Source organism: Dryocola sp. LX212, assembly GCA_041504365.1.
Classification (GTDB): Bacteria; Pseudomonadota; Gammaproteobacteria; order Enterobacterales; family Enterobacteriaceae; genus Dryocola.
Genome location: CP167917.1, coordinates 2,591,845 through 2,707,187, shown reverse-complemented (window position 1 = coordinate 2,707,187; position 115,343 = coordinate 2,591,845). Strand labels below are relative to the sequence as shown.

The 115,343-nt window shown below is 54.7% G+C and carries 109 protein-coding genes, 2 tRNA genes and 3 pseudogenes (2 of these 114 only partly in view); 67 read left to right on the top strand and 47 right to left on the bottom strand.

All coding sequences use genetic code 11. From position 1 onward, the window contains the following. The 5 genes in view from ACA108_12945 to ACA108_12925 are tightly spaced (at most 39 nt apart) and all read left to right on the top strand, a layout consistent with a single transcriptional unit that may run on beyond the window. Nucleotides 1-833, top strand: partial view of a baseplate J/gp47 family protein gene (locus ACA108_12945; protein XEX94308.1) — the 3' portion only. It extends 226 nt beyond the left edge of the window; 833 of the gene's 1,059 nt are visible here — the last part of the coding sequence; the start codon falls outside the window, past its left edge; its stop codon occupies nt 831-833. Next, nucleotides 824-1,438 (top strand): YmfQ family protein, encoded by a 615-nt coding sequence (locus ACA108_12940; GenBank protein ID XEX94307.1) that lies wholly within the window; start codon nt 824-826, stop codon nt 1,436-1,438. The genes ACA108_12945 and ACA108_12940 overlap by 10 nt, the downstream gene beginning before the upstream one ends. Then, on the top strand, nt 1,425-2,084 hold the full coding sequence (locus tag ACA108_12935; GenBank protein XEX94306.1) for a hypothetical protein: 660 nt from the start codon (nt 1,425-1,427) through the stop codon (nt 2,082-2,084). The genes ACA108_12940 and ACA108_12935 overlap by 14 nt, the downstream gene beginning before the upstream one ends. A gap of 5 nt (nt 2,085-2,089) precedes the next feature. After that, complete coding sequence (locus tag ACA108_12930; GenBank protein XEX94305.1) at nt 2,090-2,668, top strand: tail fiber assembly protein; 579 nt, start codon at nt 2,090-2,092, stop codon at nt 2,666-2,668. 39 nt (nt 2,669-2,707) lie between these two features. Then, the gene (locus ACA108_12925; GenBank protein XEX94304.1) at nt 2,708-3,928 is read left to right on the top strand and encodes a prophage tail fiber N-terminal domain-containing protein; all 1,221 of its coding nucleotides are present in this window, start codon (nt 2,708-2,710) and stop codon (nt 3,926-3,928) included. A 546-nt stretch (nt 3,929-4,474) separates the two neighbouring features. Here ACA108_12925 and ACA108_12920 read toward each other — a convergent pair. The 3 genes and pseudogenes from ACA108_12920 to ACA108_12910 form a co-directional block, all read right to left on the bottom strand. Beyond that, nucleotides 4,475-4,714 (bottom strand): DinI-like family protein, encoded by a 240-nt coding sequence (locus tag ACA108_12920; GenBank protein ID XEX94303.1) that lies wholly within the window; start codon nt 4,712-4,714, stop codon nt 4,475-4,477. Between the two features lie 262 nt (nt 4,715-4,976). Next, nucleotides 4,977-5,072 (bottom strand): annotated as a pseudogene (locus ACA108_12915) (hypothetical protein). 137 nt (nt 5,073-5,209) lie between these two features. Continuing rightward, on the bottom strand, nt 5,210-5,791 hold the full coding sequence (locus ACA108_12910; GenBank protein XEX94302.1) for a hydrolase: 582 nt from the start codon (nt 5,789-5,791) through the stop codon (nt 5,210-5,212). A gap of 271 nt (nt 5,792-6,062) precedes the next feature. Here ACA108_12910 and aspS point away from each other — a divergent pair, with 271 nt between their 5' ends. From aspS to ruvB, 6 genes are all read left to right on the top strand, one after another. Beyond that, nucleotides 6,063-7,835 carry an aspartate--tRNA ligase gene (gene aspS, locus ACA108_12905; GenBank protein XEX94301.1) on the top strand — a complete coding sequence of 591 codons (1,773 nt, stop codon included), beginning with the start codon at nt 6,063-6,065 and terminating at the stop codon, nt 7,833-7,835. Between the two features lies 1 nt (nt 7,836). After that, nucleotides 7,837-8,280: a dihydroneopterin triphosphate diphosphatase gene (gene nudB, locus ACA108_12900; GenBank protein XEX94300.1), complete on the top strand. Its 444-nt coding sequence runs from the start codon at nt 7,837-7,839 to the stop codon at nt 8,278-8,280. A 23-nt stretch (nt 8,281-8,303) separates the two neighbouring features. Then, nucleotides 8,304-9,047 (top strand): YebC/PmpR family DNA-binding transcriptional regulator, encoded by a 744-nt coding sequence (locus tag ACA108_12895; protein XEX94299.1) that lies wholly within the window; start codon nt 8,304-8,306, stop codon nt 9,045-9,047. A 43-nt stretch (nt 9,048-9,090) separates the two neighbouring features. Beyond that, a complete protein-coding gene (gene ruvC / locus ACA108_12890) occupies nt 9,091-9,612 on the top strand; it encodes a crossover junction endodeoxyribonuclease RuvC (GenBank protein ID XEX94298.1) in 522 nt (173 codons plus the stop codon). Nucleotides 9,613-9,682: 70 nt separating this feature from the next. Next, complete coding sequence (gene ruvA, locus ACA108_12885; GenBank protein XEX94297.1) at nt 9,683-10,294, top strand: Holliday junction branch migration protein RuvA; 612 nt, start codon at nt 9,683-9,685, stop codon at nt 10,292-10,294. 21 nt (nt 10,295-10,315) lie between these two features. Continuing rightward, on the top strand, nt 10,316-11,323 hold the full coding sequence (gene ruvB, locus ACA108_12880) for a Holliday junction branch migration DNA helicase RuvB (protein XEX94296.1): 1,008 nt from the start codon (nt 10,316-10,318) through the stop codon (nt 11,321-11,323). A 28-nt stretch (nt 11,324-11,351) separates the two neighbouring features. Here ruvB and ACA108_12875 read toward each other — a convergent pair whose 3' ends face one another. The 4 genes from ACA108_12875 to znuC form a co-directional block, all read right to left on the bottom strand. After that, nucleotides 11,352-11,831 (bottom strand): Hcp family type VI secretion system effector, encoded by a 480-nt coding sequence (locus ACA108_12875; GenBank protein XEX94295.1) that lies wholly within the window; start codon nt 11,829-11,831, stop codon nt 11,352-11,354. Between the two features lie 772 nt (nt 11,832-12,603). Continuing rightward, nucleotides 12,604-13,293 carry a hypothetical protein gene (locus ACA108_12870; GenBank protein XEX94294.1) on the bottom strand — a complete coding sequence of 230 codons (690 nt, stop codon included), beginning with the start codon at nt 13,291-13,293 and terminating at the stop codon, nt 12,604-12,606. 217 nt (nt 13,294-13,510) lie between these two features. Next, on the bottom strand, nt 13,511-14,296 hold the full coding sequence (gene znuB, locus ACA108_12865; protein XEX94293.1) for a zinc ABC transporter permease subunit ZnuB: 786 nt from the start codon (nt 14,294-14,296) through the stop codon (nt 13,511-13,513). Continuing rightward, on the bottom strand, nt 14,293-15,048 hold the full coding sequence (znuC, locus tag ACA108_12860; protein XEX94292.1) for a zinc ABC transporter ATP-binding protein ZnuC: 756 nt from the start codon (nt 15,046-15,048) through the stop codon (nt 14,293-14,295). The genes znuB and znuC overlap by 4 nt, the downstream gene beginning before the upstream one ends. Before the next feature lie 79 nt (nt 15,049-15,127). On the opposite strand from znuC, the gene znuA reads away from it, so the two are divergent. From znuA to lpxM, 3 genes are all read left to right on the top strand, one after another. Continuing rightward, a complete protein-coding gene (gene znuA / locus ACA108_12855; GenBank protein ID XEX94291.1) occupies nt 15,128-16,072 on the top strand; it encodes a zinc ABC transporter substrate-binding protein ZnuA in 945 nt (314 codons plus the stop codon). Nucleotides 16,073-16,087: 15 nt separating this feature from the next. After that, complete coding sequence (mepM, locus tag ACA108_12850) at nt 16,088-17,413, top strand: murein DD-endopeptidase MepM (protein ID XEX94290.1); 1,326 nt, start codon at nt 16,088-16,090, stop codon at nt 17,411-17,413. A 131-nt stretch (nt 17,414-17,544) separates the two neighbouring features. Continuing rightward, on the top strand, nt 17,545-18,519 hold the full coding sequence (lpxM, locus tag ACA108_12845; protein ID XEX94289.1) for a lauroyl-Kdo(2)-lipid IV(A) myristoyltransferase: 975 nt from the start codon (nt 17,545-17,547) through the stop codon (nt 18,517-18,519). Nucleotides 18,520-18,693: 174 nt separating this feature from the next. Here the strand turns inward: lpxM and pyk are convergent, their stop codons facing one another. Together pyk and ACA108_12835 are read right to left on the bottom strand one after the other, a co-directional pair. Continuing rightward, nucleotides 18,694-20,136, bottom strand: coding sequence for a pyruvate kinase (gene pyk, locus ACA108_12840; GenBank protein XEX94288.1), 1,443 nt, complete (start codon nt 20,134-20,136; stop codon nt 18,694-18,696). 265 nt (nt 20,137-20,401) lie between these two features. Further along, nucleotides 20,402-21,271 carry a MurR/RpiR family transcriptional regulator gene (locus ACA108_12835; GenBank protein ID XEX94287.1) on the bottom strand — a complete coding sequence of 290 codons (870 nt, stop codon included), beginning with the start codon at nt 21,269-21,271 and terminating at the stop codon, nt 20,402-20,404. 339 nt (nt 21,272-21,610) lie between these two features. Here ACA108_12835 and zwf point away from each other — a divergent pair, with 339 nt between their 5' ends. The 3 genes from zwf to kdgA all read left to right on the top strand — a co-directional run bounded on the left by zwf (nt 21,611) and on the right by kdgA (nt 25,835). Next, on the top strand, nt 21,611-23,086 hold the full coding sequence (gene zwf / locus ACA108_12830; protein XEX94286.1) for a glucose-6-phosphate dehydrogenase: 1,476 nt from the start codon (nt 21,611-21,613) through the stop codon (nt 23,084-23,086). A gap of 232 nt (nt 23,087-23,318) precedes the next feature. Next, the gene (gene edd / locus ACA108_12825) at nt 23,319-25,130 is read left to right on the top strand and encodes a phosphogluconate dehydratase (protein ID XEX94285.1); all 1,812 of its coding nucleotides are present in this window, start codon (nt 23,319-23,321) and stop codon (nt 25,128-25,130) included. A 63-nt stretch (nt 25,131-25,193) separates the two neighbouring features. Then, nucleotides 25,194-25,835, top strand: coding sequence for a bifunctional 4-hydroxy-2-oxoglutarate aldolase/2-dehydro-3-deoxy-phosphogluconate aldolase (kdgA, locus tag ACA108_12820; protein XEX94284.1), 642 nt, complete (start codon nt 25,194-25,196; stop codon nt 25,833-25,835). Nucleotides 25,836-25,885: 50 nt separating this feature from the next. Here kdgA and purT read toward each other — a convergent pair whose 3' ends face one another. Next, nucleotides 25,886-27,064, bottom strand: coding sequence for a formate-dependent phosphoribosylglycinamide formyltransferase (gene purT / locus ACA108_12815; GenBank protein XEX94283.1), 1,179 nt, complete (start codon nt 27,062-27,064; stop codon nt 25,886-25,888). A 137-nt stretch (nt 27,065-27,201) separates the two neighbouring features. Between purT and ACA108_12810 the strand changes: the two genes are divergently transcribed. From ACA108_12810 to ptrB, 4 genes are all read left to right on the top strand, one after another. Beyond that, nucleotides 27,202-27,534, top strand: coding sequence for a YebG family protein (locus tag ACA108_12810; GenBank protein ID XEX94282.1), 333 nt, complete (start codon nt 27,202-27,204; stop codon nt 27,532-27,534). A gap of 72 nt (nt 27,535-27,606) precedes the next feature. Continuing rightward, the gene (gene yebF / locus ACA108_12805; GenBank protein XEX98101.1) at nt 27,607-27,951 is read left to right on the top strand and encodes a protein YebF; all 345 of its coding nucleotides are present in this window, start codon (nt 27,607-27,609) and stop codon (nt 27,949-27,951) included. A gap of 117 nt (nt 27,952-28,068) precedes the next feature. Next, nucleotides 28,069-28,761: a tellurite resistance TerB family protein gene (locus tag ACA108_12800; protein ID XEX94281.1), complete on the top strand. Its 693-nt coding sequence runs from the start codon at nt 28,069-28,071 to the stop codon at nt 28,759-28,761. Between the two features lie 125 nt (nt 28,762-28,886). Then, nucleotides 28,887-30,947 carry an oligopeptidase B gene (gene ptrB / locus ACA108_12795; GenBank protein XEX98100.1) on the top strand — a complete coding sequence of 687 codons (2,061 nt, stop codon included), beginning with the start codon at nt 28,887-28,889 and terminating at the stop codon, nt 30,945-30,947. A gap of 2 nt (nt 30,948-30,949) precedes the next feature. Here the strand turns inward: ptrB and exoX are convergent, their stop codons facing one another. From exoX to ACA108_12780, 3 genes are all read right to left on the bottom strand, one after another. After that, the gene (exoX, locus tag ACA108_12790) at nt 30,950-31,612 is read right to left on the bottom strand and encodes an exodeoxyribonuclease X (protein ID XEX94280.1); all 663 of its coding nucleotides are present in this window, start codon (nt 31,610-31,612) and stop codon (nt 30,950-30,952) included. Nucleotides 31,613-31,646: 34 nt separating this feature from the next. Next, nucleotides 31,647-32,381 carry a carbon-nitrogen hydrolase family protein gene (locus ACA108_12785; GenBank protein ID XEX94279.1) on the bottom strand — a complete coding sequence of 245 codons (735 nt, stop codon included), beginning with the start codon at nt 32,379-32,381 and terminating at the stop codon, nt 31,647-31,649. 130 nt (nt 32,382-32,511) lie between these two features. After that, nucleotides 32,512-32,742, bottom strand: coding sequence for a DNA polymerase III subunit theta (locus ACA108_12780; protein XEX94278.1), 231 nt, complete (start codon nt 32,740-32,742; stop codon nt 32,512-32,514). A gap of 150 nt (nt 32,743-32,892) precedes the next feature. Between ACA108_12780 and yobA the strand changes: the two genes are divergently transcribed. From yobA to ACA108_12740, 8 genes and pseudogenes are all read left to right on the top strand, one after another. Then, complete coding sequence (gene yobA, locus ACA108_12775; GenBank protein ID XEX94277.1) at nt 32,893-33,267, top strand: CopC domain-containing protein YobA; 375 nt, start codon at nt 32,893-32,895, stop codon at nt 33,265-33,267. Between the two features lie 5 nt (nt 33,268-33,272). After that, nucleotides 33,273-34,148 (top strand): copper homeostasis membrane protein CopD, encoded by an 876-nt coding sequence (gene copD / locus ACA108_12770; protein XEX94276.1) that lies wholly within the window; start codon nt 33,273-33,275, stop codon nt 34,146-34,148. Between the two features lie 24 nt (nt 34,149-34,172). Beyond that, nucleotides 34,173-34,514, top strand: a complete 342-nt coding sequence (locus tag ACA108_12765; protein XEX94275.1) for a YebY family protein — start codon at nt 34,173-34,175, stop codon at nt 34,512-34,514. Between the two features lie 744 nt (nt 34,515-35,258). Further along, the gene (locus tag ACA108_12760) at nt 35,259-35,690 is read left to right on the top strand and encodes a hypothetical protein (GenBank protein XEX94274.1); all 432 of its coding nucleotides are present in this window, start codon (nt 35,259-35,261) and stop codon (nt 35,688-35,690) included. A gap of 157 nt (nt 35,691-35,847) precedes the next feature. After that, entirely contained in the window at nt 35,848-37,338 is a 1,491-nt protein-coding gene (locus tag ACA108_12755) for a SulP family inorganic anion transporter (GenBank protein ID XEX94273.1), read from the top strand. A 248-nt stretch (nt 37,339-37,586) separates the two neighbouring features. Then, nucleotides 37,587-38,840 carry an MFS transporter gene (locus tag ACA108_12750; GenBank protein ID XEX94272.1) on the top strand — a complete coding sequence of 418 codons (1,254 nt, stop codon included), beginning with the start codon at nt 37,587-37,589 and terminating at the stop codon, nt 38,838-38,840. Between the two features lie 15 nt (nt 38,841-38,855). Further along, nucleotides 38,856-39,383 (top strand): GNAT family N-acetyltransferase, encoded by a 528-nt coding sequence (locus ACA108_12745; protein XEX94271.1) that lies wholly within the window; start codon nt 38,856-38,858, stop codon nt 39,381-39,383. A 50-nt stretch (nt 39,384-39,433) separates the two neighbouring features. Next, nucleotides 39,434-40,077: pseudogene (locus ACA108_12740) on the top strand (metallophosphoesterase). Nucleotides 40,078-40,080: 3 nt separating this feature from the next. Here ACA108_12740 and ACA108_12735 read toward each other — a convergent pair. The 5 genes from ACA108_12735 to yebS form a co-directional block, all read right to left on the bottom strand. Then, nucleotides 40,081-40,272 (bottom strand): YebW family protein, encoded by a 192-nt coding sequence (locus ACA108_12735; protein XEX94270.1) that lies wholly within the window; start codon nt 40,270-40,272, stop codon nt 40,081-40,083. A gap of 107 nt (nt 40,273-40,379) precedes the next feature. After that, nucleotides 40,380-40,619 (bottom strand): YebV family protein, encoded by a 240-nt coding sequence (locus tag ACA108_12730; GenBank protein ID XEX94269.1) that lies wholly within the window; start codon nt 40,617-40,619, stop codon nt 40,380-40,382. A gap of 111 nt (nt 40,620-40,730) precedes the next feature. Further along, complete coding sequence (gene rsmF / locus ACA108_12725; GenBank protein ID XEX98099.1) at nt 40,731-42,125, bottom strand: 16S rRNA (cytosine(1407)-C(5))-methyltransferase RsmF; 1,395 nt, start codon at nt 42,123-42,125, stop codon at nt 40,731-40,733. Between the two features lie 298 nt (nt 42,126-42,423). Beyond that, nucleotides 42,424-45,057: an MlaD family protein gene (locus tag ACA108_12720; GenBank protein XEX94268.1), complete on the bottom strand. Its 2,634-nt coding sequence runs from the start codon at nt 45,055-45,057 to the stop codon at nt 42,424-42,426. Next, nucleotides 45,026-46,270, bottom strand: coding sequence for a membrane integrity lipid transport subunit YebS (yebS, locus tag ACA108_12715; protein XEX94267.1), 1,245 nt, complete (start codon nt 46,268-46,270; stop codon nt 45,026-45,028). Before yebS ends, ACA108_12720 begins: the two co-directional genes overlap by 32 nt. A gap of 168 nt (nt 46,271-46,438) precedes the next feature. Here yebS and ACA108_12710 point away from each other — a divergent pair, with 168 nt between their 5' ends. The 4 genes from ACA108_12710 (at nt 46,439) to htpX (ending at nt 50,866) form a co-directional block, all read left to right on the top strand. Continuing rightward, complete coding sequence (locus ACA108_12710) at nt 46,439-46,927, top strand: GAF domain-containing protein (GenBank protein ID XEX94266.1); 489 nt, start codon at nt 46,439-46,441, stop codon at nt 46,925-46,927. Nucleotides 46,928-47,031: 104 nt separating this feature from the next. Then, complete coding sequence (gene proQ / locus ACA108_12705; protein XEX94265.1) at nt 47,032-47,721, top strand: RNA chaperone ProQ; 690 nt, start codon at nt 47,032-47,034, stop codon at nt 47,719-47,721. Between the two features lie 20 nt (nt 47,722-47,741). Further along, nucleotides 47,742-49,790, top strand: a complete 2,049-nt coding sequence (prc, locus tag ACA108_12700) for a carboxy terminal-processing peptidase (protein XEX94264.1) — start codon at nt 47,742-47,744, stop codon at nt 49,788-49,790. Nucleotides 49,791-49,984: 194 nt separating this feature from the next. Further along, on the top strand, nt 49,985-50,866 hold the full coding sequence (gene htpX / locus ACA108_12695; protein ID XEX94263.1) for a protease HtpX: 882 nt from the start codon (nt 49,985-49,987) through the stop codon (nt 50,864-50,866). A gap of 42 nt (nt 50,867-50,908) precedes the next feature. On the opposite strand, the gene ACA108_12690 is transcribed toward htpX, so the two are convergent. Next, nucleotides 50,909-52,282, bottom strand: coding sequence for an MFS transporter (locus ACA108_12690; protein ID XEX94262.1), 1,374 nt, complete (start codon nt 52,280-52,282; stop codon nt 50,909-50,911). 175 nt (nt 52,283-52,457) lie between these two features. Here ACA108_12690 and kdgR point away from each other — a divergent pair, with 175 nt between their 5' ends. After that, nucleotides 52,458-53,249 (top strand): DNA-binding transcriptional regulator KdgR, encoded by a 792-nt coding sequence (gene kdgR, locus ACA108_12685; protein ID XEX94261.1) that lies wholly within the window; start codon nt 52,458-52,460, stop codon nt 53,247-53,249. A gap of 146 nt (nt 53,250-53,395) precedes the next feature. On the opposite strand, the gene ACA108_12680 is transcribed toward kdgR, so the two are convergent. Then, entirely contained in the window at nt 53,396-53,635 is a 240-nt protein-coding gene (locus ACA108_12680; protein ID XEX94260.1) for a YobH family protein, read from the bottom strand. 159 nt (nt 53,636-53,794) lie between these two features. Between ACA108_12680 and mgrB the strand changes: the two genes are divergently transcribed. The 7 genes from mgrB (at nt 53,795) to rlmA (ending at nt 59,094) form a co-directional block, all read left to right on the top strand. Further along, nucleotides 53,795-53,938, top strand: a complete 144-nt coding sequence (gene mgrB, locus ACA108_12675; GenBank protein XEX94259.1) for a PhoP/PhoQ regulator MgrB — start codon at nt 53,795-53,797, stop codon at nt 53,936-53,938. 73 nt (nt 53,939-54,011) lie between these two features. Further along, on the top strand, nt 54,012-54,296 hold the full coding sequence (locus ACA108_12670) for a YebO family protein (protein XEX94258.1): 285 nt from the start codon (nt 54,012-54,014) through the stop codon (nt 54,294-54,296). Nucleotides 54,297-54,337: 41 nt separating this feature from the next. Next, the gene (locus ACA108_12665) at nt 54,338-55,342 is read left to right on the top strand and encodes an MBL fold metallo-hydrolase (protein XEX94257.1); all 1,005 of its coding nucleotides are present in this window, start codon (nt 54,338-54,340) and stop codon (nt 55,340-55,342) included. A 535-nt stretch (nt 55,343-55,877) separates the two neighbouring features. Beyond that, the gene (locus tag ACA108_12660) at nt 55,878-56,021 is read left to right on the top strand and encodes a DUF2627 domain-containing protein (GenBank protein XEX98098.1); all 144 of its coding nucleotides are present in this window, start codon (nt 55,878-55,880) and stop codon (nt 56,019-56,021) included. 12 nt (nt 56,022-56,033) lie between these two features. Then, nucleotides 56,034-56,243 carry a transcription antiterminator/RNA stability regulator CspE gene (cspE, locus tag ACA108_12655; GenBank protein XEX94256.1) on the top strand — a complete coding sequence of 70 codons (210 nt, stop codon included), beginning with the start codon at nt 56,034-56,036 and terminating at the stop codon, nt 56,241-56,243. A gap of 230 nt (nt 56,244-56,473) precedes the next feature. Beyond that, entirely contained in the window at nt 56,474-58,219 is a 1,746-nt protein-coding gene (ftsI, locus tag ACA108_12650) for a peptidoglycan glycosyltransferase FtsI (GenBank protein XEX94255.1), read from the top strand. A 62-nt stretch (nt 58,220-58,281) separates the two neighbouring features. Beyond that, nucleotides 58,282-59,094 (top strand): 23S rRNA (guanine(745)-N(1))-methyltransferase, encoded by an 813-nt coding sequence (gene rlmA, locus ACA108_12645; GenBank protein XEX94254.1) that lies wholly within the window; start codon nt 58,282-58,284, stop codon nt 59,092-59,094. Here rlmA and mntP read toward each other — a convergent pair. From mntP to manX, 5 genes are all read right to left on the bottom strand, one after another. After that, nucleotides 59,091-59,657: a manganese efflux pump MntP gene (gene mntP / locus ACA108_12640; protein ID XEX94253.1), complete on the bottom strand. Its 567-nt coding sequence runs from the start codon at nt 59,655-59,657 to the stop codon at nt 59,091-59,093. The genes rlmA and mntP overlap by 4 nt on opposite strands. A gap of 395 nt (nt 59,658-60,052) precedes the next feature. Then, entirely contained in the window at nt 60,053-60,511 is a 459-nt protein-coding gene (locus tag ACA108_12635; GenBank protein ID XEX94252.1) for a DUF986 family protein, read from the bottom strand. A gap of 63 nt (nt 60,512-60,574) precedes the next feature. Then, a complete protein-coding gene (locus ACA108_12630; protein XEX94251.1) occupies nt 60,575-61,429 on the bottom strand; it encodes a PTS mannose transporter subunit IID in 855 nt (284 codons plus the stop codon). 12 nt (nt 61,430-61,441) lie between these two features. Beyond that, a complete protein-coding gene (locus tag ACA108_12625) occupies nt 61,442-62,242 on the bottom strand; it encodes a PTS mannose/fructose/sorbose transporter subunit IIC (GenBank protein XEX94250.1) in 801 nt (266 codons plus the stop codon). Nucleotides 62,243-62,317: 75 nt separating this feature from the next. Next, complete coding sequence (gene manX / locus ACA108_12620; protein XEX94249.1) at nt 62,318-63,280, bottom strand: PTS mannose transporter subunit IIAB; 963 nt, start codon at nt 63,278-63,280, stop codon at nt 62,318-62,320. A gap of 469 nt (nt 63,281-63,749) precedes the next feature. Between manX and yoaE the strand changes: the two genes are divergently transcribed. After that, on the top strand, nt 63,750-65,309 hold the full coding sequence (gene yoaE, locus ACA108_12615) for a CNNM family cation transport protein YoaE (GenBank protein XEX94248.1): 1,560 nt from the start codon (nt 63,750-63,752) through the stop codon (nt 65,307-65,309). 1 nt (nt 65,310) lies between these two features. Here the strand turns inward: yoaE and ACA108_12610 are convergent, their stop codons facing one another. From ACA108_12610 to ACA108_12600, 3 genes are all read right to left on the bottom strand, one after another. After that, nucleotides 65,311-66,909: an EAL domain-containing protein gene (locus tag ACA108_12610; protein XEX94247.1), complete on the bottom strand. Its 1,599-nt coding sequence runs from the start codon at nt 66,907-66,909 to the stop codon at nt 65,311-65,313. 128 nt (nt 66,910-67,037) lie between these two features. After that, nucleotides 67,038-68,222 (bottom strand): amidohydrolase, encoded by a 1,185-nt coding sequence (locus ACA108_12605; GenBank protein XEX94246.1) that lies wholly within the window; start codon nt 68,220-68,222, stop codon nt 67,038-67,040. Nucleotides 68,223-68,233: 11 nt separating this feature from the next. Continuing rightward, the gene (locus tag ACA108_12600) at nt 68,234-69,424 is read right to left on the bottom strand and encodes an MFS transporter (protein XEX94245.1); all 1,191 of its coding nucleotides are present in this window, start codon (nt 69,422-69,424) and stop codon (nt 68,234-68,236) included. Nucleotides 69,425-69,578: 154 nt separating this feature from the next. On the opposite strand from ACA108_12600, the gene ACA108_12595 reads away from it, so the two are divergent. Beyond that, nucleotides 69,579-70,487, top strand: coding sequence for a LysR substrate-binding domain-containing protein (locus ACA108_12595; protein ID XEX94244.1), 909 nt, complete (start codon nt 69,579-69,581; stop codon nt 70,485-70,487). 128 nt (nt 70,488-70,615) lie between these two features. Here ACA108_12595 and sdaA read toward each other — a convergent pair whose 3' ends face one another. The 3 genes from sdaA to pabB all read right to left on the bottom strand — a co-directional run bounded on the left by sdaA (nt 70,616) and on the right by pabB (nt 74,125). Further along, nucleotides 70,616-71,980, bottom strand: a complete 1,365-nt coding sequence (gene sdaA, locus ACA108_12590) for an L-serine ammonia-lyase (GenBank protein ID XEX94243.1) — start codon at nt 71,978-71,980, stop codon at nt 70,616-70,618. 201 nt (nt 71,981-72,181) lie between these two features. After that, entirely contained in the window at nt 72,182-72,760 is a 579-nt protein-coding gene (locus ACA108_12585) for a CoA pyrophosphatase (protein XEX94242.1), read from the bottom strand. Nucleotides 72,761-72,763: 3 nt separating this feature from the next. Next, nucleotides 72,764-74,125 carry an aminodeoxychorismate synthase component 1 gene (gene pabB / locus ACA108_12580; protein ID XEX94241.1) on the bottom strand — a complete coding sequence of 454 codons (1,362 nt, stop codon included), beginning with the start codon at nt 74,123-74,125 and terminating at the stop codon, nt 72,764-72,766. 82 nt (nt 74,126-74,207) lie between these two features. Between pabB and ACA108_12575 the strand changes: the two genes are divergently transcribed. Further along, entirely contained in the window at nt 74,208-74,456 is a 249-nt protein-coding gene (locus ACA108_12575) for a YoaH family protein (GenBank protein XEX94240.1), read from the top strand. An 84-nt stretch (nt 74,457-74,540) separates the two neighbouring features. Here the strand turns inward: ACA108_12575 and ACA108_12570 are convergent, their stop codons facing one another. Continuing rightward, entirely contained in the window at nt 74,541-74,885 is a 345-nt protein-coding gene (locus tag ACA108_12570) for a RidA family protein (protein XEX94239.1), read from the bottom strand. Nucleotides 74,886-75,013: 128 nt separating this feature from the next. On the opposite strand from ACA108_12570, the gene ACA108_12565 reads away from it, so the two are divergent. From ACA108_12565 to rnd, 5 genes are all read left to right on the top strand, one after another. Then, nucleotides 75,014-76,924: an ATP-dependent DNA helicase gene (locus ACA108_12565; protein ID XEX94238.1), complete on the top strand. Its 1,911-nt coding sequence runs from the start codon at nt 75,014-75,016 to the stop codon at nt 76,922-76,924. Nucleotides 76,925-77,006: 82 nt separating this feature from the next. Beyond that, the gene (gene tsaB / locus ACA108_12560) at nt 77,007-77,702 is read left to right on the top strand and encodes a tRNA (adenosine(37)-N6)-threonylcarbamoyltransferase complex dimerization subunit type 1 TsaB (GenBank protein ID XEX94237.1); all 696 of its coding nucleotides are present in this window, start codon (nt 77,007-77,009) and stop codon (nt 77,700-77,702) included. A gap of 45 nt (nt 77,703-77,747) precedes the next feature. Beyond that, nucleotides 77,748-78,344, top strand: coding sequence for a Slp family lipoprotein (locus tag ACA108_12555; GenBank protein ID XEX94236.1), 597 nt, complete (start codon nt 77,748-77,750; stop codon nt 78,342-78,344). A gap of 203 nt (nt 78,345-78,547) precedes the next feature. Then, entirely contained in the window at nt 78,548-80,227 is a 1,680-nt protein-coding gene (gene fadD, locus ACA108_12550; protein XEX94235.1) for a long-chain-fatty-acid--CoA ligase FadD, read from the top strand. A gap of 87 nt (nt 80,228-80,314) precedes the next feature. Then, on the top strand, nt 80,315-81,424 hold the full coding sequence (gene rnd / locus ACA108_12545; protein ID XEX94234.1) for a ribonuclease D: 1,110 nt from the start codon (nt 80,315-80,317) through the stop codon (nt 81,422-81,424). A 146-nt stretch (nt 81,425-81,570) separates the two neighbouring features. On the opposite strand, the gene minE is transcribed toward rnd, so the two are convergent. The 3 genes from minE to minC are packed head-to-tail and all read right to left on the bottom strand — an operon-like array spanning nt 81,571 to nt 83,397. Next, a complete protein-coding gene (gene minE / locus ACA108_12540; GenBank protein XEX94233.1) occupies nt 81,571-81,846 on the bottom strand; it encodes a cell division topological specificity factor MinE in 276 nt (91 codons plus the stop codon). Nucleotides 81,847-81,849: 3 nt separating this feature from the next. Continuing rightward, a complete protein-coding gene (gene minD / locus ACA108_12535) occupies nt 81,850-82,662 on the bottom strand; it encodes a septum site-determining protein MinD (GenBank protein XEX94232.1) in 813 nt (270 codons plus the stop codon). 24 nt (nt 82,663-82,686) lie between these two features. Then, nucleotides 82,687-83,397, bottom strand: a complete 711-nt coding sequence (minC, locus tag ACA108_12530; protein ID XEX94231.1) for a septum site-determining protein MinC — start codon at nt 83,395-83,397, stop codon at nt 82,687-82,689. A 127-nt stretch (nt 83,398-83,524) separates the two neighbouring features. Between minC and ACA108_12525 the strand changes: the two genes are divergently transcribed. The 5 genes from ACA108_12525 to ACA108_12505 all read left to right on the top strand — a co-directional run bounded on the left by ACA108_12525 (nt 83,525) and on the right by ACA108_12505 (nt 86,858). Further along, the gene (locus ACA108_12525) at nt 83,525-83,800 is read left to right on the top strand and encodes a YcgL domain-containing protein (GenBank protein ID XEX98097.1); all 276 of its coding nucleotides are present in this window, start codon (nt 83,525-83,527) and stop codon (nt 83,798-83,800) included. Between the two features lie 81 nt (nt 83,801-83,881). Beyond that, the gene (locus ACA108_12520; protein XEX94230.1) at nt 83,882-84,961 is read left to right on the top strand and encodes a lytic transglycosylase domain-containing protein; all 1,080 of its coding nucleotides are present in this window, start codon (nt 83,882-83,884) and stop codon (nt 84,959-84,961) included. Nucleotides 84,962-85,063: 102 nt separating this feature from the next. After that, complete coding sequence (locus ACA108_12515; protein XEX94229.1) at nt 85,064-85,723, top strand: fumarylacetoacetate hydrolase family protein; 660 nt, start codon at nt 85,064-85,066, stop codon at nt 85,721-85,723. A gap of 106 nt (nt 85,724-85,829) precedes the next feature. Further along, nucleotides 85,830-86,276, top strand: a complete 447-nt coding sequence (locus ACA108_12510) for a YcgN family cysteine cluster protein (protein ID XEX94228.1) — start codon at nt 85,830-85,832, stop codon at nt 86,274-86,276. Between the two features lie 342 nt (nt 86,277-86,618). Next, on the top strand, nt 86,619-86,858 hold the full coding sequence (locus ACA108_12505) for a DUF333 domain-containing protein (GenBank protein ID XEX94227.1): 240 nt from the start codon (nt 86,619-86,621) through the stop codon (nt 86,856-86,858). A 49-nt stretch (nt 86,859-86,907) separates the two neighbouring features. Here ACA108_12505 and dsbB read toward each other — a convergent pair whose 3' ends face one another. Together dsbB and nhaB are read right to left on the bottom strand one after the other, a co-directional pair. Continuing rightward, complete coding sequence (gene dsbB / locus ACA108_12500) at nt 86,908-87,438, bottom strand: disulfide bond formation protein DsbB (GenBank protein XEX94226.1); 531 nt, start codon at nt 87,436-87,438, stop codon at nt 86,908-86,910. Between the two features lie 149 nt (nt 87,439-87,587). Continuing rightward, complete coding sequence (gene nhaB, locus ACA108_12495) at nt 87,588-89,153, bottom strand: Na(+)/H(+) antiporter NhaB (protein ID XEX94225.1); 1,566 nt, start codon at nt 89,151-89,153, stop codon at nt 87,588-87,590. A 223-nt stretch (nt 89,154-89,376) separates the two neighbouring features. Here nhaB and fadR point away from each other — a divergent pair, with 223 nt between their 5' ends. Further along, nucleotides 89,377-90,096: a fatty acid metabolism transcriptional regulator FadR gene (gene fadR, locus ACA108_12490; GenBank protein XEX94224.1), complete on the top strand. Its 720-nt coding sequence runs from the start codon at nt 89,377-89,379 to the stop codon at nt 90,094-90,096. 130 nt (nt 90,097-90,226) lie between these two features. Here the strand turns inward: fadR and ACA108_12485 are convergent, their stop codons facing one another. Beyond that, nucleotides 90,227-91,762: a SpoVR family protein gene (locus ACA108_12485; protein ID XEX94223.1), complete on the bottom strand. Its 1,536-nt coding sequence runs from the start codon at nt 91,760-91,762 to the stop codon at nt 90,227-90,229. A 325-nt stretch (nt 91,763-92,087) separates the two neighbouring features. On the opposite strand from ACA108_12485, the gene ACA108_12480 reads away from it, so the two are divergent. Then, nucleotides 92,088-93,386: a D-amino acid dehydrogenase gene (locus ACA108_12480; GenBank protein ID XEX94222.1), complete on the top strand. Its 1,299-nt coding sequence runs from the start codon at nt 92,088-92,090 to the stop codon at nt 93,384-93,386. Nucleotides 93,387-93,415: 29 nt separating this feature from the next. After that, nucleotides 93,416-94,486, top strand: a complete 1,071-nt coding sequence (dadX, locus tag ACA108_12475) for a catabolic alanine racemase DadX (protein XEX94221.1) — start codon at nt 93,416-93,418, stop codon at nt 94,484-94,486. A gap of 78 nt (nt 94,487-94,564) precedes the next feature. On the opposite strand, the gene ACA108_12470 is transcribed toward dadX, so the two are convergent. After that, on the bottom strand, nt 94,565-96,295 hold the full coding sequence (locus ACA108_12470; protein ID XEX98096.1) for a potassium/proton antiporter: 1,731 nt from the start codon (nt 96,293-96,295) through the stop codon (nt 94,565-94,567). 91 nt (nt 96,296-96,386) lie between these two features. Beyond that, nucleotides 96,387-97,298, bottom strand: coding sequence for a muramoyltetrapeptide carboxypeptidase (gene ldcA, locus ACA108_12465; GenBank protein ID XEX94220.1), 912 nt, complete (start codon nt 97,296-97,298; stop codon nt 96,387-96,389). Between the two features lie 123 nt (nt 97,299-97,421). Here ldcA and emtA point away from each other — a divergent pair, with 123 nt between their 5' ends. Further along, complete coding sequence (gene emtA, locus ACA108_12460; GenBank protein XEX98095.1) at nt 97,422-98,024, top strand: membrane-bound lytic murein transglycosylase EmtA; 603 nt, start codon at nt 97,422-97,424, stop codon at nt 98,022-98,024. Here the strand turns inward: emtA and ACA108_12455 are convergent, their stop codons facing one another. Continuing rightward, nucleotides 98,025-98,756: a flagellar brake protein gene (locus ACA108_12455; GenBank protein ID XEX94219.1), complete on the bottom strand. Its 732-nt coding sequence runs from the start codon at nt 98,754-98,756 to the stop codon at nt 98,025-98,027. Nucleotides 98,757-98,984: 228 nt separating this feature from the next. Here ACA108_12455 and ACA108_12450 point away from each other — a divergent pair, with 228 nt between their 5' ends. Continuing rightward, entirely contained in the window at nt 98,985-99,236 is a 252-nt protein-coding gene (locus ACA108_12450) for a GlsB/YeaQ/YmgE family stress response membrane protein (GenBank protein ID XEX94218.1), read from the top strand. A gap of 205 nt (nt 99,237-99,441) precedes the next feature. On the opposite strand, the pseudogene ACA108_12445 reads toward ACA108_12450, so the two are convergent. Next, nucleotides 99,442-99,735 (bottom strand): annotated as a pseudogene (locus tag ACA108_12445) (alpha-glucosidase). A gap of 210 nt (nt 99,736-99,945) precedes the next feature. Between ACA108_12445 and ebgR the strand changes: the two are divergent. The 4 genes from ebgR to ACA108_12425 all read left to right on the top strand — a co-directional run bounded on the left by ebgR (nt 99,946) and on the right by ACA108_12425 (nt 106,165). Continuing rightward, nucleotides 99,946-100,920 carry a transcriptional regulator EbgR gene (gene ebgR / locus ACA108_12440; protein XEX94217.1) on the top strand — a complete coding sequence of 325 codons (975 nt, stop codon included), beginning with the start codon at nt 99,946-99,948 and terminating at the stop codon, nt 100,918-100,920. Between the two features lie 174 nt (nt 100,921-101,094). Continuing rightward, nucleotides 101,095-104,145 carry a beta-galactosidase subunit alpha gene (gene ebgA / locus ACA108_12435; GenBank protein ID XEX94216.1) on the top strand — a complete coding sequence of 1,017 codons (3,051 nt, stop codon included), beginning with the start codon at nt 101,095-101,097 and terminating at the stop codon, nt 104,143-104,145. Then, nucleotides 104,142-104,594, top strand: a complete 453-nt coding sequence (locus tag ACA108_12430) for a beta-galactosidase subunit beta (GenBank protein ID XEX94215.1) — start codon at nt 104,142-104,144, stop codon at nt 104,592-104,594. The genes ebgA and ACA108_12430 overlap by 4 nt, the downstream gene beginning before the upstream one ends. Before the next feature lie 71 nt (nt 104,595-104,665). Next, on the top strand, nt 104,666-106,165 hold the full coding sequence (locus ACA108_12425; protein XEX94214.1) for an amino acid permease: 1,500 nt from the start codon (nt 104,666-104,668) through the stop codon (nt 106,163-106,165). A gap of 15 nt (nt 106,166-106,180) precedes the next feature. On the opposite strand, the gene ACA108_12420 is transcribed toward ACA108_12425, so the two are convergent. From ACA108_12420 to ACA108_12400, 5 genes are all read right to left on the bottom strand, one after another. Further along, nucleotides 106,181-108,358, bottom strand: coding sequence for a TonB-dependent siderophore receptor (locus ACA108_12420; GenBank protein XEX94213.1), 2,178 nt, complete (start codon nt 108,356-108,358; stop codon nt 106,181-106,183). A 579-nt stretch (nt 108,359-108,937) separates the two neighbouring features. Next, nucleotides 108,938-109,022 (bottom strand) — tRNA-Tyr (locus ACA108_12415). 189 nt (nt 109,023-109,211) lie between these two features. Next, nucleotides 109,212-109,296 (bottom strand) — tRNA-Tyr (locus ACA108_12410). Between the two features lie 155 nt (nt 109,297-109,451). Further along, nucleotides 109,452-110,294, bottom strand: a complete 843-nt coding sequence (gene purU / locus ACA108_12405) for a formyltetrahydrofolate deformylase (protein ID XEX94212.1) — start codon at nt 110,292-110,294, stop codon at nt 109,452-109,454. A gap of 60 nt (nt 110,295-110,354) precedes the next feature. Beyond that, on the bottom strand, nt 110,355-110,813 hold the full coding sequence (locus ACA108_12400; protein ID XEX94211.1) for a YchJ family protein: 459 nt from the start codon (nt 110,811-110,813) through the stop codon (nt 110,355-110,357). A 115-nt stretch (nt 110,814-110,928) separates the two neighbouring features. Here ACA108_12400 and rssA point away from each other — a divergent pair, with 115 nt between their 5' ends. From rssA to ACA108_12380, 4 genes are all read left to right on the top strand, one after another. Further along, on the top strand, nt 110,929-111,837 hold the full coding sequence (gene rssA / locus ACA108_12395) for a patatin-like phospholipase RssA (protein XEX94210.1): 909 nt from the start codon (nt 110,929-110,931) through the stop codon (nt 111,835-111,837). 93 nt (nt 111,838-111,930) lie between these two features. Then, nucleotides 111,931-112,944 carry a two-component system response regulator RssB gene (gene rssB, locus ACA108_12390; protein XEX94209.1) on the top strand — a complete coding sequence of 338 codons (1,014 nt, stop codon included), beginning with the start codon at nt 111,931-111,933 and terminating at the stop codon, nt 112,942-112,944. Nucleotides 112,945-113,145: 201 nt separating this feature from the next. Then, nucleotides 113,146-114,054 (top strand): UTP--glucose-1-phosphate uridylyltransferase GalU, encoded by a 909-nt coding sequence (gene galU / locus ACA108_12385; GenBank protein XEX94208.1) that lies wholly within the window; start codon nt 113,146-113,148, stop codon nt 114,052-114,054. 24 nt (nt 114,055-114,078) lie between these two features. Continuing rightward, nucleotides 114,079-115,343, top strand: partial view of a UDP-glucose/GDP-mannose dehydrogenase family protein gene (locus ACA108_12380; protein XEX94207.1) — the 5' portion only. It continues 76 nt past the right edge of the window; 1,265 of the gene's 1,341 nt are visible here — the first part of the coding sequence; its start codon is at nt 114,079-114,081; the stop codon falls past the right edge of the window.

Sequence of the window (115,343 nt, the reverse complement as noted above, 5' to 3'; positions counted from 1 at the left end):
GAAACCTCAAAAAATGCCCGCGTAAACCTGCCGTCGAGGCAGCCGGCTGGGCGCGGTGGGACGGCGTTGATGACGGCGTCGCCATCGATGAAGGCGTGGAACTCCAGCGCGACGACCAGGTGACATTTATTACCACGGCTGCGGCGATATCGGCGGGCGGCACGTTACGGGTTCCGGTTGAGTGTGAAACGGCCGGATCGACAGGCAATACTGATGACGGAACAGCGCTTTCTCTTGTCAGCCCTGTGAGTGGACTGAGTTCACGCGCTGCAGCAGACAGCGTTGTCGGCGGAGCAGATATTGAAGGCGTGGAGCAATGGCGCGCCCGCATCATAGACCGCTGGTATTACGTCCCTCAGTCGGGAGCTGACGAGGATTATGTTATCTGGGCTGAAAGCGTACCGGGCATCAGTCGCGCCTGGACTTTCCGTAACTGGGCGGGCCTTGGCACGGTAGGTGTCATGTGCGCAACCGACGATGACACTAATCCAGTGCCTTCGGATGCCGAGCTGCAGGCGGTGTACGATTATATTGCCCCTCTGTCGCCGGTGGCTGGATCCAGTCTCCATGTTTTCGGACCAGCGCTTAAAATTGTCGATTTTCGCATTCTGGTGAATCCGGACACGGAAGAGGTGCGGGCGGCTGTTGAAAGCGAGCTGAAAGCCTGCCTTAAGCGGGACGGTGAGCCCGGCGGGGTGGTTGAAATATCACGCATGAACGAGGCCATCAGCGTAGCCGCCGGTGAGTTCAGCCACAACCTGCTGAGTCCAGCCGAAGATGTTCAGCTTGCTGATAACGAACTGCCGGTGGCCGGGACATTTACATGGAGCTGATAACCCGTACGGGCGACGATTATTTTCGTCTCCTTGAAAACCTGCTGCCGCGGGGTCCGGCATGGAGCGACAGCGATCCCCTGTTGGCCGGGATAGCGCCAACGCTGGCTGACGTTGAAGCACGAGCGCACGATCTTGTCCGGGAAACTGATCCGCGGCAGACGGTGGAGCTGATTGAGCGATGGGAAGCCTGCTGTGGGCTACCTGATTCCTGCTCAATCCCCGGCACTGAAACGCTGGCGCAGCGGCAGCAGCGGCTTGATGCAAAAATTAACGTAGCAGGGGGGATCACCGAATCATTTTATCTCAGCGTCCTTGACTCGCTCGGCTATCCGTCTGCAACCATCACAAAATATGAGGGCATGGGATTTGTATGCACCTCTCCCTGTACAGCCTCTCTCTATTCGGATGAGTGGAACTTCGTATGGCAGGTCAATTTTACTGAGGAAACAAAAATCAGTGACATGACATGCCTGTCGCAGTGCACTGAATCCCTGCGAACCTGGGGCGACACAACAGCCGAATGCGTTATTAACAAGCTGTGCCCTTCACATACCATCGTTTTATTCAGCTACCCACCGGAGGCTACACGTGCATCGTATTGATACATCAACTGCTCAGAAAGATAAGTTTGGGCCAGGCAAAAATGGTTTTACCGAAGGCAGCCCGCAGACGGGCGTGCCACCTACTGCGCTGAATGCTGCGTTTTTCGATTCTGTCCAGGAAGAGTTAGCAGCAGTAATTGAAGGCGCAGGGCTGGTGCTGGATCCGGACCAGAACAACCAGCTTGTAGAGGCAATATCAAAGATGATTACGACCTCCGTGCCTGAAGCACCGGTCACCAGCGTCAACGCGAAAACAGGGGCGGTGGTGCTTACCGCTGCAGATGTGGGTGCGCTGCCTGATAGCTACACACCTCCGGCGGCACCAGTTACCAGTGTCAATACAAAGACGGGGGCTGTGGTACTTAGTGCTGCGGATGTTGGAGCACTGCCTGATACTACCGTTATCCCACCGGTCCCAGATTTATCACCGTATGAAACAAAAGCCGATGCGAATGCCCGGTTTGTGCAGGGCGTGCAGTTGGGTGCCGAATTATCCGTTCCAAACGATGCCAGCGTTATTCATGCCGGAATTGGTTCATTCTGGTCGAGTGTAAATAGGGACCATTCTGGTGCGGATGATTTGAACTGGTATAGCAAACCGATTCAGATAAACATCAACGGAGTTTGGACTGTTATCCAAGGTTAATAAAAATGCAGAATATCAAAAATTTTAAAATAGTGAAGCCCACTGCTAAGCAGATAAAGTTATATAAATCAGCAGACGGCGCTGCCCCGGTGTTTTTGAAGTCAGATGATAATCAGGATTGGTACGAAGCTCAGAGGCTATTTGCAGATGATACAATAAAAATCATGTATGACAGCGCTGGAATAGTGCGTTCAGTGGTAGATAAACCGGTTCCTCAGCGTGGGGGCACTTACGCCGTTTCAATGTTATTCCCGATAAACATGAGCGTTGCTGAGATTGCAGTGGAAGATTATCCGACTGGCTGCACAATAGATGGCAGTTGGCAATACGATGGCACGACGATTTATCAGGATGAGCAAACCGTCAACAGCCGCGTGTATCAAAAAAACCTCGGCACACGTAACAAAGAAATGTCGAACGTCGCCGCTTACGCCTTTGCTATCCAGTCCAGCGCGGCCGTTGGCAATTCTCGCGACGGTGATGCCGACAATTTATTGACGCTACAGCAATACGCTGATGCGCTGCGCGATGTCGATTTGACTGTCGCCGATCCTGATTGGCCAGGTGCGCCTTCTTTCCTCTGAACGCCTGCCATTTCGCAGGCTTTTTTATATGGAGCCAAAATGTCCCTTACTATTAATCTTTCGGGGCGTTACTGCAGCCCGTTGGCTCAACCGCTGCCAGATGTGACGCTTGAGTTCGAAAGCCTGTTTAATTCATCACAGACTCAACTAAAGACTATTGTCAGCACAACCACAGATCAGGATGCGGCATATTCCATTGATTTAGTACCAAACTCATACAGTGTTTGCGAGTCATATGGGAAAAAGCGTAAGTGGCTCGGGAATATCATCATTTATCCCGATAGTCCGGATGGAACGCTTAACGAATTCCTGACGGCTTTCAAGCCGGATCAGGCACAGCCGGGTATCCTTGCCGAAATGGAAGAGATTCTGGAAGAAACTAAAGAGGTTGCAGCAAATGCGGGTTTTAATCCCCGAGGTGCCTTTAGTTCGGATATCGAATACCAAAAAAACGATTTGGTCCAATTTGATGGCAGCGAGTATCTGGCTACTGCTGATGTTACGGGAGTGGTGCCGCCTGCATCACCGTGGGAGCTTTTTGTTGCCGCTGGGGAAAAGGGCGAGAAAGGTGAGCAGGGTATTCAAGGGGAGTCGGGGGAAAAGGGAGAGCAGGGTTTGCAAGGGGAGTCGGGACCAGCCAATACGCTGATGGTCGGGACTGTGACGACGCTGGAGCCAGGGGAGGATGCTACCGCTGAAATCACCGGCGACGCACCAGATCAAACCATAAACTTCGGCATTCCGAAGGGAGAAGACGGAGGCTCCCACCCCTTCATCCCTGAAACATGGGATGCGCCCGGATCGATTGCGATGATGTACTACCAGGTATCATCGCAGACAGAGCCACGTCAGGCCGGGACTATATTTAGCGGTGGTTCATTCACTGCAGGCTGTGTGTTTAAAGATGGTCCTACCGGGGACGTAACACTGGAAAATCTGGGGCAAGCTGCGTCCGGAACATGGCGATTGCAGGGAATAGTGATGGCAGGTAATAAAGGGAGGTCAATGACGTTGGCGATGCGGATTGACGGGGCTGAACTACCGGCAAGGGTAATGCTGGAATCGGCACTGATCGGCAGCAGGGTAAAAAATTGTCGTTACTCTGCGCCGGATAACTCGATGATAGATTGTGAAGTGCTGGTAGGCGGGAAGTGGTATCCGTTTACAGCTTCGGCAAACGATAGTACGACATGGGGGCCGGTGATTTATGCGAATGCGGTAGCCGGGCAGTATGGAGTGGTAGAGATATACGCAGCGTAGGAAATGGCAGGAGGGAGTTTAGACCAGCTTCCAGACGTTAACCCAACTGAAGCCACCCCTGCCATATCTGGCGACAGATCGCAGACCATTTAAGCGGAAATTTGACAGGTTCCTTTCCTGCGTTCTGCCATTATTGGCGGCCGGGGTGATGTGAATTTATATTCCGTGTCGAGCGGTAATATAAACTCCTCACCCTGGCCATAATTCTAAAAAAAACGCCCATCGGACAGTGGGCGCTGCCATTATGGCAATGGATGGTTTCACGCAATGTTCTTTCAAGACAAATACTAAAGCGTGCCATTCGCTGTGTTTACCACTTAACTACCTTGTTTGGTAATTATCCATATCAAAATGTACGGGTTGTAATCGTTAGTTATAATCACGGTATGAAAAGGGACTATCAAAAAGGACAATGAAAATAACAAGCTACATGGGACAGGAATACAGCTTGTTAACGACCGCTCTTTCAGGCGCGTTAAGAAGCTGTTGGAAAGAAATACCAAAAATAAAAAGACAGTGGTCACATAGACTATGCGGGCCACCAGATTACTCGTTAACGAGCCAGAACTCAGCCTCTTCAAACATCTCTTCAATCAACCGGTTTAGCTTTTCTTTCTCTGTCTTCGTGCAGTCGCTGTTAACGGCGTTTGCCTGCATTGGCTTTACGCGCACATCAGCATCCAGGAAGATGCTGCGCACCCGTTTTGTAAGTTCAGCAAGAATAAGCTCCTTTGCACCAGGCAAACCTTCAACATTGCGTTTGTCGTAAACCAGTTCAACGTACATAACAACCTCCGATAATCGCTGTGATTACATACAGTATTTATACTGTTATTTTATACAGCATTAACGATAAATTGTGTAGCGCTTCAGAAGAGATTTTGGGGCATGGGTGGGGCAAAAAAATGTGTTTTGGGGCATAGATGGGGCATTATTGCACATATGAACTTTACTGAATTTCATATGTGCAGTCTTATTAACACACTGATTAAACTAAAAAATACGCATGCTCTTGGGCGTTCTTTAGTGATTTTAAAAATTACCGCGTCACGCAGTTGAAATGACGGGCGTAGTCCTCAAGGGAGGTTATGCCCAGCCGCACCCACTTAGGGTGGGACCATTGTGGAAGGCCTACATAGATCATTGTACCCGTCATCCTTCAAACTGTAGGGGTGTTGGCTGCACTCCTTCACCCCAGTCACTTACAAAAGTAAGCTCCAGGGGACTCTTTCCCGTGCCGCCTACCTTCAGCTCGAATGCTATAGGGTAGAAGGCACCCGTTTACAATACAGCCAGAACTTCTTCTGTAGTGCGAACGCGGCCAATACGCGGGAAGATATTGGTCATGCTGCCCTTGTGCTGGGCGGCGTCCGCTGCGGCACAGGCATCCTCGACAACGACCAGATTAAAGCCAAGTTCCCACGCGTTACGGGCGGTAGACTCCACGCCGATATTGGTGGAGATGCCGGTCAGCACGATGGTATCGATGCCACGACGACGAAGCTGCAGCTCAAGGTCGGTGCCGTAGAAGGCGCCCCACTGGCGCTTAGTGACTTCCAGATCGCTCTCTTTTTTGCCCAGAGCAGCCGGGTACTGCCACCAGTTTTCTGGCAGGGCGTGCGCACCGGCCTGCGCATCAACCGGCTGTTTCAGCGCTTCGGCAAAATCGTTCGACCAGCCTACGCGCACCATGATCACCGGCGAGCCGTTTGCACGGAATTTTTCGGCCAGTTTTGCGGAGCGAGCCACAACATCCTGCGCGGTATACGGACCACCGGCAAACGGCAGGATCCCTTCCTGTAAATCGATGACCACCAGCGCGGTGCGGGAAGGATTCAGTTCTAAAGTATTGGTTTGTGACATACGGCGACTCCGGTTCAAAATGGGTTTGCGGTGAATACCTTACGATGGAACCCCGGTTACACAGTTTACTATTTTTGTTAATTTTTGTGAGAATTGGCAAGTTCGGGCGCTTTAGAACGCACCAGTCGCTCGCTTCGGGCTTATCGCCGGGCATTATTTCCAGTATAATAGCCCCCTTTTTTCATCCATATCAGACAGACAAAAATAGCGGCCACCGTGGCGCCTGGCATGCAGGCAGCAACCCGTGCGCGGCTAATTAAAGGGATATCTCATGCGTACAGTATATTGCGGGCAGCTCAATCCATCCCATGTTGGGCAACAGGTCACGCTGTGTGGCTGGGTCAACCGTCGCCGTGATCTCGGTAGCCTTATCTTTATTGATATGCGCGATCGCGAAGGCATCGTGCAGGTGTTTTTCGACCCGGACCGTCAGGACGCGTTTAAGCTTGCTTCCGAACTGCGCAATGAGTTCTGCATTCAGATCACCGGCACCGTGCGTCCGCGTGATGAGAAAAACATCAACAAAGATATGGCTACCGGCGCGGTAGAAGTTTTCGCCACCGATCTGACCATCATCAACCGTTCAGAATCACTGCCGCTTGACTCTAACCATGTCAACACCGAAGAAGCGCGCCTGAAATTCCGCTATCTTGATCTGCGCCGCCCGGAAATGGCGAACCGACTGAAAACCCGCGCGAAGATCACCAGCTTCGTCCGCCGCTTTATGGACGACCACGGTTTCCTTGATATCGAAACCCCAATGCTGACCAAAGCCACGCCGGAAGGCGCGCGCGACTATCTGGTGCCAAGCCGCGTTCATAAAGGTAAGTTCTACGCGCTGCCTCAGTCCCCGCAGCTGTTCAAACAGCTGCTGATGATGTCCGGCTTCGACCGCTACTATCAGATCGTAAAATGCTTCCGTGACGAAGACTTGCGCGCCGACCGCCAGCCTGAATTCACCCAAATCGACGTCGAAACCTCCTTTATGACTGCGCCACAGGTGCGGGAAGTGATGGAAGAGCTGGTACGTAAACTGTGGCTGGACGTGCAGAACGTTGACCTGGGCGACTTCCCGGTGATGACCTTCGCCGAAGCCGAGCGCCGCTACGGCTCCGACAAGCCGGACCTGCGTAACCCGATGGAGCTGGTGGACGTAGCCGATCTGGTTAAGGACGTGGAGTTCAAGGTGTTCTCCGGCCCGGCTAACGATGCCAAAGGCCGCGTTGCCGCGCTGCGAGTGCCGGGTGGCGCACAGTTAAGCCGCAAACAGATTGACGATTACGGCAAGTTCATTGAGATTTACGGCGCGAAAGGGCTGGCTTACATCAAGGTGAACGAGCGCGCTAAAGGCATTGAAGGCATCTCCAGCCCGGTTGCCAAGTTCCTGAATGCTTCCATCGTGGAAGAGATTCTGGCCCGTACCGGCGCGCAGGACGGCGACATGATCTTCTTCGGTGCAGATAGCAAAAAAGTTGTTGCTGATGCGCTGGGCGCGCTGCGTCTGAAGATCGGTAAAGACCTGAAAATTACCGATGAGAACAAGTGGGCGCCGCTGTGGGTTATCGACTTCCCGATGTTCGAAGATGACGGTGAAGGCGGTCTGACCGCGATGCACCATCCGTTCACCGCGCCGAAAGACATGACGCCAGAGCAGCTGGCTGCCGATCCTGAAGCCGCCGTGGCTAACGCCTACGACATGGTTATCAACGGTTACGAAGTCGGCGGTGGCTCGGTGCGTATCCACAACGGCCAGATGCAGCAGACCGTGTTCGGCATCCTGGGTATTAATGAAGAAGACCAGCGCGAGAAGTTTGGCTTCCTGCTGGACGCGCTGAAATACGGTACTCCGCCGCACGCGGGCCTGGCGTTTGGCCTGGACCGTCTGACCATGCTGCTGACCGGAACCGACAACATCCGTGATGTTATCGCCTTCCCGAAAACTACCGCTGCGGCGTGTCTGATGACCGAAGCCCCAAGCTTCGCTAACCCAACGGCGCTGGCCGAGCTGGGCGTTGCGGTAATTAAAAAGGCTGAGAAAGAATAACATGGCCTTTAAGCGTCCCGTCTCGGTACTGGTGGTGATTTTCGCGCAGGATACCGGACGGGTGCTGATGCTACAGCGGCGCGACGATCCTGACTTCTGGCAGTCGGTTACCGGCAGCATAGAGGAGGGGGAAAGCGCGCTGCAGGCTGCACTTCGCGAAGTTAATGAAGAAGTCGCCATCGATGCTGCTCACGAGCAGATCGCCATGGTCGACTGTCAGCGTTGTGTGGAGTTTGAAATTTTTACACATTTGCGTCATCGCTACGCGCCGGGCATTACGCGCAATACAGAATACTGGTTCTGCCTTGCGCTGCCTCATGAACGCCAGATAACCATTACGGAACATCTGGCCTGGAAGTGGACCGACGCCAAAGCGGCGGCGGCCATGACCAAATCATGGAGCAACCGGCAGGCGATTGAAGAGTTTGTCATTGATGCCGCCTGAAAAAGGCGCTTTTGGAGATTGTTATGGCAGGTCATAGTAAGTGGGCCAACACGAAGCACCGCAAAGCGGCACAGGATGCCAAGCGCGGTAAGATTTTTACCAAAATTATCCGTGAGCTGGTGACAGCGGCCCGTCTGGGCGGCGGCGATGCAGGTTCCAACCCGCGTCTGCGTGCGGCTATTGATAAAGCGTTATCCAACAACATGACGCGCGACACCCTGAACCGTGCCATTGCACGCGGCGTGGGCGGCGATGAAGACGCGAACATGGAAACCATCATTTATGAAGGTTATGGCCCTGGCGGCTCCGCGGTCATGGTGGAGTGCCTGAGCGACAACCGCAACCGTACCGTGGCGGAAGTGCGCCATGCGTTCAACAAGTGTGGCGGTAATCTGGGCACCGACGGCTCCGTAGCCTACCTGTTCACCAAAAAAGGCGTCATCTCTTATGCCCCGGGCAAAGATGAAGACACCGTGATGGAAGCCGCGCTGGAAGCCGGTGCCGACGACGTTGTGACCTACGACGACGGCGCAATCGACGTCTTTACCGCATGGGAAGATATGGGTGCAGTGCGCGACGCGCTGGAAGCCGCAGGCCTGAAAGCTGACGAAGCAGAAATCTCTATGATCCCGTCCACCAAAGCGGACATGGATGCAGAGACCGCGCCTAAGCTGATGCGCCTGATCGACATGTTAGAAGACTGCGATGACGTGCAGGAGGTTTACCACAACGGTGAGATTTCTGACGAGGTGGCGGCAACCCTTTAATGGCGTTGTCCGCGACCGTTAACCTGTTTACGGGAGACGCGTGATGGCGATTATCCTCGGCATTGACCCGGGATCGCGCGTCACTGGCTACGGCGTTATCCGCCAGACCGGTCGCCAGCTGACCTATCTCGGCAGCGGCTGCATCCGTACTCAGGTAACCGACTTACCCTCGCGTCTGAAGCTAATCTACGCGGGGGTGAGCGAAATCATCACCCAGTTCCAGCCGGAATACTTCGCGATTGAATCCGTTTTTATGGCGAAGAACGCCGACTCGGCGCTCAAGTTAGGCCAGGCACGCGGCGCTGCGATTGTGGCGGCGGTAAATCAGGATCTGCCGGTATTTGAGTATGCCGCCCGTCAGGTAAAACAGACGGTGGTCGGCATCGGTAGCGCAGAGAAGAGCCAGGTGCAGCACATGGTGCGCACGCTGCTGAAACTCTCTGCTAACCCGCAGGCGGATGCGGCGGATGCGCTGGCGATTGCCATCACGCACTGTCACGTGACGCAGAACTCAATGCAGATGAGTGACACCCGGCTTAACCTGTCGCGGGGAAGATTAAAATAATTAAGGCTGGATATCTATCCAGCCTTTTTTATATGATAAGTAAAATTTTTTTAACCGTAGGAGCAGCATTGTGATTGGTCGACTCAGAGGTCTCATCCTTGAAAAACAGCCGCCTTTAGTTTTAATGGAAGTGGGCGGCGTAGGGTATGAAGTCCATATGCCGATGACCTGCTTCTATGAGCTGCCGGAAACCGGCAACGAAGCGGTAGTGTTTACCCAGTTCGTGGTGCGTGAAGACGCCCAGCTGCTGTATGGCTTCAACAACAAGCAGGAACGAACCCTGTTTCGCGAGCTGATTAAGGTGAACGGCGTTGGCCCGAAGTTGGCGCTGGCGATCCTGTCCGGCATGTCCGCGCAGCAGTTCGTGAACGCCGTTGAGCGTGAAGAAATCGGCTCGCTGGTCAAGCTGCCTGGCGTGGGCAAGAAAACCGCCGAGCGCCTGATTGTCGAAATGAAAGACCGCTTCAAAGGCATGCACGGCGATCTCTTTACTCCGGCGGCCGATCTGGTGCTGACCTCGCCTGAAAGCGGGGCGACGGACGACGCCGAGCAGGAAGCGGTTGCCGCGCTGGTGTCTCTGGGCTATAAACCTCAGGAAGCAAGCCGTATGGTCAGCAAAGTGGGCCGCGCCGGTGCCGATTGCGAAACCCTGATCCGCGAAGCACTCCGTGCCGCACTGTAGCGTTCCTGAGGTAGATAAAGGATGATTGAAGCAGACCGTCTGGTATCCCCGGACACCATCACCCCGGACGAGCTGATTGACCGGGCGATCCGTCCGCGAATGCTGGCGGATTATGTCGGCCAGCCGCAGGTTACCTCGCAAATGGAAATCTTTATCGAAGCGGCGAAGCTGCGCGGGGATGCGCTCGATCATCTGCTGATATTTGGCCCCCCGGGGCTGGGTAAAACGACCCTGGCTAATATCGTTGCCAACGAAATGGGCGTTAACCTGCGGACGACTTCCGGCCCGGTGCTGGAGAAAGCAGGGGACCTGGCGGCAATGCTTACCAATCTTGAGCCGCACGACGTGCTGTTCATCGATGAAATTCACCGCCTTTCCCCGGTCGTGGAAGAAGTGCTCTATCCGGCAATGGAAGACTACCAGCTGGATATCATGATTGGCGAAGGCCCGGCGGCCCGCTCCATCAAAATCGATCTCCCTCCGTTCACGCTGATTGGCGCAACCACGCGCGCAGGCTCCCTGACATCCCCGCTTCGCGACCGCTTTGGTATCGTGCAGCGGCTGGAGTTTTATCAGGTCAAAGATCTCCAGCACATCGTCGGGCGCAGCGCCAGCGTGCTGGGGCTTGAGATGAGCGAAGACGGCGCGTTCGAAGTGGCTAAACGCGCGCGCGGCACGCCGCGTATCGCTAACCGCCTGCTGCGCCGCGTGCGCGACTTTGCGGAAGTCCGTCACGACGGCACCATCAGCGCAGAAATCGCCGCCCAGGCGCTGGATATGCTGAACGTGGATACCGAAGGTTTTGACTATATGGACCGCAAGCTGCTGCTGGCGGTGATCGATAAGTTTCTTGGCGGCCCGGTAGGGCTGGATAACCTGGCGGCGGCCATCGGTGAAGAGCGTGAAACCATCGAGGACGTGCTGGAACCGTTCCTCATTCAGCAGGGCTTTTTACAGCGTACTCCGCGTGGCCGCATGGCAACGCCGCGCGCCTGGACCCACTTCGGGATTGTGCCGCCGGAGGCATAATTTTACGGCGTATGGCCGCCTAACGAACTCAGGCAACGCAGCGATCGTTCCACGTATCGCGATAGATAATGTTGCCTTCCGTATGCTTCCAGGTTATCGCCTCGTAGCGTAATTCAAGCGTTTCGAGGTGCGTGCTGCTCATGCCGCTGGGGGCCAGGTAGGGCGAGACAGTGGTGATTTTTACGTTTTCGAGAATGATAGTGAAATATTCAGACTCAATGCCTGATTCCAGAATGCGGTACATTTTTATCGTGGCTTTTTTCATGCGGCGGCCTTCACATACGGCGCGGTACAGCATGGGCGTGGTCTGGTCGAACTCTTTTTTTATGACGACAGGGCGGTGAACCCGCGTGCCGGTGAGCTTTCCCCAGCTGGGATCCACGGGAATGGTTACCCCGTGGGAAAAGGATTTTAGTTCGATAGAGCCTAAGCGCAGCGGCATTACACAGCTGCCAGGCACCGGAGAACCGTTTTCATCTTCAAGCCACAAATGTGCGGGTGTAGACATATAATTTCCTCTTTAGTTAATTTCTATAAAAATACTTTGCTGACAATTACCCTTTAGCGTAACGGGCAAAGACAAATATCATAAATAACGCAAATACCCCTATCGGCCACACTGGGCTTCCCGGAAAGAAATATCCTTGCGCTAATGCGAACAGGATGGTGGCTACTGCCGGGCCGGAGGAATAAAACATGGATCTAAAAAGCCGTCTGAAAAATCTCTTGATAAGATTCAGCATGATTATCAATTCATCCTTGTACTGCTTTCTGCAACGCCGCCAGAGCGTTTTGAATATGGGTTATTTAATTATGGTGACTTACCCTTTAGCGTAACGGGCAAAGACAAATATCATAAATATCGCAAATACCCCTATCGGCCACACTGGGCTTCCCGGAAAGAAATGCTCCTGTGCTAATGCGAACAGGATGGTGGCTACTGCCGGGCCGGAGGAATAAAACATGGATCTAAAAAGCCGCCTGAAAAATCTCTTGATAAGATTCAGCATGATTATCAATTCATCCTTGTCACGAGGTTTGCAACATCACATTGGCGTGTTCAAATAAGATTTAGTTATCTACCACGCTTTACCATTTGGCGTAACGAGCAACTATATACACCATGATTATCGCAAATATCCCTATAGGCCAGATTGGTCCATCAGGAAAAAATCTCACAAAAACAATGGCAAAGGCTAAGGTCAGCACTCCAGGGGCATAGGGATATACCATAGACCTGAATAGTCGCCTGAAAAACCGCCCGAGAAGATTCATTATCATCAAATCATCCTTGTAATGATGTCTACAATATCGCTATCTGACACCTGCTGCGCGTCAAGCGCACCGGCGTGCTCAAACAACGGCTCAATCAGAAAATACATCATTTCCAGCTCATGAGCGTATAGCGCGGAGTAATAGGCGGGCAAGGTAAAACGAAGCCGGTTAGCACTTTCCGCTGCCTTTTGTACGAGGCCGTACATACCTGCTAATGTTATCGCTCCATTTGCTGTGTGCGCTGCCAATTTACTTATATCAAGGCTTAGATTTAAGCCAACGGAGACCGAGGCGGCGGTGGCTAACGCAAATCCAGAGCCGGTCAAATAACTGGCGGCAATATGAATATTAACCGCCATCAGCATTTGCTTGATGCGCTCTATTTGGTCGTGCGTTTTGTATTTGAAAATTTCTTCAAAATAGATCTTAAGCATGTCATACACAACGTCGCTACCATGTATAAGATGGTAAACCCCTGTAGCAAATCGAATATCTTCCATCTTTTGCTGCTGGCAGACGTCCTGATATTCATCGGTAAAACAGGAGGCGTAAAACAACGCGCGTTTTGCGCCAGCGCCTATCGTCTCTATCTGCTTTGCTACCGCCTTGCCGACGCCCGTAACCGCGTGGTCAAGCTTAAGCGCGAGGATCTGATTAGACTGTAAATAACGAATGACTTCATTTCTGTAGTACATAGCCGCTCCTGGCTAACTGTTATTAAATCCTTTTGGAAACTTTAAGCGCTTTTAAGCGGGGTGTAAACGATGGGCGGCATTTTCTTTGTGACCAGAGTCTGAAATGACACGCTATCACGCAATAAGGAAGAAACAAAGACGAAGGGGAAAGGGGGAGTAACAAAACCCTCTCCAGGGGGAGAGGGTCAGAAGCAGGGCTATCTATTCAGGCTAAAAACTAAGCCAGCGTCTTTTTCATCATACTAACAACGAACAGTGCCGCAGCGCACAGCACTACCGACGGGCCAGCGGGCGTGTCGTAAAACGCCGAGAAGGTCAGCCCGCCCGTTACCGCCAGCATACCAACGCCAACGGCAATACCTGCCATTTGCTCCGGTGTGCGGGCAAATCTGCGGGCGGTTGCCGCCGGGATAATCAGCAGAGAGGTGATGATTAACGCCCCGACGAATTTCATTGCCACGCCGATGGTCAGCGCCGTCACCAGCATCAGCAGCATTTTGGTGCGCTGTAGATTTACGCCGTCTACGTGCGCCAGATCCTGGCTGATAGTCATCGACAATAAATTGCGCCACTGCCAGAGCAGCACGCCGACCACAACCAGAACGCCAGTTCCGATGGAAATCAGATCCGGCATCGTGACCGACAGCAGGTCGCCAAACAGGTAGGCCATAAGGTCAACCCGCACGTTTTTCATCAGGCTTACGACCACCAGGCCCAGCGACAGCGCGCTGTGCGCCATAATGCCCAGCAGGGTATCAATCGCCAGGTGAGGGCGCTTTTCAAGCCACACCAGCCCGATTGCCAGCAGCAGCGTCACCGTAATTACCGCATAAAACGGATTCACGTTCAGCAGCAGGCCAAATGCTACGCCGAGCAGGGAGGCATGGGAGAGCGTATCGCCAAAATAGGACATCCGCCGCCAGACAACGAAGGAGCCTAACGGGCCTGCCGCGCAGGCAAGCAGCATGCCGGCAAGCCAGCCGGGTAATAACAATTCAATCATGACTGGCCATTCCCTCTGCGCAGAATAATGCGTCCGGTTAGATCGTGACGGTGGTTATGGTGGTGGCGATATATCCCCAGCTGTTCGGCGCCGCGCTGGCCAAACATGGAGATAAATTCAGGGTGCATAGAGACGACCTCCGGCGTGCCGGAACAGCAGATGTGGTGATTCAGACACAGCACATCGTCCGTTTTTGCCATCACCAGATGCAGGTCGTGAGAAACCATTAGTACGGCGCAGTCCAGCTCGTGGCGAAGCTGGTCTATCAGGTTGTACAGCGCCAGCTGGCCGTTGACGTCAACGCCCTGTGTCGGCTCATCCAGCACCAGCAACTGCGGGCTGTTGAGCAGCGCACGGGCCAGCAGCACGCGCTGGTTTTCGCCGCCGGACAGTTTTTGCATTGGTGCGTCAACCAAATGGGCCGCCTGCACGCGTTTTAACGCGGGTAGGATATCCGCTTTCCTGACGCCAGGGCGCAGCCGCATAAAACGGTTAACCGTCAGCGGCAGCGTGGCGTCCAGATGAAGTTTTTGCGGCACATAGCCAATGCGCAGGTCGCGGTCACGCTTGATCGCCCCTTCATCAGGTGCTACGAGCCCCAGCACCACGCGGACGAGCGTAGATTTGCCTGCGCCATTGGGGCCAAGCAAGGTGAGGATTCGACCCGGCTTCAGGTCGAGCGAAATATCAGACAGCACGCGGCGCTGCCCGAACGAAACGGAGATATTTTCCAGTGATACTAAATTTGTCATGACAATTTCAGGGGTTGCAGAAGTTAGCGGATGTTATAATATCACACTTCTCACAATCACAATGATGATAAGTTGCATTATGTTACATAAAAACACAGTTCTTTGCGCAGCCCTTTCTACCGTGCTTTGGGGCGCTGCGGTGCTGCCAGCGCAGGCGGCGGTCGTGGCCTCCATTAAACCTTTAGGATTCATAGCTTCGGCCATTGCTGATGGGGTAACTACAACCGAGGTACTGCTTCCCGACGGGGCTTCCGAGCATGATTATTCACTTCGTCCGTCAGATGTAAAACGCTTACAGGGCGCGGACTTAGTTGTCTGGGTTGGGCCGGAGATGGAAGCCTTCATGCAGAAGTCCGTCAGCCAGTTACCTCAACAAAAACAAGTCACACTCTCAACGCTCGACGGCGTGAAACCGCTGCTCATGAAGGGCGGTGACGACGAAGATCATGAGCATGACGATCATGACCATTCAGCTAAAAATAGTGACGCCGATCATCATCATGGTGAATACAACATGCATATTTGGCTTAGCCCTGAGATAGCGCGCCTGTCGGCGGTTGCAATCCACGATAAATTAGTTGAACTTATCCCCGGAAATAAAGCCAAATTAGACGCCAACCTGCAGCGCTTCGAGTCAGCATTAGCCAGCACCGACAAGCAGGTTGGTACCGTGCTCGCACCATTGCAAGGCAAAGGGTACTTCGTTTTTCACGACGCCTACGGCTACTTTGAAAAACACTACGGATTAACGCCGCTGGGCCATTTTACCGTTAACCCTGAGATCCAGCCTGGTGCGCAGCGTTTACATGAGATCAGAACACAGTTGGTTGAGCACAAAGCGGTCTGCGTTTTTGCTGAGCCACAGTTCAGGCCAGCGGTTATCAATGCCGTAGCCAGAGGTACCAGCGTTCGCTCCGGCACGTTAGATCCTCTGGGAATCGGGGTCGCGCCCGGCAAAGACAGCTACATGCAGTTTTTGACCGGCCTTGCGAACCAATATGCGAGCTGCCTGAAAGGAGATTAACGAGGAAGTGAATACGTGCAACAGATAGCCCGCTCTGTCGCTCTGGCGTTTGATAATCTGTCCCGACCCCATCGCGTTATGCTGGGGTCGCTTACAGTCCTTACCTTAGCGGTCGCCGTCTGGCGGCCGTACGTCTACCACCCCGAAGCCAGCCCCGTCATTAAAACCATCGAGTTACAGAAAAGTGAAATTCACTCGCTTTTGCCTGAAGCGAGTGAGCCTATCGATCAGGCCACGCCTGACGGTGATGATGACGCCATCCCGCAGGATGAGCTGGATGACAAAACCGCCGGTGAAGCTGGCGTTCACGAATATGTCGTTTCTACAGGCGATACGCTCAGCAGCATTCTGAATCAGTATGGTATCGACATGGGCGATATCAGCCAGCTTGCGGCAGTGGATAAAGACCTTCGCAACCTGAAAATCGGTCAGCAAATATCCTGGACCCTGACCGACGACGGTCAGCTGCAGCGCCTGACGTGGGAAATGTCCCGTCGCGAAACCCGCACCTATGACCGTTCCGGCAGCACCTTTAAAGCCAGCAGCGAAATGCAGCAGGGCGATTGGGTGAACAGCGTGCTGAAAGGTACCGTTGGCGGCAGCTTCGTCACCAGCGCCAAAAACGCAGGCCTGACCAGCGCTGAAATCAGCTCAGTCATCAAAGCCATGCAGTGGCAGATGGACTTCCGCAAGCTGAAAAAAGGCGATGAGTTCTCGGTGCTGATGTCCCGCGAAATGCTGGACGGCAAGCGTGAACAAAGCCAGCTGATGGGCGTTCGCCTGCGTAGCAGCGGCAAAGACTATTACGCTATTCGCGCTGAGGACGGGAAATTCTACGACCGCAGCGGTTCCGGGCTGGCGAAGGGCTTTATGCGTTTCCCGACCGTGAAGCAGTTCCGTATCTCCTCTAACTTCAACCCGCGTCGCCTTAACCCGGTGACCGGGCGCATCGCACCTCACAGGGGTGTTGATTTCGCCATGCCGCAGGGGACGCCAGTGCTGGCGGTGGGCGACGGCGAAGTCATGATTGCCAAGCGTAGCGGGGCGGCAGGGTACTTTGTGGCAATTCGTCATGGCCGTACCTACACCACACGCTATATGCACCTGAAGAAGCTGCTGGTGAAACCAGGTCAGAAGGTAAAACGCGGTGACCGTATCGCGCTTTCCGGCAATACTGGCCGCTCTACTGGCCCACATCTGCACTATGAAGTGTGGATTAACCAGCAGGCTGTTAACCCGCTGACGGCGAAGCTGCCGCGTACAGAGGGTCTGGCGGGCAAAGATCGTCGCGAATACCTGGCTCAGGTTCGCGAAGTCACCCCGCAGCTGCGCTTCGATTAAGCCATTGCGGCGCGCATAAAATGAAAGCCGGTTCCGCGTAACCGGCTTTTTCTTTTGTCTGGCGGCATCTGCGCCACTAAACTACCGCTACATTCATAGAACAATGATTTGAAGCGGTACTGAGAATCTGCATGGAAAAAGCAAAAAAAAATCATAGCGAATTCATTCCTGAGTTTCAAAAGGCCTTCTGGCACCCGCGCTACTGGGGCGCGTGGCTGGGCGTTGGGGCTTTTGCCGGGCTGGCGCTACTGCCGCCCTCGCTGCGCGATCCGCTACTAGGCAAAGTTGGTCGGATCGCCGGTCGCTTTGGCAAAAGCGCGCGGCGCCGCGCACAAATCAACCTGCTTTACTGTTTCCCCGAACTCCCGGAAGCCGAACGCGAAGCAGTTATCGACGAGATGTTTGCCACCGCGCCGCAGGCGATGGTGATGATGGCCGAGCTTGGCCTGCGCGATCCGAAAAAGGTGATGCAGCGCGTGGACTGGCACGGCAAAGAGATTATCGACGAGCTGAAGGCTAACGGAGAGAACGTGATCTTCCTGGTGCCGCACGGCTGGGGCGTGGATATTCCCGCGATGCTGCTGGCCTCCGAGGGGCAGAAGATGGCGGCAATGTTCCATAACCAGGGTAACGCGCTGTTTGACTACGTATGGAATACGGTACGCCGCCGTTTTGGTGGCCGCCTGCATGCCCGTAACGACGGCATCAAACCGTTTATCAGTTCGGTGCGCCAGGGTTACTGGGGCTACTATCTGCCGGACCAGGATCACGGCGCTGAGCACAGCGAATTCGTGGACTTCTTTGCCACCTATAAGGCGACGCTGCCGGCCATTGGCCGTCTGATGAAGGTCTGCCGCGCGCGCGTCGTGCCGCTGTTCCCGGTTTACAACGGTAACACCCACCGTCTGGATATTTTTATTCGTCCGCCAATGGATGATTTAACGGATGCAGACGATAACCGCATCGCGCGGCGCATGAACGAAGAGGTGGAGATTTTTGTCCGCCCGAATCCGGAGCAGTACACCTGGATCCTGAAGCTGCTGAAAACGCGCAAAGAGGGAGAAACTGAACCCTACAAGCGTAAAGAGCTTTATCCTAAGAAGTAAGAAAGGGGCCGAAAGCTCCCTAAATGGATGACAAACATCTCTTTTAGTTCGGATAAGCGTAGGGTCATCCGACACGGCAGCTATCAATGGTGGATGGCGCTCTCGCTTATCCACCCTACAAAACCAGAAATAAGAAAGGGGCCAAAAAGGCCCCTTTTTTTGTGACACAATTCGTTACTCGACGCAAAGAATACGCGTGGTGTTGGTTGTGCCGATGGTACTCATCACGTCGCCCTGGGTGACGATAACCAGATCACCGGACATCAGGTAGCCCTTATCACGCAGCAGATTAACCGCATCGCTGGCTGCCGCAACGCCGTCGCTGGCGCTGTCGAAATGTACCGGCGTCACGCCACGGTACAGGGAGGTCAGGTTCAGGGTACGTTCATGACGGGACATGGCGAAGATTGGCAGGCCGGAGCTGATACGCGAGGTCATCAGCGCGGTGCGGCCGGATTCGGTCATGGTGATGATGGCGGTAACCCCTTTCAGGTGGTTGGCCGCATACATCGCCGACATGGCAATCGCTTCTTCCACATTGTCGAACTGCACGTCGAGACGGTGTTTGGAAACGTTGATGCTTGGGATTTTTTCCGCACCCAGACAAACTCGCGCCATTGCGGCCACGGTTTCGGCAGGGTACTGGCCCGCTGCGGTTTCCGCTGACAGCATTACCGCATCGGTACCATCCAGCACGGCGTTTGCCACGTCCATGACTTCCGCACGGGTTGGCATTGGGTTGGTGATCATCGACTCCATCATCTGGGTCGCGGTGATCACCGCACGGTTCAGCTTACGCGCGCGGCGGATCAGGGTTTTCTGAATGCCGACCAGCTCAGGGTCGCCAATTTCAACGCCCAGATCGCCACGGGCAACCATGACTACGTCTGACGCCAGGATCACATCGTCCATGGCTGCTTCGTCGCAGACGGCTTCCGCACGCTCTACTTTCGCCACAATCTTCGCATCGCAACCTGCTTCACGAGCCAGGCGACGAGCATAGTTCAGGTCTTCGCCACAGCGTGGGAAGGAGACAGCCAGGTAATCAACGCCAATTTTTGCAGCTGTGAGGATATCTGATTTGTCTTTTTCGGTTAGCGCTTCTGCGGACAGGCCGCCACCGAGTTTGTTAATGCCTTTATTGTTGGAGAGCGGGCCACCGACGGTCACTTCGGTGAAGACTTTCATGCCCTGAACTTCCAGCACTTTTAACTGTACGCGACCATCATCCAGCAGCAGGATGTCGCCGGTTACCACGTCGGCAGGCAGACCTTTATAGTCGATGCCAACGCGTTCTTTATCGCCTTCACCTTTACCCAGATTGGCATCAAGCAGGAATTTGTCGCCAATATTGAGGAAGACCTTGCCTTCTTTGAAGGTGGACACGCGAATTTTCGGACCCTGCAAATCGCCCAGAATAGCGACATGACGACCCAGTTTCGCGGCAATTTCACGAACCTTATCCGCACGCAGCTGGTGGTCTTCCGCCGTGCCGTGAGAGAAGTTCATGCGCACCACGTTGGCACCGGCGGCGATAATCTTTTCCAGATTGTTATCGCGGTCTGTGGCCGGGCCTAAGGTGGTAACGATTTTGGTTCTGCGTAGCCGTCTGGACATGTATTACTCCGTTGACTGAAACAACTTTGGTGTTGCGTGAACAAAAAACTCGGTATGTCAGGGGGCGCCAAAAAGCGCCAAAAGACAACTTAACCGAATGACCTTAAAAGTTACAGCTTTGTTATGCCCGTCATCCTTCGAGCTGCAGGGGGGTTAGCTGCAAAAATTCCCCCCAGTCACTTACTTACTTAAGTAAGCATCCTGGGGATGAATTTCCTGGCCGCCTACCTGCAACTCGAATGATATAGGGCACGTTAATAGTGAATTAAGTATTATCGCCAGTGGCGAGGGTCCCTTTATCAAAGCGCGATTCCTTAAGCGCGTCTTTGACTCGCTTCAAGTTATCTCTGAATTTTGCGCCGCGGCGCAGCGTGAAACCCGTTGCCAGCACGTCGATGACCGTCAGCTGCGCCAGGCGTGAAACCATGGGCATATAAATGTCGGTGTCTTCCGGCACGTCGAGCAGCAGCGAGAGGGTGGCTTCCTGCGCAAGTGGTGAGCCATGAGAGGTGATAGCCAGCACCATGGCATCGTTTTCGCGGGCAAGCCTGGCGAGCTCCACCAGGTTTTTTGTTCTTCCCGTGTGCGAGATAAGTACAATCACATCTTCTGCGCTGCAGTTCATACAGCTCATGCGCTGCATCACCACGTCGTCAGAATAGAAAACTGGCACGTTGAAGCGGAAAAATTTATTCATGGCATCATGGGCGACCGCCGCCGAGGCGCCCAGCCCAAAGAAGGCAATTTTCTTGGCCTGGGTAAGTAAATCTACCGCGCGGTTGACCGCCGCAATGTCCAGCGACTGTCTGACCTGGTCAAGGCTTGCCATGGCGGATTCGAAGATTTTGCCGGTGTAGGCGGTAACATTGTCATCCTCGTCAACATTCCGGTTTACATAAGGCGTACCATTCGCCAGACTTTGTGCCAGATGTAATTTAAAATCCGGAAAGCCTTTAGTTTCCAGGCGACGGCAGAAGCGGTTAACCGTAGGTTCGCTGACGTCTGCCTGGCGGGCGAGCGTGGCAATGCTTGAGTGAATGGCATCCTGAGGCGTGGCGAGAATCACTTCTGCGACTTTACGCTCTGATTTGCTAAGGTGCTCCAGCTGTGACTGGATTTTTTCCAGCATGTTCATATAGCAATGCTCATGGATTTTATCGATTTCAGCAAGTGAAGAAATCGAGACGGGTTTTAGCAAGAATATACGCTCGCGATACCCCTTAAGGGCAGGTAAATCGAGACGAACTTGTTGTTTTTTTTCATTACATGATCGACATCTAACTTTCGGCATGATGGGAACGAACGGACAGGCGTTAGAAAATTTCACTTTAGTCCCGTTGCTGCCGCACTTAATGCGGTGAGCACGAACGGACAATCGGCGTTGGTTTAGATAACAGATAAAAAGCGCTACATTGCTTTGTAATTTAATTACAAGAGTGACCTGGTACTAGATACCCGTAACGAGGAGAACAACATGGCGGTAACGCAGACAGCTCAGGCATGTGACCTGGTGATTTTCGGTGCAAAAGGCGACCTTGCGCGTCGGAAACTGCTGCCATCCCTGTACCAGCTGGAAAAAGCGGGTCAGGTCCATCCTGACACCCGTATTCTGGGTGTTGGTCGTGCAGACTGGAGCAAAGAGGCGTACACCAAAGTAGTACGTGAAGCGCTCGAAACGTTCATGAAAGAAAAAATCGATGAAAGCCTGTGGGATAAGCTGAGCAGCCGCCTCGATTTCTGCAACCTGGACGTCAACGATACCGCGGCATTCAGCAAGCTGGGCAAAATGCTCGACCAGCAGAATCGCGTCACCATCAACTATTTTGCCATGCCGCCAAGCACCTTTGGCGCGATTTGTAAGGGGCTGGGCAAGGCGAAGCTGAACGCCAAGCCTGCTCGTGTGGTGATGGAGAAACCGCTGGGCACCTCTCTTGCTACCTCCCAGGAAATCAACGACCAGGTGGGCGAGTACTTTGAAGAGTGCCAGGTTTACCGTATTGACCACTACTTAGGAAAAGAGACGGTTCTGAACCTGCTGGCGCTGCGTTTTGCCAACTCCCTGTTTGCCAATAACTGGGATAACAAAACCATCGATCACGTGGAAATCACCGTGGCCGAAGAGGTAGGCATCGAAGGGCGCTGGGGTTACTTTGACCAGGCCGGTCAGATGCGCGACATGATCCAGAACCACCTGCTGCAAATCCTGTGCATGATTGCCATGTCCCCGCCGTCCGATCTCACTGCCGACCATATCCGCGATGAGAAAGTGAAGGTGCTCCAGTCCCTGCGCCGCATCGACCGCAGCAACGTGCGTGAAAAAACCGTGCGTGGCCAGTACACCGCAGGCTTTGCTCAGGGTAAAAAAGTACCGGGTTACCTGGAAGAAGAGGGGGCTAACAAGTCCAGCTCCACGGAGACTTTTGTCGCTATTCGCGTGGATATCGATAACTGGCGCTGGGCGGGCGTGCCTTTCTACCTGCGAACCGGTAAGCGTCTGCCGACCAAGTGCTCTGAAGTTGTGGTTTACTTTAAAAACCCGGCCCTGAACCTGTTTAAAGATTCCTGGCAGGATCTGCCGCAGAACAAACTGACCATTCGCCTGCAGCCGGACGAAGGCGTGGATATTCAGATCCTCAACAAAGTCCCGGGGCTTGAGCATAAGCACAACCTGCAGACCACCAAGCTGGATCTGAGCTACTCCGAAACCTTCAACGAAACGCACCTTGCGGACGCCTACGAGCGTTTACTGCTGGAAACCATGCGTGGTATTCAGGCGCTGTTCGTACGCCGTGACGAAGTAGAGGAAGCCTGGAAGTGGGTCGACTCCATCACCGAGGCCTGGGCTGCCGATAACGACGCGCCTAAGCCTTACCAGGCCGGCACCTGGGGGCCGGTAGCCTCCGTTGCGATGATCACCCGCGACGGCCACTCCTGGAACGAGTTCGAGTAAGCCTGGCCGGTAAAACAGGCTTTGTTTTACCGGTAACATGATCTCCCTCATACGGGGTAGAGATTTTTGTAATTAAAAGCCCTGACTGGATTCACCAGCAGGGCTTTTTTAATTACACTAGCGAAAGCGATCTTGCCCTGAAGCACCGAGGGCGGCTGGTTTAAGAGTGTAACCGCCGCAGAAATTTCCCTCCGTGCATACTGCGACGGCAGCCACTTTATGAGGTACCTCTATGAATCCTAATATGTTACGCGTAACAAAGCGCATTGTTGAACGCTCTAAAGCGACGCGCGAGGCCTACCTTGCCCGCATCGAAAAAGCGAAGAGCAATACGGTTCACCGCTCCGAACTGGCGTGCGGCAATCTCGCCCATGGTTTTGCCGCCTGCCAGCCAGAGGATAAAGCCGCGCTGAAAAGCATGCTGCGTAACAACATCGCGATGATTACCTCCTATAACGACATGCTCTCGGCGCACCAGCCCTACGAGAACTATCCCGACCAGATCCGCAAGGCTCTGCACTCCGTGGGCGCGGTGGGTCAGGTTGCGGGCGGCGTTCCGGCAATGTGCGACGGCGTGACCCAGGGGCAGGACGGCATGGAGCTCTCTCTGCTGAGCCGTGAAGTTATCGCTATGTCCACCGCGGTTGGCCTTTCTCACAACATGTTTGACGGCGCGCTCTACCTTGGCGTCTGCGACAAAATTGTCCCGGGCCTTGCTATGGCGGCGCTGTCATTCGGTCATCTTCCAGCGGTCTTTATCCCGTCAGGCCCGATGGCGAGCGGCCTTGCCAACAAAGAGAAAGTCCGCATTCGCCAGCTTTACGCGGAAGGCAAAGTGGACCGCAGCGCGCTGCTGGAGTCGGAGGCCGCGTCTTACCACGCGCCGGGCACCTGCACTTTTTACGGCACCGCCAATACCAACCAGATGGTGATTGAGTTTATGGGGATGCAGCTGCCGGGCTCTTCCTTCGTTCATCCTGATGCGCCGCTGCGCCAGGCGCTGACGGCTGCCGCCGCGCGCCAGGTTACGCGCCTTACCGGCAACGGCAACGACTGGATGCCGCTGGGTAAGATGATTGACGAGAAGGTGGTGGTGAACGGCATCGTTGCTCTGCTGGCAACCGGTGGATCTACCAACCACACTATGCACCTCGTTGCTATGGCACGCGCCGCAGGGATTATCATCAACTGGGATGATTTCTCCGATCTTTCAGACGTGGTGCCGCTGCTGGCTCGCCTGTATCCAAATGGCCCGGCGGACATTAACCACTTCCAGGCAGCAGGCGGCGTGCCCGTGCTAATTCGTGAATTGCTGAAGGGCGGCTTGCTGCACGAAGACGTCAACACGGTAGCCGGTTTTGGCCTGCATCATTACACCATGGAACCGTGGCTGGATAACGGCAGGCTCGCCTGGCGTGAGGGCGCGGAAACGGCGCTGGACAGCGAGGTCATCGCCACCTTCGACAAACCTTTCTCTAAACACGGCGGCACAAAAGTGCTTAGCGGCAACCTCGGGCGCGCGGTCATGAAAACCTCCGCCGTACCGGTTGAAAATCAGGTTATCGAAGCCCCGGCGGTGATTTTTGAAAGCCAGCACGACGTGTTACCTGCTTTCGAAGCGGGCCTGCTTGACCGTGACTGCGTGGTTGTCGTCCGCCACCAGGGGCCAAAAGCGAACGGCATGCCAGAATTACATAAACTTATGCCGCCACTTGGGGTATTATTGGACCGCTGTTTCAAAATTGCGTTAGTCACCGACGGGCGACTTTCTGGCGCATCCGGCAAAGTGCCGTCCGCTATCCATGTTACCCCGGAAGCCTACGACGGCGGCCTGCTGGCTAAGGTTCAGGAAGGCGATATGATCCGCGTGAACGGGCAGACGGGTGAACTGACGCTGCTGGTGGATGAAGCCGAACTGGCAAAACGTACGGCGTTCCATCCTGATTTGAGTGCTGAACGCGTGGGAACCGGCCGTGAATTATTCGGCGCGCTGCGCGAGCAGCTGTCCGGCGCGGAGCAGGGCGCAACCTGCATTAAATTTTAACGACCGGCGCGGCGCGTGCCGCAGCGGTAACGAAATTATAAAGTTGGCTTAAGAGGCTCTCTGATGAAAAACTGGAAAACAACCGCGGAACAGATCCTGAAAACGGGTCCGGTCGTTCCTGTTATCGTACTGAACAAGCTGGAACACGCCGTGCCGATGGCGAAAGCGCTGGTGGCTGGCGGTGTTCGCGTACTGGAAGTGACCCTGCGTACGCCGTGCGCGATGGATGCAATTCGCGCTATCGCTAAAGAAGTGCCGGAAGCGATAATCGGTGCGGGCACCGTGCTGAATGCTCAGCAGCTGGCCGAAGTGACCGAAGCTGGCGCGCAGTTCGCCATCAGCCCTGGCCTGACCGAGCCGCTGCTGAAAGCGGCAACCGAAGGCACCATCCCGCTGATCCCGGGTATCAGCACCGTTTCCGAACTGATGCTGGGTATGGACTACGGCCTGAAAGAGTTTAAATTCTTCCCGGCTGAAGCGAACGGCGGCACCAAAGCATTACAGGCTATCGCGGGTCCTTTCGCCAACGTGCGTTTCTGCCCGACCGGGGGCATCTCTCCTGCTAACTACCGTGATTATCTGGCGCTGAAAAGCGTGCTGTGCATCGGTGGTTCATGGCTGGTGCCTGCGGACGCGCTGGAAGCGGGTGATTACGACCGTATCACCAAGCTTGCCCGCGAAGCGGTTGAAGGCGCGAAAGCGTAATTCTGACCTGCTAAAGCAAATCCCTCTCCTTGCGGGGAGGGATAATTTCTTTACCCTTCTACTTTTATCGCTGCCGCAGACTTCATCGCGCGCCCGACCGCATTATCCACGCTGCTGCCCGTTGCCAGGGCCACGCCCATCCTGCGTTTACCGTTAATATCCGGCTTGCCAAACAGGCGAACCTGCAAACCTGCGCCCAGCGCGGCTGCAACGTTGCCGAACTGCACGTTATTGCTGTCCAGCTCCGGGAGGATTACAGCGGAAGCCGCCGGGCCATACTGACGGATCTCGCCAATCGGCAGGCCAAGGAAAGCGCGGACGTGAAGAGCGAATTCGGAGAGATCCTGTGAAATTAACGTCACCATGCCGGTGTCGTGCGGACGAGGGGAGACTTCGCTGAAAATCACTTCGTCGCCGCACACGAACAGCTCTACGCCAAACAGCCCATAGCCGCCCAGCGCAACGACCACCTTCCCGGCAATTTCCTGAGCGCGGGCGAGGGCGACATCGCTCATCTGCTGCGGCTGCCAGGATTCCCGGTAATCGCCGTCTTCCTGGCGGTGGCCTATCGGCGCGCAGAAATGAACGCCGTCAACGGCGCTGATGGTCAGCAGGGTAATTTCATAATCGAAATTCACCACGCCTTCAACAATCACTTTTCCTTTGCCAGCGCGGCCGCCAAGCTGGGCATATTCCCAGGCTTCAGCAAGCTGGTCATGGGTGCGCACAAAGCTTTGACCTTTCCCTGAGGAGCTCATCACCGGCTTGATGATGCACGGCAGACCAATCTCTTCCACGGCAACAAGGAAATCCGCTTCGGTATCGGCGAAACGATAGTCCGAGGTTGGCAGCTCAAGTTCTTCCGCGGCAAGTCGACGAATACCTTCGCGGTTCATGGTCAGCTTAGTGGCGCGGGCGCAGGGCACGACGTGCTGGCCTTCCTGCTCAAGCTCAATCAGCATGTCGGTAGCGATGGCTTCAATTTCAGGAACGATGTAATCAGGTTTTTCGGCAAGCACCAGCGCTTTTAGCTGCTGCGCATCCAGCATATTAATCACGTGGCTGCGATGAGCAACTTGCATGGCCGGCGCATCGGCATAGCGGTCTACGGCTATCACTTCCAGCCCTAAACGCTGGCATTCAATCGCCACTTCTTTACCCAGTTCACCAGAACCTAACAGCATAACCCGCGTGGCCGCTGGCCGCAGGGCCGTTCCCAACATTGACATAATCTGCTTACCCGTTGTGATAAAATAAACGGCCGCAGTATAAACGAAAACGTTTGCGTGCGCAGCGCCTTTCCCACTTGCGGAGCATGTGCAATACATCTATACTGTATAAATAAACAGGTAATCGGAGCTGCAAAATGGCGGTTGAAATTAAATATGTGGTAGTGCGAGAGGGGCAAGAAAAGATGGCTTTCGCCAGTAAAAAAGATGCCGATGCATATGACAAAATGCTCGACCTGGCGGAAGTGCTGGGCGACTGGCTGCAGCACAGCCCGGTAGCCTTTGAAGAAGGTCAGAGCGACGTGCTGGCCATGTGGCTGGCGGAAAATAAAGATGTGCTTTCAAATGTGCTGAAAAGCGGCAAATTGCCGGAGACCGAAGCACCTGCGCCAGCTGAAAGCTGCGCGGAGAGTATGGAAGAGGCAAACGTTGCCGACCATCCTGCCCGTAAACGTACAAAGGCCGCTTAAGTACCAGACAGCCTTGCACAATAATGGTTTTGTACCAGGCTTTTTCTGTGCAATCAGCATCAGGAGAACATGATGAACAAAACTGGAATTACGCTGTGTACGGCTCTTTGCCTGAGCAGTTTTCTTGCGGCCGCAGCGGATCCTCATAAAGTAAAAATTACGCCCTGCGAAGGGCTTGATGCGGACGGCATTGCCAACGTCATCAAAGGCGACTACCAGCAAAACCGCATTGTCAGCTGGCCGGACGATCGCAAAAAGCTGGGCCAGGCCGACCCGGTTGCCTGGGTAAACAGTAAAGAAGTCACCGGCAAGAACGACCAGTGGAAAGTTCCGCTTACCATTCGTGGTATGAACACGGATATCCATTACACCGTGCTGGTTGACTGTAAAAAAGGCACGGCTGACTACCAGCGATGATCCCTGCGCCGGGGCCTCCCGGCGCGGCTATTTTCTCATCTTTAGTCTTATCAGACAGTTCTTGACACCCCTTCGCTTACTCTCAGTGGGTTAAGTCACAGACTAAGGATGCCTTCCATGAGTAATTGGTTACAACAGATCCAGTCGATGCTCGGACAAACCGGCCTGACGGGCCAGCAATCCCAGACCTCACAGCCCTCGAACGGTGCCGCCGGAAACGAACAGGGGCTAAGCAAGCTGCTGGTGCCTGGCGCGCTGGGCGGCCTTGCCGGTCTGCTGCTGGCGAGCAAGTCCTCCCGTAAATTGCTTACCAAATACGGTACCAGCGCGCTGCTGGTGGGCGGCGGGGCCGTCGCGGGAAGCGTGCTGTGGAACAAATACAAGGACCGGGTGCGCCAGACGCATCAGGACGAACCGCAGTTCGGGCAGCAGCAATCTCCGGTAGACGTGCGCACGCGCCGGTTGATTATGGCGCTGGTGTTTGCCGCGAAGAGCGACGGGCATATTGATGACAAAGAGCGGCAGGTCATTGATCAGCAGCTCAGGGACGCCAATATCGAAGGGCCGGGGCGGGCGCTGATTCAGGAAGCCATCGACCAGCCGCTGGACCCAAAACGCCTCGCCGTGGACGTCAAAAACGAGGAAGAAGCCCTCGAGCTTTATTTCCTGAGCTGTGCGGCCATTGATGTCGATCATTTCATGGAACGCAGCTATCTCAACGCGTTAGGCGACGAGCTGAAAATCCCGCAGGATGTGCGTGACGGCATTGAACAGGATATCAAACAACAAAAGCTTAGCCTGCCGGGATAACCCCGGCGTGGCCCCATTCAGCAGCCGGTTAAGCCCCGGCATTTTCCTCAAAAGCTCTCGTTTCGCTTGCAAGCCTGTCTGAATTTGCCACCCTTACAGGGTGTTAACTAAAAATGACTAACGACATGCCACCAAAAGCGCAAAAGATCCCACATACCATGCAGCTGCATGGAGACACTCGTATCGACAACTACTACTGGTTGCGCGACGACGACCGCGAAAGCCCTGACGTGCTTAACTATTTACATCAGGAGAACGACTACGGGCGGCGGGTTATGACCTCACAGCAGGCGCTGCAGGATCGGCTGCTGAAAGAGATGGTCGACCGTGTCCCACAGCATGATATTTCCGCCCCTTACACGCATAATGGCTACCGGTACCGGCACGTCTACGAGACGGGCAACGAATATGCCATCTACCAGCGGCAGTCGGTAATGCTCGAGGAATGGGACGAGTGGGAAACTCTGCTCGATGCCAATCGCCGCGCGGCCCATAGCGAATTTTATACTATGGGTGGCATGGCCATTACCCTGGACAATACGATCATGGCGCTGGCGGAAGACTATCTGTCGCGCCGCCAGTACGGGCTGCGCTTTCGTAATCTGGAAACCGGCAACTGGTATCCGGAAGTGCTGACCAACGTCACGCCGAGTTTTGTCTGGGCCAACGATTCCGCAACGCTTTACTACGTCCGCAAGCACCCTAAGACGCTGCTGCCTTACCAGGTCTGGCAGCACACCGTGGGGCACCCGACCGCGGCCGATCGGCTGATCTACGAAGAGAAAGACGAGACGTTTTACGTCAGCGTACATATCACTACTTCGCGCCGCTATATCCTTATCCATCTTGGCAGCGCCACGACGAGTGAAGTCCTGCTGCTGGACGCCGAGTTGGTGGATGCGGAGCCGCTGTGCTTCCTGCCGCGCCGTAAAGATCACGAATATACGCTCGACCACTATCAGCATAACTTTTACCTGCGCTCTAACCGCGAGGGGAAAAACTTCGGGCTGTACCGCAGCAAAGTTCGCGATGAAAAACAGTGGGAGGTGCTTATTCCGGCGCGTGAGAACATCATGCTGGAAGGCTTCACGCTGTTTACCGACTGGCTGGTGGTGGAAGAGCGCCAGTACGGCCTGACCAGCCTGCGGCAGATTAACCGCAAAACGCGGGAGGTGACTGGGATTGCGTTCGACGATCCGGCCTACGTGACGTGGCTTGGCTATAACCCGGAACCTGAGTCCTCGCGGCTGCGCTACGGTTATTCGTCGATGACCACACCGGATACGCTCTTTGAGCTGGACATGAACAGCGGAGAGCGGCGCGTTATCAAACAAACTAAAGTGCCGGGCTTTGACGCTGACAATTATCTCAGCGAGCACCTCTGGGTGACCGCCCGGGACGGTGTACAGGTTCCGGTTTCACTCGTATACCATCGCCAGCATTTCCAGCGCGGCAAAAATCCTTTGCTGGTTTACGGCTACGGCTCCTACGGCAGCAGCATGGACGCGGACTTCAGTGGCAGCCGCCTGAGCCTGCTGGACAGGGGATTTGTCTATGCCATTGCCCATATTCGCGGCGGCGGCGAGCTGGGCCAGCAGTGGTACGAAGAGGGCAAATACCTCAAGAAGATGAACACCTTCAACGATTACCTCGACGTGTGCGACGCGCTGCTCCATCAGGGGTACGGCGACCCGGACCTTCTGTATGGCATGGGAGGAAGCGCCGGAGGTATGCTGATGGGAGCGGTTATCAATATGCGTCCGGAGCTGTTTCACGGTGTTATCGCGCAGGTGCCTTTCGTTGATGTGGTAACCACCATGCTGGATGAATCCATTCCGCTAACGACCGGGGAGTTCGAAGAGTGGGGGAATCCGCAGAACGAAGAGTATTACTTCTATATGAAGGGCTACAGCCCCTACGACCAGGTGAGCGAGCTGGAGTATCCGCATATGCTGGTGACCACGGGCCTGCACGATTCGCAGGTGCAGTACTGGGAGCCTGCGAAGTGGGTCGCAAAACTGCGCGATATGAAACGCGGCGATAATCTTCTGCTGCTGTGTACCGACATGGATTCCGGCCACGGCGGGAAATCCGGACGCTTTAAATCCTATGAAGGGGTGGCGCTGGAGTACGCCTTTTTGATTGCCCTGGCCCAGGGGACGCTGCCAGGGCGGGAAGGGGAGTAATTTTACTCCCCTTCCAGATAATGCTTCAGCGTCATACGCAGATCCGGCGTAAGCTCCTTGATGTTTTTCAGCATCCAGCGCAGGTAACCCGGATCGTCCTGAGCTATCTCCTCGATTTTCCTGCCGCGGTATTTGCCGAACATCATGGTGCTGACCAGTGCGGGGCGCCCGGTGATGCTCACCATCTGCTCCGGCGTCCAGCCTGATTCATCCATAATGCGGATCAGCAGCGCGCCGGTGATATAGCAGTCGTACAATGCCCGGTGGTGATGCAGGTCGGCGGGAAGATCGACTTCCAGCTTCAGCGATTTGTATAACGCCATATTGCTGTACTTGATCCCCGGCCACAGGCGCCGCGCAAGCTTTACGGTACAAATCCAGTCGCCGGGCATATCGGGCAGCATCCGCTGGTCAAAACTGGCGTTGTGTGCAACGTAGTAAGGGCTGCCGTGGTAGCGGGGAATAACCTCTTCAATCCATGGCTTATCGGCCACCATCGCCTCGGTGATCTTATGGATGGCCATCGCCTGATGGCTGATAGGGCGGTCCGGGCGAACCAGATCGCTCATCGGATTAACAATCCTTCCGCCTTCTATATCGACGGACGCGACTTCCACCACGCCTCCCTGCAGGCCGCAGGTTTCCGTATCGATAACGCGCAGCATAATGACTCCTTCTGGGCTTACGTTTGCTGAGGCGCTAGCGTAAAGGAATGATCTCGCCGTGCCAACCCTTCTCATCACGACGCCCGACCGCCAGCAGCTCGCCGTGATCCGCCCGCACAACCAGCTGCCCAAGGCTATCCCAGCAGGCGCTGCGCCCGGCGGTGCGGTGTGGGCCGGTAGAAAAAGCATGATTTGCGAACAGCACTGGTAAGTTGTATTTATGCGCCCAGCGCTGCAAATACATCTCATCATGCTGACAGTTAGCTTCGTTCACGAAGGTTCCCGTTGCATAAAGGTCCGCCCCCAATGCTGCCGCGGTGCGCGGCCAGATCTCTTCATTGCTGGCCCCACAATGCCCCATTGCGACGCTGCGATTATGTTTCCCGACTAAAGGCGTGTGCTGCTCATGAACAACATTGTCAGAACAGGATTTCGGCTTACAGCAGGAGACGCGGGAGCCGTCGGGCAGAAAGCCCACGGAGCCAATGGAAACACATTCATCGCACAGCAGTAGCATGCCAACCACAATCGTCATCTGAAACTCAACGGCGGCATCCTGAATGGGGGTTAAACGTTCATCGCTGAAGTGAAGGGCGAGGGAAATGTGCTGTTCCGGCTGAAAACCGGTGAGGGAAAGCTCGGGGAAAATCAACAGGTCGATTTTCTCGGCAGCGGCCTGATGTATAAACTGCAGATGATGCGAGATGTTGGCCTGTAAATCGCCAGGCCTGGCGCCATACTGCGCCGCTGCAACGTTCCATAGTGGCATAGCTTCTTCCTTAATCAATTCACCTCGCCAGCCCATCCCCGGGCCGTGACAGGCGAGCTTTAGCTCATGGTCAACTGAACAAGAAAAATCTTAGCACTACTTATGTAATGTTGCTTAAGTTAGTTTATTTTTACTTAACTTTTGGCTCGTAAGGCAGGCGGGACAGGTGCACAGAGGCTAATTGGTGAGCGATTAATCTTTCGCGGAACCAGCCCCTTAGATTTTCCGGCTGTTCGCGCTCCACCACTTCAGCAATGACGGGCATGTTGTAACGCTCTTTAAACGCTACCCCGGCGGCGGCAAGATCGACATTCACTTTGTCCATTTCATCCTGGGGTAAATCGGCGAGATTGTAGTTCATAAGCTTCTCCTTTCTGGTCATCGCAGAAGGTACTTGCAGATGAACCCGATGACAAGTCTTTACACGCATTGATAGCCGTTCTCATCTCGACTTGACCGCCGCTCGGGGTTATCCTTTCGCGCACTGGCATAATAAAAAGGAATAGTTGATATGGCTTTCACCACCCCGCGTATCCTCGCCGCCGCAGCATTTTTCGCTGCGATTGCCGCTTCTCCTGCCGCATTCGCTCATGCTCATCTTAAACATCAGTATCCGGCTGCGGACGCCGCGGTTACTGCCGCACCGCAGGCGCTGACCCTTGATTTTTCCGAAGGAATTGAACCGAATTTCAGCGGCGTGGCCGTTACCGGTCCCGGGCAGGCAACAGTTAAAACCGGTGCGGTTAAGCGCAATGAGAAAGACAACAAACAGCTAATCGTGCCGCTGGAAGAGTCGTTAAAGCCGGGTGATTACAAGGTTGACTGGCACGTGGTGTCCGTAGACGGGCACAAAACCAAAGGGAACTACAGCTTCTCCGTGAAATAAGCGCGATGCTGTCGACGCTTTTTATCGCGCTACGGTTCGTCCACTTCGCTTCGTTAATGGTGCTGTTTGGCAGCACTGTTTGCAGCGCGCTCCTTGCCCCGCAGGCGTTCAAACCCGTACTGGTTACGCGGCTTGCTAAGCAATGGCGCGCCGCCATCTGGCTGAGCTTAATCAGCGGGCTGGCAATGTTGAGCGTGCAGGCGGGCCTGATGGGCAACGGCTGGGTTGACACCGTTAACCCGCAGGTCTGGCAGGCTGTGCTGGGCACCCGGTTCGGCGCGGTCTGGATATGGCAGATATTGCTCGGCGTAGTGACCGTTGTGGTGTATCTGCTTAAACCCAGAGCGTTGCAGAGCGTGCTGATGCTGCTGGCGGCGGCCCAGCTAATCCTGCTTGCCGGTGTCGGCCATGCTGCTATGCGCGAGGGGATGGCGGGCGGCGTTCAACGTATTAATCACGCTGTTCATCTGCTTAGCGCAGCCTGGTGGGCGGGGGGCCTGCTTCCCCTGCTGATGTGTATGCATATGGCGCGTAAACCCCGCTGGCGACAGGCAGCGATCACGGCAATGATGCGTTTTTCGCGCTACGGGCACCTTGCCGTTGCCGCAGTGATTGTGACCGGCGGAGTTAACGGCCTGATGATCCTCGGCTGGTCCCTGCCGCTGGACAGTGCCTATGTGCAATTGTTGCTGCTAAAAGTTGCCCTTGTGGCAGTAATGGTGACAATAGCGCTGATAAACCGCTATTTTCTGGTGCCGCGCATGAACGGCCCCACGGATGCGGCGCAGATTCGTTTTATCCAGCTGACCTGGCTGGAAGTGATTTTGTCGGTAGCGGTCCTCCTTGCGGTGAGCACCTTTGCTACCTGGGAGCCGTTCTGACGGCAGCTTGCCTGAGAGAGAGAGATGAAAAAGAGTATTTTGACGCTGTTATTACTGTCCCTAAGCGGTACGGCGCTTGCGGCACCGCAAATCATCACGGTAAGCCGTTTTGAGGTAGGCAAAGAGAAATGGGCGTTTAACCGCGAAGAGGTGATGCTGAGCTGCCGGGCGGATCATGCCCTGTTTGCCATCAACCCGAGCACCCTGATGCAGTATCCGCTGAACGACGAAGCCGAACAGCTGGTGAAAAGCGGCAAAACGACCGGACAGCCAATAAGCGTGATTCAGGTTGACGATCCTAACGCACCCGGCCAGAAAATGAGCCTCGCGCCGTTTATCGAACGCGCCGAAAAGCTGTGTAAATAGCACCACCCTCCAGATTTATGCCAAAAAAAACAGCAATAGCCGAAAAACGGTTATTGCTGTTTTTATTATAATAATCACCTGACGAAAGGTTTTTTTCCGAACACTTCAGGGCCGGACTGGAAAACCTGCGGCGGTAATCTATTCTTAATAGGCAAGGCGACTAAGCCTGCATTAATGCCAACTTTTAGCGCACGGCTCTCTCCCAAGAGCCATTTCCCTGGACCGAATATAGGAATCGTATTCGGTCTTTTTTTATCCGAAATATAGCGATTTAACTCTTTCCCTGGTCTCGCCGCAAACAGTGTTTTTTATCATATCGCCGGGGTCTTCGATGTCCAGCAGTTTTTTTAACATTTCAGCTACTTTTTCAAGCCGTTTAGTTATAGCTCATGCTGCCTGGATAATGCTTAGCTATAAATGCAGCTTTTGCAGGAGAAAATGATTTTGTTCACGTTAAAAAGAGTAGAGGGTTATTAAAAGCCAGATATATTGGATAGCTCATTGTTATTTATAAAAAAATTTCTTACAAAGACCGCCTTGCTGATAAAAAACGCGTTTTGTACCTTGGTACATCAGTTCATCTGTTACCCAGAATACCCCGTAATAATAGGGCTAATGAAATAAAAGATAGGGTTAAGCAGTAATGATGATTTAGCGTTGATCGCTATTTGCACTATTGCCTTAGCACGACAATTTCTTGCAGGTAAATTCACGGATAAGCTTAAAAATGGAAAAAAAAACATCATGAAAAAAATCGTACTCATCGCCTCCGGCCTTCTTATATTAGTGAGTCACGCCAGCCTTGCCGGAACTAAAACGCTGGTGGAATACGGCGTCGTGCAGCAGAGCCACGTCATTGCCGGCGCGCAGGGGGTTTACCATCCGCTGCGCAGCGCCGCTGCCGGTGCGCTGGGAGGCGTTGTTGGCCACCAGTTTGGCAACGGTAAGGGAAAAAAGGCGATGACCGCTGGCGGTGCCGTCGCAGGGGTCGCGGCTTCCCGTTATAATCAGAGTCAGCAGCAGGGTATCCAGAAGGTCGATCTACTGATTAAAACCGACAGCGGGCAAACAATTGACGTTGTGCAGACGCTTAACGGCAACCTCGTCTTCAATCCTGGCGATAAGGTCCGCATTCTGACCCGGGGCTCAAATACCAACGTCGATAAGGCGGTCTGATACCAGTCAAAGAACGGTCCTTCAGCCCTGGCATTCGCCGGGGCTTTTTACATTCATTAGCATCCTCACGATTCTGCAAGTACAATCACGTCCAGCCTGGCCACACCCGCCCGTGAAGGCGCGGTAATAAAAACGACAAACCTGCAAAGACAACTCTATGACAACCATTCAAGCACAGACGCATGCGAGGGAGAATTCTCTTGGCGCTGTCTTACGCTCTCCGCGACTGCTCGTACGGGAAACCCTGGCTGGTGTGATCACAGCGCTGGCGCTGATCCCTGAAGTTATCTCTTTTTCCGTTATTGCCGGGGTCGATCCGAAGGTCAGCCTTGTCGCGTCCATCGTGCTTTGCCTGGCGATGTCAGTGCTCGGCGGTCGTCCGGCGGTGGTGACGGCGGCGGCAGGTTCCGTGGCGTTAGTTATCGGACCGATGGTGCATCAGTATGGCGTGGGATATATTTTGCCCGCAGTCGTGCTGGGTGGGCTGATCCAGATCCTGTTCGGCGTGACTGGTCTTGCGCGCATGATGCGTTATATCCCGCTTTCCGTGATGACCGGATTTGTGAACGCGCTGGGTATTCTGATTTTCTTTGCCCAGGTGCCGCACGTCTGGGGAAACAGCCCGTTAGTCTGGGGATTATTCGCAGCAACGCTGGCGATAGTGCTTTTGCTGCCACGCGTGTTCAAAACCGTCCCGTCGCCGCTGGTGGCAATCGTGGTCATCACCGTTGCCAGCGTGGCGATGGGCTGGACGATGCCAACGGTAGGGGATACCGGCCCGATGAAAGCTGGCCTGCCCGGTCTGACCGAGCTGATGGTTCCGCTGAGCCTGGATACGCTGCGTATTATCTGGCCGTGTGCATTGAGCATCGCGTTTGTAGGCCTGATGGAGTCTCTGCTGACGGCGAAGCTGGTGGACGATCTGACGGATACGCCGTCCAGCAAACGCCGCGAATGCTGGGGGCTTGGGCTGTCTAACATTTTTGCCGGGTTCTACGGCGGCATCGCGGGCTGCGCGATGATCGGACAGACCATCGTCAACGTCGAGCTGGGCAAGGGCCGCACGCGTATTTCTACGCTGGCCGCAGGCCTGGTGCTTCTGCTGCTGGTAACCGGCCTCAGCGACATGATGGCAAAGATCCCGATGGTGGTGCTGGCGGGCATTATGATGATTGTGGCGGTTAAAACGCTTAACTGGCACAGCGTAAAACCGTCGACCTTAAGGCGCATGCCGGTACCGGAGACGCTGGTGATGATCGTCACGGTTGTCGTCACCGTCTATACGGGGAATCTGGCCATCGGCGTGCTGGGCGGCGTGATTTTCGCCATGATGCTGTTTGCCCGCCGTATCGCCCACGTTGTTCGCGCGGAGCGTAAGCTCGCGTATGATGGTAGCTCCGTTCGCTATACGGTGACCGGGCCGCTGTTCTTCGCCAGCAGTAACGATCTGTTCGAACATTTCCGCTACGCCGACGACCCGCAGCACGTCATTATCGACCTGTCACACGCGCAGATATGGGATGCCTCAACCGTCGCGGTGCTGGACGCTATTGAAACCCGCTACCGGCGCTATGAGAGCAGAGTAGAAATCGTTGGCCTGGATATTCGCAGCGCGGACTTCCACGAACGGCTCACAGGTAAACTGTAATCCTCTTCACACCGGTAGCCCGCAAGGGGTTACCGGTCAATTTAGTGTTTATCACCGCCCTCTGGGGCCTGCATCACACTTTTCCCTATAAATCGCTGCCGTCGAGAGCGTTCGAATCATAAGCTGGCGAATTAAACATTTCCTTAACATTATCGTTGCGGCTGCGGCGGAATAATCTTATTACTATTTAACCGCTTATATTGCAGGGCGGTCCCGCATCTTAATAACAAAAATGTACAGGATGATGTATGACGACAAAACCCGCCGCCGGGGCCTGCGCGGAAGCGAGCATATTCCAGACGTTAAAAACCTTTCCGTGCACCGTTCACGCACTGCTATTTTTTACGCTCGTCATCCGGTTCAGCTATTTTATGGCATGGCCGTTTATCGCGGTGATCATGACGCAGAATTACCATATGTCGCCGATTGCCATTGGCATGGCGATGACCAGCAGCGCGCTGATTTCGGTGGTGCTCGGCATGTACGGCGGGCAGATCTCCGACAGGCTTGGCCGACGGGTTATTCTTCTGCTGGGCTGCGGTTTTTCCGCCGTGGGGTATATGACGCTTGCCCTTGCCACGGGAATGGGGCTGTTTATCACCGGACTGATGATCATCGGCGTGTGCTTTGCGTGGGTCGACCCGCCGGTCCGCGCCCTGATGAGTGACCTGCTCGGTGACCGCCATCGCCGCGCGCTTGCCCTGCAAATGCGTTATTACCTGATTAACGTTGCGGCGGTGTTTGGCCCGCTGGTAGGGATTGTTTTCGGCCTCACGTCCCAGAAAGGCACGTTTTTAATCACCGGGCTGACCTATCTGCCGTTCTTCGTTTACGTGCTGCTCTTTATCCCGGCGGGAAAACTGTTAAGCGAACAGCAGGCCAGCAGCGGCCCAACGGTTAAGCTGCATCAGGTGATGGGCATCATCGCCAGGGATAAAATCTACGTTGCGGCGCTGCTGTGCAGCATTTTATGCAGCATCGTCTTTATCCATTACGAGGCGGTATTGCCGCAGTATTTATTGTTGCTTAACGCGAACGCGGCGGTGAAGCTCATCACCCTTATTCTGGTGACTAACGCCTGCACCGTGCTGGTGTTTCAGACCTTCATCGTGCGTTTTATGGCGCAGATTAATCTGCCGAAACGTATTTTGCTGGGCGGGGCGATCTTTGCTTTTTCGCAGCTTTGCTTTTTTGCCACGCGCTCGACGGAAACCTGGGTATGGCTCATGGTCACCGGCATTTTCAGCATGGGGGAGGCAATTCTGATGCCTAATCTTAATATTCTGCTCGACCAGCTGGCCCCCGCCGAACACCGCGGTGCCTATCTTGGCGCCTCCACGCTGACGACGCTGGGGATCGCAGCCGGGCCGTTAATAGGCGGCTTGATGCTAGCCCTTACCGGAGCAGGGGTATTCATCAGCACCGCCTTGCTGAGCCTGCTGTTGTGCGCGATTATCTACGCCTGCAGGGTCAGCATGCTGTCACGCCTGCAGAATGCATAATAAAGGGGGATAGAAATGATTACGGAAGCACCTGAGTTAGACACTGAGCGGCTGACGCTACGCCAGATAACACTGGACGATTTTGACGAGCTGGCGGCCTGCTGGGCCGACCCTGAAATGGTGAAATTTATCGGCAATGGCCAGCCGCAAAGTGCTGAGATGACCTGGGGTCGCCTGCTGCGTTATATCGGCCACTGGCACGCGTTTGGCTACGGCTACTGGGCACTCTTTGAGAAATCAACGGGGCGCTATATCGGCTCGTTTGGTTTTCAGGAAGCCCATCGCGATCTCACTCCGCCGCTGGAATACCCGGAGGCAGGCTGGTCTCTGATCCCGGCAGTACAGGGAATGGGGTACGCAAAGGAAGCGCTAAAGGCGATTTTAACCTGGGCGGACGGCGCGTTTGACGGGCCAGTATGCTGCATTATTGACGACGACAACCAGCGCTCCATTCACCTTGCCGAAAGCAACGGCTTTCTTTTTCGACACTTTGTAACCTACCACGGTAAACGGGTGCGAATGTTGGTTCGTCACCCCTCCTGATTTGGCTCTGGCCTATACTGAATTATTGGGTACAGGCCGGGGGTGACGCTATGTATCAGCGGATTGACGGTGAAAACTGGCGGCATATTTATATCGTGGGCGATCTGCATGGCTGCCTGACGAAGCTGGTCGCGCAGCTGATAGCCTGCAATTTCGACCCCTGGCAGGATCTGGTGATCTCCGTGGGCGATGTGATCGACCGTGGTCCGGACAGCCCTGGCGCCTCGCCCTGCTGGATAAACGCTGGTTCAGGGCGGTACGCGGTAATCATGAAGAAATGGCATTAGCCGCGCTGGAGCACGGTGACGGGATGCTGTGGGGAATGAACGGCGGCGACTGGTTTCGGGGGCTGACAGCCTCAAGACATGACTGGGTGCGGGCAGCCTTACTGCGCAGCGGCAAGCTGCCGCTGATTATCGAGCTACACACCGGCGATAAACTGTTCGTCATTGCCCATGCGGATTATCCTTCTTCTGATTACGCCTGGAACAAGCCGGTTGACCAACATCGGCTGGTGTGGAGCCGTGACAGGCTCACACGCAGTATGGCGGGGGAAGGCGAGAGCATCACCGGTGCCGATGAGTTTTATTTCGGGCATACGCCGCTTAAAAACAGTGCCCATTTTTACAACCAGAATTATATCGATACCGGAGCGGTATTTGGCAACCAGCTGACGCTGGTCCAGGTGCAGTAGCGGCTAGAGGTCGCTGTACTCCTGCGCCGGACGCCAGAAGCTGTCGATAAATTCCTCTACCGGGTAACAGCCCCCGTGCCGCATACGCTGCTCATCCATCGCCGACAGGCACTGCTGTTCCGTGTTAAACACATCAATGACGATATCGTCGCAGCCGCCGTCCAAGTAACAAACAAATAAAACCAAAGCAAACATTAGCGCCTCTTGACCGCTCCGTTTAGTTTTATTGTAGGGGATCCGTCGGAAAGAGGGGATATCCGGAAGTTTAAAAATAACCCGCCTGGCGACGGGTTCATTCTGGATCAGGCAAGGCGCATGACCCACGCATCGGACTTCTGGTCGTAATGCTGACGGTAAAGTACGGAGTGTTCGCCGTCCAGCACGGCAGGGATACTGGTTTCATCATCCCAGGCATCAAGCTGCATGCACAGGTCAGGGTCGGATTTACAAGGGATCGTTAACGTTCGTTCCCCCTGCTGCTCGCCGTGCAGTTCGGCATCGTCGATTTCGAACATGCCTATGCGTACGTTGGTTTTCGTCATCTCGCTCTCCTTTTTGCACCCGGTGTGGTATGACCAGTTCGGTCACCCACTTTTCAGCCTAGTCAACTGTGCAAAAAGTGCCAAATAAAAAGCGATCATTTTTAAGGTTAATTAACGGCTGCCAGCGAACAGCTTGCCGTCGCGAACCAGCTCTCGCGGATAGCTATTCTTCAGGCGCGATCCTATTTTTTTCGCCAGCCCAACGGGCTGTCCCTGATAGGTCACTACAACGTCATCAGACACCGGCGAGGTTTCCGGATAGACATCTCGTCCGTGATACCACTCGTCCGCTTCAGCCTCGGTCAGCTCGAAGGCCAGAGCGCAATCCCCTTTGACCAGAGCGATGACGGCTTCGTGCTGCCAGCGGTATCCCTTGTTGTACTGCTCCGCCAGGCGCAGGCCGATGCGCGAGAAGCGTACTTTCCCAAACAAAGGGATCATCTCCTCCGGGAAAAGCCAGACTTCTTTGTCGCGCTGCCACAGCTTGAGTCCGTCGCCCCAGCTAATACCCACTTTCTCAGCGGAGGCGATTACGTCAGCGGCCTGGCGACCGTGGAGCGGCGTAAACGGAAACTTGCCGACTTTGTAGCCCGGCGTCGGAAGCTTCTCGACTGAGGCCGTTTTCCGCAGGCGGGCGACGAAAAAACCTTCACAGTCGTAAATCTGGGGGAAGACATGCAGGAAGCCTTCCGGGGTAATCGCTTTGCCCGCGTCCGGGAACAGGTCGTTAAGCGGATCGACCTCCACCGCGTCCGGCCATTCATCAAGCAGCCACTGGCAAATTTGCTGGTTTTCTTCGCGGTTCAGCGTGCAGGTTGAGTAAATCAGCGTGCCGCCCGGCTTCAGGGCGTGAAACGCACTTGCAATCAGCTCGCGCTGGGTATCGGCGATGCCGGAAGTGCTTTCGGGCGTCCAGTTTCGCAGCGCATCGGGATCCTTACGCACCACGCCTTCACCGGAGCAGGGGGCATCAAGCAGAATGGCATCAAAGCATTCCGGGAGCGCCGCGCCAAACACCCGGCCGTCGAAGTGGGTCAGGGCGACGTTGCTGATGCCGCAGCGGCTGATGTTCGCGTGCAGCACTTTTACGCGGCTGGCGGAGTATTCGTTGGCAAGAATCGCGCCGTTGTTCCCCATCCGGGCCGCAATCTGGGTAGTTTTGGAACCGGGGGCGGCGGCCACGTCCATGATGCGCTGCGGGTCACGGCCGTCGGCGAACAGGGCCGCTACGGGCAGCATGGAGCTGGCCTCCTGAATGTAGAACATACCGCTCAGGTGTTCGGCGGTGCTGCCCAGCGGCAGGTTTTCTTCGTCTTCTCGCTCGATCCAGAATCCTTCCGCACACCACGGAATCGGCGTCAACTGCCAGTTGTAGGGCGCAACCAGCGCCAGGAAGTCGGCAACGGAGATCTTAAGGGTGTTAACGCGCAGGCTGCGGCGCAGCGGACGCTGGCTGTACTGGATAAAATCGTCGAGCGTGAGGCCAACCGGGAGCGCGTCACGCATGACGTCAAGAAATGCCTGCGGGAGGAAAACGGAGTGAGATTGAGCCACGAAGGGAGTTCCAGAGAAAAATAAGGCGCGCATTATAGCATAAAAAAAGCCCCGGTTATTTCTGGGGCTCCAGACTGATACAAGCTCAAATCGAATGAAACTCGAAAAGATCCCGCCAAATAAATAACAAGGAAAATCAATTCGTTGATTTTCGCCTGCTAATCACAAAGAAGGAAAAACCACGCTTTTTCCTTCTTTGTCAACATTCTTGAGCCCCGGTTATTTCCGGGGCTGATGGTCAGAATATTACCTAGCGCGGCAGGGCGGTGCCCCACTGACGCCACTCTTTTGGCTCGCTTTCCAGCAGCAGGAAATGTTTACCCGGTTCGGCTTTCGGCGCCAGCGGCGTTCCCGGAGGCGTGGCAAACGCGATGCCACCGCGAATGAATTGGTTGAATGTGCCTGTTTTAACGACGCCGCCCGTCAGCCCAAAATCAAGACTGTAGCCTGATGCCAGCCAGAACACCGAGCTGTCGCGCACGAGGTGCTGGAAGCGCTTGCTGATGCGCAGCCCTACCATCACACGGTCGGAGAGGCTGCCCAACGTCAGGCCGGTTACGGTACCAACTTCAACGCCACGGAACAGCACCGGCGTTCCGATGCTCAGCCCGCCGGCTTCCGCCACCTCAAGCACAACGTTCAGACCGTCGGAATAGCGGGAGTCGGTAATTGTTGCTTCCTGTAGTTCAAAATGACGGCGCGCCGAGCCGTGGCCCGGCTCAACGTTGATATAAGGCTGCAGAATCGTATCCAGATTGTCGATGCCCCCTGCTGAAATCTTCGGCGTGACTACCGAGAAGCGCGTACCGCCGCGGGCGAAGGTTTTCACGAACTCGGGGTAGAGCACTGCTTTGGCCATCACTTCGCTGCGCGAGGCGGTGAGGTTGATGGACTCCAGCTGGCCGATATCAATACCGAGATAACGGATTGGCATCCCCTCCGAGAGCTTATTGGCATCATAAGTATGCAGAATAATCTGGCTACCTACCGCGCGCGCGGCGGTTTCCGAGGCATAAAGCACCCGCTTATCGTTTTTCGTCAGGCCCGCTCCGGCACCGCTCAGGTTATCGAAACTGATGGCACCTTTCAGGGCACGGGAAAGCGGAGAGGCCTGCACGGTCAGGCCGTTGCCGTTAAGCTGCACACGGGCGCCACCTTCAGCCCAGAATATGCTGTTAGCGGTAAGCAGATGGCGGAATTCTGGCTTGATATGCACGTCGATATCGAAACTGTTCGCTTTAGGGCGCACGGTGATAATCTCGCCGACCTGGAACTTACGGTACAGCACTACGGATCCGGTCTGGATATCCGGCAGGCTGGAGGCCGTCAGGGTCAGCGTGGTTGTCGGTAAATCGCTCAGGCTGTTTTCAACCGCCTTTTCCAGATTGGCATACAGAGGGTAGGTCGATTTCATCTCGCCTTTGTTACCGGGCAGCACGCGGATGCCTCCGCTCAACCACTCGCTGGCGCTGGCGCCGAGAAACTCAACGCCGTCCATGCCCAGCTTGACGTCAAGGCGGCTGTTGACCACGAATTTGCTGTCGCCCTGCAGCAGATGGCGATACTGCGGCTCGATGGCTACCGCGAAGCTGACGCCTTTTTTGCTCAGCGAGCGCTCCAGAACCTGACCAATCTGAATACCGTGCAGGATAACCGGCTGGCCCGCATCAATGCCGTAGCTTTCCGACGCCGTCAGCGTTAGCGTCAGCACATTTGGCTGCTGCAGCGGCGTTTTGTCGCTCGGCAGGATCACGAAATGGTCCTGAGGGTCACCTTCGCCGGGAACAAGCTCGAAGGTTTTGCCGGTAAGCAGGCTACTGATGCTCGGGTTATTCAGGGAAATTTTAGGGCTGCGCAGTTCGATGCGCGTACCGGTGCGCAATAAATTCACCACGCCTGGGTCAACGGTCATTTCACCGGTGACAGCGCCACCAGGGTTTAGATCCAGCTTAGTCAGGGTGCCGACCTCCAGCCCCTGGTACATCAGCGGCGTTGAGTCAGCCTTCAGACCTGCACCGTCCGGCAGATCAAGTTTTACCAGTACGCCCCGTTGGCTGTGGGCCAGGTCTTCGTACAGACCAAATTCGTCGTCGGCTTTAGCCTGGGCTGATTTTTCCGGGGAGTCAAAGGCGATTGCACCGTTGACCAGCGCGGCCAGGCTTTCGAGCTGCACATGCGCGCCGCTCAGGCTGATGTCAGATTTCACGCCCGAGACATTCCAGAAGCGGCTACCTTTTTTCACGAGGCTTGTGAAGCGGCGATCGATGAGCACGTCAATGGTGACGCCCTGTTTGTTTTGATTAATGGTGTAGTCGTAAACGCGGCCAACCGGGATCTTACGGAAGTAAACCAGCGAGCCGCTGTTCAGCGAGCCGAGGTCCGGGGCGTGCAGGTGGATCATTAATTCACCGTTATTCAGGCGATATTTCGGCTGGGTATCCAGCGCGGTAAAATGATTTTTAGGCTCGCCTTTGCCCGGCATCATGCCAATATAGTTCCCGCCGACCAGTGCATCCAGGCCTGAAACGCCCGCCAGCGAAGCTTTCGGCGTGACCAGCCAGAATTGTGTCTCTTCGCGCAGCGCATCTTTTATATCGCTTTTGATGCTGACTTGTACTGCAATCTTATTGAGGTTTTTCCCCAGGCTTATGCTCTGCACGGTGCCGACTTCCACGCCCTGAAAACGAACGGGCGTTCGCCCGGCGACGATGCCGTCAGCTGATACAAAGTCGATGGTCGCGGTGGTTCCCCGCTCCTGATACGTGGTCCAGATAAGCCAGCTCGTAATCAGCAGGGCGATAATCGGCAGCAGCCAGAAAGGGGAGATCCGGCGTTTTGTTTTAATTCGCGCTTCAGTCGGTGAAGCGGGCGTTTCCTGACTCATGTGCGTCCCAAAGTAGTCGGCTATCCAGCCATTCGACAGCAAGAATAGTTAAAATAACCGCCGCGCCAAAATAAAACGCAGCCGGTCCCATAGTAAATGCCAGCAGCTGATCGCGGTTGACCAGTGACATGGTGAGTGCGATGACGAACAAATCCAGCATTGACCAGCGGCCAATCCAGGTAATAAAGCGCAGCAGCAGGATACGCGTACGCAGGCCGCTTTCACACTTGAAGTGGATGCTCAGCAGCAGGGTGAGCATCACAATCACTTTAGTAAAGGGGACGAGAATACTGGCAATAAACACCACAATCGCCACGGGAATGTTGCCGCTGGCTAAAGAGATAATGCCCGAGAGGATCGTATCTTCCTGGCGGGAACCATTGACGTAAATAATAGATATCGGCAGCAGGTTCGCAGGCAAAAGGAACATGATTGACGCTATAAGCGCCGCCCATGACTTTTGCAGGCTTTGCCTGCGGCGATTGCGTAGGGGCACGTGGCAGCGAGGACAGCGCCCCCGCTCGTCGGGAACTCCCGTGAAATGGCAGCCCAGACAGACGCGGAGCTGGGCGTTGTAAGCCCGCGGTGGCCGCTGGGGATAAAAACGTTCCCAGAGCTGCTCAACGTTAAGATGGATCATCGTCATCAGGCTCAGCACGACCAGCGCTACAAAGGCTACCAGGCCCACCCCCGGCTGCATAAAAGCATACTCTTTAACCTTAATCGACGCCACGCCGACGCCGACCAGATAGATATCGAGCATCACCCACTCTTTGAGCTTATCGAGCATCAGCAGAACGGGACGCAGATTCATGCCCAGGATGTTGCCGAAGTAGAGGAAGATGATGGCCGCCACCAGCGTGGCCGGCGCACCAACCGCACAGAACAGCACCATTGCTGCAGTGACCGGGTCACCCTGATGTGTCATCTGCCAGATGCCCTGGAAGACGTTGGCATCGATTTTGGTGCCTAATAGCCAGATACGCACCAGCGGCTCGGTGAAGGCCACCGGCATCAGCAGGAGCATGGCAACCGCCATCGCAGTCAAACGGGTCATTGACCAGTCCCGTCCGTGATGCACTTTGGCATCACAACGTGGGCAGTACGCGCTCTGGGAGGATTTAACCTGCGGCAGCGAGAAAAGGGTATCGCATTCCGGGCAACGCTGATAACGTGCCTCCGGCAAAACCTGACTAATGGCTTGTATTTTCATGTTTCGTCGTTGGCCAGGAAGAGCAGTACGGCATGTCGTCTCTCGGTCAGTTATAAATTATTCATTAAGCCTATAGTAATTCATAAAAGGATACACCTTGTGGCGCAGCGCATTTAGTGCTTATTTTAGTATGCTATGCAGTAGAGTCAGATAACAAATGGTTACTCAATGAACAAAGAACAATTTTACGCGGATTTGAATCGCGATTTCAGTGCATTAATGGCAGGTGAAACAAGTTTTTTAGCCACGCTGGCCAATACCAGCGCGCTGTTGTTTGAACGTCTGGAGGGGGTGAACTGGGCAGGCTTCTATCTTCTTGAATTTAATACGTTGGTGCTGGGCCCGTTCCAGGGCAAAATCGCCTGCGTACGCATTCCGGTTGGTAAAGGGGTGTGCGGCACGGCGGTCTCTACGGCTCAGGTTCAGCGGGTGGAAGATGTGCATGCCTTTGATGGCCATATCGCCTGCGACGCATCAAGTAATTCCGAAATCGTCTTCCCGCTGGTGGTAAAGGACGAAATCGTGGGCGTTCTGGATATTGACAGCACCGAATATGGGCGCTTCTCCCCGGAAGACCAACAAGGCTTATCCCAACTGGTTGCGCAGCTTTCGGAGCTGCTCGCCGCTACGGATTATAAAAAATTCTTCACTCGATAGCATGATAAGCAACGGATAACGTGGCATTTGCTGATAGCGTCATTATAATGTCGCCTGTTCATGCCCGCGGTTTGTTGGCTACGCCGTTGTAATCAGGAAATTTCATGGAAAATCAACCCAAGTTGAATAGCAGCAAAGAAGTTATCGCCTTTCTGGCAGAGCGTTTCCCCCAGTGCTTTAGCGCTGAAGGTGAAGCTCGCCCCCTGAAGATTGGAATCTTCCAGGATCTGGTCGCGCGCGTTGAAGGCGAAATGAGCCTCAGTAAGACTCAGCTTCGCTCCGCGCTACGTCTTTATACTTCAAGCTGGCGTTACCTGTACGGTATCAAAGTCGGTGCAGTGCGCGTCGACCTCGACGGCAACCCTTGTGGGGAGCTGGACGAGCAACACGTAGAGCATGCCCGCAAGCAGCTCGAAGAAGCAAAAGCTCGCGTTCAGGCTCAGCGTGCCGAACAGCAAGCGAAAAAACGTGAAGCCGCAATTGCTAACGGTGAGACTGTCGTAGACAAGCCTCGTCGTGAGCGCAAACCACGCCCGGCTGCTCAGGCTCCACGTCGCAAAGAAACTTCAGAGCGTAAACCACGCGCTGATAAACCGGCTGCACCTGCGCCGCGTGAAGAGAAACGCACGCCAGTTACAGATATTTCGGCTCTGCAGGTAGGCCAGGCAATTAAAGTCAAAGCGGGCAACAACGCGATGGATGCCACCGTACTGGAAATTACCAAAGATGGCGTCCGTGTACAGCTGACTTCTGGTATGGCTATGATTGTACGCGCAGAACACTTGTCGTTCTGAAACGGAGGCCAGACCCGGGCATGAACAAACTCTTTAGGCTTACGGCCGTCGCCAGTCTGTTATTCTTTGCAGGCAGCACGCTGGCCGTTGAGAACATCACGCGTGCCGATCAGATTCCGCAGCTAAAGGAAGAAGCTCAGCATGCCACGGTGAGTGAGCGCGTAACCTCGCGCTTTACTCGCTCGCATTACCGCCAGTTCGATCTGGATCAAAACTTCTCTGCCAAAATCTTTGACCGCTACCTTAATTTGCTCGACTACAGCCACAACGTGCTGCTTGCCAGCGACGTTGAGCAGTATGCGGCGAAGAAAGGGCAGATTGGCGACGAGTTGCGTTCCGGCAAGCTGGATGTATTTTACGATTTGTACAATCTGGGTCAGAAGCGCCGTTTTGAACGTTATCAGTATGCGCTGAAGGTGTTAGAACGTCCGATGGACTTTACCGGTAACGACACCTTTAATCTCGACCGCAGCAAATCGCCCTGGCCGACCAGCGTTGATGAGCTAAATAAACTCTGGGACGGCAAGGTTAAGTACGACGAGCTCAGCCTGAAGCTGACCGGTAAAGACGAGAAAGAAATTCGTGAGACGCTGACCAAGCGCTATCATTTTGCGATACGACGCCTGGCGCAGAGCAACAGCGAAGACGTCTTCTCTCTGGCTATGACCGCATTTGCCCACGAAATCGACCCGCACACCAACTACCTCTCTCCGCGCAATACCGAGCAGTTCAACACCGAAATGAGCCTTTCTCTGGAAGGTATCGGTGCCGTGCTGCAAATGGACGATGACTACACGGTTATCAATTCCATGGTCGCGGGCGGACCGGCTGCGAAAAGCAAAGCGATTACCGTTGGCGATCGTATTGTTGGCGTGGGCCAGACGGGTAAAGGCATGGTCGATGTCATCGGCTGGCGTCTTGACGACGTGGTGGCGTTAATAAAAGGACCGAAGGGCAGCAAAGTGCGCCTTGAGATCCTGCCAGCCGGTAAGGGAACCAAAACCCGTATCGTCACGTTGACGCGCGAACGTATTCGCCTCGAAGACCGCGCCGTGAAGCTGACGGTCAAAACCGTCGGTAAAGACAAAGTCGGCGTGCTGGATATTCCCGGCTTCTACGTGGGCCTGACGGATGATGTCAAAGTCCAGCTGCAGAAAATGGAAAAACAGAACGTGAAGAGCGTGATCATTGATCTGCGTTCTAACGGTGGCGGCGCGCTGACCGAAGCGGTCTCCCTATCCGGCCTGTTTATCCCAAGCGGCCCGGTCGTTCAGGTGCGCGATAACAACGGCAAGGTCCGTGAAGATAGCGATACCGACGGCGTGGTTTATTATAAAGGCCCGCTGGTGGTAATGGTTGACCGCTTCAGCGCGTCCGCATCCGAAATCTTTGCTGCTGCTATGCAGGATTACGGTCGTGCGCTGATTGTTGGCGAGCCTACCTTCGGTAAAGGCACCGTGCAGCAGTATCGTTCTCTGAATCGTATTTACGATCAAATGCTGCGCCCGGAATGGCCTGCTCTGGGCTCCGTGCAGTACACCATTCAGAAGTTCTACCGCGTCAACGGCGGCAGTACTCAACGTAAGGGTGTTACGCCGGACGTCATGATGCCTACCGGCACGCAAGAGACTGAAACCGGTGAGAAGTTCGAAGATAACGCGCTTCCGTGGGACAGCATCAATGCTGCCACCTACGTGAAATCTGGCGATATGGCACCATTCGAACCTAAGCTGTTGAAAATGCATCAGGAGCGCATCGCTGCGGATCCAGAATTCCAGTACATCTCGAAGGACATTGCCCGGTTCAATGCCCTGAAAGAGAAACGCAGCATCATCTCTTTGAATCTCGCCCAGCGTGAGAAAGAAAATCAGGAAGATGACGCCACGCGACTGGCCCGCATTAACGACCGCTACAAGCGTGCAGGCAAAGCACCGCTGAAAAAGCTGGAAGATTTGCCGAAGGATTATCAGGAACCCGACCCGTATCTTGATGAAACGGTTCACATTGCCCTCGACCTCTCGAAGATGGAACAGGACAAGCCGGCGGAACAACCGGCACCCGCGAAGTAATCCTCCAACGGGCCCGTTAAAACGGGCCCGTTTTTCTACCTCTCTCAAGGCACGTCAGCCCCGTCTCCGTTTAATGTAAAGATATGTATTATTAATCACTTGTGAAGCCGCAAGGCTTGAAAATGGCGGGCTTGCCCCTACGATGTGGGGTAACGCACAGTGCGTATATTGAAAACCGAGGTAAAAAGAAAATTATGATGCGTATCGGGCTTTTCCTGCTGACCAACCTTGCGGTTATGGTCGTTTTCGGGCTGGTGCTAAGCCTGACGGGGATCCAGTCAAGCAGCGTTTCCGGTCTGATGATCATGGCGGTACTGTTTGGCTTTGGCGGTTCAATCGTCTCATTGCTGATGTCGAAGTGGATGGCACTGCGCTCGGTAGGTGGGGAAGTGATTGAACAACCGCGTAACGAAACAGAGCGCTGGCTGCTTGAGACTGTTCGTCGTCAGTCGCAGCAGGCGGGTATCGCGATGCCTCAGGTGGCTATTTATCATGCGCCGGACATCAACGCCTTTGCGACGGGTGCCCGTCGTGATGCTTCACTGGTCGCCGTCAGCACCGGACTGTTACAGAACATGAGCCGAGATGAAGCTGAGGCCGTGATCGCTCACGAAATCAGCCACGTCGCCAACGGCGATATGGTCACCATGACGCTGATTCAGGGCGTGGTGAACACTTTCGTTATCTTTATTTCACGTATCATCGCGCAGGTAGCTTCCGGCTTCCTGTCCGGCAACCGGGACGAGGGCGAAAGCAGCAACGGTAACCCGCTGGTTTATTTCGCCGTGGCAACGGTGCTGGAGATAGTGTTTGGTATTCTGGCTAGCATTATCACCATGTGGTTCTCGCGCCACCGCGAATTCCACGCTGATGCGGGCTCGGCAAAACTGGTTGGGCGTGAAAAAATGATTGCTGCGCTGCAGCGTCTGAAAACCAGCTATGAGCCGCAGGAGGCCAGCAGCATGATGGCGTTTTGCATCAACGGCAAGGCGAAGTCCATGAGCGAGCTGTTCATGACTCACCCGCCTCTGGACAAACGTATCGAAGCGCTGCGTAACGGTGACTACCTGAAGTAAGCGATGCAGAAGTGAAAAAGCGAGCCGGAAGGCTCGCTTTTTTTATGCCTGAATTCTGGGCTGTGACATCCGCAGACTGCTGACGATTGCGGCAAGGGTCGCGAAACTGCCTGCCAGAATCAGCGACGCGTGGGTGCCATGATCGTGGGATAGGTTGAACATCAGCGCGACCAGAGCCGCACCGGTGCTTTGTCCCAGTAAACGTGCGGTACCCAACATACCGCTGGCTCCCCCGCTGCGATGGCGCGGAGCCGACGAGATAATCGTGTGGTTGTTTGGCGACTGGAAAAGACCAAAGCCCGCCCCGCAGAGGATCATCCGCCAGACAATATCGATGTCGCTCGGATTATGCGGTAGCATCGCCAGTGCGAACAGCCCGCAGGCCATCACTGCAAGCCCAATCCCTCCCAGCAGGCCCGCATGGAAACGTTCGATCAGGTACCCGGCAAGCGGGGCCATCACCATTGTTGCCAGCGGCCACGGCGTCAGCAGCAGCCCGGTTTCAACCTCGCTGCGACCCAGCGTCGTCTGCAGGAAGAAGGGCAGAGAGACAAACGCCAGCATCTGGGCCGCGAATGAACAAACCGAGGTGCCAATTGAAAGGGAGAAAATCGGGATGCGCAGCAGGTCGACCGGCAAAATGGGGAACGGAAGGGCAAGCTGACGGCGGATAAAGAAATAGCCAATGACCAGCAGCGCCGCCAGCTCACCGATGATCAACGTGCCGGACTGCCCCTGCGAGAATCCGCTGATGGCGGAAATCAGCAGCCCGAAGGTCAGCGCATTCATCACGGCGCTTGGGATATCAAACCGCTGCCCCTGAGATTTTTGCTGGTTGGGCGGCAGATAGCGTAGCGCAAAAAAAAACGCCACAACGCCGATTGGCACGTTGATTAAAAACAGCCACTGCCAGGAGGCGACGGAAAGAATGGCGGCTGCTACTGTTGGCCCCGCAGCGGAAGAGACGGCCACGATAAACGAGTTGATGCCCATGCCGCGGCCGAGAAATCGCTGCGGATAGATAAGCCGTATCAGAGCGGTGTTAACGCTCATCAGCGCAGCCCCGCCGAAGCCCTGTAATACGCGCGCCACCGTCAGCATGGGAAGTGAAGTGGAGAGGGCGCAGAACAGTGATGTCATGCAGAACAGCACCAGACCGCACTGGTAAACCCGCCGGTAGCCAAAAAGATCGCCGAGGAACGACATTGATAGCAGCGAGACGATAATCGCTATCTGGTAGCTGTTCACCACCCAGATGGATTCGGCAGGACTGGCGTTAAGATCGTGAGCAATCGTGGGAAGCGCTACGTTGGCAATTGCGCCATCAAGTACGGCTATAGTGATGCCGAGCGTGATAGCGAAAATGGCGCCATAACGCTGGGGCATCGGCAGCCCGTCAGATAAGGGTTTATCCATAAGGAAGTACAACTTAATAGAAGTCATTTTGCGAACTGTAATTTTAGCATCGATATTTCCGTGACAGGTCGCAGATTTGTAACGAAATCGGATTGTTACGTTGCGGTGAACCGTTGGGCAATTTATACTAAAAACCAGTTCTGATTTTTATAAAACATGTGCGATCGAGGTGATTATGGCTATCGCAGATCTGGATAAACAACCTGATTCTGTCTCATCCGTCCTGAAAGTTTTTGGCATTCTGCAGGCGCTTGGCGAAGAACGCGAAATTGGCATCACTGAGCTTTCGCAGCGCGTCATGATGTCGAAAAGCACCGTCTATCGCTTTTTGCAAACCATGAAGTCGCTGGGCTATGTGGCTCAGGAAGGGGAGTCGGAGAAATATTCGCTGACCCTGAAACTGTTTGAGCTGGGTGCTCGGGCCCTGCAGAACGTAGACTTAATCCGCAGCGCGGATATTCAGATGCGTGAACTGTCGCGTCTGACCAAAGAGACGATCCATCTGGGCGCGCTGGATGAAGACAGTATTGTTTACATTCACAAAATCGACTCTATGTACAACCTGCGCATGTACTCCCGTGTGGGCCGCCGTAATCCGCTGTACAGCACGGCAATCGGTAAAGTTTTGCTGGCGTGGCGTGACCGTGAGGAAGTTAAAGAGATCCTCGCAGAAGTTGAATACAACCGCAGCACCGAGCGCACTATTACCAGCACCGAAGAGCTGCTGCCGTTGCTGGATCAGGTTCTCGAGCAGGGCTATGGTGAAGATAACGAAGAGCAGGAAGAGGGGTTGCGCTGCATTGGCGTACCTGTGTTCGATCGTTTTGGCGTGGTGATTGCCGGGCTGAGTATCTCTTTCCCGACGCTGCGCTTCTCAGAGGACCGCCTGCACGAATATGTTGAAATACTCCACGACGCCGCGCGTACTATTTCTAAACAAATGGGCTATCACGATTATCCGTTTTAATGGCGAAGTGTGAACTTCGGGTTTGCAGGGTGGATAGGCATCAGCGACCTCCACTAATGGCACTACGCTTATCCGGCCAACAAAAAAGTTTGCCAGCAATAAAAAACGCCGCATTAAGCGGCGTTTTTTATTGCTGCAGCGAAAAATTAATCGTTATCAACGACCGTTTCGCTTTTGCGCAGTATCGGGCAGTTCGTTAAGCCGATGATACCGCTGTCGGTGTGTACAAACTGTGCGGTCACAACATCCCTGGCCGTTAAATATTTGCACTGCAGGCCCAGGCCTGCCGCATTCTCATTGCTGCCAATAAGCATGCCGTAGCCGGACAAAAGTAAACCGATCCACAAAAGCGCAATGACAATAATGGTGCGGATCATAAAACGCATAGAAGCCTCTTTTTTTACTGTGTAATCTGCCCTTAAGCGTAGAGGATAATGCTTAGCAAACAATAACAAGATTCCTAATTATCAATAGCAAGGACGGTTAAGTCAGGTTTAAGTTATCAGTGTTAGGCTTGGCAGTATCAAGCTGAATGGGAGAGGTGAGTGAAAAAGTTCTGGTGGGTTATCGCTGCGGGGATTATTGTCGCCTGTCTGCTGCTGTGGACGCAAATGGTCAACGTCATGTGCGATCAGGACGTGCAATTCTTCAGCGGCATCTGCACGATTAATAAATTTATCCCCTGGTAGGACTTTTCGGCGTCCGGGTGATTTCCTTGTTCGCGGGCAGGTGTAGAATAGCGCGTTTTGTTGAGGTGGTAACATGAACGAACTAAACGTTGGCGTATTGAACATCGCGTCTCTCGCGGTCTCTCTGGTTGTGCTGGTGGTAGGGCTGGTTTTATGGTTCTTTGTTAACCGTGCAAGCAGCCGCGCGAATGAGCAGGTCGTCCTGCTTGAAGCGCTGCTCGATCAGCAAAAGCGTCAGAATGCGCTGCTGCGTCGTCTGTGCGAAGCAAACGAGCCGGAAGTAGAAAAGAAAGAAACCGCATCGAAGGCAGAAGATGACGATCGGGATGATTTCGTCCGCCTGGTCGCTGAACGGTAGAAGTGGTTGTGCGGTGACCTCGGAAACGTTAAGGAACTTAGATGCCGTTTAAAAACCCGTGGTACGATCCGCAGCGCTCTCATCATCGGCCCGATGGCTTTAGAAATCTGCACCCTCTGGAACGCGACGCCGGCGATGTAAAGCGTTGGCGCGATCAGCGAAAAGCCCAGGGGCTACCGCATCCTCCGGGCGAGGGTTACCCTGCCTTTATTGACCGCTGGTGGCAAAAAGCCAGCGTGACCGGAGTAGACGATCGAGTCTGGTGGCTGGGGCATGCCAGCCTGCTGCTACGCTTGCAGGAAAAATATCTGCTAACTGACCCCGTCTTCTCTGGAAGGGCCTCGCCGCTCTCATTTGCGGGTCCGCAGCGAAAAACTCCCGTATCCCTTAGCATTCGGGATCTACCGCAGCTTGACGCGGTTTTTATCTCTCACAACCATTACGATCACCTCGATTACCGCACGGTGCGGCAAATACTTCGCCGCTTTCCTGATGTACATTTTTTTGTTCCTCTGGGCCTGAAGCAGTGGTTTGTCAGGCGGGGCGCGAAACAGGTTACCGAACTGGACTGGTGGCAGGCCGTTAGCTGGCACGGGATGAGCTTTACCGCCGTTCCAGCTCAGCACTGGAGCATGCGTTCGTTCTGGGATCGCAATCGAAGCCTGTGGTGCGGCTGGGTCATGGAAGCTCAGGATTTCCGCTTCTGGTTCAGCGGCGATACGGGTTATACCAGCGATCTGGCTGAAATAGCCTTACGGCTGGGGCCGCTGGACGCGGCGGCGATTCCGATTGGCGCCTATGCTCCCCGCTGGTTTATGGGGTCACATCATATGGATCCGCAGCAGGCAGTTTCGCTCTGGCAGCAAATTGGCCGCCCTTTGACCATCCCCATTCATTGGGGGGTGTTTGAACTGGCAGACGAATCGCTGGATATGCCGCCGCAGGAGCTAAGCGAGGCGCTATCTGCTGCCCGGGAAGCAGAAGAGCGGTTTATACCGCTGCGTATTGGTCAAAGTTTACCCTTATTTAAACGTGCAGGTTTATAATGCGATCGTCGCGGTATGTTTTATTTTTAATGTGAACATTCGCGTAACAAAGTGTGAAGTATATTTAGCGAAACGTTTGTTTGCCCTCCGATGGCGCAGCCTGTCATTAAACTTTCATTATATTGGTGCAATATAATTGCCTGACAGCTCAAGCTTTATTCTATTTATCTGTTGCGGTAAAAAACACCCCGGCAGAAGTCCTGAAAAATCGGTTGTCCATTGCTCTTTTATTGCATATTTATGCAACAATAATCATAAGGCGGTGCAAGGGGCTGCGCGGTTTTTCTCTCTTCGCCTGGACGAAGTGAAGTCTTTGAGCTAATGTAAAAAAGTTGTCGTGACGGTGCTGACACTGGCGCTGCGGTGAATGTACGTTCGCCAGGCGTTTTATTCACTAAGTCTGTATTTGTTTTTCACCTGCAAATCACTGACTTTCTGGAATTGTGCGACGGATCGATACATGCTTAAAAATGGCTTGCCATTGTTTACGTTGTATGTAATAACACTTTGGGTCAAACGAGGTACAGTTCTGTTTATGTGTGGCATTTTCAGTAAAGAAGTTCTGAGTAAACACGTTGTCGTTGAATACCGCTTCTCTGCCGAGCCTTATATTAGTGCCTCAAGCAGTAACGTCTCTGTTTTATCTAAGTTATGCCTGCGGGCGAAGAAAACTATCTAAGGAATTTGCAAAATGGCAAAGATTAAAGGTCAAGTTAAGTGGTTCAACGAGTCTAAAGGTTTTGGTTTCATTACTCCTGCTGACGGCAGCAAAGATGTGTTCGTACATTTCTCTGCAATCCAGGGTAACGGCTTCAAAACTCTGGCTGAAGGCCAGAACGTTGAGTTCGAAATCCAGGACGGCCAGAAAGGCCCTGCTGCAGTTAACGTGACTGCCATCTAATTCTGCTGAATTAGGCCGGGCGTTGAACGCCTAATTGAGTTAAAAGCCTCGCTCCGGTAGCGGGGCTTTTTAATGCTCGAAATAAACACAACTTCTTTCAAAGTGTGACTAAAACCCAGCCCGCGTTGCCTCTTGTTGCAAACCGGTGAAGGATGTAGCACTGTTCCCTCACAAAATACGCGTATATCTGTTTAAACTTTCAATCACTTAAGTTTTGCTAAGGATTGATTGTGAGGAAAGACAGTGCGCCGCTGATTGGCAATTTTATCCAGTGGCGATTTGGCCTGCTTTGTCTGGCGATTTTGCTCTGCCTGCTCTTCTTATTAGGGCGTGTGGCCTGGCTGCAGATTATCTCCCCGGACAATCTGGTAAAACAGGAAGATATGCGCTCCCTGCGCGAGAAACCCATTATCGTCCCGCGCGGTATGATTGAAGACCGTGACGGACGCCCGCTGGCGGTTAGCGTACCGGTAGAAGCCATCTGGGCCGATCCAAAAACCATTATGGAAAAAGGCGGCGTTCAGGTTGACCGCCGCTGGAAAGCGCTGGCCAACGCGCTCCATGTTCCATTGAGCCAAATTGCCGCGCGTATCCATCAGAACGACCGCAGCCGCTTTATCTATCTTGCCCGCCAGCTCGATCCGCAGCAGGCTGCCTGGATAGACAAACTAAATATTCCGGGTATTGCGACCCGTGAAGAATCCCGCCGCTTTTACCCCGCCGGCCACGTCGCCTCCAACCTGCTAGGTTTTACGAATATTGATGACCAGGGTATTGAAGGCGTTGAGAAGAGCTTTAACCGCCAGCTTACGGGCATGTCAGGCGAGCGACTGGTGCGTAAAGATCGTCACGGCCACGTGATTGAAAATATCACCGAGACTCCGGCAAGCCCGGCACACAATATTATTCTCAGCATCGATGAGCGCCTGCAGACGGTAACGGAAGATGCGCTAAGCAACGCCGTGTCGTGGAACAAAGCCGAGTCGGGAGCCGCGGTCATTATTGATGTTAATACGGGCGAAGTGCTGGCGATGGCGAGCTGCCCGACCTTTAACCCGAACAATCGTGAAGGGGCGACACTCAACGATTTTCGCAATCGCGCAATCAGTGACACCTTCGAACCGGGCTCAACCGTTAAGCCGATGGTGATTATGACGGCGCTGAAAAAGGGTATCGTGCGCCCGGACAGCGTGGTGGATACCCATCCGTATACTATCGACGGGCACCGCATTCGCGACGTAGGCTATTATCCGCAGCTGACGCTGACCGGCATCCTGCAAAAATCCAGTGATACCGGCGTATCCCACCTGTCGCTGGCGATGCCGATTCAGGCATTAATCGATACCTATAAAGGCTTCGGCTTTGGCTCACCCACCGGGCTGGGCCTGACCGGGGAGAGCAGCGGGCTGATGCCTAACCGCCAGCGTTGGGGACAGCTCGACCGCGCGACGTTCTCCTTTGGCTACGGCCTGATGGTTACGCCGCTTCAGCTCGCGCATGTTTACGCTACCATCGGGAGCTACGGCATCGCCCGTCCGCTGTCCATCACCCGCGTCGATCCGCCGGTTGAAGGCAAGCGGGTCATGTCCGCAGAAATAACTCACGAAGTAGAACATATGATGGAAAGCGTGGCGTTACCCGGCGGCGGCGGAATCAAAGCGGCGGTACACGGCTATCGCGTGGCGATAAAAACCGGGACGGCCAAGAAAATTGGCGATGACGGCAAGTACGTTAATAAATATATCGCCTATACAGCAGGGGTGGCACCGGCTAGTAATCCGCGCTTCGCGCTGGTCGTTGTCCTTAATAATCCTTCAAACGGAGCCTACTATGGCGGTGCGGTTGCGGCTCCCGTGTTCAGCCAAATAATGGGTGACGTACTGCGCCTGGAAAACATTAAGCCGGACGGCCTGGCGCCGGGAGATGACAACCTGGTAGTGCTTAACAAGGAAAAGTCCGTCCCTCCCGCTCCTTGAGCACTTTTCGTGACGGGGCGTAAGCGTTACACTTGCGCCCTTAATCGTTACCGGGAGCCACCATGTCCTACCTCTGCCCACTCTGCCACTCGCCGTTAGCCCTGAAAGAAAAAAATTTTGTTTGCCCCCAGGGGCACCAGTTCGACAAGGCGAAAGAGGGCTACGTTAATCTGCTGCCCGTTCAGCATAAGCGATCGAAGGATCCGGGTGACAGCAGTGAAATGATGCAGGCCCGCCGGGCTTTTCTTGATGCCGGACATTACCAGCCTCTGCGCGACAAAATTTGCCAGCAGTTAACTATGGTGGCACCTGAAACGCTGCTGGATATCGGCTGTGGGGAAGGGTATTACACTGCGGTCTTTGCGGAAGTTTTACCGGGTGAAGTGAAGCATATCTGGGGTCTGGACGTTTCAAAAGTTGCCGTTCGCTATGCGGCAAAACGCTATCCGCAGGTGGAGTTTTGCGTGGCCTCAAGCCATCGCTTACCCTTTGCCGACGGCAGCCTGGATGCCGTTGTGCGCATCTTTGCTCCGTGTAAGGCAGAAGAGCTGGCCCGGGTGGTTAAACCTGGCGGTACTGTAATAACGGCAACCCCCGGTCCCCGCCATTTGATGCAGCTCAAAGGGCTGATTTATCAGGACGTCATCCTGCACCCGGAAGACGTTGAGACCCTTCCAGGTTTCGAAGCGGTGCAGACGGAACGGACCGGCTGGCCGATGACGCTGAAGGGGGAGGAGGCGGTGGCGCTGTTACAAATGACGCCGTTTGCCTGGCGTGCCCGTCCGGAAATCTGGCAGCAGCTGAAGGCGGAAACGGCGTTTGCATGCGACACTGATTTTATCGTTCGCGTCTGGCGACGCGAAGGCAATGTTTAAGGGTGGAAGTGGCCGTAGAGGATCTGGCAGCCGATACCGATTAGCACCAGCCCGCCGAGGATCTCGGCGCGTTTGCCAAGCATCGGGCCGATAAAACGGCCTATCATCATCCCCAGCGTGGACATAACCATAGTAGCGCAGCCGATGGCGAGCGCCGTTTCGATGATGTTCACCTTCAGGAAGGCCAGGCCTACCCCGACGGCCATCGCATCAAGGCTTGTGGCAATCGCCGTCGTCACCAACAGCCAGAAACCATGGCGCTGCAGCTTCGGCGCGTCTTCGTCGTCCCCGCCCCGACAGCCTTCAATCAGCATTCGCCCGCCGAGGAACACCAGCAGAATAAAGGCTACCCAGTGATTCCACTCGAGGACGACCTGGCTTGCCAGCAGGCCAAGGCACCAGCCAATAAGGGGGGTAATGGTTTCAATGACGCCGAAAATCAGGCCGGTGCGAAGCGCTTCAGAAAATCTGGGCTTGTGCAGGGAGGCACCTTTCCCGATTGATGCAGCGAAAGCATCCATCGACATGCCAAATGCGAGCAGAATTGTTGCGGAGAGATTCATGATGACGCCTCAGTTGGGGATATCCATATACACGCAGCCCACCCCCAACTTACGATGGTCACGTGCCTATGGTCTCGCCTACTCATGACTGAGTCGTACATGCCACGTTTAATCCCTTTCTGGACCCTAACGAGTATGTTGACATGTACATTTTCACGGCCTGGGCGGCGAAAATCGGCTACTCCCCAACGACGGGCGCAACCTTAACATAATTTTTTAAATCAAAACAATATTTGATATTAAATTTATCGCAGGCAAATGATAACGATTTTCATTTATAAAATAAGGTAATCAGGATGTTAACAAGAAAGGTTAAATAATCATCTGAAATAGCAGTGGCTATATTTTAAAAGGGGTTGTAATTATTAAAGATATAGTCACTGCTATTTTTTAAGCTATTGAGATGCAACAAGAAGATTATAAATTTTCTCTAGATCTTCTATATTTTTCACCCGAATAAGCAGGCGGCGCTGTTCTAATTGCATTACCAGCACGCCATCTTCAGATAAATTCATTTCTTTAATGCGGGAATAGAGGATCCAGACGCCGGCGAAGAAAAATCCCTCATTTTTAAACAGCAGCTTAGGCTGACGGATCCAGGAAAGATATATTGCAATCAGTGCCAGGGCAGATAATAGCCAGGTGGTGACCACGGTGCCGTGATTGGTGACATTGTTGTAGATAAGAATGCCGATCAGGAAGACAAAGATCGTGCTGTCGATGCGGTTACGGCGCAGCAGGGGGATGGCGAGCCGCGTTTTGCCCTTAAGCCTCTCCATGATGAATTCGTCGTAAATTGCCCAGCCGAGCAGCAGCACAATGAACACCACCAGTACAACATCCGTTAACGACATCACTTCTCCCCATGCTTAAAAATAAAAAACCGGGGCTTTGCCCCGGTTTGTAGTACTGCTTACTTACAGACCCAGCAGGCCGATAGCATAACCGACAATACCGATGACAAAGAAGCCCATAATGATCCACAGCGCGTTCACTTTCTTACGCAGCAGCCACATACAGGCGAAGGTCAACAGCAGCGGCACGAGGCCCGGCATCAGCTGATCGAGGATAGTCTGCACGGTGGTCACTTTCACCGCGCCGGTCTGGTCGGTTATTTTCGACACGACCAGCGGTATGTTAACGTGCGTCCACTTGTTAACCAGCGCCCCCATGACAAAGAGGCCGAGAATGGACGCCCCCTCGGTCAGTTTCTGCAGGAAGCCGCCGCCCATATCCTTAACGATATCGATCCCTTTACGGTAGCCGTAAGCCACGCCGTAATAACGGGTCAGCAGACGTACAGCGTTAAACAGGATGAAGAACAGCAGCGGCCCCAGCAGGCTACCGCTCATGGCAATCCCTGCACCCAGTGCTGCAAACACGGGGCGTACGGTACCCCAGAAGATTGGATCACCGACGCCTGCCAGCGGACCCATCAAACCAACTTTGATCCCGTTGATGGCACCATCGTCAATCTCTGCGCCATTTGCACGCTGCTCTTCCATCGCAAGCGTCACGCCCAGAACCGGAGCGGCAACGTATGGGTGGGTATTAAAGAATTCCAGGTGGCGTTTAATCGCCTGTTTACGCGCGTCGTTATTCTCAGGATACAGGCGTTTGATTGCCGGGATCATAGAGAAGCAGAAGCCCAGCGCCTGCATACGTTCGAAGTTCCATGAACCCTGGAAAATGTTCGAACGCAAAAACACGGCGCGAATATCACCCGGGGTCAGTTTCTTCTCGGTAGTCGTAGTTTTGGTGGTATCAACCATTTCGCTCACCTATTAATCTAATTCGTTATCAAGATCGTTAGAACCAGCAGCAGGCGCTGCGGCACCAGCGGAACGGTTGTATTTCGGGCTCAGCTGGATATACAGAATCGCCATCACCGCACCAATCACGCCCAGCGCAACCAGGTTGAAGTTGGTGAAGGCGGCGGTAACAAAGCCGAGGTAGAAGAAGGGCATCAGGTAGCCCGCACGCATCATGTTAATAACCATTGCGTAACCGACCACCACGATCATGCCACCGGCGATGTTCAGACCGCTGGTCACCACTTCAGGAATGGCGTTCAGCATGTTCTGCACTTCGCTGGTACCCACAGAAATCGCGACGATAACGGCTGGGATGGCGATACGCATGGCCTGCAGGAACAGAGAAGAAACGTGGATCCAGGACAGGGCCGAAAGGTTGCCTTTTTCCGCCGCCTTATCCGCCGCATGCTGGAAGCCAACGGTGATAGTACGAACGATGATTGTCAGCACCTGGCCTGCTGCTGCCAGCGGGATTGCCAGCGCGATACCAGAGCCGATGCCCTGATGCCCGGCGATAACCAGAATGGTTGAGATAATAGAGGCAAGCGCCGCATCGGGCGCCACGGCTGCACCGATGTTCATCCAGCCAAGGGCGATCATTTCAAGGGTACCACCGATAATAATACCGGTTTTCATGTCGCCCAGAACCAGACCGATCAGCGTACAAGCGACGAGCGGACGGTGGAACTGAAATTCATCAAGGACCGATTCCATACCGGCAATACAGGCTACGATGAACACCAGCACAATCTGAAGAGTGGTAATCTCCATTGTACTTCTCCTATAACGTATGACTTAAGTATAAAAACTGAGCAAAACGTAGCGTTTAAGCAATCACCGTAGCAATTAGCTTTTCACCTTCGCGATCAGATCCATCATTTTCAATTTTTGATCGGTAGAAACTTTACGGGCTTCCAGCTCGATGCCGCGCGCGTTCAGCTTCTTAAAGGCTTCGATATCTTTTTCATCAACGGAGATGGCGTTGTTAACCTGGGTTTTCCCCTGGCGGAAGGCCATACCACCGATGTTGACGGACGTAATCTTCACGCCACCTTCCACAATCCGCTCAACGTCAGTCGGGTTGGTGAACAGCAGCATGACGCGGTCGCCGGCATATTTCGGGTTGTTGTAGACGCGAATCATCTTCGCAACGTCCACCACGTGTGCGGTGACGCCTGGAGGAGCGACCTGAGTCAGCAGCGTTTTACGTACGGTATCGGCGGCAACTTCATCGCTGACGACGATAATACGGGTCACGTTGGTCTCTTTCGTCCAGCGGGTAGCAACCTGGCCATGAATCAGACGGTCATCGATACGCGCAAGACCGATGTTCATGTAGTCGTTTGGACCCATTGGCTTAAGCGGAGCCGCAGCCTTTGGTGCTGCTGCAACAGGTGCCGCCTTTTCAACAGGCTGAGCTTTCAGGGCTTTCACCCCTTCGCGACCTGTTTCTACTGCCAGAGCAACCAGATCATCGAAAGAAGGATTGTCATCGCGGGCCATCAGGGTTTCCACCAGCATCGGAATGTTGACCCCAGCCACGACTTCGTAATGCTCTTTATCGACGACAATACGGCTTGCCGCATTGAAAGGGCTGCCGCCCCAGGTATCGACGAGAAACAGCACACCCTTGCCGGTGTCCAGATTCGCCAACTGAGCGTTGTACTTCTCGATCAGCGTTTCGGCGTTTTCGCCGGGAACGAAATCAATCCAGCCAACGTTTTCCTGCTCACCTAATAGCATTTCGGCCGTTTTAAGCAGTTGCTCTGCTGCCCAGCCATGCGTGCCTATGACAATAGCAATAGTCACTTGCTACCTCCTGTGTTAGTCATCTCAACATCCTTACGAAAGGGTAAGAAATCTGTCCGTTCGGAATGAATCGATTCAGATAAGGGATTATGAAAAGTCGAATCATTTGCGGGAATTATTTTAGTCAGTGAAAAAAATAATTTATGTGATGAAGCTCCGTAATTTAACTTTGATACGTTTTCAAGCAATTGGAGCAGTAAATATGACCAGTGCAGGTTGCAGAAAAATTGCAAAGTCAGGTAAATCTTTGCCAAAGCTATATTTGCTCTGATAATGTTTACTCTTCGTTTAATCACCAGGAGTAGAGGGCAGTAGCCCACCGTATGGACCGTCACCGACGATTTTTCACTTCCCGGACGCTTTTAGCCGTCCCGCCACGCGACGTTTCTCGTCCGTTTATCCTTTCAGTTCAATGTGTTGCGCCCGGTAATTGCGCTGTGCCGTTTTGTCATTCCAGCAGGAGTTTTTCATGGAATTCTTAATGGACCCGCAGATTTGGGTGGGCTTGCTGACGCTTGTGGTGCTGGAGATCGTACTGGGTATCGACAACCTGGTATTTATCGCCATCCTTGCGGACAAACTTCCGCCGAAACAGCGAGATAAAGCCCGACTTATCGGTTTATCCCTCGCTTTGTTCATGCGACTGGGCCTGCTGTCCTTAATTTCATGGATGGTCACGCTGACCCAGCCGCTGTTCACCATCATGGATAAAGTCTTCTCCGGGCGCGATTTGATCATGCTCGTCGGGGGTATTTTCCTGTTGTTCAAGGCGACAACCGAGCTGCACGAAAGGCTGGAAAACCGTCAGCACGACGACGGTCATGGGAAAGGCTACGCCAGCTTCTGGGTCGTGGTGTTACAAATTGTTGTGCTGGATGCGGTGTTCTCCCTCGACGCGGTGATTACCGCCGTGGGTATGGTCAACCACCTGCCGGTAATGATGGCTGCGGTTATTATCGCGATGGGTGTGATGCTGCTGGCTTCTAAGCCGCTGACGAACTTTGTCAACCAGCATCCTACGGTCGTGGTGCTCTGTCTTAGCTTCCTGTTAATGATCGGTCTGAGCCTCGTGGCGGAAGGCTTTGGGTTCCATATTCCGAAGGGGTATCTGTACGCGGCGATTGGCTTCTCGATAATCATTGAGCTGTTCAACCAGATTGCCCGACGCAACTTCATTCGCCACCAGTCGAACGTGCCGTTACGCGCCCGGACGGCTGATGCGATCCTGCGTCTGATGAATGGCAAGCGCCAGGCGCGCTCGGAGCGCGATGAAAGCAAAACGATCACCCCAATCGAAGCTGAATCTTTTGCGGCTGAAGAACGCTATATGATTAACGGTGTGCTGACGCTGGCCTCCCGCTCGCTGCGAAGCATCATGACCCCTCGCGGTGAAATCTCCTGGGTTGACGCACAGAAAAGCGTTGCTGAAATCCGTGAGCAGCTGCTCGAGTCACCACACAGCCTGTTCCCGGTCTGCCGGGGTGAGCTGGATGAAATTATCGGTATTGTGCGCGCGAAAGAACTGCTGGTGGCGCTTGATAAAGGTGCAGACGTAGAAGCAATTGCTTCGCGAACGCCAGCAATTGTGGTGCCAGAAACCCTGGATCCTATCAACCTGCTGGGCGTTTTGCGCCGTGCCCGCGGCAGCTTCGTCATCGTTAACAACGAATTCGGCGTGGTGCAGGGGCTGGTGACGCCGCTCGACGTGCTGGAAGCTATTGCCGGTGAATTCCCGGATGCTGACGAAACGCCGGAAATCGTGCGCGACGGAGACGGCTGGCTGGTCAAAGGCGGCACGGACCTCCATGCGCTGCAGCAGCACCTGGATATCAATACGCTGGTAAACGATGAAGAGGATATTGCGTCGATTGCCGGGCTGGTTATCTCGGTGAACGGACAGATCCCGAAGGTCGGCGATATTATCGAGTTCGCGCCGCTGAGCTTTCAGGTGATGGAAGCGAACGACTACCGCATCGATTTAGTTCGGGTCACAAAAGAACGCCAGCCGCACGAAGGCGAAGAAGAGTAATTCAGCGTAGCGGGATCGCGGGAATCGCGTGACCGTTATGGCGAGGGGGAGGCGGCGAGCGTCCCTCAAGCCAGCTGGGGAATTCTTTTAACGGCATTGGCCGGGCGAACAAATATCCCTGCAGTACATTCACGCCGTGGCTGCGCAGATACTCTGCCTGCTGCGGCGTCTCCACCCCCTCCGCAACCAAATCAATCCCCAGCCGCTGCGCCAGCGCAATAATAATGTCCGTCACCGTTGAGTTAACGGCATCGGTGCCAATGGCCGCGGTAAAAGACTTATCGATCTTCAGCACGTTCGGGTTCAGGGTCTCGAGGTAGGCCAGCGAGCTTTGTCCGGTCCCGAAGTCGTCTATGGCCAGCGCTACGCCGAGCCTTCTCAGATCGCGCACAACGCGATGGTCGACCTCTGGCAGCGCATCGCGTTCGGTAAGCTCAAGAGTTAGCTGCTGAACGGCCTGGGCCGGGAACCAGTGGCGCCGCAGATCGTCAATAATTTCCCCCTCGTGAAAATGGCTGGCCGCCACGTTTATGCCAATATGAAAATCAGGAGACGGCGGGAACATATTTAGATGCCGCACGGCTTCGACCATGACGAAACGAGTCAGCGGAGCGATGAGATTTTGCTGTTCGGCGAGGGGAATAAAAACGTCGGGCGAAATCCAGCCCTGACGAGGATTGTTCCAGCGCAGCAGCAGCTCGACGCCGACGCATTGCAGCGTCCTGGCGTTCATCAGCGGCTGGCAGAAGACCTCGAATTCCCGCGAGGCCAGCCCAAGATTGATTTCCCACGAAAAGCTCATGCGGTTGGCTGTCGCAAGCCAGGTGATATAGCCAATCAGCATGCTCAGCATCAGGGCCAGCGGAAGCTGGGTTGGCAGGTTTTTTAACGCTAAATCACTCGCCGAAGGGCCGATGGTGGTAATAGAGAACGGATACTTCCGGGAGGCTATGTCCCGGCTTACCAGCCCCTCCTCGGCGGTGACCTTAGCCAGCAGGCCTTTGCCGTATTCTAGATGCGAATCGCCCACGTTCAGCACGGCGCGGGATACCCAGGGCCGCTCCGGCTCCATCATCAGTCCCGTGAGCATCTCAATGTTGACCACTTCCATGACGCCGTCACGGCTGCCATTTTCTGCGGGATGCCAGGAGATAAGTATTGGCGAACCTTTAAGCAGGGAGCTGTCGGTGGATAAAAGCAGCAGCGGGGTGTCGACGGGCAAACGAGGCTGGAGCAGTGAGACAGGGACATTACGCGGCCCAAAAATACTCGAGCAGTACAAAATGCCGTCTTTAATCAGCGCAATCGAGCGGACCGTCTGCATGCGGGCCGCATGCTCCCGCAGCCTGAATTGCACCGTCTCGCAGCTGGCACCGACAAATTTGAGTACCTCAGCGCTAACGTCATCAAGAGGCGTCAGGATATTCTCGAGAGTGGCAATGGCCCGGGAATTAAAAGCGAGCAGGCGCTGCTCGTTGATATTGCGTTCGGCGACGAAACGCACGCTGAGCGTCAGGACAAGAACCAGCATGGCTAAAGCTGCGCAAACGATTAAGCGCCTGCGGCGATAGCCCTTAATAATACGCTGAGCGGTCTGCATCCCTGGTCACCTTTGTTTCGTAGCTGCGGACAATATTGATGCGCAGAACATTCAAAGTGTAGTGGGGGAAAGCGCTGACGACGAGGAAAAACTCCCCCTTAGTCGCTAAAGGGGGAGCGAATGACATACTATTCCGGCGCTAACAACCGGCCAATCAAACCCAGATGCATTTTTACCCCGGTCAGCATCGCGTTTTCGTCCAGCAGGAAGTGAGGGTTATGAACGTTCCATACCGCGCCCATCTCTTCATTGCGTGAGCCAACGAACAGGAAGGCGCCCGGTATATGCGCCTGATAGGATGAGAAATCTTCCCCGCCGAAGAGCGGAGCGGTGAATTCGTGCAGCGTCCCTTCCGGGAAGTGCTGCTGGATGACTTCCCGGGCGATGGCGCTGGCGTCGGCATGGTTGACACCCACTTCGTACCCTCTCTGCCAGATGACCTCGCATTCGGCCCCGTGCGCGGCACCAATGCCCTGCACGATTTGCTTCATCAGCTCCGGCACGCGCTCACGCACGCTCTTGTTATGAGTGCGCAGAGTACCGGAGAGGCGGACGCTGTCCGGAATAACGTTATAGCTTTTCTCGCCCGACTGGAAAGAGGCGATGGTCAGCACCGGCACGTGGAGCGGATCGAGCCTGCGGGCCACAATCTGCTGCAGTGAAGTCACGATTTCAGCCCCGATCACCACCGGGTCGATGCACAGATGCGGCATTGATCCATGGCCGCCTTTGCCTTTAATGACGATATCAAAGTTATCGCTGGAGGCGCAGAACACGCCTTCCTTAAGCGACAGCGTGCCGGTAGGGCGGTCAGGCATGACGTGCAGACCAAAAATATACTCCACGCCGTTTAATACCCCAAGCTTCACCAGCTCCTGCGCGCCGCCCGGCGGCACCTCTTCGGCATGCTGGAAAATGAAGCGCACCGACCCCTGCAGGCGTTCTTTCAGCTGGCACAGGATTTTGGCTGCGCCCATCAGCATAGCCGCGTGGGCGTCGTGACCGCAGGCATGCATAACCCCTTTATTACGAGATGCGAAAGGCACGCCGCTGTCTTCCTGGATAGGCAAAGCGTCGATATCCGCGCGCAGCGCCCATTTCGGGCCGGGGTGCTTGCCGTGTAAGTCCGCCACCACGCTGTTGTCCGTTAAGCGCAGGATCTCCAGGCCGCCAAAGCTTTCCAGCTCGCGGGCAATGTAGTCCGCCGTTGGCTGCTCCTGGAAGGAGAGCTGCGGATTGGCGTGCATATACTGCCGCCAGCGCATTACGTCCGGGGCAACGTCTGTAATCAGCTTTTCGAAATTCAAAGACATAACAAACTCCATTATTCCGTCACGGTAAGGTCAGAATGCGTTCTCTTCACCATCAGCGGTACTACCGCAAGAGCGGCGCAGACCATGGCGAGAGAGAGAAAAATAAAGGTGCTGAAGTAGCCGCCAGAGGAGCCAATCAGATAGCCCATGACGATCGGCGAGACAAACCCTCCCAGCGTGCCGCCGGTATTAATAATGCCCATCGCCGCCCCCATGTTTTCTACCGGGACCCGTTTCATCGGCAGCGTGAAGGTCGTCACGAAGGCCCCCATCAGGAAGACCTCGCCGAGGAAAAGGAACAGGCTGGCGGTGAGCGCGGACGGCGTCAGGTAGACCATGTAGATGCACAATGCGCTGAGCAGTGAGCAAACCATGATCACCATCGGCTCTCTTTCCTGGAAGTATTTGCCGACCAGCCAGCCCGTGCACAAAGAAGAGATCCAGATCCCCAGGCCACCGATGGCAATAACATAGCTGGAGGTGTCCATCGGCATGCCGCGCTGCTGCACAAGGAACTTCGGCAGCCAGGCCATCAGCCCGTAGCTGGGAATGTTGATACAAAAGATGGCGATGAACAGCAGGATAACGGTCGGGCTTTTCAGCAGCTGTCGGTAGCTGAGCGTTGATTTTTGACGCGCGCTGGCCTGAGCTTTTGGCACCAGAAAAATGATGACGATGGCTATCACGCAGGCCATTACGCCCAGCCCGGCAAACGAGCCGCGCCAGCCAAAATTTGCCAGAGCGTAGACGGCAATCAGCGGCCCCGCGGTCATCGCAAGCCCTGCGGAAGAGAGCAGGATAGACTGCGCAAAGGTTCGCTTTTCCCGCGTGAAGTTGCTTACCACCGCTTTAGCACAGGAGCAGGGATACCCCGAGTGCCCCATGCCGGACAGGAAGCGAAACGCAATCAGCAGGGCGAAGCTCAACCCCAGCACGCCGAAGGAGAACGCGAAGCCGCCCAGCAGACACAAGGAGATGATCAGCATCGCTTTATATCCCAGGCGGTCGTTAAGCCAGCCTGCCGGGATCTGGAACAGCGAATAGGAGAGGAAAAAAATGCCGGTGATGTAGCCCAGCTCTTCGGTGGAGAGGGAAAACTCTTTCTCTATGGGTAAAAGTGCGAACCCCATTACAGTTTTATCTATATAGACAATGACATAGCCTAAAAAAAGCAAGAAAATCATCCGCGAATGAGTTTTCATGATATTTGTTCCTCTGAGACAGATCCGTTGGGGGATTTTCCTTATGGTGACGCCAGACGTTCAGCGAACGCCTTTAGCCAAAGTAATCAGTTTTCCGGCTGGCGATAAGATGCGATTTTTTGCAGGGTGATGCTTTTTTCTGATAGGGGTAACGATGAAACATCTGCCGAAAATGCAGCACTTACACACCTTCCGGCAGGTTGTCCGTAGCCGCAGCATCCGCGCGGCCGCAAGGGAAGTGGGGCTGTCGCAGCCGGCGCTGAGCCGAACTTTGCGCGAGCTGGAGCAAACTTTAGGCGTGCAACTATTCCTGCGCGGGCATGAGGGCGTCACGCTAACTGAGGCGGGGACGGCTTTTTTACGTCGTACGGAGTGGATACTTGAGGAGCTGCAGCGCGCGGCTGACGAGGTTGAACAGATAAGCCACTTCTCGCAGGGAAAACTTGCCGTCGGTTTCTCATCGCTGCTGGCGCTGACCGTATTCCCAAAGCTGATAGATGATTTTAAGTCCAGCAGGCCACATGCTCGTCTTAATCTCAAAGAAGGCCAGCTTGCCACGCTGCTGCCCCTGCTGCGTCAGGGGGAGTTAGATCTCGCTATCGGGACGATTAACCCGCGCAAGGTGCCGGACGACGTGGTGATTGAGCCGCTGTTCGTTGCGCCGTTCTGTATTATTGCCCGCCGGGGGCATCCGCTGGAACAGGCTTCATCAGTCAACGATCTGCGGCGCGCAAAGTGGCTGCTGCCCGAGACAAATGTCGGTTACTACCAGCAGCTGCAGGATGAGCTTAACGAGTTCTACGGGCAGATCCACGAAGAACCGGTGTGGACGGAGTCAATTGTTTGCGGATTAAATATGGTGCTGGAGTCGGATTATCTGACGGTGGTGGCGAGGGCGATGAGCATGCCGCTGCACCTGCAGGACAGAATCAGCGTGTTGCCGATCTCAACGCTGCCGTCAGCGCAATATTGCGTGGCCTGGTCACAGAAATCGGCGCTGACCGAAACCGCCCGGCAATTTTTGCTGGCGCTGAGGCAGGCGTGTCAGGGGTACAAATGGTAAAAAGCCCTTCCGGGGAAGGGCTTAGATTGCTGACAAAGTCTCTTTGGTCGGAAAAGTGCAGCGTCTTGCGACTTTTTTAGCAGAAGCAGACGGCGGATTGCGGCTGTCGCTTATCCACCCGACAATAATCAGTCACACTGAACTTTGATCGCCAGGCCCCCACGGGAGGTTTCACGATATTTGGCGTTCATGTCTTTACCCGTCTCGTACATTGTTTCGATAACCTTATCGAGGGAGACGCGCGGCTCGCTGGTGCGGCGCATCGCCATGCGCGTGGCGTTGATAGCCTTGACGGACGCGATGGCGTTACGCTCGATGCACGGTACCTGCACCTGACCGGCAACCGGGTCGCACGTCAGACCAAGGTTGTGCTCCATGCCGATTTCCGCGGCCACGCAGACCTGCTCCGGGCTGGCACCCAGGATTTCAGCAAGCCCCGCAGCTGCCATAGAACAGGCAACGCCCACTTCACCCTGGCAGCCCACTTCGGCACCGGAAATCGAGGCGTTCATCTTGTACAGCGTACCGATGGCACCGGAGGCCAGGAAGTAGCGGATGTAGGTATCCGGGCTGACGGATTCGATAAAGTGATCGTAGTAGGCCAGCACCGCCGGAACGATACCGCAGGCACCGTTGGTTGGCGCGGTCACGACGCGGCCACCGGCGGCGTTCTCTTCGTTTACCGCCAGGGCAAACATGTTCACCCAGTCGACGACGTTCATCGGGTCATTGGACAGCTTATCGCTGGACACCAGCATACGGCGCAGCGCGGAAGCACGGCGCGGCACGCGCAGCGGCCCAGGCAGAACGCCTTCGGTGTTCACACCGCGATCGATGCAGGCGCGCATCGTGCTCCATACGTTGGCAAAATACTCTTCGATCTCTTTACGGCTGTGCAGCGCCAGCTCGTTTTTCATGATCACGCCGGACAGGGACATACCGGTGTCCCTGCAGTGCTGAAGCATCTGCTCGGCGGAATTAAACGAGTAGGGAACGACGATTTCACTGCTGGCTTCTTTGCCGAAATTCTCTTCGTCGACGATAAAGCCGCCGCCGATAGAGTAATAAGTTTTGGTGTAGATCTGTTTATCGCCGCTGAAAGCGTGAATGGTCATGCCGTTTTCGTGCAGCGACAGGTTGTCGTTGCTGAAATTCATGCCGCCCGCTTTCGGAAAGTCGACTTCATGACGGCCCTGGGCCAGCCACAGCTTTTCCCGCGTTTCAACGTCGCGGATGAAGCCTGGAATCGAGTCGATATCCACGTTGTCCGGCTGGTTGCCCGCCAGACCCATAATAATGGCGATGTCTGTGTGGTGTCCTTTTCCGGTAAGGGAAAGCGAGCCGTAGACGTCCACCGCAATGCGCGTGGTGCTCTCAAGCAATCCTTTTTCGACCAGATCATCGACAAACAGCTTGCCGGCCTTCATCGGCCCGACGGTATGGGAGCTGGAAGGTCCGATGCCGACTTTAAACATGTCGAATATGCTAATCACTAGATAACTCCTTAAAGAACACCGTTTTCAAAAAATATGATGCTGTAAATAATCCAGGCGCTAGTGTAAAAATTTATTGCTAACAGTAGTAAACTATTCACATGAATTAAACTAATGATTAACGATAAAACGCCTAATATCAGCCCATATCCAGCAAGACTCACTGCTTAATATAGGCTAACCGGCAGAATAAAAGGGTGATCAAGCTTCCACACCTATCTGTAATGCCAGCTCGCGGATAATGCCCGCCGTCATGCCCCAGACAAAATAGTGCTGATACCAGGAGAGCCACACGCGATGGGCGTTGCCCCGGCGATGGATATCCAGCGGATGATAGCGGCCCAGGCGCAGCGCCTCCATCAGCGGCATCTCAAAAACGGCGGCGACCTCATCTTCGCTGGCGTAGTACGGCAAATCTGGAGGGATGATGCCGACAACGGGCGTGACCTGGAAACCTGTCACGCTGTCCACGGGCGGCAAAGTCCCGATTATCTCCACTGACTCAGGAGGAATAGCGACTTCTTCGTGGGTTTCCCTGAGTGCGGCGGCAATTAAGGACGCGTCAGTACTGTCTACCGCACCGCCGGGAAAGGCGACCTGACCCGGATGTTTGCGCAGCATCGGAGAGCGCTGGGTCAGCAGCAGGCCAGGCTGAGGGCGGCGCACTATGGGCACCAGTACCGCAGCCTGACGCTTGTTGCCCGTGAGATCTCTCGTTGTGGGCTGCAGCATCTGAAAACGCGATAAAAAGTCGCTTAACGTCAGGGACGAGCCAGGCATGCCTTAATTCTCCAGTTGGGGAAGGATACGATTAACTTTATCAAAGGTTTCCTGGTATTCGGCCGCCTCCGTGCTGTCTGCCACTATGCCGCCGCCCGCGGAGCAGTAAAGCCTGCCGTTTTCGGCGGTGAGCGTGCGGATGGTGATGCTGGTGTCCATATTACCGCAGAAGCTGATATAGCCGATGCTGCCGCACCACGCGTTGCGACGGTCCGGCTCCAGCTCTTCAATAATTTCCATCGCCCGAACTTTAGGCGCGCCGGTAATCGAGCCGCCGGGAAAGCAGGCGCGCAGCAGATCGGTTGCTTGTAAATAATCAGGAAGCTTAGCAGTAATCGTGCTGACCAGATGATGTACCGCCGGGAAGGGTTCGACGACAAACAGTTCCGGGACGCGCACGCTGCCTGGAACCGCCACGCGGCCAATGTCGTTGCGCAGCAGATCGACAATCATCAGATTTTCGGCGCGATCCTTCGGCGAACTAGCCAGCTTTTCCGCCTGCTTCGCATCTTCAGCAGGGTCGCTCAGGCGCGGCAGCGTGCCTTTGATTGGCCTGGTCTGAATGTCCTTTCCCTCCAGCAAAATAAACCGCTCGGGGGAGAGGCTCAGGATCGTGCTTGTCGGTAAACGGATAAAGGCGCTGAACGGCGCGCGGTTTGCGTCATTGAGCTTTTTGAAAGCCTGCCACTCATCGCCCGAGTAAGACGCGCTGAAACGCTGGGCGAGATTCACCTGATAACAGTCGCCGCTAAGAAGATATTCCTGTATTCGGCGGAATTTACGTCCATACTGTTCCCGCGTCATATTTGATTGCCAGCCGGAGGTCAGCCGGAACGGCTCGCGGTCGGGCACGATAAGCGACTCCAGCCAGATCAGACGAGCGGCAACATCGTTCCAGCACAGCAGGGTAAGCTGCTTTTTCTGGTGGTCGGCAATTAACGCCCAGTCATAAATCCCCACCGCCATGTCCGGCGTGTGGACAGAGGCTTGCGCCAGGCGCGGGATTTTTTCAAAATGTCGCCCCAGATCGTAACCAAACAGCCCCAGCGCGCCGCCCACAAAGGGCAGGTCCGCCTGCGGCTGCGGCTTCACGCCATAACTATCCAGCGCCTGCTGCAGCAAAGTCAGCGGATCCCCGTCGTGCTCCGTCCTGACGTAGTCGACCGTTTTCGTCGTGCGCAGGCCGCAGGTTTCAAGCGTGACGCAGGGGCGGGCGACAAGAATATCAAAACGGTTGTGAGGATGGTCGGCGAACCCCGAATGCAGCAGCATGGCCCAGGGCTCATCTGATAGAGCTGCAAAATAGCGTTGCACGGCGTCCGGCTGCCAGGGAAGGGGATGTAAAGCAAGAGTCTTCAACGTCATTACCACAACCTGAAACGAAAGCTGCCGCGAACCGTGGGCAGCATGAATATAATTAACGTTAGCAATGTAACAGGAGTTTCCGATGATTTCAGGTTTACCAGCACTCTCTCACGAGCAGCAGCAGAAAGCCGTCGAGCGTATTCAGGAGCTGATGGCTCAGGGTATGAGCAGCGGCGAAGCTATCACCATCGTTGCGGCGGAAATCCGCGCTAATCACACAGGCGAAATGGTGGTTGCCCGGTTTGAGGATGAAGAGGACGAGGAAGAACAGACGCCGGAAGAGCAAACCGATTACGGCCACGGCCCGGACAGCGACCAGGAGGACGATTAGCTTCTGGCGCTCGATTAGCGGTGGATGACCCGCCGCTTATCCAGCCTGCATCAGGCCGGACAGAAGCGTCATCCGACAAAAAGATCAAACCGCCGCGATAATTTTAATTTCAATCTTATAGCGCGGGTTCATCAGCTGGGCCTGTACGGTGCAGCGTACCGGTGCCTGACCCGCCACAACCCACTCATCCCAAGCTTTATTCATGGCCGCGAAGTCATTGCCGTCCGGCAAAAAGATGGTCACGTCCAGAATGCGGGTTTTATCGCTGTCCAGCTCGGCCAGCAGGGCGTCTATCTGCGCCAGCGTATTGGCGGTCTGCTCGTAGGCGTCCGCATCCAGATTTTCCGGCACGCCGGTGTAGTAAACTGTCTGGTTGTGGATGATCGCATCGGACATACGCGCTTCTGGTTTAATACGCACAAGACTCATGACATTTTCCTTATCTGCTTTTTAAAAGTGCCCAACAGTCTGCCATCATCAACCGCCCGCGGCTACCTGCTTGCTGGATTAACCGCGCTCGGACTGACATAATCGCCGGCTTATATCCAGGGGGTAATGTGACGGACGATTTTGCAGCAGACGGCCAGCTCGCTTCAGCGATACCAGGCTTTAAACCACGCGAGCCGCAGCGTGAGATGGCTCATGCCGTCGCCAAAGCCATTAAAGACGGGCGCGAACTGGTGGTTGAGGCAGGAACCGGCACGGGCAAAACCTATGCCTACCTGGCGCCCGCGCTGCGTTCAGGCAAAAAAGTCATTATTTCCACCGGGTCGAAAGCGCTCCAGGACCAGCTCTATTCCAGAGACCTGCCGACCGTTGCGAAGGCGCTGGACTTTAAAGGGCGTCTGGCACTGCTAAAAGGGCGCTCTAACTACCTCTGTATTGAGCGCCTCGAGCAGCAGGCGCTCGCCGGAGGCGATCTCCCTGTGCAAACTCTGAGTGAGGTCGTCAAGCTGCGCGGCTGGGCCATCGAAGCCGTTGACGGCGACATCAGCACCTGCACCGACGTGGCGGAAGATTCCACCGTCTGGCCGCTGGTCACCAGCACCAACGACAACTGCCTGGGCCAGGACTGCCCGCTGTATAAAGACTGTTTTGTTGTTAAAGCGCGTAAGAAGGCGATGGATGCTGACGTGGTTGTCGTAAACCATCACCTGTTCCTGGCCGATATGGTCGTCAAAGAGAGCGGTTTTGCTGAGCTGATCCCCGAAGCGGAAGTGATGATCTTCGATGAGGCCCATCAGATCCCGGATATTGCCAGCCAGTACTTTGGCCAGTCCGTCTCCAGCCGCCAGCTGCTCGATTTAGCAAAAGATATCTCCATCGCCTACCGCACCGAAGTGCGCGATGCCCAGCAGCTGCAAAAAAGTGCCGACCGCCTGGCGCAGAGCACCCAGGATTTCCGTCTGCAGCTTGGTGACCCGGGTTATCGCGGCAACCTGCGCGAACTGCTCGCTCAGCCAGCCATTCAGCGAGCCCTGCTGCTGCTCGACGATGCGCTTGAACTTTGCTACGACGTCGCCAAACTCTCTCTGGGCCGATCGGCATTGCTTGACGCCGCGTTTGAGCGGGCGGTTATCTACCGCGGCCGCATCAAGCGTCTCAAAGACGTTAACCAGCCAGGCTACAGCTACTGGTATGAGTGTAACTCACGAAACTTCACGCTGGCGCTCACGCCGCTGTCGGTCGCCGATAAATTCAAAGAGGTGATTGCGCAGAAAAAAGGCACGTGGATATTCACCTCTGCGACGCTTTCGGTGAACGATCAGCTTAGCCACTTCACCGACCGCCTCGGCATTGATAACGCCGAGACGATGCTGCTGGCCAGCCCGTTTGATTACGCCACCCAGGCGCTGCTCTGCGTGCCGCGCGGCCTGCCGACGCCAAACCAGCCCCATGCGGCCCGGCATCTGGCAAAAATGCTCCAGCCGCTGATTGAAGCCAACAACGGCCGCTGCTTCATGCTTTGCACCTCCCACGCCATGATGAGGGAGCTGGCCGAGCAGTTCAGGGCTAACATGACGTTGCCGGTGCTGCTGCAGGGTGAGACCAGCAAAGGCCAGCTGCTCGAGCAGTTTGTCAGCGCCGGGAATGCCCTGCTGGTAGCAACCAGCAGCTTCTGGGAAGGGGTCGATGTGCGGGGTGACGCGCTGTCCCTTGTTATTATCGACAAGCTGCCGTTTACCTCGCCGGACGATCCGCTGCTCAAGGCGCGCATGGAAGACTGCCGCCTGCGGGGTGGAGAGCCCTTCGACGACGTGCAGCTGCCTGATGCGGTTATTACCCTCAAGCAGGGCGTGGGACGCCTGATTCGCGATGTAGACGATCGTGGCGTACTGGTGATTTGCGATAACCGTCTGGTGATGCGCCCGTACGGTGCCGTCTTTCTGAACAGCCTGCCGCCGACGCCGCGCACGCGGGATATAAATCGGGCGGTCGAGTTCCTTAATACCCCATCGGCGCGGTAAATTGTGCCAGACTATGGTATGATGCGCGCCGATTTTTGACCTTATTCATTACCTTAGATTCTCGCCAGAGGTTGGCCAGTCCATGCGAATTTTAGCCATCGATACCGCGACAGAAGCCTGTTCGGTTGCCCTGTACAATGAAGGCACCTCTCGTGCCCATTTCGAGCTGTGCCCACGCGAGCATACCCAACGTATTTTGCCTCTGGTGCAGGACATCCTGAACCAGAGCGGCCTTTCCTTGTCTGAACTGAACGCGCTTGCCTACGGGCGAGGCCCGGGCAGTTTTACCGGCGTACGTATCGGTATCGGTATTGCGCAGGGACTGGCGCTGGGCGCGGAGCTGCCGCTAATCGGCGTGTCAACCCTTGCCACCATGGCCCAGGGCGCATGGCGGCAGACGGGGGCAACTCGCGTGCTGGCCGCCATCGATGCCCGCATGGGTGAAGTCTACTGGGCTGAATACCAGCGTGACGAGCAGGGCGTCTGGCACGGTGAAGAAACCGAAGCAGTGCTGAAACCGGAAGCGGTTGCCGAGCGGTTGAAGCAGCTGGACGGCGAGTGGGCTACAGTTGGAACCGGCTGGCAGGCGTGGCCGGATATGGCGTTAAACAGTCGTGTTATTGTGCAGGACGGTAAAACCACGCTGCCCGCAGCGGAAGACATGCTGCCGCTGGCGATCCAGGCATTTAACGCAGATCGGACGGTTGCCGTTGAGCAAGCGGAACCTGTCTACCTGCGTAACGAAGTGACATGGAAGAAACTTCCCGGAAAAGAGTAATACGCCGCGTTGCCAGACCGGTAACGTCGTTTAAGGAGATGGGATATGGCTGATTGTAATGTCAGGAAGTTCGGCGGAGCGCTTGTCGTGGTCGCAGCGCTGCTGCTTGCTGGCTGTGTGACGGTACCGGATGCCATTAAAGGCACCAGTCCCACGCCTCAGCAGGATCTGGTGCGGGTGATGAATGCTCCGCAGCTGTATGTTGGTCAGGAGGCACGCTTTGGCGGGCGCGTGGTCAATATTGACAACCGCGAAGGCAAAACCCGCCTCGAAATCGCCACTGTCAGCCTCGATGAAGGCGCTCGGCCTCAGCTTGGCGAACCGTCCAAAGGCCGGATTTATGCGGACGTTAACGGCTTCCTCGACCCGGTAGACTTCCGCGGGCAACTGGTCACCGTTGTTGGCCCTATTACCGGCTCGATAGACGGTAAAGTAGGACAGACGCCGTATAAATTTATGTTGATGCAGGTGACGGGGTACAAGCGGTGGCGCGTAACCCAGCAGATTGTCTTGCCGCCGCAGCCCATAGATCCCTGGTTCTGGGGTGGCCCTTATCCTTACCGCGGCCATTATGGTATGTGGGGCGGAGCAGGATGGTATGCCCCGGGACCTGCACAGGTGCAAACGATCGTAACCGAATAACACTTTGTTTTAGCTATTTTTTCAAACAGCGGCTTTGCCGCTGTTTGCTTTTGTCCAGGACGGATGAAAAAAAAGAGTGATGCGCTTCGCAACCTTAAATCAGCTTAATTCTTAAACTGGTACGCTGAGTTAATATTATGTTAACGGCGTGTATCCTGATTGGGGTTGTGATGACGACAAATAATACATTCAGAGGTGAATCCTTGAAGAAGGTCTGGCTTAACCGCTACCCGGCCGACGTTGCGGCCGAGATAAATCCCGATCGTTATCAATCCCTGGTTGATATGTTTGAACAGGCTACGGCGCGCTACGCCGACCAGCCTGCGTTTGTGAACATGGGCGAGGTCATGACATTCCGTAAGCTTGAAGAGCACAGCCGTGCATTCGCAGCTTATCTGCAGGAAGCTCTTGGGCTACAAAAGGGCGACCGCGTGGCACTGATGATGCCGAACCTGCTGCAATATCCAATAGCCTTGTTTGGTATATTGCGCGCGGGCATGGTGGTGGTTAACGTGAATCCGCTTTACACCCCGCGCGAGCTGGAACATCAGCTTAACGATAGCGGTGCGAGCGCGATCGTCATCGTTTCAAACTTTGCCCATACCCTGGAAAAAGTGGTCGATAAGACCCAGGTGAAGCACGTCATTCTGACCCGCATGGGTGACCAGCTTTCGGCGGCAAAAGGCACGGTGGTGAACTTTGTCGTCAAGTATATCAAGCGTCTGGTACCGAAATATCACCTGCCGGACGCTATCTCGTTTCGCAGTGCGTTGCACAATGGCTATCGGATGCAGTACGTAAAACCCGAAGTCATCTCAACCGATCTGGCCTTCCTGCAATACACCGGCGGAACGACGGGCGTGGCGAAAGGGGCGATGCTAACCCACCGCAACATGCTCGCCAACCTGGAGCAGGTGAGGGCGGCGTATAGCCCGCTGCTGTTCGAGCGTAAAGAGCTGGTGGTCACGGCGCTGCCGCTCTACCACATCTTTGCGCTGACCATGAACTGCCTGCTGTTTATCGAGCTGGGCGGGCAAAACCTGTTAATCACTAACCCGCGCGATATTCCAGGCCTGGTCAAAGAGCTGGCGAAATACCCATTTACGGCGATGACCGGCGTTAACACGTTGTTCAATGCCCTGCTTAATAACAAAGAGTTCCAGCAGCTCGACTTCTCCAGCCTGCATCTTTCTGCCGGGGGCGGGATGCCGGTACAGCACGCCGTGGCGGAACGTTGGGTAAAGCTGACCGGACGCTATTTGCTGGAAGGCTACGGCTTGACGGAGTGCGCGCCGCTGGTCAGCGCTAACCCGCATGATATCGATCGTCATACGGGCAGCATCGGCCTGCCCGTGCCGTCCACCGAAGTAAAACTCATTGACGACGAAGGTAACGAAGTGCCGCCGGGGGAGCCGGGTGAACTGTGCGTCAAAGGTCCGCAGGTCATGCTGGGCTACTGGCAGCGCCCGGACGCCACGGACGAAATCATGCAGGACGGCTGGCTGCGCACGGGGGATATCGCAACGATGGACGAAGAGGGCTTCATGCGCATCGTCGACCGTAAAAAAGATATGATCCTGGTCTCCGGCTTTAACGTTTACCCGAACGAAATCGAAGACGTCGTGATGGAGCATCCCGGCGTGCTGGAAGTGGCCGCAGTGGGTGTGCCCGGCGGGGCCGGTGGGGAAACCGTGAAGATCTTCGTGGTCAAAAAAGACCCGTCGCTGAGCGAAGAATCTCTGATCACATTCTGCCGCCGCCATCTCACCGGTTATAAGGTGCCAAAGCTGGTGGAGTTCCGCGATGAACTGCCAAAATCCAACGTCGGCAAAATTTTACGACGAGAACTACGTGACGAAGCAGCTAAGGCCGATCAACAATAACGTCTGAGCTCCGAGTCAGCCGCAATAACGCCGGGAAACCGGCGTTTTTTTTGCGCAAACCTAAGAGAACCGAATTTGACATACCATATGATTACCACTGATGAGCAGCTCGCCGAAGTCTGCCACGCTGCTCGTCAGGTTTCCGCCCTGGCGTTGGACACCGAGTTCGTACGTACGCGCACATATTATCCGCAGCTTGGCCTGATCCAGCTGTACGACGGCGAGCAGGTGTCGCTGATCGATCCGCTGACCATCACCGACTGGTCACCGTTCAAGGCGCTGATTGCCGACACCAGCGTGATTAAATTCCTGCATGCGGGGAGCGAAGATCTCGAAGTCTTTCAGAATACCTTCGGTGCTCTGCCGGATCCGTTCATCGATACCCAGATCCTCGCCGCGTTTAGCGGGCGTCCCCTGTCCTGCGGCTTTGCCACCATCGTGGAGTCATTCACCGGCATCGCGCTCGACAAGAGCGAATCCCGCACCGACTGGCTGGCTCGTCCGCTGACCGAGCGCCAGTGTGAATATGCGGCGGCCGACGTGTTCTATCTGCTACCCATCGCCCACAAGCTCATGGAAGAAACCGAAGCGGCAGGATGGATGAAGGCGGCGCTGGACGAATGCAACCTGATGGCAACCCGCCGCACGGAAGTGCTCGACCCGGAAGAAGCCTGGCGCGAAATCGGTAACGCCTGGCAGCTGCGCACCCGCCAGCTGGCCTGCCTGAAGAAGCTTGCTTCATGGCGGCTGCGCAAGGCGCGTGAGCGCGACATGGCGGTAAACTTTGTTGTTCGCGAAGAGAACCTCTGGCAGGTGGCGCGCTACATGCCAGGCTCGCTGGCTGAGCTGGACAAGCTCGGCCTGAGCGGCAGCGAAATTCGCTTCCATGGCAAGACGCTGGTGGCGCTGGTTGCCGAAGCGCAGACTATCCCGGAAGAACAGTGGCCCGCTCCGCTGAGCAACCTGGTCGATATGCCCGGCTACCGCAAAGTCTTTAAGGCGATAAAAGCGTTAGTGCAGGAAGTGAGTGAAACCAGCGGCTTAAGCGTGGAGCTGCTTGCCTCACGTCGGCAAATTAACCAGCTGCTGAACTGGCACTGGAAATTAAAGACGCAGACGTCGATGCCTGAATTAATCAGCGGTTGGCGCGGGGAATTATTAGGCGAGAAGTTAAAAACGCTGCTGGCGGATTACTAATTTGCCGTGAAGGCTGTATATAATCACAGTGCATTTCGTTGCTTTAATAATAGCAAAGTTTTGCCAAACAACGGTCGGGAAATAACTATTTTCGGCCGTCGTGGATAAAATAAACCCCCTGAACTCAGCAGGGGGCTTTTGTTTTATCAGGCCGACTTTGGGGCTTCCTGCGTTTCCGGCAACGTGACGTTAAGTTCCAGAACGGAAATATCGTCGCCCTTTTGATCCAGCACGACGGTTAACATATCCGGGTCGATCTGTACATATTTGCAAATCACTTCCAGAATATCGCGCTTTAACTGCGGCAGGTAGTGAGGTTCACGGTCGCCGCGACGACGCTCGGCAACGATAATCTGCAGTCGCTCTTTCGCGATATTTGCGGTGTTCTTTTTCCGTGAGAGAAAAAAGTCTAGTAATGCCATAACTTATCCTCCGAACAGGCGTTTGAGGAAACCTTTCTTCTCTTCTTCTATGAAGCGGAAAGGACGTTCTTCTCCGAGAAGGCGTTCAACGGTATCTGCATAGGCCTGACCAGCGTCTGCTTCCGTATCAAGGATCACAGGCTCGCCCTGGTTGGAGGCGCGCAGAACTGACTGATCTTCTGGGATCACGCCAACCAGCGGAATACGCAGAATTCCCAGCACGTCTTCCATGCTCAGCATGTCGCCACGATTTACGCGGCCAGGGTTGTAGCGGGTCAGCAGCAGATGCTCTTTGATCGGATCTTCGCCGTTTTCAGCGCGACGGGACTTGGAAGAGAGGATGCCGAGGATGCGGTCGGAGTCACGTACGGAGGAGACTTCTGGGTTGGTGGTAATAATGGCTTCGTCTGCAAAATAGAGCGCCATTAACGCACCGGTTTCGATGCCGGCCGGGGAGTCGCAAACGATAAACTCGAAGTCCATATTTTTCAGGTCTTCGAGCACTTTCGCCACGCCTTCGCGCGTCAATGCGTCTTTATCGCGCGTCTGCGAAGCGGGCAGAATATAGAGCTGCTCGGTGCGCTTATCACGAATTAAAGCCTGGTTTAACGTCGCATCGCCCTGAATCACGTTCACGAAATCGTACACCACGCGGCGTTCGCAGCCCATGATCAGATCCAGGTTACGCAGGCCGATGTCAAAATCGATAACGACTGTTTTTCTTCCCTTCTGGGCCAGCCCCGTAGCGATGGCCGCGCTGGACGTGGTCTTACCGACGCCCCCTTTACCCGATGTAACAACAATAATGCGTGCCATAAAGGATTTCCTTGTTAAAAGGGCTTAATTCAAAGGTTGAACGGAGAGCGCACCGCCCGCGAGACTCAGGCGTGCCGCTTTCCCGTAATAGTCGGCTGGGATTTGGTCGCTCAGCCAGTATTCACCCGCTATTGAGACCAGCTCAGCTACCAGGTTTGTGCAAAATATTTGTGCATCACGGGAGCCATCGGCCCCCGCCAGGGCACGGCCGCGCATCATGCCGTAGATATGGATGTTACCATCGGCAATAAGTTCCGCACCGGCGCTGACGTGATTAGTGACAATCAGGTCACAGTGTGGCGCATAAATGCGCTGACCGGAACGAACCGGGGTATCAATCAAACGCGTTTTTGTGATCGGCATTGCAATTGGTTCAACAACTGCAACCGGCTCGGGCGAAATGACCTTAGGCGTACGAGGGGCTTTCTCTTTCCCTTCCGATAACAGCGGCAGGCCAGCACGTTCGATTTCTGCCATCAACGCTTTGTCTTTACAACCGCTGATGCCGACGACGCGAAGACCCGTAGAAACCACCGCCTGCTGGACTTTCTTCCAGTTCACGGATCCATCGAGGCTGGCAACGTTAACCACTACCGGGGCATTTTTTAAAAAGGCTGGCGCCTGGGCAATTTTATCCTGCAGGGCCTGGCGAATAACCTCGGGTTGTGCATCATGTAAGTGAACCACTGACAAGGTAAAACTGCTGCCTTTTAACTCGATTGGCGTGTTTGACATCCTGGCCTTACTCAATTCAGTTTCAATCCCCACGGCTTGTGGGACGATATTCCGAAGTACATTAAGCATGGTATAGTCAGTGTTATATTCAGGCAAGCCACCATCCGGCGAAAATAGAGTAAAAAAAATGTTTTGTGTGATCTACCGAAGTAGTAAACGTGAGCAGACTTATCTTTATGTCGAAAAAAAAGACGATTTCTCTCGGGTGCCGGAAGAATTGATGAAAGGTTTCGGTCAAGCGATCCTGGCAATGATATTACCCCTTGATGGTAGTAAGAAACTGGCCAACGCTGACATTGATAAAGTTAAGCAAGCACTAACAGAAGAAGGCTATTATTTACAGTTGCCGCCGCCCCCGGAAAGTTTGTTAAAAATGCATCTCGAGAAAGCTCCGAAAAAATAACTTTCGGACTAGTGGCAAATCTTTTCTATACCTAAAGGGTGAAGATAACTGTAGCAACCTCAGACTCATCCGAGAGGGTAGATGAAAAATTCAGCAATTTGTTTAACGGCCAGCACGCTATTTCTCGTCAGCTGTGCGGCAAAATCCCCCAATGCGGAAGCCGTGGCGCCTGCCACGGCAGCTACTACTGCCGCTCAGCCTAAAGCCTCTTCAACCACCAGTGCATCGACGACGCTGGCCGCACAAGGCCGCGACCCGGCTGAGTTTCCGGGCTATGTCGATCAGCTGAAGCAGCAGGCCAGAGGGCAGGGCATCAGTGACGCCACCATCAATGCCGCCTTCGCCAACGTCCATTTTGTTGACCGGGTCATTAAATCCGACCAGAACCAGCTTGAAAAAAAGGTGACGCTCGATGATTACCTTTCTCGCGTCATAACCCAGGCGAAAATCGATCGGGCACGGGAGCTCTATCAGCAGTATCAGCCGGAGCTGGCATCGGTCAGCGCACAGACGGGCGTACAGGCTAACTATATCGTCGCCCTGTGGGCGATGGAGAGCCAGTTCGGCAAGATTCAGGGTAAAGAAGATATTATCTCCGCGCTCTCAACCCTGGCCTTCGAAGGTCGGCGCGAGGCTTTCTTCACGAAGGAGTTAATGGCATCGCTAAAAATTATCGACCAGGGGCATGCTTCGGCTGACCAGCTGAAAGGCTCGTGGGCGGGTGCTATGGGCCAGAACCAGTTTATGCCAAGTTCCTATCTGCGCTATGGCAAAGATGGCGACGGCGACGGCAAAATCGACATCTGGAATAACACCAGCGATGTCTTTGCCTCCACGGCCAACTACCTTGCCACGGAAGGGTGGCAGGCAGGCGGCGGCTGGGGCACGGAAGTAAAGCTTCCAGAAGGGTTTAATCCTGGATTAGCGGGGACGAAAACCGCGCAGGGTAAAACCGTGGCTCAGTGGCAGAAGCTGGGCGTAACGCTCCCGGATGGCCTGCAGCTACCGGCCTCCACGGAACGGGCATGGATTGTCACGCCGGACGACAATCAGGCGCGTTCATTCCTGGTCTACAACAATTTCCGCACCATTATGCGCTGGAACCGTTCGTACTACTTCGCGATAAGCATCAGCACCATGGCGGACGCCATCGTTAAGTAAATCTGCGCACGATTGGCATAATAAGAAAAACGCCCTGGTATCCACTGGGGATTTTTTTATCTAATATCAAATGCAGTTAACACAACGACGCAGAGGAAAGGCATGTATCAGCATCATAACTGGCAGGGCGCGCTGCTGGATTTTCCGGTCAGCAAAGTAGTGTGCGTGGGCAGTAACTACGCGAAGCATATTAAAGAGATGGGCAGCGCAACGCCGGAAGAGCCGGTGCTGTTCATCAAGCCCGAGAGCGCGCTGTGCGATATTCGCCAGCCGCTGGCGCTGCCGCAGGGGCTGGGGTCGGTGCATCACGAAGTTGAACTTGCGATTCTGATTGGTGCAACGCTTAAACAGGCTACTGAAGAGCACGTAGCCAAGGCGATTGCCGGTTACGGGGTGGCGCTGGACCTTACGCTGCGCGATTTGCAGGGCAAACTCAAAAAAGCGGGGCAACCGTGGGAAAAAGCAAAAGGGTTCGATAACTCCTGTCCGATTTCAGGGTTCATCCCGGCCGCAGAATTTACCGCCGACGCGCAAAACACCGAGCTTTCCCTGAAGATCAACGGAGTGACCCGCCAGCAGGGCTCTACTTCTGACATGATCCACAAGATTACGCCGCTGATTGCTTATATGAGCCGCTTCTTTACTCTACGAGCCGGAGATGTGATCCTGACGGGTACGCCGGAGGGTGTTGGTCCGCTGGCAAGCGGTGACAACCTCGAGCTGAGTTTCGACGGCAAAAGCATCACCACCCGCGTATTATAAAGCCCGCGTACTATAATGAAATTTGCCGCCTGTGCGCGGCATTACTTGCATCTTTAACCCACAGCGTTTATAAGGTGCAGCTTATTTTTTAAATGCGGGCTTAATCATGACACAGGCACCTTTCTGGCAGAGTAAAACCCTCGACGAGATGAGCGACACCGAGTGGGAATCACTTTGTGACGGCTGCGGCCAGTGCTGTCTGCATAAGCTGATGGACGAGGACACGGACGAAATCTACTTCACCAACGTCGCGTGCAAGCAGCTGAACATTAAGACCTGCCAGTGCAAGAATTACGCCCGTCGATTCGACTATGAGCCCGACTGCATCAAGCTTACCCGTGATAATTTGCCCACTTTCGAATGGCTCCCGCACACCTGCGCGTACCGCCTGTTGGCGGAAGGAAAAGGACTCCCGGAGTGGCATCCGCTGCTGACAGGATCGAAAGCGGCTATGCACGGCGAACGCATTTCAGTGCGACATATCGCTGTTAAAGAGTCGGAAGTGCAGGACTGGCAGGATCATATTTTAAACAAACCCGAGTGGGCAGACTAAGCTACCCGCATAAGAAAAGAACACCAAAATAAATAGTACAAAACGACTTTTTTGTGATACGGTGTTCTTTCAATAACAAATAAAAGTAGGTTTATATCCAGTATTTAACATTCAAGTGTCCGTCATGTGGCGGTTCACAGTATCGCACCTCCCCTTACGATGTCCGAGAAACAAATCCCCATGGCGCTGTTTGTATCTTCTGTAAAGCAGGGATGCATCTTCTTCATCGTCCGATGAGTGCGATTCATCAACATAACGTAGCTGCTCGCTAAACGTCCGACATCCCGCTGGTTTTGCTTTTTCCCTGCCTGCACTGTTAACATTGGCCTCCTTAACGGAGGGATGATGAAAAAATTAACTTTACTGCTCGGAGCGCTGATTATCAGCGGCTGCTCGTCGGCTGAACCCTACGCGCCAAACCCGCCAAAGGCTATCGGTACGCCGAACCCGGCTGCGGTTTACTGCAATGACCAGGGCGGCAAGCTGATACGAGTGAAAACAGATTTGGGCGATCGGGCGGATTGTTTATTGCCGAGCGGTGAACGAATCGACGAATGGACGCTTTATCGTCGCGACCACTGATAATAAAAAAACCCGCCGAAGCGGGTTTTTTTATGCCTGTCGTTTGGCGTTAACGGCCAAACAGATCGCGACGCTTTGGTTTAAAAGGCTGAGCAATCAGCACCAGCACGGCGATAATCAGGAAGACCGAGAAGGTCCCCAGCAGCCACTGCACCATATCCAGAGAGAGAAATTCCCACTGACGGACGGAGCAGTCACCAGTAGCGACGAACACCTGTGGCAGCCATTTATCCAGCGGTAGCCACGACGGGAAGCGGGCAGCAAAATCACAGGTGACGAAAGGGGAAGGATGCAGCTGGAGCATCGTGTGTTCCCAGGTCAGCTGTACGCCTTTGCCAGCGCTATACAGCCAGATAGCCAGCGCGCCGTAGCGTAAAGGAGACTTAGGCGCAATGGCACCCACAATTCCTGCGCCCATAATCCCAAACAGGGCACAGCGTTCATAAATACACATTACACACGGCTTCAGCATCATCACGTGCTGGAACCACAACGCCACCATTTCCAAAGCAAACGCGGAGAAGGCCAGCAACAGCCAGGCGCCGCGCCCATGGGAGCATTGGTTTAAATATCGCAACATAATCAGTTTTCCCTACAACTTGCGGTGAATCGGCAGTGTAAACCAATTCGATTTTTGCGCCAGTAGAAGTGACAAAAAAATAACTTCTAATCCGGATATTAATCAGCCAGATGAGCAGAATTGGGCAGCGAACTGCCCGCTACCTGCATTCAGTGAGCCAGCTCGCTAAGCGTGGATGGGGTTATCCATCCGGCATGCAGCATCCATTCGGTGGCTGGCTCTAAAGTAAACTCAACGCACAGCAGCCCCACCAGCGTCAGCACGAGGGTATACGGCAGCGCCATCAGCACCATCCGGCCATAAGACAGCCTGATAAGCGGAGCCAGCGCGGAGGTCAGAAGGAACAGGAACGCGGCCTGGCCGTTTGGTGTGGCAACGGAGGGCAGATTAGTCCCGGTGTTGATCGCCACCGCCAGCAGTTCAAACTGCTTCAGATCGATGATGCCACTCTGTAGAGCGCTTTTCGTTTCGTTGATATATACCGTACCGACGAAGACGTTATCGGAGATGGACGAAAGCACGCCGTTAAACAGATAGAACAGCGAGAGCTGAGCATGTGGCTCCGCCTGCAACACGAAGTGAATGACGGGGGCAAAGAGCTGCTGATCGATAATCACAGCTACCACCGCAAAAAAGACGGTCAGCAACGCGGTAAAAGGCAGGGCTTCGGTAAACGCTTTGCCGATGGCATGTTCATCCGTCACGCCGCACAGCGCCGTGGCGAAAATAATCACCGAGAGGCCTATCAGGCCGACCTCAGCCAGATGCATTGCCAGTGCAATCACCAGCCATACACCAATCAGTGCCTGGATAACCAGCTTCACCGTGTCCTGCTTGCTGCGCTTCTGGGCGCTTTTGGTGTCGTAATCTTTCAGGATGGTTCGCACTTTTTCCGGCAGCGGTGCGCCATAGCCAAGAATTTTGGTGTATTCGAGCAGCAGGCAGGTCAACAGTCCGCAAATCAGTACAGGGACGCTGACCGGCGCCATGCGCAGCAGGAACTCGCCAAAGTGCCAGCCTGCATTTTTAGCGATGATTAGGTTTTGCGGTTCACCTACCATCGTCATTACGCCGCCTAAGGCGGTCCCGACGCCCGCATGCATCATCAGGCTGCGTAAAAAGGCACGGAACTGTTCGAGGATGGAGCGATTGTCGTTTTCCATCTGGCTGTCGTCGAGAATATCGCCGTCGTCGTCGCCTTCAGAGGCCACCCTATGGTAAATCCCGTAAAACCCCACCGCAACGCTAATGACGACGGCGACGACCGTCAGCGCGTCCAGGAAGGCGGACAGAAACGCAGCAGCGACGCAAAACGCCAGCGATAGCAGCATTTTCGAGCGGATACCCAGCAGGAGTTTGGTGAAGACCAGCAGCAGAAGCTGCTTCATAAAGTAGATGCCCGCGACCATGAACATCAGCAGCAGCAGGACCTCAAGATTGTTTGCCAGCTCGTGGCGAACGTTCTCCGCGCTGGTCATCCCGACCAGCACGGCCTCAATGGCGAGCAGGCCGCCGGGCAGCAGCGGGTAGCATTTCAGCGCCATGGCAAGAGTAAAAATAAACTCGGCAACCAGCATCCAGCCTGCGACAAACGGACTGATAAACAGAAATACCAGCGGGTTAACGATCAGAAAACCAACAATAGCCAGTTTGTACCAGTCAGGTGACTGGCCCAGAAAATTACGATACAGCGCGCGACCTGTGGACATTTCCATTGTGATAGAACCTTTCTCCTGTGATTATTCTGGCGGTTATTAACCGTCTGAGGGTACTCGTGCGTGGCCTGGCTGGCAAGACGCGGGGAAGATTTGCTGCTTTACTCTTCTTAAAGAAATTAAACCTTGATCCCGTAAATGGCGCCGCGCCAATCTATCTGGCGCTCGCCGCATCTGGTATGATGAGTCCAATTTGCCAAACCTGTGTAATGGAAATCGTACTATGGTCATTAAGGCGCAGAGCCCTGCGGGTTTCGCGGAAGAATACATTATAGAAAGTATCTGGAATAACCGTTTCGCTCCGGGCTCCATTTTACCCGCTGAACGTGAACTTTCTGAGCTTATTGGCGTTACCCGTACCACGCTGCGAGAAGTGCTGCAGCGTCTGGCGCGGGACGGCTGGTTAACCATTCAGCATGGTAAGCCGACCAAAGTGAACAACTTCTGGGAAACCTCCGGCCTGAACATCCTGGAAACCCTGGCGCGGCTGGATCACGACAGCGTACCCCAGCTGATTGATAATCTGCTTTCCGTACGTACCAACATTGCGACAATCTTTATCCGTACCGCAATGCGTCAGCATCCGGAAAAAGCGCAGGAAGTGCTGGCCACGGCTGACCGCGTCGAAGACCATGCGGATGCCTTCGCCGATCTGGACTACAGCATTTTCCGCGGTCTGGCCTTTGCCTCCGGCAACCCAATTTATGGGCTAATCCTCAACGGTATGAAAGGACTGTACACCCGCATTGGGCGTCACTACTTCTCGAATCCTGAAGCACGCAGCCTGGCGTTAGGCTTCTACCATCGCCTGGCGAAAATTTGCGACGAGGGGCTGCACGATCAGGTATTTGATACCGTGCGTACCTACGGCCGCGAAAGTGGGGAAATCTGGCACCGCATGCAGAAGAACCTGCCGGGCGATCTGGCGATGCACAGCCGCTGATTGCGCCGCTGAAAAAAAGCTTCCATCCGGAAGCCTTTTTTGATTGGTGAAGGGTATTAATGCTTGTTCACCCCACAACAGATCTGTACTAGTCGGATAAGCGCATGCCCCATCCGACACGGCCAGCGCATTATAAACTGTTCATCCGCGGTGGGCACCGATCCAGAAGTTCAACGCTGCCATCCTCGTTCTGCTGCTCCAGCGTTACGTCAAAGCCCCACAGACGGTGCACATGCTTGAGCACCTCACGACGGCCTTTATCGAGCGGCGCGCGGTTCTGCGGGATATAGCGTAGCGTTAGCGACCGGTCACCGCGTAAATCCACGTTCCAGACCTGAATGTTCGGCTCCAGATTGCTCAGGTTGTACTGGGCTGAAAGCTGGGCGCGAATTTCACGGTAACCTTCCTCGTTATGAATAGCCGATATTTCCAGGTAATTATTGTGGTCGTCATCCAGCACGGTAAACAGACGGAAATCACGCATCAGCTTCGGCGACAGAAACTGGCTGATAAAGCTCTCGTCCTTGAAGTCGCGCATCGCGAAGTGCAGCGTATCCAGCCAGTCTTTACCGGCAATATCCGGGAACCAGTACTTATCTTCCTCGGTTGGATTCTGGCAAATACGCTTGATGTCCTGGAACATCGCAAACCCTAATGCGTAAGGGTTGATGCCGTTATACCACGGGCTGTTATACGGCGGCTGGAACACCACGTTGGTGTGGCTGTGCAGGAACTCCAGCATAAAGCGTTCCGTCACTTTTCCTTCATCGTAGAGATGGTTAAGGATGGTGTAGTGCCAGAACGTCGCCCAGCCTTCGTTCATCACCTGGGTCTGCTTCTGCGGATAAAAATACTGGCTCACCTTACGCACGATGCGCAGGATTTCACGCTGCCACGGCTCCAGCAGCGGCGCGTTCTTCTCCATGAAATAGAGCAGGTTTTCCTGTGGCTCCGAAGGGTAACGACGCGCTTCGGCTACCGTTTTCTCTTCTTCGCGGCGAGGCAGGGTGCGCCATAGGGTATTTACCTGGCTTTGCAGATACTCTTCGCGGCTTTTCTGCCGCGCTTTCTCTTCCTGCAGCGAAATTTTCTGCGGGCGTTTATAGCGGTCAACGCCGTAGTTCATCAGCGCGTGGCAGGAGTCGAGCAGGCGTTCCACTTCGTCCACGCCATAACGTTCCTCGCACTCGCTGATGTATTTGCGGGCGAAGATAAGGTAATCGATAATTGAGCTGGCGTCCGTCCAGCTGCGGAACAGGTAGTTATTCTTGAAAAAGGAGTTATGCCCGTAGCAGGCATGAGCGATAACCAGCGCCTGCATGGTGATGGTGTTTTCCTCCATCAGATAGGCGATGCAGGGATTGGAGTTAATCACAATCTCGTAGGCCAGCCCCTGCTGCCCATGCTTGTACAGCCGCTCGGTCTCGATGAACTTTTTGCCGAACGACCAGTGCGGGTAGTTTATCGGCATCCCGACGCTGGAGTAGGCGTCCATCATCTGTTCGGAGGTGATGACCTCAATTTGATGCGGATAAGTGTCTAAGCGGTAAAGCTTTGCGACCCGATCGATTTCGGCGAGGTATACATCCAGCAGCTCGAACGTCCAGTCGGGTCCATCACTCAGTCGTCCGGATTCCTTTGTGGCGGATAGATCAACAGTAGCCATCAGCGCGCCCTCATTGTTGTCGGCCCTCTCTGATTGGAAAGCCTCACCTCAAAGGATAGAACACTCCGCAAACTTAGCGCCCGCCGGCAAACTTTTTTCTGCGCGATTTACGTATTTCAATGAGCCGGATTTTGCGTGCTCACTGGAATTTTATTCTGCCGATAATATTTTATGTCGCAGGAGATCCTAATTGCGCCATCCCAGCGGGCGTGGGCCAGGATGTGAGAGGCTTCACCATAATAAAGCCCTATGTTGAATAATATTTTCATCTGAGTTATCAATTTGTAATCAGAAGATTATTCTTTTAACGGAGCGAGGAAGCGTTATGCGTGTTGTCGTGCTGGGAAGTGGCGTGGTCGGTGTCGCGAGCGCCTGGTATCTGCGCCAGGCGGGTCACGAGGTGACCGTGATCGACCGGGAAGCCGGGCCTGCGCTTGAAACCAGCGCCGCCAACGCCGGACAAATCTCGCCGGGCTACGCGGCCCCATGGGCTGCACCGGGCGTGCCGCTGAAGGCGATAAAATGGATGTTCCAGCGCCATGCTCCGCTGGCAATAAGCCTGGACGGCACGCAATTCCAGCTCAAATGGATGATGCAGATGCTGCGCAACTGCGACATGCGGCACTACCAGGAGAACAAAGGGCGCATGGTGCGTCTGGCGGAATATAGCCGCGACTGCCTGAAAGAATTGCGCCACAGCACGGGTATCCAGTATGAGGGACGGCAGGGTGGCACGCTTCAGCTCTTCCGTACCGCACAGCAATATGAAAATGCGGCTAAGGACATTGCCGTCCTGCAGGATGCGGGCGTGCCTTATGAGCTGCTGGACGCGAGTCAGCTAAGCCGCGTTGAGCCTGCGCTGGCGGACGTCGCGCACAAACTGACCGGCGGCCTGCGTTTGCCGAACGATGAAACCGGCGACTGCCAGCTTTTCACCCAGAACCTGGCCCGCATGGCGGCGGAGGCTGGCGTAGAATTTCGCTTCAACACGCCGGTCGATCGCCTCCTGTATGAGGGCCACAGCATCTATGGCGTGCAGTGCGGCAAAGAAGTGATAAAGGCCGACACCTACGTTGTCGCCTTTGGTTCGTACTCGACTGGATTATTAAAAAATATCGTCGATATTCCGGTCTATCCGCTCAAAGGCTACTCGCTGACAATTCCGATTGCCGATGAGCAGGGCGCGCCGGTTTCTACCATCCTCGATGAAACCTACAAAATCGCCATCACCCGCTTTGACAACCGTATCCGGGTCGGCGGCATGGCGGAAATCGTTGGTTACAATACCGATCTGCTTCAGCCGCGCCGCGAAACGCTGGAGATGGTGGTGCGAGATCTCTATCCGCGCGGTGGTCACGTCGACCAGGCAACGTTCTGGACGGGCCTGCGCCCAATGACGCCGGACGGCACGCCAATCGTCGGTAAAACGCTCTTTAAAAACCTTTGGCTCAACACCGGACACGGCACGCTGGGCTGGACGATGGCCTGCGGGTCTGGCCAGATGCTCAGCGATTTAATCTCCGGCAGAACGCCGGCGATTCCGTTCGACGATCTGGCGGTGGCCCGCTATTTACCGGGATTTTCACCTTCAGGCCCACAGCGGCTGCACAGCGCCCATAATTGACAGACTAATAACGAAAACAAGGAGCGGTTATGTCCCGTCCTGTTACGGCGACGCTCGACCTGAGCGCGCTGCGCAATAATCTGCATATCGCCCGCCAGGCCGCCCCCTATTCCCGGGTATGGTCGGTTGTTAAAGCAAACGCCTATGGTCACGGTATCGATCGCGTCTGGTCGGCGCTGGGCACAACAGACGGTTTCGCCCTGTTGAATCTCGAAGAGGCCATTCTGCTGCGTGAGCGCGGCTGGAAAGGGCCGATTCTGATGCTGGAAGGTTTCTTCCACGCCAGCGATCTTGAGCTGTTTGATAAGTATCGCCTGACCACCAGCCTGCACAGTAACTGGCAGGTGAAGGCGCTGGCGAATGCCCGCCTTAACGCGCCGCTTGATATTTATCTGAAGGTAAACAGCGGCATGAACCGCCTCGGTTTTACCCCGGAGCGGGTGCATTCCATCTGGCAGCAGCTGCGCGCCATACCCAACGTCGGACAGCTGACGCTGATGGCACATTTTGCCGATGCTGAACAGCCGGAAGGGATCGTTGAGCCGCTGGCGCGCATCGAGCAGGCGGCGGAAGGGCTGGACTGCGCCCGCTCTCTGTCAAACTCGGCGGCCACGATGTGGCATCCGGAAGCCCATTACGACTGGGTTCGTCCCGGCATTATTCTTTACGGCGCTTCGCCGAGCGGCCAGTGGTGCGACATCGCCAACAGCGGCCTGCGTCCGGTTATGACTTTGCGCAGCGAAATTATCGGCATCCAGAATCTGAAAGCAGGAGATGCTGTGGGCTACGGCAGCCGCTATCGTGCCGCCGGTGAACAGCGTATCGGAATAGTGGCCTGTGGCTACGCGGATGGCTATCCTCGCCACGCGCCAACCGGTACGCCGGTTCACGTCGATGGCGTGAGGACGACCACCGTCGGGGCTATTTCGATGGATATGATCGCGGTAGATTTGACGCCGTGTCCCCATGCGGGGATCGGCAGTCCGGTCGAGCTGTGGGGTAACGAAGTGAAGATCGATGATGTTGCCTCGGCGGCCGGCACGGTAGGGTATGAGCTGATGTGCGCGCTGGCACCGCGCGTGCCGGTAGTGACGGTTTGACGCGAAAGGTTAAGTTACGTAGGGTGGATAAGCGACAGCGTCATCCACCTGTCGTCATCCACCCGATCCGCACTAAAGTTATTCTGCTTCTTCCTCAGCCACGCGAACCCCAATTTTGCGCACCTGATTATTCTCTTTCTCTGCCACCGTCCAGATCATACCGGCATACTCTACCTGGTCACCTACCACCGGCGCGCCGCCCAGCATGCCGAGCACGAACTCACCCAGCGTCTGCTGCTTGTTGACCTCATCATCCAGATCCAGACCATAGATGGTCGCCACGTCTGAGAACTGCGCGCTGGCTTCCAGAATAAAGTCGCCGAAGAAACGCTGGTCGAGGGCAACAGGAGGTGACTGGCTGAACAGTTTACCGAGGGCGGGTAAATCCCGCTCCCGACCAATGACACAGAGCACGTCGCCCTCACGCAGGCGGGTACTGCCCGTCGGGTGCAGCAGCGCGTTATCGCGGAACAGGGCGGCAATGCGGGTTTCCGTCGGCATATGCAGATCGCGAAGTGCTGCGCCCACGCACCATTTATCTTCACTTAACTGATAGACGAACTGCTCCCACGGGTTTTCAGGGTGAATGTCCAGCCCGACACGGGATACCGGCCAGCCCACCGGCGGCACCACGACTTTCGCTTTTTTAGCCGCCCAGCTCAGTGACGAACCCTGCAGCAGCAGCGAAACCAGCACCACAAAGAAGGCGACGTTAAAGAACAGCCGCGCGTTGTCCAGCCCGGCCATCATCGGGAAGACCGCAAGAATAATCGGCACCGCGCCCCGCAGGCCAACCCAGCTGATGAAAATGCGCTCGCGTCCGTTAAAGCCCCGGAAAGGGATCAGGCCAATCAGCACCGACAGCGGGCGGGCAAAGAAGATCATCCACGCCGACAGCGCCAGCGCCGGAATGGCTATCGCCAGTAAATCCTTCGGATTCACCAGCAGGCCGAGCACCAGGAACATGCCGATTTGTGCCAGCCACGCCAGGCCATCAAAGGTTTGCAGAATGCCGAAGCGGCTGCGGATAGGCTTGTTGCCCAGTAAAAAACCGCACAGGTAGACGGCAAGAATACCGCTGCCTTCCATCGCGGTAGTGATGGCAAAGACCATAATACCGCCGCTCAGCGCCAGCAGCGGATAAAGCCCCTGCGGCAGCGTGATGCGGTTAATCATCTGCAGCAGCAGGTAGCCGCCGCCGAGGCCGAACAGGATACCGAGGCCGAACTGCTGAATGATGTGCACGAGGAACATCCAGCTCAGCCCCGTTTGCCCCTGCTGGATCATCTCAATCAGCGTGATTGTCAGGAACACCGCCATCGGGTCGTTGCTGCCGGACTCAATCTCAAGCGTTGCGCCCACGCGTTCGTTCAGGCCCTTGCCACCGAGCAGTGAGAACACCGCTGCGGCATCCGTGGAGCCAACGATAGCGCCAATCAGCAGGCCCTGAATCAAATCCAGATTAAACAGCCACGCTGCGGCCAGCCCCGTTAATCCCGAGGTGACAAGTACGCCAACGGTGGCCAGTGAAAGGGCGGGGCCAAGTGCAACCCGAAACGAGCTGGCCTGGGTGCGCATGCCGCCATCGAGCAGGATCACGGCCAGCGCAAGGTTACTGATTAAATAAGCAAAAGGATAATTATCGAACGGAATACCCCCAATGCCATCTACCCCGGCCAGCATGCCGATAGCGAGGAAGATAACCAGAATGGGGATACCAAGACGGGAAGAAAAAGAACTTAATAAGATGCTACAAGTTACCAGTACGGAACCTAAAATAAACAGACTAATTATCGCACCCGCGTCCAAAATTATCATTCTCCTTATATAAGAACCGCTTTGGTTATGACTAAATGTTATCACGGATTGGGCCTGCTAACGGCCCGAAATACCGTCTTTTTTAAGCGATAACCTGATGACTGCTGATTGTCAATACGCTTTGCTGGCCGTTGTGCTTCAGTTCGCCGAAAGCACCCAGCGGCAGCGTTACGGTCTGCGGTTCGTGGCCGAAGGGTAAACCTGGCAGAATCGGGATCTCAAGACGCGATGAGAGCATTCTGCACATCTCGATACAATCATAGCCAGCATCGTAGTCGCTCACCGTGGCACCATTAAAACTTCCCAGCACCAGCGCCTTTTGTCGTTTCAGAATGCCCGCGTGATGGAGCTGCAGCAGCATACGTTCGACGCGGAAAGGGTGTTCATTAATGTCCTCGACCACCAGAATTCCGCCGTCAATGTTGGGCAACCAGGGCGAGCCTACCAGCGACGCCAGCAGGGCAAGATTCCCCCCCCAGATTGTGCCGCTGACAGTACAGGCATCGGCGTTATTTTCCCAGCTCACGGCATATTCTGGCTGGGTAATGGCCTTCCAGAAGTGTTGCCACGTATAGTCATCCAGCTCCTCTGCGCCAAAATTGCCCGCCAGCATTGGCCCGCTAAAGGTGATTGTTCCGCTCTGGGCCAGCAGTGCGAGTTGAAAAGCGGTGAAATCGCTGTGACCACAAATTATCGGGGTGCGCTCGCGAAAAGCATGGCCAAGGCGAGGGAAATCGATACTCTCAAGCAGGCGTGTTACGCCGTAGCCGCCCCGCACCGCCAGCACGATATCGCATTCAGGCGAGAGGCTTGCGAGCTGGTTAATCTCTGCCGCCCGCTCCTGGTCCGTGCCGGCAAAACGCTGAAAGCGCCGGGTGACTGCCTGCTGGTTTGCTACCTGGTGTCCGGCCCGCTGCAGACGCTCAATTCCGCGCGCCGCCGCTGCCTGGTTTACACAGTAGCCCGAGGGGGCAATCAAACTTATCAGAGACATGGCATTTCCTTGCGTAAAGTGAATTGGTTATGATGCCGCTATCGCGGGCGGTTGTCACTCGCCCGGCGGCGTTGCATCGCCGTAATAACGAGCAAAGTATCTATAAGGATAGAACGCGTGAATATGAGATGGATGATTGTTTTGGTCCTGTTCCTTGCTGGCTGTTCCAGCCACACCACCAAACAAGCTGAGTGGGACCCGACTAAACCTGTTGAGGGCGCTCTGACCTGGATGCCCATCACCGAGCAGGCGGCGCAGGAGTGGGGCGTTAGTCCACGCGTTATCACTGCTATCATTGCGGTGGAAACTGGCGGTAACCCGACGCTGGTCAGCAAATCTAATGCGGTGGGTCTGATGCAAATTAAGGCCTCAACGGCGGGTGCGGAAGTTTATCGCCATATGGGCTGGAGCGGGCAGCCGTCAACCAGCGAGCTTAAGGATCCGGCCCGCAATATCACTATTGGCACGGCCTATCTCAATATTCTGGAGCACGGCCCGCTTGCGGGCATTGAAGATCCGCAGACTATGCAATATGCGCTGTTGGTTTCTTACGCAAACGGGGCAGGGGCGCTGCTCAGAACCTTTTCCTCCAACCGCAGCAAGGCAATCGATGAAATCAATGAGTTAAGTCCGCAGGAGTTCTGGGAGTACGTCGGGAAACATCATCCATCACCTCAGGCGCCGCGCTACCTGTATAAGGTTTCGCGGGCGCTGGACGAGATATAATTATCTTACGCGGTCGGCCTTCGCTCTGGCTGACCGCTCCAGTGAAAAGATAATTCGCTGAAGCTCACGCTCAACCGCCGGGTTGACGTTCAGAAAGCGGAAGCTCAGCCGCGGGGTGCTGACAGTCTGATTTTTACTGTCCACCACCGTGCGCTCAGAGAGCATCACCAACTGCATATCAAAGTAAAACTTTCCCCACTCGACAAGATCGATCTCCACCTTTGAGAAACGCATCCCCGCCTCCAGTCCGTCTGGCAAAGGCCCCTCGACCAGCGCGCCCATACCGCCAAGCGACAGGTCGCAGAGCCTGAAGTCGAACAGGGTACCGTTCGGGAGCTTTGTATGGCAGAAGTAGAAGGGATGCATCGGGGCAGTAATACGGAAGTATTCACGGCGCTGTACAAACCACAGAGTCGGCGGCAGCGGCGAACAAAATGCTGGCAGATTCAGATACTGCATAGCCTGTAGGTTTGGCAGCGTAAACTCGACCTTTGCCCCCAGGGTTTCCGCAGTGAAAAGTATGTTTTCCGCTTTCTGTACCGCCAGGTTGTCCTGCGCCTGACTGCCAAAATCTATGACCAGCTGCCCCTGCGAAACATCCAGAATCTTAGTAATAAATTGCCCTGCGCTCCAGGAGAGACGAATCGGAACCTGATTGCCGTGCAGATCGCGTAATACGCCCAGTACCGCGAGAGGACTCTTTTTCAGAAACTGCTCGTTATAATTACTCAAGGCCCGGTCCTTGTTGCGTTTGCCGATTGTCGTATTGCTCAATATCGGCAGAACACCGTTAAGCTTAAGATAAATCTCAGGTAGTTAGGAAAAATTTCACGTAAGCTAGTGATGTCGGTCACGTTTTTCAAATGGTTGATTATACTTAGCGTACCGAGAGTATGAGTTATGCGTTAAGCAGCGCTCTGGGACTGCGTTACTACACAACAAAGAAGAGGATTTTCTAAAATGGGTATTATTGCCTGGATTATATTCGGTCTGATCGCGGGTATCATCGCGAAACTTATCATGCCTGGTAAAGATGGCGGTGGCTTCATCCTGACCTGTATTTTAGGGATCATCGGTGCCGTAGTAGGCGGATGGTTAGCGACCTTCTTCCACATCGGAGGCAACGTGACGGGCTTTAACCTGCCAAGCTTCCTGGTCGCCGTAGTCGGTGCGATTGTAGTGCTGGCCATCTACCGGAAGGTCCGCCGCTAAGCGGAATCGCTCTAAATTTAAACGGCCCCTTCTGGGGCCGTTTGTCGTTTAAGTATTGTAGGGTAGGTAAGCGCCATCAACCGTCGAAAATTGCAGTGTCGGATGGCGCTTACGCTTATCCCACCTACGAATAGGGTTTGTCGTTTAAGGGCGGGTAAAGAAATCGTTGTACAACATGTATAGATGGGCTGCGCTCCACGAGAAGTTTCCAGGTATCCCACGGCCAGGTCTGATTGCCGGAGAACCAGCGTCCGGTCACCGAAGGGGTTACCGAATCAAACTTCATGGCACCCGCCGCGCCGCGCCAGTTGCCGTTCAGCGTTTCAATGGCCTTTACGGCCACACGGGTCTGCACCTGAGTCGTCTGCGGGTTTTTCAGATAGCCTTCCCAGCGCTGCCAGGAGGCGGTCAGGTACGGCTGCGGATGATGCAGAATATCGGCCTTCGCTACGAAGCGATGACCGTCTGTCCGGGTGCTCATCGGCAGCGTTTTATGGATCTGATACTGAGATTCGCCCGAGGTCATCAGCTCTGAATCAGCGGAACGGGGCTTATATTAGTAAATATTTTACTAAAAAATATGCCTGATGTAGTAAAGCGATATGCGGATCACAACTTTGCATCGTTCAAGAGGGGGTAAACGCTGGGGTATACATAAACCTGAGATGTTATTAAGCTACTGTTTTCTTCGAATGATGATTAGGATGTTATGGCTACTTTGAAGGAGATTGCCCAGGCGGCTCAGGTATCCGTGGCGACGGTTTCGCGGGTGCTGAATGACGATCCCACGCTCAGCGTGAAGAGCCAGACGCGGCAGAAAATCCTCGAAGCCGCGGAGCGCCTGGAATATAAAATTCACAGCGCCAGACGGCAGGCCAGCCAGCGCCTTACCTTTGCCGCGCTTTACACCTATGGCCAGGATCTTGAGATCAACGATCCTTACTATCTGGCGATGCGCTATGGCATTGAAACACAATGCGAAAAGCTCGGCATTACGCTGATATCCTGCTATGACTTCAAAGGTGAAAGGCCCGTAGCCGCAGACGGTTTGCTGGTTATCGGCAAACCGCAGCCGCTCACTCAGGCCTGGCTCGAGCAGCAGGCACTGCCGCTGGTCTATCTTGACGGCGTCACCGACGACCCGCGCTTTGACTGCGTCAATGTCGACCTGTACAAAATAAGCCAGAAGGTTATCGACTATTTCATTTCGCGCGGCTATCTGCGTATCGGCTTTATTGGTGGCCGTGATGACCCGGCGTGGCCTGATCAACGGGAGCTGGCGTTTGTGGAATATGGTCGGGGCAAAAAGGTCGTCAAAACGCAGGATATTTTTTACGGGGATTTCACCAGCCAGTCCGGCTACCAGTGCGCAATGAAAATGCTCGCTTCTTCTGAGGATTATCCTCCGGCTTTATTTGTCGCCACGGACTCCATCGCCATTGGCGTGCTGCGCGCTTTGCACGAGCACGGGATAAAAGTGCCCGAGCAAATGGCGCTGATCAGCGTCAACGATATCCCAACCGCACGCTTTGTTTTCCCCGCGCTGTCTACCGTGCGCATTCACTCAGAGACGATGGGCGCGCAGGCGGTCAACCTGCTGAACGATCGGCTGCGTGACGAACGCACAATCCCGCTCTCCGTCTACGTTCCCAGCTCTTTGCAGCTGCGCGACTCCACAAGATAATCCCCGCTCCAGCCACAATTTTGCCCGCCGGACAACGTTTCCAGTGGGCTATCCTCTGCTTCTCCTTTCGGCAGGATTAATGTGATCCCTGTGTCATTTAGTAAAATATAAACTATAAGTTTACTAAATATTTACTTATCGTTGTCTCAGAACACACGTAATGAGGAAGTCGACGTGAAAAACTGGGAAAACACAGACAAGTTGTCAGAGAACCGATTACCGCCGCGCGCGTGGTTCCACGGCTACGACAGCGAAAAGCAGGCGCGGACGCTAGACCGCACCCACAGTCAGGGTTTTATGCTGCTGAGCGGAAAATGGACGTTCAGCTTTTTCGATCATCCGGACAAAGTGCCCGCAGCGTTTTATCAGCAGATGATGGCGGAGTGGGGCGAGATAACGGTTCCCGGCATGTGGCAGATGGAAGGGCACGGCAGTCTGCAGTACACCGATGAAGGGTTTCCATTCCCTATCGACGTGCCTTTTGTGCCGACGAATAACCCAACGGGTGCCTACCAGCGTCAGTTCTCGCTGCCCGCCGAGTGGCTACAGCGTAGGATCATCATCAGGTTCGACGGCGTCGAGACCTACTTCGAAATCTATGTCAACGGCCGGTACGTTGGTTTCAGCAAGGGCAGCCGCCTGAGCGCCGAATTTGATATCAGCCCCTTTGTACAGGCGGGAGACAACCTGCTTTCCGTTCGCGTCATGCAGTGGGCAGATTCTACCTACATCGAGGATCAGGATATGTGGTGGACGGCGGGGATTTTCCGCGACGTTTACCTTCTGGGCCAGCCGCAGGTCCACGTGCAGGATTTTACCGTCGTCACCGAGTTTGATGAAAATTACCGTGACGCTGAGCTGACCGTTCGCTGCAGTATTTCCGGCGAAAACCAGGACGGCTATCAGCTCCAGGCGCAGCTTTTTGACGGCAACGAGTGCGTAGCGGAGCAATGGCAGGACCTCCAAAACTGCCATTTTGCAATGCCGGTTAAACAGCCGAAACAGTGGAGCGCGGAGCATCCGCATCTGTATCTGCTCCTGCTGACGCTGCGCGACGGCGGCGGGAACACCATTTCCGTTGTGCCGCAGCAGGTCGGCTTCCGCGATATTAAGGTTCGCGACGGGCTGTTCTACGTGAACGGCAAATACCTGAAGCTGCACGGTGTGAACCGTCACGATCACGATCATCACAAAGGCCGCGCTATCGATATGGCCCGCGCCGAGCGCGACATCGTCCTGATGAAGCAGCACAACATCAACTCTGTACGCACGGCGCACTATCCAAACGACCCGCGTTTCTACGCGCTTTGCGACCGGTACGGTCTGTTTGTAATGGCCGAAACCGACCTCGAAAGCCATGGATTTGCCAACGTGGGCGATCTCAGCCGTATCACGGACGACCCGGCGTGGGAGAGAGCCTACGTAGAACGCATTGAACGCCACGTTACGGCGCAGAAAAACCATCCCTCCATTATCATCTGGTCGCTGGGCAACGAGTCCGGCTACGGTTGCAACATCCGCGCGATGGCCGCGCGTTGTAAAGCCATGGACCCGACCCGGCTCATCCACTACGAAGAAGACCGGGATGCGGAAGTGGTGGACGTGATCAGTACCATGTATTCCCGCGTTTCGATGATGAATGCATTTGGTGAATATCCTCATCCGAAACCCCGCATTATCTGCGAATACGCCCATGCGATGGGGAACGGGCCGGGCGGGCTGAGTGAGTATCAGAACGTGTTCAACGAACATAAAAGCCTGCAGGGCCATTACGTCTGGGAATGGTGCGACCACGGGCTGCTGGTGCAGGACGAGCAGGGGCGGGACCGCTATCAGTACGGCGGTGACTACGGCGACTATCCGAATAACTACAACTTCTGCATGGACGGGCTGATTTATCCGGACCAGCGCCCGGGACCGGGGCTGCGGGAGTATAAGCAGGTGCTGTGTCCGGTAGCCGTAAGGACAACCGCCCGTGACGACGTGCTGCTGGTGGAAAACCGCTATTGGTTCAGCGCGCTGGATGATATTGAGCTGCTGGTTAGCTATCAGCTGGACGGCGAAACGCTGGCCCGGCAAACCCTTGCGCTGCCGGAGATTCAGCCGGGAGAAACGGGTGAACTGCATCTGTGTGCGCCTGAGCTACCGGCGGGTGAAGTTTTTATCAATGTTGAAATCTGCAAGCGCAGCGCCACGGCGTACAGCGATGCCATGCATCCGCTTGGGCACTATCAGTTCCTGCGTCAGGCGGCCTGCGTTCGAGAGCCTTTGCCACAGGCTGCTCGAGCTGTCCTGCGCGGCGAAATCAAATCGCATCAGCTGGTTATCAGCGGCGACGGTTTCGCTTTGACTTTCTGCCAGCTCAGCGGCGAGCTGCTCTCCTGGCTGGCCGACGGCGAGGAAATTGTCGGGCGAGCGCCGCACCTTACCTTCTTTAAGCCGGTTATCGACAACCACAAGCAGGAGTTTGAAGGGCTTTGGGAGCCCTTCCATCTGCACCTGATGCAGCATCATTTCCGCGAGCTGCGCCAGCAGCGGCAGGGGGACGACTGGATTGTTGAGGTGGATACGGTAATCGCGCCGCCGGTCTTCGATTTCGGTATGCGCTGTACCTACCGCTGGCGAATCACCCCGGCTGGCCTAGTTACGCTGGATTTAAGCGGTGCGCCGTATGGTAGCTATCAGGCCATCATCCCGAAAATTGGCCTAGATTTCGGGCTTAGCCAGCGCTTCAGCAAGGTTGAATACTATGGACGAGGGCCGGGGGAAAACTATCCGGACAGCGCTCAAAGCAACCTTATTGGCCATTACGCGCAGCCTGCTGACAGCCTGTTTGAAAATTATCCCTTCCCGCAGGACAACGGTAACCGCCAGCAGGTGCGCTGGATTGCGCTGACGGACGAGGCGGGCAGGGGGATGTTCATCCAGCCGCGCAGGCCAGTCAACTTTAGCCTCTGGCCCTACGACGCCGACATGATCCAACAGGCGCAGCACATTAACGAACTCGAGCGCAGCGGCTGCCTGACGCTGAACCTGGACGACCAGATCCTCGGCCTCGGCTCGAACTCATGGGGTTCCGAAGTGCTGGATTCCTGGCGGATCTATCTCCGACCGTTCAACTACGGTTTCGCCATGCTGCCGTTCCGCGAACAGCAAATCGCAGCGGTCACGCTTGCGAAATATGACATTCAGCCGCGCGAGTTTGTTAAGGAGGAGGCGCAATGATCGTTCTGCAAACTCTGGAGGAGTTCCAGCGTATTTATCACGCCGGGAAAAAATGGCTGCGCTGCATGGAAGCAATTAATAACGTCGGCAATATTCAGCCAGCCGTTTTTTATTCCGTCGGAGATTCGCTGGTTTATCGCCTGAGCGAGGGGGACTCCCCTGGCAACGGGCTATTTGAAGGAAACCGCCGCTATTTCGACGTCCATTATTACCTGGCCGGTGGAGAAACCGTGGAATACGCCGACAAATCCCGGCTGCTGGCCGAGGTACCCTACAAAGACGAAAGCGATCGCGAGTTCTTCAGCGGCGCGGGTGAAACCCTGCGGCTCAGGGCTGGCAACGTCATCATCTGTGAAAACCATGAGGCTTACCGCTTCCAGGAAGGCGCTGGTTTCAGAAAAGTGATCCTGAAGGTCACCGTCGAAGAAACCTATTTTCTGAATAAATAACTACCGAAGCCGGGGGATGCCTCCCGGCTTATTAAAACTATAAAAACCCCTACAAAACGTGGAGTGTGTCCATGGCTTCAGTTAGCAGAAATACAATTGGCAAGTTCGGGTTATTATCCATGACCTTTGCGGCGGTATTCAGCTTCAATAACGTCATCAATAATAATATTCAGCTGGGAATTGCCTCGGCGCCGGTCTTCCTGGTGGCGACGCTGATTTACTTTATCCCGTTCTGCCTGATTATCGCGGAGTTCGTCTCCCTCAACCGTAACTCGGAGGCGGGAGTTTATGCCTGGGTGAAAAGCGCGCTGGGCGGGCGCTGGGCCTTTATTACGGCCTACACCTACTGGTTCGTGAATCTGTTTTTCTTCACCGCGCTTCTGCCCAGGGTCATCGCCTACGCTTCTTATGCGTTTCTTGGCTATGACTACATCTTTACGCCGCTTACCACATCGTTAATCAGCATCTGTTTATTCGCATTTTCTACGTGGATTTCCAATCACGGCGCAAAATTGCTAGGACCGTTAACGTCGGTAACGTCAACGCTGATGCTGCTGCTGACCTTCTCCTACATTATTCTGGCGGGCGCTGCGGTGGTGGGTGGGATTGAACCTGCCGATCCGATTAACGTGCAGGCTATTACGCCGCAGTTCAGCTGGGCCTTCCTCGGCATCATTGCGTGGATCTTCCAGGCCGCTGGCGGCGCGGAGTCCGTAGCGGTTTACGTTAACGACGTGAAGGGCGGCAGTAAGGCGTTCGTGAAAGTCATTATCCTGTCCGGCCTGTTTATCGGCGGTTTGTATACCGTGTCGTCGCTGCTGATTAATGTCTTCGTGCATAAAGCAGATTTGCACTTTACCGGCGGGACGGTACAGGTTTTCGAAGGCTTGGCCCGTCACTTCGGCCTACCAACGATTGTCATGAACCGCTTTGTCGGCATCGTGTCGTTTACCGCGATGTTCGGCTCCCTGCTGATGTGGACGGCAGCGCCGGTAAAAATATTCTTCACCGAAATTCCAAAAGGAATTTTTGGGGAGAAAACCGTGCGGCTGAACCAGCATGGCGTACCGACCCGGGCTGCATGGATCCAGTTCCTGATTGTTATTCCGCTGATGCTGATCCCTACGATTGGTTCCGGCAGCGTGCAGGAGCTAATGAATACCCTGATTAATATGACCGCCGCCGCCTCGATGCTGCCGCCGCTGTTTATCATGCTGGCCTACCTCAATCTGCGCATGAAGTATGACCGGGTCGACCGCGATTTCCGCATGGGGACAAGGATGCAGGGCATTACCATCGTCAGCGTGCTGATAGTGATTTTCACCGTAGGCTTTATCGCCTCTACCTTCCCGACGGGAGCGAGCATTATGACGATTGTGTTCTATAACGTCGGCGGGCTGGTGATTTTCCTTGGCTACGCGTGGTGGAAATACAATAAGTATGAGAAGACGCTGGATGCAGGCGCGCGCTACGAAGCGGATACGCCGCTCGCGCAGATAGCGCTGGAGCGGCAGGATGGGGTTGTTGACGCTGGCGCTACTGCACCCTACAAAAATCCTATGGTGCAGTAGCGCCGTCCGGCAGATTTAGAAATCGTACCCCACGGTGGCGATGACGGAGCGCTCGGCACCCCAGTAGCAGTAGCCGGTGCCGTAGCAGCCCGCAACGTAATCGCGGCCCGTCAGGTTGGTGGCGTTAACCTGCACGAAAGCTCCTTTCAGCGCTGGCGTCCACGCGCCCATGTCGGCGCGTACCATTGCGTCAAACAGCGTGACGGACGGCACGCGTAGGGTGTTTTCGTTATCCGCCCACTGCTTGCCGATGTAGCGTACGCCCGCGCCCATGCTGATGCCCAGATCAGCTTTAAACAGGCCCCACAGGCTCGCCATCTGGTCAGGCGTGACGTACGGCGTATTGCCGTCATTGCCGTCGATGGCATCCTTGAAGCGCACCTTGTTGTATGTATAACCCGCTATGGTAGAGAAACGTTCGGTCCAGTTCGAGCGTGCTTCCAGCTCGATACCCTGCGAGTGAACTTTCCCGGCTGGTTCGTAATAGCTACCCTGAACCACACGGTTGCCCACATCTTTCTGCGTCAGGTCATACAGCGCGACGGTGTACATATCGGCTGTCCCTACCGGCTGATACTTCACCCCAGCTTCGTACTGCTCGGCGGTAGTTGGCTTAAGAAGCTTGCCCTGAGCATCTGGCAGCACCTGCGGAGTTATCGCCTGGCTGTAGCTGACATAAGGGGATATCCCGCTTTCGAAGGCGTAGAGCAAGGAGGCTCTGCCGCTGAAGTGGTCGTCCGTGCGGTTGTCGGTGACGTCGCTTTCAATGGCCGGTGCGACAATATGGCTTTTTGTCACGATATGGTCATAGCGCCCGGAAAGGGTCATGTGCCACTTGTTCCAGGCCATATCGTCCTGCAAATAAACGCCGCTTTGTTCATACTGGCGTCTGCCGGATTTGGTCAACAGCCCCTGGTTAATAGTGGCGTAGGTCGGGTCGCGTGGATCGTAATAATAGAAGCCGCCGGGACCGCCTGACTCACCCGTCCAGGGGTTGAGGTTTGTGGTGTAGGCCGAGTCATCGGACAGATCGTTAGTGAACTTATGGTATTCAGCGCCCAGTACGACCTTATGATCCAGCTCGCCGGTAGCAAAATCTGCCTCCAGCTGGTTATCTATCGCCCAGGCGTCGAGCGAAGAGGACTCGCCGCTGTAGTAGCGGGTCAGCTCGTTGTGCGCCGCATCCGCCCAGCCAATCTGGTAGGCCTGTTTCAGGCCGACGTTAGAATGCGTGTAGCTGGCGTTGGAGCGGAAAGCCCAGACGTCGTTGAAGCTGTGGGCGAACTCATAGCTGTATATCTGCTCGTGGCGTTTGAACTCGTCGTTGCCAGGCTCGACGTCAGAGAAGCCGGTGCTGATTTTACGGCCCGTAGTGGAGTAAATGCTACCGTCTGCTGGAACTGAACCGTGGAAGCCGCCGGAGGGATCTTTCTGCAGATAGGCGCGCAGCAGCAGCGAGGTATTTTCATCGGGCTGCCACAGTACGGAAGGGGAGATGGCATAGCTCTCTTCCCGGGTATTTTCATACTGGGTGTCAGAATTCTTCGTCATCCCGGTAATACGATATGCCCACTCATTGTTAATAGCATTGGTGTAATCGAACCCAGTGCCGGTGGTGGCATTGTTGCCGTACATAGCACGTACGTGGCCCTCTTCACTGAACTGCGGGCGTTTGGAGGTTTCCATCACCAGGCCGCCCGGGATGGTTTGTCCGTAAAGCGCCGAAGAGGGGCCTTTAATGACGTCGATGCGCTCCAGGAACCACGGATCCACCTGAATAACATTATAGCTGCCGCCGTCGCTCATCAGGCGCAGGCCGTCGAGGAAGGTATTGTTGACATCGCCGCCGTGGAAGCCGCGCAGGGCGACGGTATCGTAACGCGTTGCGCCACCCGCAAAGCCAGTGAAAGCACCCGGAGTGTAGTTCAGGGCGTTGTTCACGGAAAGTGCACCCTGGTCGTCCATCTGCTGGCGTGTGACGACGGAAACGGATTGCCCGGTGGTGATAAGCGGTTCATCGGTTTTGGTTGCGCCACGGCTAACGGTCGCGGTGTAACCCTCCGTCGGGCTGGTGGAGGTTTCCGCCGGTTTTGCGGTAACGACGATGGTTTCCTCTGCCATAACGTATGCCGGAGCGGCAAGGGCAAGCGCGCAAAGTAAAGCGGAGCGCTTTACGGTGAATCCCAGTTTCATTGTTTTCGTAGTTCCGAGAAGGTATTGAATTTAAGGAATGCGAATTATTATCGTTATTGTTACGCGAAACAAGTGCAGATTTTGGCGGGGGAAGGGATAAAGACCATGTTTAAGAGAAGGTTAGTCAAGGAGGAGCTAAATCCAGGTTTAAAAATGTGAGGTATTTGTAGAGGGTGGCGGGGGAAGGATGATCGCGCATTGCGCGTTCTCACTGGCGTGAGTCGAACCTTAGTCGAAGCTTCTCGTCCTTCTCCATCGGGAATATGGAAGAGTAATGCAAACTGGAATAGAGGGGGATACTAAAAGATGGTGGCGGGGGAAGGATGATCGCGCATTGCGCGTTCTCACTAGCGTGAGTCGAACCTTAGTCGAAGCTTCTCGTCCTTCCCCATCGGGAATAGGGAAGAGTTATGAAAACTGGAATAGAGGGGGATACTAAAAGATGGTGGCGGGGGAAGGATGATCGCGCATTGCGCGTTCTCACTGGCGTGAGTCGAACCTGAGTCGAAGCTTCTCGTCCTTCCCCATCGGGAATAGGGAAGAGTAATGAAAACTGGAATAGAGGGGGATACTAAAAGATGGTGGCGGGGGAAGGATTCGAACCTTCGAAGTCGATGACGGCAGATTTACAGTCTGCTCCCTTTGGCCGCTCGGGAACCCCGCCAGGGGTATGGTGCTTATCGGCTAAAACCAAACTGGAGTTGGCTTCAAGAACGGAGTGGGAAGGATGACCGTTGCTGATGCAACGTTGTCTCACTACGTTCGACTCGAACCTTAATCGAAGCTTCTCATCCTTCCCCCTGAGTAATCTGGAAGAAGATTGAATACCTGATGAAGATACGAAACTTGAAAATGGTGGTGGGGGAAGGATTCGAACCTTCGAAGTCGATGACGGCAGATTTACAGTCTGCTCCCTTTGGCCGCTCGGGAACCCCACCACGGGGTACTGCTTTTACTGGCCTGCTTCCTTGGCTGGAAGCGGGGCGCATCATATCAAATGAAGCGCCCCTGTAAAGCTTTCGCGGTAAGAAAATGAATCGTTTGCCGTTTTTTTATGCGTAACGCCCTAAAGCTAAACGATTCAACTCGTCCGTCACAAAATAATCGTGCGGTTGCCGTAGACGAAGACGCGCTGTGCCAGCACCTGATACAGGGCGCGGCTTAGCACATTTTTCTCTACGTCGCGGCCTGCGCGCATCATATCTTCCGCGGTGTAGGTATGATCTACATGGATCACGTCCTGCATGATGATAGGGCCTTCGTCCAGGTTGTCATTCACGTAGTGCGCGGTAGCACCGATAATCTTCACGCCCCGCTCGTAGGCCTGATGGTAAGGGCGAGCGCCGATAAACGCAGGCAGGAAGGAGTGGTGGATATTAATAATCTGATTCGGGAAGCGGGAGACAAACAGCGGCGTCAGCACGCGCATGTACTTCGCCAGCACGACATAGTCTGGCTCGTAGGCGGCGATAGCATCTGCCATTTGGGTATCATGTTCTTCGCGGGTCATTCCTTCATGGCTGACGAGCTGGAATGGAATATCAAAGCGCTCCACCAGCGTGCGCAGCGTATCGTGGTTGCCTATCACGGCGGCGATATCTACATCAAGGCCGCCGTAGGTCGCTTTCATCAGCAGGTCACCCAGGCAATGGGCTTCTTTGGTCACCAGAATCACCACGCGGCGGCGCCCCGCAGGGGTCAGCTCGCGCACCGAACCTTCAGGTAATGCGCCGTCGAGATCTGCCAGCAGCGTCGTGTCGTTGAAAATGCCCTCCAGCTCGGTACGCATGAAGAAGCGACCGGTGCGGTGATCGACAAACTCGTTGTTCTGCACAATATTCAGCTCGTGCTTGTAGCAGATATTGGTGATCTTGGCGATAAGCCCTTTTGCATCAGGGCAGATGGTGCGAAGTACTTTTCGTTGTAATGCTGGCATCGCTTGGTAAATCCTGTTGAACGGTGTTTGCTAAACAATAGTGTGGTACGGCTGGAAAGTTTACCGCCCACAACACTTTTTGTATTTTTTGCCGGAGCCGCAGGGGCAGGGGTCATTACGACCCAAAGTGGGACGTGTGCCGTCGACATAATACCATCGACCCGTTTCTTTTAAGAATCGGGAACGTTCAAGAATGGCACTTTCATGTTCTTTGTCCTTAAAGCGGGCAATAAAGCTGACATATCCTTCGTGAGGCTCCTTGCCGGCAGCCTCTTCAAAGATGGTCAGGCCAAGCCACTGCGTGTTGGCGAAACTCGCAGAAATATCCGTTGTCAGAGAGTCATAGCGGGCGGATGGGTGCCAGGTTGCAACGAGGTATTCCGCATCCTGCATCACATAGGCACTGTATCGCGAGCGCATAAGTTGTGATGGTGTTAATGGCAGGTTCACACCGCGTACGTAAGGCTGACAACATAGGCTATACTCGAGACCGCTGCCGCAGGGACAAAGTTGCGCCACAGTAACTCCTTGGTTAAAGAATAAACGGCGTTAAACGCCCGTGCAGCGCTATGTTAACCGAGCAGTGGCGAAGGCGCCACGGGATGCAGATCCCGAAAAGAGTGACCGAGGCGGAATGAGACAGGTAAAAATCGGCCTGGCGTTAGGGTCGGGAGCAGCAAAAGGTTGGGCGCATATTGGCGTCATCAATGCGCTAAAAAGGGCAGGCATTGAGGTTGACATCGTGGCGGGCTGTTCTGTCGGCGCGCTGGTGGGTGCCGCCTACGCCTGCCACCGCCTTCCACTGATGGAGCGCTGGGTCCGTTCGTTCGGTTACTGGGACGTGCTGCGCCTGATGGATCTGTCCTGGCGTCGCGGCGGTCTACTGCGGGGTGAACGGGTATTTAACACTATCCGAAAAATCATTCCCGATGAAACCATCGAAGGTTGCGCCCTGAAGTTTGGCTCGGTTGCAACAAACCTCAGTACCGGCCGTGAGCTATGGTTCACCGAAGGCGACCTGCACCAGGCTGTGCGGGCGTCATGCAGTATGCCCGGGCTGTTATCCCCCGTCGGATTCAACGGCTACTGGCTGGTTGATGGTGCCGTGGTCAATCCTGTCCCCATTTCGCTGACTCGCGCGTTAGGCGCTGATATTGTTATCGCCGTGGACTTGCAGCATGACGCGCATTTAATGCAGCAGGATCTATTATCGGTCAATATGGCCGGTCCCACGGATGATGAGTCCATTCAAACGGACACCTGGCGAGGCCGCCTGCGCGAGCAGTTGGGTAAGATTAAAACGCGTCAGGCAAATACCACGCCGACCGCAACGGAAATCATGACCACATCGATACAGGTGCTGGAGAACCGGCTAAAGCGTAACCGCATGGCGGGCGATCCACCTGATATTCTTTTGCAGCCTTTTTGCCCGCAAATTTCAACGCTGGATTTTCATCGCGCTGGCGAAGCTATTCATGCGGGGGCTCAAGCCGTCGAGAAAAAGATGGATGAGCTGCTGCCCCTGGTTCGTACTCATGAGTGAGTATTGGTTTTTTTCATTTCTTCAGGCAATTCTGACAGGCGCGCAGGGCGTAAGCATGCCACTATTTACTCATTGCCAGTCAGAGGAGAGAGCATGACACAGCCACTATTGGGAAAACAGATCCTCATCGTTGAGGATGAGCCTGTTTTCCGCTCCCTGCTGGAAAGCTATCTCTCATCCCTTGGAGCAGAGACTTCTGTTGCAAGGGATGGGATTGATGCGCTGGAAAAAATGACATCCGCCACCCCAGATTTGTTGATTTGCGATCTTGCGATGCCGAGAATGAACGGGCTAAAGCTTGTAGAACATATTCGCAATGAGGGTGACCAGACGCCGATTCTGGTCATTTCCGCAACGGAAAATATGGCCGATATCGCCAAAGCTTTGCGTCTGGGCGTGCAGGACGTCCTCTTAAAGCCCTTAAAAGATCTTAACCGCCTGCGCGAGACGGTATATGCCTGTCTTTACCCGGCGATGTTTAATTCACGTGTGGAAGAAGAAGAGCGTCTGTTCCAGGACTGGGATGCGCTGGTTAGCGACCCACAGGCCGCGTCTAATCTTCTGCAGGAACTCCAGCCACCTGTGCAGCAGGTCATATCCCATTGTCGTGTGAACTACCGTCAGCTGATTGCCGCGGACCAGCCGGGGCTGGTGCTGGACATTGCCCCGCTGTCAGACAACGATCTGGCTTTTTACTGCCTGGACGTGACCCGAGCCGGCGACAACGGCGTTCTTGCAGCGCTGCTGCTACGCGCGCTTTTTAACGGGTTATTACAGGAACAACTGTCCCATCAGCGGCAGCGGCTGCCGGAATTAGGCAACCTGCTGAAGCAGGTTAATCAATTATTACGACAGGCAAATCTTACGGGTCAATTTCCGCTCATCGTTGGTTATTATCACAGCGTATTAAAAAACCTCATTTTAGTCTCCGCCGGACTTAATGCGACGTTAAATACCGGCGAGCATCAAATTCAGGTGAGCAACGGGGTGCCGCTGGGGACTTTAGGCAATACTTATCTGAATCAAATTAGCCAGCGTTGCGAAGCCTGGCAGTGTCAGGTATGGGGTGCGGGCGGGCGTTTGCGGCTGATGCTGTCTGCGGAATGAGCGGCTGATTAACTGATTACATTTAACTTTTCTCCCTTGTCCGGGCTGGTGGTAATATCGCGTCATAGCGATGCGTATTAGTCTTAAATTACCCGGCCCACGGCTATTCAGCGGCAGATTACGATTTTAAGCTGATATACTCGAACGCGTTTTTAAATTGACGAGCAAGTTTGAAACTTGAACAGTCCAGGAGGTTTTTCAATGGCTGCCCTTAATTCTAAAGTTACTAAAGCAGTAATCCCCGTTGCGGGATTAGGAACGCGTATGTTGCCAGCGACTAAGGCAATTCCTAAAGAAATGTTGCCGCTGGTGGATAAACCACTCATTCAGTACGTGGTGAACGAATGTATCGCTGCGGGCATCACTGAGATTGTGCTGGTTACCCACTCATCGAAAAACTCCATCGAAAACCACTTTGATACCAGCTTTGAACTTGAAGCTATGCTGGAAAAACGCGTTAAGCGTCAGCTGCTCGAAGAGGTTCAGGCTATCTGCCCTCCACACGTCACCATTATGCAGGTTCGCCAGGGGCTGGCGAAAGGCCTGGGACACGCGGTGCTGTGTGCTCATCCTGTAGTGGGTGATGAACCTGTTGCGGTCATCCTGCCGGATGTGATCCTCGACGAATTCGAATCCGATCTTTCTCAGGATAACCTGGCCGAAATGATCAAGCGTTTTGATGCGACGGGCCACAGCCAGATTATGGTTGAGCCAGTTGAAGACGTGACCGCCTACGGCGTCGTGGACTGTAAAGGCGTTGAATTAAAAGAAGGCGACAGCGTGCCAATGGTTGGCATCGTCGAGAAGCCAAAAGCGAACGTGGCGCCGTCCAACCTCGCGGTTGTGGGTCGTTACGTGCTGAATGCTGATATCTGGCCGCTGCTGGCGAAAACGCCTCCGGGTGCGGGTGATGAAATCCAGCTGACTGACTCCATCGCCATGCTGATGGAAAAGCAGACCGTTGAAGCCTACCACATGAAGGGCGTGAGCCATGATTGCGGCAACAAACTCGGCTATATGCAGGCGTTTGTTGAGTACGGCATTCGCCATAAAACACTTGGCGAAGATTTTACCGCCTGGCTGGAAGAGACCGTTGGCGCGAAGAAGTAATTCAATTCAACGCAGGATAGAAAGATGAAAGTTACCGTATTTGGTATCGGGTACGTAGGGCTTGTGCAGGCAGCAGTGCTTGCGGAAGTTGGCCACGAAGTCATGTGCATCGACGTTGATGCGCAAAAAGTTGAGAATCTGAAGAACGGCATCATTCCCATTTTCGAGCCGGGCCTGACGCCGCTGGTAAAGAAAAACTACGATGAAGGCCGACTGCAGTTTAGTACGGATGCCGAGCAGGGTGTCCACCACGGTGTAATGCAGTTTATCGCCGTCGGGACTCCGCCAGACGAAGACGGCTCTGCCGATCTGAAATACGTCACCGCGGTGGCGCGGACTATTGCGCAGCACATGGACTCGCATAAAGTTGTGCTGGATAAATCCACCGTGCCGGTCGGTACGGCAGATAAAGTGCGCAGCGTGATGGCTCAGACGCTGAAAGAGCGCGGCGTAGATATCGCCTTTGACGTGGTGTCAAACCCAGAGTTTCTGAAAGAAGGGGCGGCAGTGTCTGACTGTATGCGCCCTGAGCGTATCGTTATTGGTACCGATAACGAAGATGTGGTCGATTTGCTGCGTGAGCTCTACGAGCCGTTTAACCGCAACCACGACCGCATGATCCTGATGGATATCCGCAGCGCTGAGCTGACCAAATACGCCGCGAACTGCATGCTGGCGACCAAAATCAGCTTCATGAACGAAATCTCTAACCTGGCCGAGCGCCTGGGTGCTGATATCGAGAAAGTGCGTATGGGGATTGGTTCTGACTCGCGCATCGGATACAGCTTTATCTATCCTGGCTGCGGCTACGGTGGGTCCTGCTTCCCGAAAGACGTGCAGGCGCTGATCAAAACCGCGCAGCAGATTGGCTATACGCCGCGTATTCTGCAGGCAGTAGAGGAAGTCAACCACGACCAGAAGCTAAAGCTCCCTGAGTTCATCACTCGCCACTTCGGCGAAGATTTGCAGGGTAAAACTTTTGCGCTCTGGGGGCTCTCCTTCAAGCCTAACACCGACGACATGCGTGAAGCATCCAGCCGTGTGCTGATGGAAACGCTGTGGGAGCGCGGCGCAAAAATTCAGGCATTCGATCCGGAAGCGATGGATGAAACCCAGCGTATTTACGGGCACCGTGAAGATCTGAAACTGATGGGCACCAAAGAAGCTGCGCTGCAGGGCGCTGATGCTCTGGTCATCTGTACGGAATGGCAAAGTTTCCGCGCGCCGGATTTCGAAACAATCAAGAAATCCCTTAAGCAAGCAGTTATCTTTGATGGCCGTAACCTGTA

Excerpts from the sequence above, each read along its gene's own strand:
- yoaE (XEX94248.1), top strand. The coding sequence starts at position 63,750 with ATGGAATTCTTAATGGACCCGCAGATTTGGGTGGGCTTGCTGACGCTT.
- ruvB (XEX94296.1), top strand. The coding sequence starts at position 10,316 with ATGATTGAAGCAGACCGTCTGGTATCCCCGGACACCATCACCCCGGAC.
- ptrB (XEX98100.1), top strand. The coding sequence starts at position 28,887 with ATGCCACCAAAAGCGCAAAAGATCCCACATACCATGCAGCTGCATGGA.
- proQ (XEX94265.1), top strand. The coding sequence starts at position 47,032 with ATGGAAAATCAACCCAAGTTGAATAGCAGCAAAGAAGTTATCGCCTTT.
- ACA108_12480 (XEX94222.1), top strand. The coding sequence starts at position 92,088 with ATGCGTGTTGTCGTGCTGGGAAGTGGCGTGGTCGGTGTCGCGAGCGCC.
- ACA108_12665 (XEX94257.1), top strand. The coding sequence starts at position 54,338 with ATGCCGTTTAAAAACCCGTGGTACGATCCGCAGCGCTCTCATCATCGG.
- ACA108_12595 (XEX94244.1), top strand. The coding sequence starts at position 69,579 with ATGAAACATCTGCCGAAAATGCAGCACTTACACACCTTCCGGCAGGTT.
- ACA108_12610 (XEX94247.1), bottom strand. The coding sequence starts at position 66,909 with ATGCAGACCGCTCAGCGTATTATTAAGGGCTATCGCCGCAGGCGCTTA.
- ACA108_12505 (XEX94227.1), top strand. The coding sequence starts at position 86,619 with ATGATGAAAAAATTAACTTTACTGCTCGGAGCGCTGATTATCAGCGGC.
- ldcA (XEX94220.1), bottom strand. The coding sequence starts at position 97,298 with ATGTCTCTGATAAGTTTGATTGCCCCCTCGGGCTACTGTGTAAACCAG.
- ACA108_12755 (XEX94273.1), top strand. The coding sequence starts at position 35,848 with ATGACAACCATTCAAGCACAGACGCATGCGAGGGAGAATTCTCTTGGC.
- ACA108_12910 (XEX94302.1), bottom strand. The coding sequence starts at position 5,791 with ATGTCACAAACCAATACTTTAGAACTGAATCCTTCCCGCACCGCGCTG.
- galU (XEX94208.1), top strand. The coding sequence starts at position 113,146 with ATGGCTGCCCTTAATTCTAAAGTTACTAAAGCAGTAATCCCCGTTGCG.
- ACA108_12630 (XEX94251.1), bottom strand. The coding sequence starts at position 61,429 with ATGGTTGATACCACCAAAACTACGACTACCGAGAAGAAACTGACCCCG.
- ACA108_12575 (XEX94240.1), top strand. The coding sequence starts at position 74,208 with ATGATTTCAGGTTTACCAGCACTCTCTCACGAGCAGCAGCAGAAAGCC.
- znuC (XEX94292.1), bottom strand. The coding sequence starts at position 15,048 with ATGACAAATTTAGTATCACTGGAAAATATCTCCGTTTCGTTCGGGCAG.
- ACA108_12720 (XEX94268.1), bottom strand. The coding sequence starts at position 45,057 with ATGAGTCAGGAAACGCCCGCTTCACCGACTGAAGCGCGAATTAAAACA.
- minD (XEX94232.1), bottom strand. The coding sequence starts at position 82,662 with ATGGCACGCATTATTGTTGTTACATCGGGTAAAGGGGGCGTCGGTAAG.
- ACA108_12940 (XEX94307.1), top strand. The coding sequence starts at position 824 with ATGGAGCTGATAACCCGTACGGGCGACGATTATTTTCGTCTCCTTGAA.
- fadR (XEX94224.1), top strand. The coding sequence starts at position 89,377 with ATGGTCATTAAGGCGCAGAGCCCTGCGGGTTTCGCGGAAGAATACATT.
- ACA108_12875 (XEX94295.1), bottom strand. The coding sequence starts at position 11,831 with ATGTCTACACCCGCACATTTGTGGCTTGAAGATGAAAACGGTTCTCCG.
- ACA108_12780 (XEX94278.1), bottom strand. The coding sequence starts at position 32,742 with ATGAACTACAATCTCGCCGATTTACCCCAGGATGAAATGGACAAAGTG.
- dsbB (XEX94226.1), bottom strand. The coding sequence starts at position 87,438 with ATGTTGCGATATTTAAACCAATGCTCCCATGGGCGCGGCGCCTGGCTG.
- cspE (XEX94256.1), top strand. The coding sequence starts at position 56,034 with ATGGCAAAGATTAAAGGTCAAGTTAAGTGGTTCAACGAGTCTAAAGGT.
- ACA108_12895 (XEX94299.1), top strand. The coding sequence starts at position 8,304 with ATGGCAGGTCATAGTAAGTGGGCCAACACGAAGCACCGCAAAGCGGCA.
- ACA108_12625 (XEX94250.1), bottom strand. The coding sequence starts at position 62,242 with ATGGAGATTACCACTCTTCAGATTGTGCTGGTGTTCATCGTAGCCTGT.
- ACA108_12745 (XEX94271.1), top strand. The coding sequence starts at position 38,856 with ATGATTACGGAAGCACCTGAGTTAGACACTGAGCGGCTGACGCTACGC.
- dadX (XEX94221.1), top strand. The coding sequence starts at position 93,416 with ATGTCCCGTCCTGTTACGGCGACGCTCGACCTGAGCGCGCTGCGCAAT.
- ACA108_12760 (XEX94274.1), top strand. The coding sequence starts at position 35,259 with ATGAAAAAAATCGTACTCATCGCCTCCGGCCTTCTTATATTAGTGAGT.
- ACA108_12510 (XEX94228.1), top strand. The coding sequence starts at position 85,830 with ATGACACAGGCACCTTTCTGGCAGAGTAAAACCCTCGACGAGATGAGC.
- ACA108_12785 (XEX94279.1), bottom strand. The coding sequence starts at position 32,381 with ATGCCACTATGGAACGTTGCAGCGGCGCAGTATGGCGCCAGGCCTGGC.
- aspS (XEX94301.1), top strand. The coding sequence starts at position 6,063 with ATGCGTACAGTATATTGCGGGCAGCTCAATCCATCCCATGTTGGGCAA.
- htpX (XEX94263.1), top strand. The coding sequence starts at position 49,985 with ATGATGCGTATCGGGCTTTTCCTGCTGACCAACCTTGCGGTTATGGTC.
- ACA108_12835 (XEX94287.1), bottom strand. The coding sequence starts at position 21,271 with ATGAACATGCTGGAAAAAATCCAGTCACAGCTGGAGCACCTTAGCAAA.
- ACA108_12425 (XEX94214.1), top strand. The coding sequence starts at position 104,666 with ATGGCTTCAGTTAGCAGAAATACAATTGGCAAGTTCGGGTTATTATCC.
- ACA108_12800 (XEX94281.1), top strand. The coding sequence starts at position 28,069 with ATGAGTAATTGGTTACAACAGATCCAGTCGATGCTCGGACAAACCGGC.
- znuA (XEX94291.1), top strand. The coding sequence starts at position 15,128 with ATGTTACATAAAAACACAGTTCTTTGCGCAGCCCTTTCTACCGTGCTT.
- edd (XEX94285.1), top strand. The coding sequence starts at position 23,319 with ATGAATCCTAATATGTTACGCGTAACAAAGCGCATTGTTGAACGCTCT.
- ACA108_12605 (XEX94246.1), bottom strand. The coding sequence starts at position 68,222 with ATGTCTTTGAATTTCGAAAAGCTGATTACAGACGTTGCCCCGGACGTA.
- ACA108_12810 (XEX94282.1), top strand. The coding sequence starts at position 27,202 with ATGGCGGTTGAAATTAAATATGTGGTAGTGCGAGAGGGGCAAGAAAAG.
- ACA108_12600 (XEX94245.1), bottom strand. The coding sequence starts at position 69,424 with ATGAAAACTCATTCGCGGATGATTTTCTTGCTTTTTTTAGGCTATGTC.
- zwf (XEX94286.1), top strand. The coding sequence starts at position 21,611 with ATGGCGGTAACGCAGACAGCTCAGGCATGTGACCTGGTGATTTTCGGT.
- kdgA (XEX94284.1), top strand. The coding sequence starts at position 25,194 with ATGAAAAACTGGAAAACAACCGCGGAACAGATCCTGAAAACGGGTCCG.
- ACA108_12690 (XEX94262.1), bottom strand. The coding sequence starts at position 52,282 with ATGGATAAACCCTTATCTGACGGGCTGCCGATGCCCCAGCGTTATGGC.
- ACA108_12920 (XEX94303.1), bottom strand. The coding sequence starts at position 4,714 with ATGTACGTTGAACTGGTTTACGACAAACGCAATGTTGAAGGTTTGCCT.
- ruvC (XEX94298.1), top strand. The coding sequence starts at position 9,091 with ATGGCGATTATCCTCGGCATTGACCCGGGATCGCGCGTCACTGGCTAC.
- ACA108_12485 (XEX94223.1), bottom strand. The coding sequence starts at position 91,762 with ATGGCTACTGTTGATCTATCCGCCACAAAGGAATCCGGACGACTGAGT.
- mntP (XEX94253.1), bottom strand. The coding sequence starts at position 59,657 with ATGAATCTCTCCGCAACAATTCTGCTCGCATTTGGCATGTCGATGGAT.
- ACA108_12670 (XEX94258.1), top strand. The coding sequence starts at position 54,012 with ATGAACGAACTAAACGTTGGCGTATTGAACATCGCGTCTCTCGCGGTC.
- tsaB (XEX94237.1), top strand. The coding sequence starts at position 77,007 with ATGCGAATTTTAGCCATCGATACCGCGACAGAAGCCTGTTCGGTTGCC.
- ACA108_12555 (XEX94236.1), top strand. The coding sequence starts at position 77,748 with ATGGCTGATTGTAATGTCAGGAAGTTCGGCGGAGCGCTTGTCGTGGTC.
- ACA108_12520 (XEX94230.1), top strand. The coding sequence starts at position 83,882 with ATGAAAAATTCAGCAATTTGTTTAACGGCCAGCACGCTATTTCTCGTC.
- minE (XEX94233.1), bottom strand. The coding sequence starts at position 81,846 with ATGGCATTACTAGACTTTTTTCTCTCACGGAAAAAGAACACCGCAAAT.
- ACA108_12710 (XEX94266.1), top strand. The coding sequence starts at position 46,439 with ATGAACAAAGAACAATTTTACGCGGATTTGAATCGCGATTTCAGTGCA.
- znuB (XEX94293.1), bottom strand. The coding sequence starts at position 14,296 with ATGATTGAATTGTTATTACCCGGCTGGCTTGCCGGCATGCTGCTTGCC.
- pabB (XEX94241.1), bottom strand. The coding sequence starts at position 74,125 with ATGACGTTGAAGACTCTTGCTTTACATCCCCTTCCCTGGCAGCCGGAC.
- rsmF (XEX98099.1), bottom strand. The coding sequence starts at position 42,125 with ATGCGTGACGCGCTCCCGGTTGGCCTCACGCTCGACGATTTTATCCAG.
- pyk (XEX94288.1), bottom strand. The coding sequence starts at position 20,136 with ATGTCCAGACGGCTACGCAGAACCAAAATCGTTACCACCTTAGGCCCG.
- ACA108_12735 (XEX94270.1), bottom strand. The coding sequence starts at position 40,272 with ATGTTTGCTTTGGTTTTATTTGTTTGTTACTTGGACGGCGGCTGCGAC.
- rlmA (XEX94254.1), top strand. The coding sequence starts at position 58,282 with ATGTCCTACCTCTGCCCACTCTGCCACTCGCCGTTAGCCCTGAAAGAA.
- ACA108_12870 (XEX94294.1), bottom strand. The coding sequence starts at position 13,293 with ATGTACTACAGAAATGAAGTCATTCGTTATTTACAGTCTAATCAGATC.
- ACA108_12420 (XEX94213.1), bottom strand. The coding sequence starts at position 108,358 with ATGAAACTGGGATTCACCGTAAAGCGCTCCGCTTTACTTTGCGCGCTT.
- nhaB (XEX94225.1), bottom strand. The coding sequence starts at position 89,153 with ATGGAAATGTCCACAGGTCGCGCGCTGTATCGTAATTTTCTGGGCCAG.
- rssA (XEX94210.1), top strand. The coding sequence starts at position 110,929 with ATGAGACAGGTAAAAATCGGCCTGGCGTTAGGGTCGGGAGCAGCAAAA.
- purU (XEX94212.1), bottom strand. The coding sequence starts at position 110,294 with ATGCCAGCATTACAACGAAAAGTACTTCGCACCATCTGCCCTGATGCA.
- kdgR (XEX94261.1), top strand. The coding sequence starts at position 52,458 with ATGGCTATCGCAGATCTGGATAAACAACCTGATTCTGTCTCATCCGTC.
- ACA108_12450 (XEX94218.1), top strand. The coding sequence starts at position 98,985 with ATGGGTATTATTGCCTGGATTATATTCGGTCTGATCGCGGGTATCATC.
- ACA108_12585 (XEX94242.1), bottom strand. The coding sequence starts at position 72,760 with ATGCCTGGCTCGTCCCTGACGTTAAGCGACTTTTTATCGCGTTTTCAG.
- rssB (XEX94209.1), top strand. The coding sequence starts at position 111,931 with ATGACACAGCCACTATTGGGAAAACAGATCCTCATCGTTGAGGATGAG.
- yobA (XEX94277.1), top strand. The coding sequence starts at position 32,893 with ATGGCTTTCACCACCCCGCGTATCCTCGCCGCCGCAGCATTTTTCGCT.
- ebgR (XEX94217.1), top strand. The coding sequence starts at position 99,946 with ATGGCTACTTTGAAGGAGATTGCCCAGGCGGCTCAGGTATCCGTGGCG.
- ACA108_12635 (XEX94252.1), bottom strand. The coding sequence starts at position 60,511 with ATGTCGTTAACGGATGTTGTACTGGTGGTGTTCATTGTGCTGCTGCTC.
- rnd (XEX94234.1), top strand. The coding sequence starts at position 80,315 with ATGATTACCACTGATGAGCAGCTCGCCGAAGTCTGCCACGCTGCTCGT.
- ACA108_12660 (XEX98098.1), top strand. The coding sequence starts at position 55,878 with ATGTGTGGCATTTTCAGTAAAGAAGTTCTGAGTAAACACGTTGTCGTT.
- copD (XEX94276.1), top strand. The coding sequence starts at position 33,273 with ATGCTGTCGACGCTTTTTATCGCGCTACGGTTCGTCCACTTCGCTTCG.
- prc (XEX94264.1), top strand. The coding sequence starts at position 47,742 with ATGAACAAACTCTTTAGGCTTACGGCCGTCGCCAGTCTGTTATTCTTT.
- ACA108_12930 (XEX94305.1), top strand. The coding sequence starts at position 2,090 with ATGCAGAATATCAAAAATTTTAAAATAGTGAAGCCCACTGCTAAGCAG.
- nudB (XEX94300.1), top strand. The coding sequence starts at position 7,837 with ATGGCCTTTAAGCGTCCCGTCTCGGTACTGGTGGTGATTTTCGCGCAG.
- ACA108_12570 (XEX94239.1), bottom strand. The coding sequence starts at position 74,885 with ATGAGTCTTGTGCGTATTAAACCAGAAGCGCGTATGTCCGATGCGATC.
- yebF (XEX98101.1), top strand. The coding sequence starts at position 27,607 with ATGAACAAAACTGGAATTACGCTGTGTACGGCTCTTTGCCTGAGCAGT.
- ACA108_12925 (XEX94304.1), top strand. The coding sequence starts at position 2,708 with ATGTCCCTTACTATTAATCTTTCGGGGCGTTACTGCAGCCCGTTGGCT.
- ACA108_12730 (XEX94269.1), bottom strand. The coding sequence starts at position 40,619 with ATGACGAAAACCAACGTACGCATAGGCATGTTCGAAATCGACGATGCC.
- ACA108_12525 (XEX98097.1), top strand. The coding sequence starts at position 83,525 with ATGTTTTGTGTGATCTACCGAAGTAGTAAACGTGAGCAGACTTATCTT.
- ACA108_12765 (XEX94275.1), top strand. The coding sequence starts at position 34,173 with ATGAAAAAGAGTATTTTGACGCTGTTATTACTGTCCCTAAGCGGTACG.
- yebS (XEX94267.1), bottom strand. The coding sequence starts at position 46,270 with ATGAAAATACAAGCCATTAGTCAGGTTTTGCCGGAGGCACGTTATCAG.
- lpxM (XEX94289.1), top strand. The coding sequence starts at position 17,545 with ATGGAAAAAGCAAAAAAAAATCATAGCGAATTCATTCCTGAGTTTCAA.
- emtA (XEX98095.1), top strand. The coding sequence starts at position 97,422 with ATGAGATGGATGATTGTTTTGGTCCTGTTCCTTGCTGGCTGTTCCAGC.
- ACA108_12680 (XEX94260.1), bottom strand. The coding sequence starts at position 53,635 with ATGCGTTTTATGATCCGCACCATTATTGTCATTGCGCTTTTGTGGATC.
- minC (XEX94231.1), bottom strand. The coding sequence starts at position 83,397 with ATGTCAAACACGCCAATCGAGTTAAAAGGCAGCAGTTTTACCTTGTCA.
- exoX (XEX94280.1), bottom strand. The coding sequence starts at position 31,612 with ATGCTGCGCGTTATCGATACGGAAACCTGCGGCCTGCAGGGAGGCGTG.
- ACA108_12430 (XEX94215.1), top strand. The coding sequence starts at position 104,142 with ATGATCGTTCTGCAAACTCTGGAGGAGTTCCAGCGTATTTATCACGCC.
- ACA108_12750 (XEX94272.1), top strand. The coding sequence starts at position 37,587 with ATGACGACAAAACCCGCCGCCGGGGCCTGCGCGGAAGCGAGCATATTC.
- purT (XEX94283.1), bottom strand. The coding sequence starts at position 27,064 with ATGTCAATGTTGGGAACGGCCCTGCGGCCAGCGGCCACGCGGGTTATG.
- ACA108_12515 (XEX94229.1), top strand. The coding sequence starts at position 85,064 with ATGTATCAGCATCATAACTGGCAGGGCGCGCTGCTGGATTTTCCGGTC.